Origin of the sequence: Paractinoplanes hotanensis (assembly GCF_023717965.1) — a bacterium.
Classification (GTDB): Bacteria; Actinomycetota; Actinomycetes; order Mycobacteriales; family Micromonosporaceae; genus Actinoplanes; species Actinoplanes polyasparticus.
The window spans coordinates 1-115,343 of sequence record NZ_JAMQOL010000053.1 but is presented as its reverse complement, the minus strand read 5'-3'; the positions used below and the strand labels follow the sequence as shown (position 1 = coordinate 115,343).

The window sequence follows — 115,343 nt, the reverse complement described above, 5'->3', positions numbered from 1 at the left end:
GTCGCGTACACGAACCGGCCGCGTCCGCTCGACGCCGAGGGCCTGCGGGTGCTCGCCGGCAGCGAGGTCGTCCTGGTTGAGCCGTACCTGGCCGGGACCTCGGCCGCCGCTGTCAGCGCGGCCCTCGAAGGGCTGCCGCACCGCGTGCTGCACCTGGGCGTGGGCCGCTCCGAGATCCGGCGTTACGGCTCGTGGCGCGACCACGCGCGGGCACACGGCCTCGACGCGCCCGGTCTGCGCGCGTCCATCGTCGACTTCCTGGGTTAACTCAGGCGGCCAGCGCATGCTTGGCGTGGAAGACCTGCCGGAGCAGCCCGTCCGCGTGCCACACGCTGTCCGGGCTGCTCAGCCGCATCCGGAAGCGCTCGCGCACCCCGTCGACTGCGGTGGCCGCGATGTCGAGCGAGGTCCGGGAGCCGGTCGGGCTCCAGGTCACGTTGCTCAGGTGCCGCAGGTTGGCGTTCAGGTGCAGCCGCAGGCGGTACAGCACCTTGGTCTCCTGCGTGACCACGAGCCGGCGGTGGGTCAGCACCAGCATGAATTCGCCGGACAGCGGGGCCTCGGGGCGCAGACACCGGCCGACCAGCACGGTGGTCTCGTCGGACTCGACGCAGCGGCGCACGACGGGCAGGTGCCGGCTGACGGTCGGGATGGCGACGCCGGCCTCGGCGGCGGCGGGGAGGAACGTACGCGAGAACACGTCCATGTGGCGTTTAACGGCAACCCTCAGGGGAGGACGCTGCCACGACCCGATGAATGTCGGATTACAACGCCTCGACGATGGTGGCGTTGGCCATGCCGGCGCCCTCACACATGGTTTGCAGGCCATATCGAATGCCGGACTGTCGCATGTGGTGCAGCATCGTCGTCATGATGCGCGCGCCGGATGCCCCGAGCGGGTGACCGAGGGCGATCGCCCCGCCGCGCGGATTCATCCGTGCGCGGTCGGCGCCGGTCTCGGCCAGCCACGCCAGCGGCACCGGCGCGAAGGCCTCGTTCACCTCGTAGACGCCGAGGTCGCCGATCGACAGACCGGACCGGGCCAGAGCCTTGGCGGTAGCCGGCATGGGCGCGGTCAGCACGATCACCGGGTCGGCGGCGGCGATCACGGCGGTGTGCACTCGGGCCAGCGGCGTCAGGCCGTGGGCGGCGGCCCATTCCGAGGTGGTGACCGCGAGCGCCGCGGCGCCGTCCGAGATCTGTGACGCGGTGCCTGCGGTGACGACCCCGTCCTGCTTGAAGGGCGTCCTGAGCCCGGCCAGCTTCTCGAGCGACGTGTCGCGGCGGATGCCCTCGTCCTGCTTCACCCCGGCCAGCGGCTCGATCTCGGCGTCGAACTCGCCGGAATCCTGAGCCCGGGCGGCCGCGGCGTGGCTGGACAGCGCGTACTCCTCCAGCTGGGCGCGGGAGAGACCCCAGCGCTCAGCCACCATCTCGGCGCCCACGCCCTGGTTGAACGACTCGACGCCGTACCTCGTGCGCACGCTTTCGCCGTACGGGTCGGAGCCCTGCCCGCTCGAGCCCATCGGCACCCGGGTCATCGACTCGACGCCGCCCGCCACGACCAGGTCGGCCTGGCCGGAGATCACCGTGGCCGCCGCGAAGTGCAGCGCCTGCTGGCTCGAGCCGCACTGCCGGTCGATCGTCGTACCCGGAACGGTGTCGGGCCAGCCGGCCGCCAGCACCGCGTTGCGCCCGATGTTCCACGACTGCTCGGCGACCTGGGAGACACAACCCCAGTGCACGTCGTCGACCTCGGCCGGATCGAACCCGGTGCGCTCGGCGAGCGCCCGCAGCACATGGGCCGACAGATCCACCGGGTGCACACCGGCCAGGCCGCCGCCCCGCCGGCCGATCGGGGTCCGGACCGCTCCAACGATCACCGCATCACGCATGGATCGACGGTAACTCGCGCTGCCACCTTGGGAGGCTCAGTGGGGGACGCATTGGTATCAAGTCGGCGTCGCGCATAGGGCGACGGCAACGCTCGCGTCATTATGAGGGGATGCAGTGGCGCATCAAGCCGGTTCTGCCGGTCAGCAAACTCATCGGCGTGGTCGCCGTCGTCGTGCTGGCGTTCGCCTTCGCCGGGCGTGACCCGGTGCGCTGGGCGCTCGCGGCCCTGGTCGTGGTGGGGCTGCTCGGCTGGGCGGCGCGTGACCTGCTGCGACCGGTCCGGCTGGCCGCCGACGCCGAGGGCGTCACCGTCGTGACCGGCTTCGCGAGGCGGCGCCGGCTGTCGTGGGATCAGATCGAGCGCGTACGGGTCGACCGCCGCACCCACCGCGGCCTGCGCAACGAGATGCTCGAACTCGACGCGGGCGAGGCGATCTATCTGTTCAGTGCGAACGACCTCGGCGCCCTGCCCGAAGAGGTGGCCACCGCGCTGGCCGAGCTGCGGGTGTCAGCCCCCCAGTAACGTCTGGGTTCTGGCCAGGGCCGCCGCGAGCAGGATCACGAACACCGCCGCGCAGCCGAGGCCCTGGATCAGGCTGCGTCTGCGGTTCGGCGCGTACGCCAGGATCAGCGCGACGATGCCGCCGACGATCAGCCCGCCCACGTGACCGGCCACCGAGACGTTCGGCACGCTGAACGTGAAGAGCAGGTTGACCACGAGCAGCGGGATGAACTGGCTGATGTCGAGCCGTAGCCGCCGGTTGACCACGATGATCGCCAGCACCAGGCCGAAGACCGAGGTCGAGGCGCCGGCCGCCTGAGCGTTGGGCGCGGTGAAGAGGTAGGCCGCGACGTTGCCGCCGACGCCGGCCAGCACATAGAGCCCCGCGAAGCGCAGCGGGCCGAGCTTCTCTTCCAGATAGCGGCCCAGCTGCCAGAGCAGCACCATGTTGAGCAGCAGGTGCAGCACGCCGTAGTGCAGGAACATCGCCGTGACCAGGCGGTACCACTCACCGGCGGCGATGCCGTGCGGGTCGCCACCGGCCACGTAGGGCGCGTAGCCCAGCACCGAACCCCACCGGGTGACGTCGGTGCCCTGGCCCATCAGGCCGAACCAGCCGCCGGCGCCGGCGATGGCCCGGGGACCGCCGACGACGGCCGAGACGATGAAGAAGAGAACGTTGATGCCGATGATCGCCCGGGTCACGTAGCCCGCGCGGCCCACGCTGCTGCCGCCGAAGGCAGTGCGCGCCTGACGCTGGGTGCGCCGCCCCTCGGCGACGCATTCCGGGCACTGGTGACCGACCGAGGCCTCGTTCATGCAATCAGGGCAGATCGGCCGGTCACACCGTGTGCACCGGATGTAGGTCTCCTTGGACGGATGGCGGTAGCAGACCGGGACCGTCGACGGAGCCTCACTCATGCGTCAACGGTACTTCAGTCCTGCACGCGCTCGATTTCCACGCGCTCGACGACGACGTCCTCGCGCGGGCGGTCGCCCGGTCCGGTCGGCGTGGTGGCGATCGAGTCGACGACCTTGGCCGACTGCTCGTCGGCGACCTGACCGAAGATCGTGTGCCGGCGGTTGAGGTGCGGGGTCGGCGCGACCGTGATGAAGAACTGCGAGCCGTTGGTGCCCGGGCCCGCGTTGGCCATGGCCAGCAGGTACGGGCGGTCGAAGGAGAGCTCGGGGTGGAACTCGTCGGCGAACTGGAAGCCCGGGCCACCGCGCCCGGTGCCGGTCGGGTCGCCGAGCTGGACCATGAAGCCGGCGATGACGCGGTGCGAGATCGTGCCGTCGTAGTAGGGACCGCTGCCCTTCTGGCCCGTGCGCGGGTCGGTGTAGTCCTTCGTGCCCTCAGCGAGCTCCACGAAGTTGCGCACGGTCGCCGGGGCGTGATCCGGGAACAGCTGGAGCCGGATCGGGCCGTGGTTGGTGTGCAGGGTGGCGTAAAGCTTCTCGGCCACGGGTACTCCTCCTGTGTCGCGCCCCGCAGTACCTCTTGGGGGGCGATGGGACAGTTCCTTGCAGTTCGGATCCTCCCCCATGTGTCTGAAGCGGCAGCGCGGGGGTACCGATAGAGGGCACGATGTCGTGGGAGAGACCTCAGGAGGTGGGCACTGGTGTTCGCAACTATGCGCCGCAAGAGCCGTAGCACGCGGATGAAGAACGAGCTCGGACAGAGCGTGGACCACTTCAAGCGCGCGGCGTCACTCGCGGCCGCCGAGACGAGCGCGACGGTCGGTCCGACGCTGACCGCCGCGGTCGACCGGGTCCAGCCGGCCGCGGTCAAGGCCAAGGATGTGGCCTCGAGCGGCTGGGGCAGCGCGGTGGCAACCATCACCCCGCTGGTCACGGCCGCGAGTGAGAACGCGCGACAGACCGGCAAGGTGAGCAAGCGCAAGGCCAGGAAGGCCGCCAAGCAGAACCAGAAGGCGGCTCAGAAGCTGCAGAAGCGGGCAGGCAAGGCGGTCGGCCGCAAGGAGAAGAAGGGCCGCGGTTCCAAGCTGCTCGGCTTCGCGCTTCTCGGCACGGCCATCGGCGTCGGCGCCGCGTACGCGGCCAAGCGTCGCCAGGCCGCGCAGTGGGACGAGTACGACCCGGCGGCCCCGATCGCTTCGTCGGCGCCGGTCACCGGCGCCGACGACGCGGCGTTCGAGCCGGAGGTTTCGCAGAACGGCACGGTGCCCAACACCGCGCCGAACACCCCTCGGTAGAGCAGTTGTTTCGCCCGATAGGGCGGGTCCCGGCGACCCGCCCTACTGTGGTGCCGTCTGACGGGCCCGTGCCGGGTCGAGCGGCGGGCCCTCGGGCATCAGCGAGATCAGCTCGGACGGGATCTGCTGGAGCTTGACGTTGCCGTAGCCGAGCTTGGCCAGCAGCTCACGGCCGGCCAGCGGATACTGCAGGCCGGTGTCGGTAACCACGCTTACCGTGCCGGTGGCGGACGGCGCATTCGGCGAGGCGGCCGAGACGGTCACCGCACCGCGTCCGCGTGCCACGTGCACCAGGTCGGCCTTGACGCCACCGGTCGCGCCACCGGTCGCCCCGGCCACCGCCTCGCCGGCCGGGATGGTCGGATCGACCCGGATGCCGTCCCCTGCCTTGTCGACCGGCAGGGTGATGCAGGCCCGCGTCGGAGCGCCGTCGAGAAGCTGCGGCACCACCGGTGGCAGGCCCTGCGCGTCGCCCGCGTCGCTGATCCGCGTCTGCGATGTCGGCAGGCCGATGAAGTCGTTCCCGATGTCGATCGGCCGCGCGTTCGAGACCGTCAGCATCAGCCTCGCCTGCATGTCGGTCAGCGCCGCCTTGCCGTCCGCCAGGATCACGGCGACCTGCTGGCCGTCGGTGACCAGCTGGCCCACCTCGAGGTTGCCCGCCACCGACTCACGGCCCCGCCCCGGGATCGCCGGCGGCACCAGATCGGGCCCGGCGGGCACGGCGTTGAGCCAGGCGATCGAGACGGGCCAGGGCCGGCTGCTGCTGTAGTTGAGCGCGGTCAGCGTCGGGTCGTTGCGCCCGATCGGGATGGCGAAGCGCCGGTTGCCCACCACCAGGGAGTTGCGCCCGTTGGGGTCGCGGACCAGTAGGCCCCGGCCGGCCCGGGCCGGCACCGTGCCGTCGGTGAGCCGGTGGCCGGCGAGCAGCGTGCTGCGCGGGGTGCTGTTCACACCCTGGTTGTCGGTGCAGACCGACCAGCGGTCGGTGAGCAGCGCGCCCTTGCCGGGCAGGGAGTCGGGCGCGTCCGGTATGCCGAGCGGATCGCCCAGCGGCACCGCGGCCAGCTTCTCGGACGAGACGCTCTTGAGCGACGGCGTCTGGGCCGAGGCGAGCAGCAGGCCGGATGTGAAGTTGAGCACCGGGTGCAGCTTGCCGTCGGACTCGAGATAGACGAACCGGGCGCCGGTGCCCTTCTCCTGAAAGACCACATTGGGGTCTCGCGGGTTGGTGCTGCTGTTGCCGGTCAGCAGGCCGTAGATCGCCGCCGCGACCACCAGCAGACTGGCGATCAACAGGCTGACCAGGGCCGTCATGCCGGCGCGGCGCAGCGGCGACCGCTGCGGGTCGGGGTCGTGCGTGACCAGCGCGGCCACTACCCGCTGCAGCGAGTACTGGTACGAGTGGAGCTGATCCTGACGCGACGGCACCTATGTCACTCTAGGGGCCGCTGTCGATGTCGTCACAGCCAGCCGCTGCGCCGGAACACGCGGTAGAGCAGCACCGAAACCATCAGAATGATCAGCCACCACGACGCGTAGCCGTACTTCCACGTCAACTCGGGCATGAAGGTGAAGTTCATGCCGTAGATGCCGGCCCCCGCTGTCCACACCGTGGCGATGGCCGCCCACGCTGCGATCTTGCGCATGTCGTTGTTCTGGTCGACGGTGACCTGCGCGAGCCGGGCCTGGAGGATGGAATTGAGCAGGTCGTCGAAGGACGAGACCTGTTCGACCGTACGGGTGAGGTGGTCCTGCACGTCGCGGAAGTACTTGCCGATCCGCTTGGGCACGATCGCCATGAGCATCGCGAGCGGGCGCTGCAACGGCACCACCGCGCGCCGGAACTCCACCAGCTCACGCTTCATCTGATAGATGGCCGGGATGGGGCTGGCGTGATCGCGCGAGAAGACGCCCTCCTCGATCAGGTCGAGATCGGACTCCACCTGGTCGGCGACCGCGACATAGTGGTCGACCACCCGGTCGGTCACCGCATAGGCCACCGCCCACGGGCCCTGCTCGATCAGATCGGCCCGCTCCGTCTCGAGGTCGGCCCGCACTGATCCCAGTTCGGACGCGTCACCGTGGCGCACCGTGATGACGAAGTGCTCACCCACGAAGATCATCATCTGGCCGGTCTCGACCACCTGCGAATTCTCGGTGATCTCGCCGTGCGGCACGTACCGCGCGGTGCGCATGACCAGGAAGTGCACCGAGCCGAACTGCTCGAGCTTGGGCCGCTGCTCCGCCTTGACCGCGTCCTCCACGGCGAGCTCGTGCAGCCCGTACGTGTGCGCGATGGCGGCCATCTCCTGCTCGCTCGGCTGATGCAGGCCGAGCCAGACGTACGCGTCGTCGCGCGCGCAGGCCGTCTTCAGCGCCTCGTCGGGCGTGAAGTCACCGGGCAGCCGCCGGCCGCCGGCATAGACCGCGCAGTCGACAACGCCGCTGCCCACGTGGCCGGAGCCGAGGTCGGGGCGCCCGTCGGCCGTGCCGAGGATGCGGTTCATCGCCCGCACCGGCGCGGCGAAGGCTCGCGACAACGGCCGATTCCGGTAGCGATCGCTCACCATGACCTCCCCCACACGGACGAACAAAACCGCCCGAGGCTACGCCCGGCGGGTTCGTTCCCTACCCACCGGGCGTCCGTTCCTCGCGGACGGATCAGCCGCGTACCTCTTCGATCGCCTCGGCCAGCCGGCGCACGCCCTCGTCGATCTGCTCGACCGTGACCGCCGAGTAGGCGAGCCGGACCGAGCTGTGACCGCCCTCGAGCAGGAAGTCGCTGCCCTTGACGATGGCCACGCCCTTCTTCATCGCGGCCGGGAAGAGCTTGTCGACGTTGACGTCGGACGGCAGGTCGACCCAGAGGAAGTAGCCACCGTCGGGCTCGGTGAAGGTGGCGCCGGGGATGCGCTTGCGCAGCGATTCGCCGAGCACGCGGGCGCGCTCGCCGAGGGCGGCGCTCACGGTCGCCACCGAGCGTTCGATGTCGCCGGAGACGCAGAACTGGTGCACGATCGCCTCGGAAACCATGCCGGGCGAGATGTAGAGGTTGGTGGCCTTCTTGGCGATCGCGTCGATCAGCGCGGCCGGGCCGACCAGGTAGCCGACGCGGACGCCGGGGCACACCGTCTTCGTGAAGCTGGAGGCGTGGACGACCAGATTGTCGGAGTCCATCGAGAGCATCGACTCCAGGGCGTCGCCGCGGAACCGGATGTCGACGTACGGGTCGTCCTCGAAGATCGTGAACTCGTACCGGGCGGCCAGCTCGAGCAGGGCGCGGCGCTTCTCGGCCGAGAGCGTGATGCCGGCCGGGTTCTGGTAGTTCGGGATGATGTGGGCGAGCTTGGGCCGCACGCCCGACTCGAGCAGCGCCCGCAGCTCGTCGACGTCGATGCCGTCGGGGCGCAGCGTGACCTGGTGCACCTTGGCGCCCAGGTTCTGCAGGCTGAGCAGCGTGCGGTCGTACGTCGGCTTCTCGACCACGACGTCGTCGCCGGGCTGCACGAGGTGGTTGAACAGGAACGCGTCCGCCTGCAGCGAGCCGTTCGTCACAATGACCTGGTCGGCCGAGACGCCGTGCTTCTCGGCGATCCACTTACGCAGCGGGACATAACCGACGGAGGTGCCGTAGGCGGTCACACCAGCGGGATCGGCGTCGAAGGCGCGCGCGGCGGCGGCTTTGAGGCCCTCGACGTCGATGATGTCCAGCGACGGAGCGCCCCGGGCGAAAGAGATCAGCTGCTCAGCGGTCATGGCCACCAGCTTACGAGCAGCCTCTGCAGAATTTTCGTTCGCCTCATCCGGTCCGGGCAGTGGGACAGCACCCGTTATTCTCGCGGAGTTCACCCAACAGATGGAGAAACCCCGATGATCGGTCTCATTCTCGCCGCCGGAGCCGGACGCAGGCTTCGTCCGTACACGGACACCCTGCCCAAGGCCCTGGTCCCGGTCGACGGCGAGACCACGATCATGGACATCTCCCTGCGCAACCTGGCCGCCGCCGGGCTGACCGACGTGACGATCGTGGTCGGCTACCGCGCGAACGCCGTCGAGGAGCGCCAGGCCGCCTTCGAGAGCAAATACGGCGTCAAGATCTCCCTCGTGCACAACGACAAGGCCGAGGAGTGGAACAACGCCTACTCGCTCTGGCTCGCCCGTGACCACTTCGCGCAGGGTGCGTTGATGGTCAACGGGGACACGGTGCACCCCGTCAGCGTCGAGCAGACCCTGCTCGCCCAGCGCGGCCCGAGCATCCTGCTCGCCATCGACAACGTGAAGAAGCTGGCCGAGGAGGAGATGAAGACGGTCTTCGGCCCGGACGGGCAGCTGACGAAGATCACGAAGCTGATGGACCCGGCCGACGCGTTCGGCGAGTACATCGGGGCCAACATCATCGAAGGCTCGGCCGCCGTCGAGCTGGCCGACGCTCTCCAGGCGACCTGGGAGCGCAACCCCGACCTGTACTACGAGGACGGCTTCCAGGAGTTCGCCCAGCGTGGCGGCCAGGTCCGGGCCGCAACCATCGGCCAGGTCGACTGGGTCGAGGTCGACAACCACGACGACCTGGCCAAGGCCCGGGACATCGCATGCCGCTACTAGCCCGCAGCGTCCAGGCTCCGCTGCACATCCACGTCCGCCGGGGCGCCGTGGCCGACCTGGGCCGCATCCTGGCCGACGGGCGGGTCTCGGCCGGCGGCGACGTCGCGGTGGTGGTCGGTCCCGGTCAGGGTGAACGGATCGCCGAGCTCATCCGGCCTTCGCTGCAGACGGCCGACGTCTTCACCACCACCGGCGGCACGCTCGACGCGGCGCTGGAGCTGGCCGACAAGCTCCGCTCCCGGCAGTACGACGCGGTGGTCGGCATCGGCGGCGGCACGACGGTCGACACGGCCAAGTACGCGGCCAACCGCTGGGGGCTGCCGATGATCTCGGTCGCCACCAGCCTGGCCAACGACGGCATCGCCTCCCCGGTGGCCAGCCTGATCAACGACGGCATCAAGGGCTCGTACGGGGTGCACATCCCGTTCGGCGTGATCGTCGACCTGGACTTCGTCGAGACCGGCCCCGAGCGGGTCAACCGGGGCGGCATCGGCGACGCCATCAGCAACATCAGTGCCCTGGCCGACTGGGAACTGGCCCGCGAGATGCGCGGCGAGCCGGTCGACGGCCTGGCCGCCTCGCTGGCCCGGATGGGCGCCGAGGCGGTTCTCACCATGCCCGGCGACCTGCACGACGACGCCTTCGTGACGGTCCTGGCGGAGGCGCTGATCTCGAGCGGCCTGGCCATGGCGGTCTGCGGCAGCAGCCGGCCGGCCAGCGGTGGCTGTCACGAGATCATGCACGCGATCGACTCGCTCTACCCCGGCACCGCCTCGCACGGCGAGCTGGCCGGGCTGGGCGCGCTGTTCTGCACATACCTGCGGGGCGACGAGCGCCGCTTCGCCCAGATGTCCGACTGCCTGTCCCGGCACCAGCTGCCGCGGGTGCCGAGCGACATCGGGCTCAGCGCCGAGCAGTTCGTCGAGGCGGTCGCGTTCGCCCCGCGCACCCGCCCCGACCGCTACACGATCCTGGAACACCTCGCCATGAGCCCCGACGAGATCAACGGAAAGCTGGCGCACTATGTCGACGCCGTCGCCGGCCGCTGACCACACCGCCCCCGCGGCGGCCGACTACTACGCGGTCAACCGGGGTGGCGGCCTCTTCAGCGAGGCGGTCAGCCAGCACGCCGGCGCCCAGATCGCGGTCCGGGCCCACAAATACCGCCTGTCGCCGACCGTGCTGACCGTGCTCAACCTCGGCCTGGGCGGTCTGGTGTCGATCGTGGTGATCGCCGCCGCCGAGCCGATCGCGGACGGTCGCGTCTGGGCCTGGCCGATCGGGCTGCTCGCGTTGCTCGGCTGGCAGGCGGCGTACGCCTTCGACTGTGCCGACGGCCAGCTGGCCCGGGTCACCGGCCAGACCAGCCCGGCGGGCGCCCGGCTCGACGTGCTGTGCGACGTGGCCGTGCAGATCTCCCTGGTGGCGGCCCTGGCGGCGACGGCCGCGGCGCAGGTGCCGGACACCCCGGCCTGGCTACTGGCCGCGTTCGCCGGCACCTGGATGGTCAACCTGGTCACCTCGGTGATGCAGACGGGCGCCAACCCGACCAGCATGGTGACCAGCCGCTCGTTGCCGGTGCGCCTGGTCAAGCTGGTGCGCGACTACGGCGCGGTGATCGCGCTGGCCGGGGTCGTGCTGACCGTGGCGCCCCAGTGGACGATCTGGTTCATCGGCCTCTTCACGCTGGTCAACGCGGCCTTCCTGGCGGCCAGCGTGATGTTCTCGGCCCGCGAGGCGCTGCGCGGCCCGGCCTGAGTCAGTTCTTCAGGCCGCGGTCGATGAAGTCGATCAGCCACTCGAAGCTCTTGTCGACGTCGGTGTCCATCTCGAAACCGCCGGCCGCCTCGATCGTCGCGAAGCCGTGGAACAGGCTGCGCAGCAGGCGCATGGCGTGCACGGTGTCGCCCGGGTCGATGTCGTAGCCGGCCAGCACGGCCGCGAGCGACTCGAGCACCCGGGCGCCACCGATGGCGATCGGATCGTCCGGCCCCTGCGGGTTGAGCGGCAGGGTGGCCGAATAGCGCCCGGGGTGCTCGACCACGTAGGACCGCAGCGTGTGGGCGGCCGCGGCCAGGGCATCCCGCCCGGCCCGGCCCTGCATCGCGTCGCGCAGCGCGTCACCGACCTCGACGAGGGCCAGCGCGGCGATCCGCCGGTTGAGGTCGGCCTGGCTCGCGACGTGCTTGTAGAGCGACGGCGTACGCACCCCGAGCCGCTCGGCGACCAGGCCCATCGTCACGTTGGCCAGCCCGACCTCGTCCGCGAGCCCGGCGGCCGCCGCGGTCACCGCCGCCGGGTCGAGCCCCGCCCTAGGCACGGGCGTGCGCCTTGAGGAACGGGAGCAGCAGCGCGACGGTCTCGTCGGGGAACTGCGTGTGCGGGTAGTGGCCGGCGCCCTCGACCACCGCGAGTCGGCCCAGCCCGGCCGGCAGCTCGGCCAGAATTGCCTCGCCCTCGGCCCGCGGGTCGACCCAGTCGGGGTCGAGGGAGCCCTCGATGACCAGCACCGGGCAGCGGACGTTCGCGAGCTGCGCCCCGGCGTCGGTGGCCGGCGTCTGCCCCATCTTCTGCAACGCCTTCATCCGGCCCGGCTGGGCCAGGCTGTCCGCGTTGCGCCGCAGCTGCTCGTCCCAGTCGGCCGGCTTGCGTCCGGGAAAGGCGAGGTCGAGGTATTTGTGCCACCAGTTCACGCTGCCCAGCACGGCCATCATCATCAACCGCGTCATGCCCGTACGGTATGTCTTCGACCCCAGGTCGCTCAGCTTGAACGACAGCTTGCGGGTGAACGGCACGATCTCGACGATGCCCTCGACCAGGTCGGGCGCCTGGGCGGCGGCGACGGTGACCGCGCCACCCGAGATCGACTGCCCGACCAGGACGGCCGGGCCGCCGAGGTGACGCACCACCGCGATCAGGTCACCGGCGATGTCGGTACGCGAGTAGGACGGCCACACCGCGCTCGACTCGCCGCAGCCGCGCAGATCGACGTTGGCCACGCGATAGCCGGCGGCGACCAGCTGGGGCACGACGAACCGGTAGGACTCGCGGCTGTCTCCCATGCCGTGGGCGAGCACGACCAGCGGGCCGGCGCCGCTGACTTCGTAGGCGATGGCGCCGCCGTCGACGGTGAGGAACTCGGTCATGACTGCCTCCGGGTGTTGGCTAATTCCGTTAGCTAAAAGCTAATGGCGTTAGCCGGTCATGTCAACTGTGACCCGTCACACCCGGACCGGAATCGCCGACGAGGAGCCCAGCACCTTTCCGCTCTTGTCGAGCGCCTCGGCCACCACGTATTCGGGAGTGCCCGAGATCGTCAGCGTCGTCTCGAAGCCGGCCCGGGCCTCCTCGACCGTGCCGCCCGACAGAGCACCCGGCTGGGTGCCCCACCGCGCCCGCCACCGGGCCACCCGCGTCGCGCCGTTCCAGCTCGCCGACACGATCACGTTGCCGCCCTCGACGCGCAGGCCCAGCGCGGGCTGGTCGGACGGCGTGCCCGTCCACTCGGCCTTGTAGGCGCGATAGGACTGGTTGTCGAGCGGCAGGTGACCGGCCAGCCGCACCGAGCCGTCGGCGTTGTGCTCGGTGAAGTGCGGCATCTGACCCCAGCCGACGAACGACCCGCCGTCGGCCAGCTCGCGGAAGCTGCCCTGCGTCGGCGCCGACAGCCGGTCCGGATGCGCGTACTCGGCGACGAACGTGGTCCGCTTCGCCGCTTCGTCCACGCGGAAGACCACGCCGCGCGAGTACTCCCGCTCCTTGGTCACCCCGGCGCCGTTGTCGAACAACCCGTACGACCCGTCGCGCCGCTGCCGGAAGTCGTGCTGCCACGAGAACTTCGTCCGCTCGTCGACCTGGAAATCGGACTTCTTGCCGCCGATCCGCCAGCGGACCTCGCCACCGCGCCGATCGATCTTGTAGACGGCCCACGTGTGCCGGGCCGACACGATGATGTTGCCGTCGGCGGCCAGGCCGACCGAATTGGCGTGGAAGTAGTCGTACGGAAGATGCTCCGAATCCCCCACGGGCAGCGGCGCGTACGACTCGTCGAGCCCCACGTGGTCGCTCGACCGCCACTCGAAGACCTTGCGCCCGGTCGCGATGTCGATCTCCTGGAGGAGGCCGTCGTGCAGCACGCCGTCCTCCGGTCCGCCGAGAGCCGTCAGGTCGTACGGGATCGGGTCGTACACCCAGAAGAGCGCGGTGTTCCGCGGCGTGATCACGAGATCGTGCTGGTCGGCCTGCTCGGTGCCAGCCGCCCGGATCCGGGTGATCTCCCGGTACGACCGGTCGGCGATCACGAACTCGCCCTGGCCGACACCCTGGCCGCCGGTACCGCCGATAGTGCCCTCCCACCAGGTCAGCACCGGCTGGTCGCGGTAGGTCTGCGCCTTGAGGTCGATGGCCACCGTCGCCGGGTCGGGCACCTTCCGGAACCAGACCGGCGAGCCCTGCTCGTCGACGATCAGCGGGCCCCACAGCCCCGCACCGGAGGCGGGAGTGAGGAAGATGGAGCCGGCCACGGCGCCGTTGGCGGCCGTCGTGATCGTGACGTCGGGCAACGTGCGCAGGTCGGGCCGGGAACGGAACTTCGGGTCACCGGCGGGAACCGCCGCCGGGTCAGCGGGCGCCGCCGGGTCAGCGCCGCGACCCCACGCATAGCCGATCCCGCCGCCGGCGACGCCGGTCAGGACGGCGCCACCCACACCAAAAAGGACATTTCTCCGAGAGGGGCTCACCTTTCCGGCATGCCCGCCGCAGGCCAAGATCTACCTCGAAGGAGGATCAGAATTCGCTGTGAGGCTGGTGTAAACGCCGATGAGCCGCGGGGTGAGCACGTCGGGGTGGAACTGGTCGAGGTAGCGGGCGCGGGCGGCCGGGGCCAGGGCCGCGGCTCCGGTGCGGGCCCGGGCGAGAGCATCGGCCAGGGCCGCCGGATCGGGCTCGACCACCCAGCCGGCGTCGCCGATCAGGTACGGAATGCCACCCACCGCGGTGCCGACCACGGGGCGGCCGGCGGCCATGGCCTCCAGGATCACCGTGGGCAGCACGTCGTTCCAGGTCGGCACGGCGACCACCACGGCCGACTCGTCACGGACCTCGCGCATCCCCTCGCGGTCGAGAATGCCCAGGTAAAGCACGTCGGAGCGCTCGGCTGCGGCCTGCTCGGCCAGCGGGCGCAACTCGCCGTCGCCGGCGATGCGCAGCGTCCCGAGCGACCCGTCGGGGTGCCGCCGCCAAGCGTCGAGCAGCAGGCCCAAACCCTTCTCGGGGGAGAGCCGGGCACCGTACAGGAATCCGTCGCCCAATGGCGCCGGCTCACCCGGGTCGGGCAGGCCGTTCGGCTTCACCACGATGCGCTCGTCCGGGATGCCGTAGTCGTGCAGATGCGCGGCGATCCGGTCGGTCAGCGCGATGAACCGGTCGACCGAGCGCCAGGTGGGCCGGTGCACGGCGAGCGTCGTCGCCATCAGGGCGCTCTGCGCGGCCGAGCCGCGGTAGCAGCGGTGCTGCACGGCCGGCCACCCGATGAGCTTGCCCTTGCAGTCCTGGCAGTTGTGACCGTCGCGGAAATACAGACCCGACGAGCACACCTGCCGGTAGTTGTGCACCGTCTGCACCACCGGCACGCCGTGGGCATGGGCTGTGCGAACGACCCAGGGCGACAGCAGCGGGTACGGATTGTGCAGGTGGAAGACGTCCGGGCGCTCCGCCTTCAGGAGCTGGGCCAGGTCGCGCTGGGCGGCCCGGCCGTAGATCGGCGAGAGCGGCAGCAGCGCCTTCTCGGCCGGGGGAAGCGCAGCGATCGAGTCGGAGCTGCGCTGGAACGGCAGCACCTCGACCCCGGCCGCGCGCAGCTGAACGATCTCGGTGTCCACGATGACGTTCTCGCCGGACGGCATGGCTTCCCGATACCGGTTGTGCGCAACGACGACCTTCACGCCTCGAAACGCTACCGTTGAGGGCGTGCCCGAACTTCCTGAGGTCGAGGCGCTCGCGGCCTACCTGCGTGAGCGTGCGGTCGGCCACACCGTCGAGCGCCTCGAGGTCTCCTCGTTCAGCGCGCTGAAGACCTTCGACCCGCCGGCCACCGCGGTCGCCGGCCTCGCTGTCACCTCCGCCGGCCGCCACGGCAAGTTCCTCGACATCGGGCTCGGTGACGACCTGCACCTCGTGGTCCACCTGGCTCGGGCCGGCTGGCTGCACTACCGCGACGCCTTCAAGTCGCCCGCCCCGCTCAAGCCGGGCAGCGGCCCGATCGCCATCCGCATGCGGCTCGACGACGGCTCCGGCTTCGACCTCACCGAGGCCGGCACCCAGAAGTCGCTGGCGGCCTATCTCGTACGCGACCCGGCCGAGGTCCCGGGCGTGTCGAGGCTCGGCCCGGACGCGCTGGCCGTCTCCCGCGACGAGTTCGCCGACCGCCTGAAGGGCCGCAACGGGCAGGTCAAGGGCGTGCTGGTCGATCAGGAGGTGCTGGCCGGCATCGGCAACGCCTACTCCGATGAGATCCTGCACGTGGCCAAGCTCTCGCCGTTCGCGCTCACCGGCAAACTGACCGACGAGCAGATCGACACGCTCTACGCCGCCATGCGTGCGGTCGAGACCGACGCTGTGGCCCGCTCCGTGGGGCAGAAGGCGGCCGAGCTCAAGGGCGAGAAGCGGGCCGGCATGCGGGTCCACGCGCGCACCGGGCTGCCTTGTCCGGTATGCGGCGATATCGTGCGCGAGGTCTCGTTCGCCGACAAGAGTCTGCAATATTGCGCCACCTGCCAGACCGGCGGGAAACCACTGGCCGATCGACGCCTGTCCAAGTTGATCCGATAGGTGCCAAACGGTAACGGTACGTACACGGTCGGGAAAGCGGGCACAACGTCCGCTTCTCTCCGCCCGATCCATCGGTATAGTGGCCCGGTCCCACGTTTCCGCGGCGCGATCGTCCCTGGGTCCCGTGGCGGTGCGTAACCTTTTCCGGATGCGGGAGGACGTAGGCGAGGTGACCGCTAGCCTGCATCGCCCGGTTACCGACAGCAGCCGGAGCAAACCCGTGCCGTACGACAGCTTCGAGTGGCAGCAAACCCCGCCACCGAGCAACGGCGTACCCCGATCAGCCTGGAACCGGCAGCACAAGCGCGTCTCGCGCTGGCATCGCCCGTACACGTTGGTCCTTCTCTTCCTCGACCTCCTCTCCGGTATCGCCGCGAGCCACCTGGCCGCGACGTGGATCGAGAAGTCACGCTCCGGCTTCATCGGCCGCAGCCTCGGCTTCCTGCACAACGAGGAGCTCTTCCTCTTCTTCGCCTACGTGGTGCTACCGCTGGGCTGGCTGGTCCTGCTCTGGGCCAACGGCGCGTACGACCGCCGCTACCTCGGCCTGGGCAGCGAAGAGTTCAAGCGCATCGTGCGCACCTCGGTCACCGTGGTGGCCTGCGTCTCGCTGCTCGCGTTCGCCACCAAGGCGCCGCTGTCGCGCGGCACGGTCGCCGCGGTCTCGCTGATGGCGCTGCTCTTCCTGCTCTCCGGCCGGGTCATCGCCCGTCAGGTGCTGCACTTCGCCCGGCGCAAGACCGGCCACGGCGCCCACCGCATGGTCCTGGTCGGCACCCTGCCCGAGGCGCTCGAGGTCTACACCGCGGTCACCCGCAGCCCCGCCGCCGGCCTCATCCCGGTGGCCATCCACCTGACCGATGGCTACGCGGCGGCCCGGGGCATCGAGACTCCGGTTCCGGTCTACGCCGCCCGCGACGTGCTGGCGCTGGTGCGCGAGGTCGGCGCTGACACGATCGCGGTCTGCGGCTCGGCCAGCGCCGAGCCGGGCGAGCTGCGCCGGCTGGCCTGGCAGCTCGAGGGCACGGGCGTCGACCTGGTGGTCGCACCCCAGCTGACCGACATCGCCGGCCCCCGGGTGCACATCCGCCCGATCGAGGGCCTGCCGCTGCTGCACGTCGAGGAGCCCACCCTCTCGGGCCCCGGCTGGCTGGTGAAGAACCTGATCGACCGGGTCGCGGCCGGCCTCGGCCTGCTGCTGATCAGTCCGATCCTGCTGGCCATCGCGCTCGGCATCCGCCTCTCCGACCCCGGCCCGGTGTTCTTCCGCCAGCCCCGCGTCGGCCACGAGGGTCGTACGTTCCGGGTGTGGAAGTTCCGCACCATGTACGTCGACGCCGAGGAACGCAAGCGCACGCTGGAAGAGCTCAACGAGTCCGACGGCATGCTCTTCAAGATGAAGAACGACCCCCGGATCTTCTCGTTCGGGGCGAAGCTGCGGGCGACGTCGCTCGACGAGCTGCCTCAGCTGATCAACGTGCTGAAGGGCGAGATGTCGCTGGTGGGGCCGCGGCCGCTGCCGGCCGACGACGGCGACTACCTGGGCGACGTGCGGCGGCGGCTGCTGGTGCGGCCGGGCATCACCGGGCTGTGGCAGGTGTCGGGCCGCTCCGACCTGTCGTGGGACGAGGCCGTACGGCTCGACCTCTACTACGTCGACAACTGGTCGCTGACCTACGACCTGGGCATCCTGTGGCGCACGATCTGGGTCGTACTCAAGCGCAAGGGCGCCTACTGAGCGACGCCCGGCCGATGCTGAGCCGGGCGCCGCCGCGCCCGGCCTCAGGAGTGCGGGCAGGTGTCGCGGTATTCCTGGATCGCCGAGCCCGACGGCTTGGGGCACAGGAACTGCTCGTAGCGGGTGTCGTTGTCGATGAAGCGCTTGAGCCAGCTGATGCTGTACTTCGCGACCGTGACGTTCGTCGAGGTCGGCGCGGAGTGCGAGGCGTTGTTGAGCTCCAGGTACGCCTTGTCGAGGGTGCTCGGCAGGCTCGTGTAGAACGGTTCGGAGTGGGCCGAGACCGACGCCACGGTGTCGTTCTCGGCGCCGATGATCAGCGTGGGCACGCGGTCGGACGACCAGCTCTTGGTCCCGTGCCACGGGGTGAGCGGGATGGCCGCCTGCAGCGCCGGCCGGCTGACCGAGGCCGACAGGCTGCCGCCGCCACCCATCGAGTGGCCCATGACGCCGAGTCGGGTCGCGTCGATGCGCGTACGGACGCTGCTGGTCCGGGTCAGGTAGTCGAGAGCGGCCAGCAGCTGGGTGCCGCGCGCGGCGGGCTGGTCGAGGGTGCTCAGCGTGTCGATCGTGATGATCACGAAGCCCTGTGAGGCGAGGCGGGGGCCGAGCCACGACACGCTGGACTGGGAGGCCGTGAAGCCGGGCGAGATGGCGATGGCGCCGAACGTGCCGGCCGTCGTGCTGGTGGGGTAGTAGATCGTGCCGCCGCCGAAGCCGCTGACCGCGGAGCGCGCGACGGTGGTCTGGGCGATCGCGAACGAGCCACGGGACGCCTCGATGCTGCTGGTGGTGGGGGCGGGGCCACGTTCGTACGGGTTGGCCGCGAGGGCCGGCGCCGCCGGTGACGCCGCGACGAGGGTGAGGGCCGCGAGGACGGCGGCCAGACCGGTGCGGAACTGGGGAACGGACATGGGCACTCCCTGGGGTGTGGGTGAGCCGTGTATCGATTTGTGTCAATCTTTGATCGACTCATTACCCATGGGTAATCCCAATTGGCACCCTGCCAATACGGTATGACGGCTGGACGGCAACCCGCGGAACGACCACTATCTGCTGCGTGGCCGGACAGGTGGGCAGCGTGCTGGCGGTCCTTGCTGTGCTGGCCGCGCTGGCCGCCGCCGTGGTGGCCGTCATCCGCCTGCGAGCCCGCCGCGGCATCGCCACGGCCATGCAGCGGGCCACGTACGACGTGCTGCACACCGCCGGGCTGGCCGCCGACCCGCTCCGGGCCGGTCTCAGTCCCAGCACCGCCGCCAAAGCCGCCCGGCACCTTCGTACGCTCGTCGGCGCGGCCGGCCTCACCATCGCCGACGCCGAGCGGTGCCTGGCCTTCGACGGCCGCGGCAGCCACCACAGCGAGCAGTTCACCGAGGCCGCCACCCGGGCGCTCGAGACGCACCGCTCGATCGTGCTGGGCTCGTCGGACCTGCCCTGCGACCGGGTCGACTGCGTCGTGCGCGGCGCCGTGGTCGCGCCGCTGACCGATCTGGCCGGGCAGGCCACCGCGGTTCTGGTGGCAGTGGCCGACGACCAGCCCGCACCCGGCCTCGTCCAGGCGACTCTCGAAACCGCCCGCTGGGCCGGGTCGCAGCTGGCGCTGGCCGAACTCGACTCGTCCCGCGAGAGGCTCGCCCGGGCCGAGGTCCGCGCGTTGCGGGCGCAGATCAGCCCGCACTTCATCTACAACGCCCTGACCGCGATCGCGTCCTTCGTCCGTACCGACCCCGAACGGGCCCGCGAGCTGATCCTGGAGTTCGCCGAGTTCACCCGCTACTCGTTCCGGGCCCACGGCGACTTCACCACGCTGGCCGAGGAGCTGCGCTCGATCGACCGCTATCTCACGATCGAGCGCGCCCGGTTCGGCGACCGGCTTCAGGTACGCCTGCAGATCGCCCCCGAGGTGCTGCCGGTCGGCCTGCCCTTCCTCTGCCTGCAACCGCTGGTCGAGAACGCCATCCGGCACGGTCTTTCGCGGAAGCCGGGCGTCGGTATGGTGAGCATCGAGGCACAGGACGCCGGCGCCGAGTGCCACATCACGGTCGAGGACGACGGGGTCGGCATCGATCCGGCGGTGTTCGCCGCCGGAATGCCCGAGACCGACGACGGGCAGCACGTGGGCCTGGCGAATGTGGACGAGCGGCTGCGCTCGGTCTTCGGCGACCACTTCGGCCTGGTCGTCGAGACGGGGCCCGGCGCCGGGACGAAAGTGAGCATGCGAGTGCCGAAATTCCACCCGGGAGTGAGAGCGTGAGCCTGGTCGTGCTGGCCGTGGACGACGAGCCGCCCGCACTGGACGAGCTGGCCTACCTGCTCAACGCGGACGGCCGGGTCGCACACGTGCACCGCGCGGGCGACGCCACCGAGGCCCTGCGGGTGCTGCGTGACACCGAGGTCGACGCGGTCTTCCTGGACATCCGGATGCCCGGCCTGGACGGCATGGAACTGGCTCGCATCCTGCGCCGTTTCGCCCGCCCACCGGCGATCGTCTTCGTCACGGCGTACGACGACGGGGCCGTGGACGCCTTCGACCTGGGCGTCACCGACTACGTCCGCAAGCCCGTCCGCGCCGAACGCCTGGGCGAGTCCCTGCGCCGGGTGGCCGGTTCCCGCCCCGTGCCCACGACCGCCCCCGCCCAGCCCGCCGACGAGCCCACGATCCCCGTCGAGCTGGCCGGCACCACGCGCATGCTCCCGCGCAGCTCGGTCCGCTGGGTCGAGGCCCAGGGCGACTACGCGCGCCTGCACACCTCGGACGCCTCTCACCTCGTCCGCGTCTCCCTGGCCACCCTGGCCGAACGCTGGGCCGACGCCGGCTTCGTCCGGATCCACCGGTCCTACCTGGTCCAGATCCGCCTGATCGCCGAGCTACGCCTGACCGGCTCGGGCTACGTGGTCTCGGTCGACGGCATCGAGCTGCCGGTCAGCCGCCGCCACACCCGAGAGCTGAAGGATCGCCTGATCAGAGCGGCCAAACACGACTGGACCCGTTGACTCTGGCACACCCATCCACACGGTTGTCCACAGGTTCACAGAGTTCTCCACAGAGTTATCCACAGGCTCCGCCGGCATTCTCCGTCGCACGGGTGACCCGCCTCCATCGGAAGTCGCAAGCCGGACTTCCCGCTCCCGCCGGATGTGCCCGGCCCGGCGCGGGCGGCAGGCTCTGAGGTGTTGAAACGACGCCGACCAGGGAGAACGTCATGAGAGTGAAGAAGATTGCCGTGCTTGCGGCAGCAGCGCTGGTCGTCGGGCTGGTGCCTGCGGCCGGTGCCCAGGCGAGGGCAAAGCCGGGGAGCGAATGGGCCGGAATCACCCGTGAGGCCGTGACCATCCCCATGAGCGGTGGATGGTCGGCGAAGGGCGAGCTCACCTTTCCGAAGGGGTCGAGGGGCCGGCTGCCGGTGGTCGTCCTGCTGCACGGCAGCGGCAAGAACGACATGGATCAGACACTCGCTCCGGGTGTGGCCACGTTCAAGTCAGTTGCCCGGTCGGTCAGCGCGAGCGGCTTCGCGGTGCTGCGCTTCAACAAGCGCGGCGTGGTCGGCGTCGGCCCCGTGCTGAGCGACAACCCCGCTTTCCTCGACCTCGACAAGCCCTACGAGCAGACGGTACGGGACGCGGCCGCGGTCATCCGGTTCGCCCGGAACTCCCCGCGGGTCGACCCGGCCAAGATCTTCCTGCTCGGCCACAGCGAGGGCACCCAGGTCGCCGGCAACCTGGTCGCCGACCCCCGGGCGTACGGCATCAGGAAGCCGGCCGGTGTCGTCGCGATGGGCGTGGTCCACGGCACCACACGCGAGGTGATCTACTACCAGATCGTGGGTCGCACACTGGGGCAGCTGCACGAGGAGTTCGACTTCGACGGGGACGGCCGCCTGACGCGGGCCGAGGTCTCCGAGGGCCTGGTCGGCCGGCCGGCCGAGGTGGCAGCGCAGTTCCGGGCGCTCCTGACCGCTCCCGCGACCGACGCGAACGGCGACGGCGTCCTCGCCATCGACGCCGAGGTCGAACCGGTCGTCCGCGCGGCCACCGGCTTCGATCAGTTCCCCAACCTGCCCGGCCTACCCGAGCAATTCGCCAGGTACATCACCGACTTCGGTCGTTTCCCGACCCCGGCGCGGACGCTGCCCCGGTACGACGGCCCGGTGCTGCTGCTGAACGGCCAGACCGACATCCAGACCGCGGTACGGGGCGCGATCGTCACGGACGCCGCCCTCGCCGCGGCCAAGAACCGGGACCACACGCTGATCACCTATCCCGGCGTCAGCCACCTGATGAACGTCACGTCGGAGTACCAGCCGGCGCTCGGCAACCCGGACCCGGCCGTGCTGCGCGACATCACCGCGTGGCTGGCCGCGCGGCGCTGATGAAGCTGCTTCAGGACGGCGCGGTGGCCCTGGTCGCCGTGCCGTTCACCGCCGTGCTGCTGTGGCTCACCGGCGTGCCGGGCACAGCACCGGGCACGCTCGTGCTGGCGCTGGTGGCGGCCCAGACGCTGCTGATCTGCCTGCGCCGGATCAGCCCGCTGTGGTGCGTGACGCTGATGCTGGTGCTGCAGGCAGCGATCGCCGCTGCCTCCCCGCACGGCACCGGCGTGCGCGGTTTCGGTCTCACCATTGCGATCTACACCTGCGGCACGTTGCTCACCACGCGCACCGCCATCAGCCTCGCGGTGATCACGGCGGTCGTCGAGATCGGCGGGTACGCGTTGCTCAGCCTGCCCCCGCCGGCAGATGCGCCGCTGGCGCTGGCCCGGATCGCCGTCCACCTTCTGCTCTCGCTGCTGCTCTACATCGGCGCTGCGTTGCTCGGTGCCCACCTCACCATGCGGCGCCGCTACGCCGAAGTGGTCGCGGCCCGCGCCGCCGCCGACGCTGAGGCGCACCAGGCACGGACCGAGGCGGTGCTGGCCGCGGAACGGGCCCGGACCGCACGCGAGCTGCACGACGTCGCCGCGCACCATCTCACCTCACTGATCGTGCAGGCCACGCTCGTCGAACGGCTACTGGACCGCGACCCGGCGGCGGCACGGAGCCACGCGGCCGCGGTCCGCGAGGAGGGCCGGAACACGTTGAACAATCTGCGGCTGATCGTCGGCGCGCTGCGGGACGAGAGTGGCGCCGACCCGGACCTGCCGGACGGCAGCGGCCTTGCGATGATCGACCGGCTCGTGTCCGGCGGCGAGGCCGAGCTCACGGTCGAGGGCACGCCCGGCGTTCAGGACCCGGCCGTGGAACTGGCGCTCTACCGGGTCGCACAGGAGTCGCTGACCAACGCGCGTGACCACGCCCCCGGTGCGCCGGTGACGATCACACTCGCCTACCGGGAGCCGGAGACCACAATGGAGATCCACAACGGTCCCGCGACCGGCCCGTCCATCGAGCGCGACCGCGGACGTCGCGGCTTCGGCCTGGTCGGCATGCGGGAGCGGGCCTCGTTGATCGGCGCCGCGCTGGACGCCGGACCTACCGCAGACGGCGGCTGGCGCGTCCGGATCACCGTTCCCCGCCCCACCGGTGACGCGTGATCACCGTGCTGCTCGCCGACGACCAGGCGATGTTGCGAGCCGGCTTCCGGTCGCTGATCGAGCTGGCCGGCGACATCACCGTGATCGGCGAGGCCACCGACGGCCCCGAGGCAGTCCGGATGGCCCGCCTGCTCGGTCCGGACGTCGTCTGCATGGACGTCCGGATGCCCGGCGGCGACGGCCTGACCGCGACCCGCGACATCGTCGGCACCCTCGATCCGGCGCCCGCGGTGCTGGTGCTGACCACCTACGAGCTGGACGAGTACGTCTTCGGCGCGCTCGAGGCCGGCGCGAGCGGGTTTCTGCTCAAGGACGCCGACGTGGACACCCTGGTCGACGCGATCCGCCGGCTCGCCGCCGGTCAGGGGATGGTCGACCAGGCGGTCACCCGGCGCGTGATCGTCGAGTTCGCCCGCCGCCGCCGAGCCGCCGTACCGGCCGGAACCGGACCGGGCGTGCTCACCGCGCGCGAGGCGGAAATCGTCCGGCTGCTGGCCCACGGCCTGTCCAACGCCGAGATCGCAGCCGAGCTGGTGGTCGAGGTCAGCACCGTGAAGAGCCACCTGAGCCGCGCCATGACCAAGATCGGTGCCCGCGACCGCGTGCAGACGGTCATCTGGGCCTACCGCTCCGGCCTGCTGCCCCTGGAGCCGTGAGAAGGCCGGTCACACCCGCTCGGTACGCCCTGAACGAATCGACGGACTATTTTGGAGTACCCGGCGAGCAGATCGCGGAGCCACCAGGCACGTCGTGTGGTGAGCCGGCTCGCAGGTGTCGATGCTCTGGTGCCGGATGGTCCGGCTCCGGCGAACAGGAGGCCGGATGGCCAGCTGGATTCTGGTGCCTTGCCTGGTGAAGCTGCGGTCCGAGTTCAACGCGATCGCGCCCAGCCGTGACAAGGCCAGTGACGGTTCGGTCGGCGACGCGGCGCATCAGGGCAGTCAGTCGGATCACAACCCCGACGAGACCGGCAACGTCCCGATCCGCGACGCCGACCGGGTCAACGAGGTGCACGCCATCGACGTCGACGTCAACCTGCGCGTGCCGGGGCTGTCGATGGAGAACGTCGTGCAGTTCCTGCTGACCCGGTGCCGCTCGGGCGCGGAGAAGCGGCTGCGCTACATCATCTACAACCGGCGCATCTGGTCGGCGAGCAACGGCTGGCGGCAGCGGAACTACACCGGCTCCAACCCGCACAACGGCCATGCGCACTTCTCTTCCTCGTACACATCGGCCCACGAAGCCTCGACGGCTTCCTGGCATCTGGAGGATGTTCCCGTGGCACTCACCGCAGACGACAAGAAGTGGATCGCCGCCGAGATCCGGGCCGCCGTGAAGGCCGAGCTCAGAGCCGCGATGCCCGACGTGCCGACGGCCACCGAGAACGCGGACGCGATCTGGAGGAAGACCCGCAGCGACCCCCGCCCGCCGTGGTCCGACACCGCCCGGAACCTGCTCGGCGCGGAGATCACCGAAGCCGTCCAGGCCGGGGTGGCGATCGAGCGCTATCCGTACAACGAGGGCAAATAGGCCGGCCGGGCACACCGCCTGGATCTTGATCTGCACAAGTCGTTCACAAAGTCAGCGCCGGGACCGCACCACTGGTCAATAGGCTGCGGCACGTGGGTCGGTGGGCACGGGGGTGTGCCGGGTCACGTTCCGGGTCGGGGTTTGATCGGCGGGCGGAGGTGTGGCGTGGAGACGGAGCGGCGCGTTCTTGTCGTTGAGGATGAGCGGACCATCGCTGAGGCGGTGGCAGCCCGGCTTCGGGCCGAAGGGTTCACCGTCGAGGTGGCGGGGGACGGGCCGGCGGCGGTGGAGGCGGCTCGGCGTACGCAACCGGACGCCGTGGTGCTCGATGTGATGCTGCCGGGGTTCGACGGGCTCGAGGTGTGCCGTCGCATCCAGGCCGAGCGGTCCGTTCCGATCCTCATGCTCACCGCCCGCGACGACGAGACCGACCTGCTGGTGGGGCTCGCGGTGGGCGCCGACGACTACATGGTCAAGCCGTTCTCGATGCGCGAGCTGGCCGCGCGGGTGCACGCGCTGCTGCGGCGGGCGGCCAAGGTCGCCGTTGTTCCGGCGGGGCCGCCCACGCTGCGGTTCGGGGACCTGGAGATCAATCAAGGCGAACGGCGGGTCGTACGGGCCGGGGTCGAGGCTCATCTGACGCCGACCGAGTTCGATCTGCTCGTCCATCTCGCAGCGCACCCGAGGACCGTTCTGCCCAGGGAAAGGCTGCTGGCCGACGTCTGGGGGTGGGCCGACGCCTCCGGCACCCGCACGGTCGACAGCCACATCAAGGGGCTGCGGCGCAAGCTCGGCGCCGACCTGATCCGCACCGTGCACGGTGTGGGTTACGCCCTGGAGGTCGAGCGGTGAAGGAGCGCCTCGCCCGGGCGCTGGCCTGGCTGCCGCGGCCGCTCGACCCGGTGCGGTCGATCAAGATGAAGATCATCATGGTGCTGCTGGCCGGCGGGGGCAGCGGGCTGATCTGGTTCTACCTGTGGCTGGGGTGGTTCCCGTTCTGGACCGGGGTCACCGCGACCGTCATCGGGGTGACCATCGTGCAGTTCCTGGCCCGGGGCATGACCTCGCCGCTGCGCGAGATGACCGCGGCCGCCCGCGACATGGCCCGGGGCGACTACACGCGGCGGATCCGGGCCACCTCGGCCGACGAGGTGGGCGAGCTCGCGGCCGCGTTCAACCAGATGTCGGCCGATCTGGCCGCGGCCGACCGGCAGCGGCGCGAGCTGATCGCGAACGTCTCGCACGAGTTGCGTACGCCGATCACCGCTCTGCAAGGCCTGCTCGAGAACATCGTCGACGGGGTGGCGGCGGCCGAACCGGCGATGATGCAGACCGCCCTGGGCCAGACCGAACGCCTCGGCCGGCTGGTCACCGAGTTGCTCGACCTGTCCCGCATCGACGCCGGGGTCGCCCCGCTGATCCGGCGGCCGATCGATGTGCCGTCCTTCCTGGACGATGTCGTCCGCGAGGCCGAGGTCAACGCGGCCGGTTCGGGGCGGGACGTCCGCTTCAAGGTCGCCTGCCCGCACGTCGTCGTCATCGGCGACCGCGAGCGGTTGCACCAGGTGTTCGCCAACCTGCTCGACAACGCCGCCCGGCACAGCCCGGCCGGCGGCACGGTCGGAGTGCGTGCCGAGCGCCGCGACGACCGTCTGCTCATCGCCGTCTCCGACGAGGGTGAGGGCATTCCGCCGGACGAACGCGACCGGGTGTTCGAGCGGTTCACCCGGGGCGAGCGTCCCGGTGGTGGCGGCACCGGCCTCGGCCTGGCCATCGCGCGCTGGGTGGTGCAACTGCACCGGGGAACGATCGCGGCGGTCGACCCCGAGCACGCGGGCTGCCTGATCCACGTGACCCTGCCACTCACCAAGACCTGATCAACGCCATTCCCCCATTTCAAGGCATGACTCTGCCCTCCGGAAGGTGTTCCGATGTCTCTGGCGCCGCCAACCACGCCCGCTCCGCAGACCAAGCCGTTGCCGGTCCTGCACGGCCCCTGGCCGTCGACCGCACCCTGGGCGAGGCACTGGCCCGGCCCGGTCCACCCGGCGTCGGCCCTGACCGTCGCGGCAGTCGCGGGGGCTGCCGTCGTCACCGCCCTCAGCCTACCGCTCGACCGGCCCGGCGTCGGGTGGCTGCTGACCGCGCTGGCCGGACTGGCCGCCGCGATCGTCGCCGGCCCGGTGCAACCGAAGGGCGGCCCGCCGCCGCTCGTCATCCGCCCCCGCTACCGCCCCGGCCCGGAGCGGGTCGCCTGGGGCACCGCGACCCTGGCCCTGTTCGCCGTGGGCACTTTCCGTTCGGCCGGCTGGCTGTTCGTGCTCTGCCTGCTGGTGGCCACGCTGACCGGCGCGCTGGCCCTGGCCGGTGGCCGGTCGATGCGCAGCATCTTCGCCGCGTACACGATGCCGTTCATCGCCGCGTTCCGTTCGCTGCCGTGGCTGACGCGCGGTCTGACCCGCATCAACCGGCCGGCTGGGGGCGCCGGGGTACGCATCGCCGCCACCGCCGGCGTCTCCGTCGTCCTGCTCGTGGCGTTCGGCGGGCTGCTGGCCTCGGCCGACCTGCACTTCGCGTCGGCGCTCGAAAGCCTCGTGCCCGATCTGGGGATCGACACGGTCTTCCGATGGGTCTTCGTCGGCGGTCTCGCCGTTCTCTCGACCGGCGCCGCCGCCTACCTCCGCTCCGCGCCGCCCGACCTCTCCACACTGGACGCGACGCAGGGCCGCAAGGTGCACCGCTGGGAGTGGGCCGTCCCGCTCGGCCTGCTGACGCTGCTCTTCGGGGCGTTCGTCAGCGTGCAGGCCGTCGTTCTGTTCGACGGCGACGAGCCCGTGCGCGCCTTCGCCGACGAGGCCCGGCAGGGCTTCTGGCAGCTGAGTTTCGTCGTCGGCCTGACCCTGATCGTGCTGGCCGGCGCCGCCCGCTGGGCCCCGCGCGACAAGCCCGCCGACCGGCTGCTGATCCGGCTGATCCTGGGCGTGCTGACCGGCCTGACCCTGGTCATCGCGGCGACCGCGCTGCACCGCATCAACCTCTACACCGACGAGTACGGCCTGACCCGCCTGCGCCTGCTGGTCTTCTGGTGCGAGCTCTGGTTCGTCTTCGTGCTGGTGCTGATCCTCGTCGCCGGCCGGAACCTGCGGGCGCCGTGGCTGCCCCGGGTCGCGATCGCGGCCGGTGTCCTGGCGCTGATCGGCCTGGCCGTGGCCAACCCGGACGGGGTGATCGCCGAGCGCAACCTGCGGCACAGCAACCAGCCGATCGACCTGGTCTACCTGGGCAACCTGTCGCCGGACGCGGTGCCCGCGCTGATGAAGCTGCCGCCTGAGCAGCGTGCCTGCGTGCTGCGGGCGATCAGCGACGATTTGCGGCCCGGCGACTGGCGCACCTGGAACCTGGGGAACGCCCGAGCCCGCTCGCTGATCAACGGCCAGGTGGGCAGCGGGCAAGGCTGGTGCTGAGGAGGGCCGGCTGCCAGACTCCCCGGCATGACCGCCGAAGACCCGAGCGCCACTCCCCGGCGTACGCGGGTGGTCTTGGCTGAGGTCGCAGCCCGCAGGCGCCCCGCCGACCGCGCCCGTTCCGACCTCGCGGAACAGACGCCGGTCGGCGAGGCGCTGGTCAAGGGGCTGATGCGGGCCCAGCTGGCGCTCGCGCTGCGGCTGGCGCTGGTGGTCGTGATCGCCCTCGGGGCTCTGCCGCTGTTGTTCGCGGTTGCCCCGGGTGTCGCCGGCGTCAAGATCTTCGGCGTCTATCTGCCCTGGCTGTTGCTCGGCGTCCTGTCGTTCCCGTTCCTGATCGGCGTGGGCTGGGCCTACGTGCGCTGGGCGGAACGCAACGAGCAGGACTTCATCGCGCTGATCCGCAGGCCCGAGCAGTGAATCCGTACCTCGCCCCGGGTCTGATCGTCGTGATCCTGGTGACCGTCGGCATCGGCGTCTACGGCCTGCGTTTCGCCCGCACGACCTCGGACTTCCTGGTCGCGTCGCGGTCGGTGAGCCCGGCCTGGAACGCCGCGGCGATCAGCGGCGAATACCTGTCGGCGGCGTCGTTCCTGGGGGTCGCCGGGCTCATCCTGCGGTACGGCGTCGACGTGCTCTGGTATCCGGTCGGTTTCGCCGCCGGCTACCTCGCGTTGCTGCTGTTCGTGGCCGCGCCGCTGCGCCGGTCGGGCGCCTTCACGTTGCCCGACTTCTGCCAGGTACGCCTCGGCTCGCCCACGTTGCGCCGGTTGGCCAGTATCTTCGTCGTCTTCATCGGCTGCCTCTACCTCGTGCCGCAGTTGCAGGGGGCCGGCCTCACCTTCACCACGGTCACCGGCGGCTCGTACGCGTGGGGCGCCCTGCTGGTCGGCGTCGTGGTCACCGCGAACGTGGCCCTCGGCGGCATGCGGGCGATCACCTTCGTGCAGGCCTTCCAGTACTGGCTGAAGCTGACCGCCCTCGCCGTGCCGATGATCTTCCTGGCCCTCCAGTGGCAGTCCGACGGCCGCCCACTGGTCACCCCCGAGGCCGGCGCGACCTTCCCGGTCGCCACCAGCGTGGTGATCGAGCAGGACGCGACCGTCGACGGTGTCCCGGTCGAGAAGGGTCAGCAGCTCAGCTTCGACGCGGGCGACCCGGTGCCCGCAGTGAGCACGGTCGACGCGCGGTTCGGCGTCGACTGGCTGCTTCCCGGCGGCGACGGCAGCCTGTTCGCCACGTATTCGCTGATCCTGGCCACCTTCCTGGGCACGATGGGCCTGCCCCACGTGCTCGTCCGCTTCTATACGAATCCGGACGGAGCCTCGGCCCGGCGCACGACTCTGGTGGTTCTTGGTCTGGTTGGCGCCTTTTATCTGTTACCGACCCTGTACGGCGTGCTCGGCCGCATCTACACACCGCAACTACTGATGACCGGTCGCACCGACGCCGTCGTCCTGCTCCTGCCCGAGGCGGCACTCGGCGGGGGCCACCTCGGCCGGCTGCTCGGCGCGCTGGTCACCGCGGGCGCGCTGGCCGCCTTCCTCTCCACCTCGTCCGGCCTGCTCACCAGCGTCGCCGGAGTGGTCTTCACCGACGTCCTGCGGGCGGGCCGCAGCGGCTCGATCCGCGACTTCCGGCTGGCCACCGTGCTCGCCGCATCGGTGCCGGTGCTGCTCTCGCTGTACGTCTCCAACATGGACGTCTCGCGGGTGGTCGGCCTGGCGTTCGCGGTGGCCGCCTCGAGCTTCTGCCCGCTGCTCGTGCTGGGCATCTGGTGGCGGCGGCTGACCGACGTCGGCGCGATCGCCGGCGTCATGGCCGGGGGCGGCGCCTCGATGGCTGCCGTGCTGATCACCGTGCTCGGGCCGCCGCTTGACGGCTGGCTCGCCGACGCCATCGGGCAGCCCGCCGCCTGGACCGTGCCGCTGGCGTTCCTGGTGATGATCGCCGGTTCGTTGCTGACCAGCCGGCGGGTTCCGCGCGACATCGGCGCGACCATGCTCAGGCTGCACGCGCCGGAGAGCCTGCGGGTCTGAAGCCGCTGGTCAGGGCCGACGGCATTGACTAGGTTCGGACCCATGACGGTGCCGGCGCCACGCGAGGGGGAACAGGCCGCGGCGATGTCGCTGCACGGCCTGGTCAAGCGATTCGACACCAAGCTCGCGGTCTCGGCGGTCGATCTCGAGGTGCCCGCGGGTTCGTTCTACGGCCTGCTCGGCCCCAACGGCGCCGGCAAGACCACCACGCTGTCCATGGCCGTCGGCCTCCTGCGGCCCGACGCTGGTCGCGCGTTCCTTCTGGGGTACGACGTCTGGGCCGACCCGGCCGCGGCGAAGGCCCGCCTCGGCGTGCTTCCCGACGGCGTACGCCTTTTCGACCGTCTCACCGGCCCCGAGCTCCTGGCCTACCACGGCCTGCTGCGCGGCATGGACGCCGCCACGGTCGACCAGCGCTCCCGGGAACTGCTCGACGTGCTGGAACTCGGCACCGGCAACCGCACCCTGGTCGTCGACTACTCGGCCGGCATGCGCAAGAAGATCGGTCTGGCCTGCGCGCTGCTGCACGCGCCGCGGCTGCTGGTGCTCGACGAGCCGTTCGAGGCGGTCGACCCGGTCTCGGCCGCCCGCATCCGCGAGATCCTCCAGCGCTACGTCGCCGGCGGCGGCACGGTCATCTTCTCGAGCCACGTGATGGAGGTCGTCGAGCGCCTCTGCTCGCACGTCGCGATCATCTCCGACGGCGTGCTGCGGCGGCACGGCACACTCGCCTCGGTGCGCGGCGATCGCTCCCTCGAAGAGGTCTTCGTGCAGGTTGTCGGGGGCCGCACGAGCACCGGCTCGGAGCTCGCGTGGCTCTGACCGTCCCGCAGCGGCCACCGGTCTCGCCCTGGCCGTTCGTCAAGCTCAAGCTGCGCCTGATCGCGGGCGGTCTGCGCGGCCGCCCGGCTCGTATCGTGCTGTTCGTCCTGGGCGTGGTCATGGCCGGCCTGTTCGCGATCGGCGGTTACGCACTGTTCGCGGTGCCCGGCGTGGTCGGCGACGAGCGGGCCGCCGGCATGCTGCTCCAGCTCGGCGGTTCCCTGCTGGTGCTGGGCTGGGTGGTGCTCCCGCTGCTGTTCTTCGGGGTCGACGAGTCGCTCGACCCGGCCCGCTTCGCGCTGCTCCCACTGCGCCGCCGCACGCTGATCCTCGGCATGTTCGTCGCGGCGCTGGCCGGGCTGCCCGCTCTGTCCACACTGGCCGCCACGCTCGGCATGGTGAGCACGGCGGCCGCCCTCGGCGGCTCCGGCGCGGCTTTCGCGGAACTGGCCGGCGTGGTCGGGGGACTCCTGCTCTGCGTCGCGCTGAGCCGTGCGGTGACCAGCGCGTTCGCCACCGGCCTGCGGTCGCGCCGCTCGCGCGACCTGGCCGTCGTGCTGTTCGCCGTCGTGGCGGCGCTGCTCGGGCCGCTGCAACTGGCGCTGCTGGCCGGGGCCGAGCGCGCCGACTGGGACGCGTTCGCGGTGCTGGGTGATGTGCTGGGCTGGACGCCGTTCGCGGCCGGCTGGTCCGTGGGCCTCGACGTCGCCGACGGGCGTCTCTGGGCCGTACCGCTGAAGCTCCTGATCGTCGCCGGCTCGCTGGCCGGCCTGCTCCGGTGGTGGAGCGCGACGCTCGAGAGCGCGATGCTCGGCGCCGCCTCGACCGGGTCGTCCGGCCGCACCGGGGATGTCGGCTCGCCGACCGGTCTGCTGCTCGGACGGCGGCTGCCCCGCACCCGCTTCGGCGCGCTGATGGCCCGGGAGATCCGGTACTGGTGGCGCGAGACCCGGCGGCGGGCGGCGCTGATCACCTTCACGGTGGCCGGGTTCTTCCTGCCCCTCTCGATCACGCTGAACGGCGGCTCGGCCGGTCCGGCGGCCGCGTTCGTGGGGCTGCTGGCGGTGCTCGCGCTGGCCAACCAGTTCGGGTACGAGGGCAACGCGTACGCCGCCAACATGATCATCGGAGTGCCGGGCCGCACCGAGATCCATTCGCGGGCGGCCGCGCACGCCGCCTTCGTCCTGCCGCTCCTGCTGCTCATCGCCATCGTCGCGGGGGTGACCGGCGGCCGGCCCGAGCACATTCCGGGCGACCTCGGCCTGATGATCGCCACCTACGGCGCCGGTCTCGGCCTGGTGCTGCCGGTGTCGGTGCGGGCCGCCTTCGCCCTGCCCCCGTCGACCAGCCCGTTCGCCCTGTCGTCGGGCGGCGGGATGGCCAAGGGCCTGCTGACGGTCGGGGTCATGCTCGGCATCCTGGTCGCCACGGCGCCGCTCCAGATCCTGGCGTTCCTGCTCGGCGACGTGTGGCTGTGGATCGGGCTGCCCGTGGGGGTGGCCTTCGGCTGCGCGGCCTACCTCATCGGTTCGGGGGTCGCGGGCGAATCGCTCGACCGGCGCATGCCCGAGGTGCTGGCCGCGGTCACTCCTGGCCGTTGACAGCGCCGGGTCGCGACACCGGTGGGGCCGGGAAAGCGAGAATGGCCGGGTGACAATCCACTCCACCGACCCCTTCGCCACCCCGGACGAGGACAAGTCGGCCGTACGGCGGCTGCGCGGACGGCTGGCCGCCCCGGTCACGCTCTGGACCACGGCCGGACCAGCCGGGCTCACCGTGTCGTCCACCCTGGTCGCCGACGGCGACCCGGGGCGGGTGCTGGGGCTGATCGACGACGAGAGCGACTTCTGGGAGGCGCTCGAGACGAGCGGCCGGTTCGCGGTGGTCACCCTCTCGCCGGGCGACCGGCAACTGGCCGACCGGTTCGCCGGGCTGATGCCCGCGCCGGGCGGGCTGTTCACCGGTGACGCCTGGACCGACACCGGGTACGGGCCCGTGCCTGCCGGGAGCGACACGTGGGCCGGCTGCCGGCTGGCGTCGTCCCGGGTGCTGGGCTGGGCACTTCTGGTCGAAGGGGTCATCGAGAAGGTCGAGGCCGGGCCGTCGCCGCACCCGCTCATCCACTATCGCGGTCGATATCACGAGCTCGGCGGCTGATTCTTCGCACTGGGAGCGCTCCGCTCAGCGCAGTCAGACCGCCACTCGGCGCACGGGCCGACCGGTCACCCTCGGGCGGCCTCTGATCTTCGTACGTTGCCGGAAAGTCCGCTCCACCCCGAAGGTGGTGAACTCCGGTGACAACCGAAGTGCCCTCGTCCTCCACCGAGAGGTACCGGGACGTCCAAGATTCCGAGGAATTCGGCCGGCTGCGTCACGCCGTGCGCAGTTTCGTCTTCCCGATGACGGTCGCGTTCTTCCTCTGGTACTCGCTATACGTCCTGCTCTCCGCCTACGCGCGCGGTTTCATGAGCGCGAAGATCGTCGGCAACATCAACGTTGCCCTGGTCTTCGGCCTGCTCCAGTTCGTCACGACGTTCCTGATCGCCTGGTACTACTCGCGCTACGCGGCCCAGAAGATCGATCCGCTGGCCGACAAGGTCCACGCCGATCTCACGGCCGGTGACAGCGCTCCCGAGGCCGCCGCCGGTGACAAGAAGAGCGAGGACTGATGGAACCTCATTTCCTGGCCGCCGAGGTATCCACCTCCACCTCCCGCGGCCTCACGATCACGCTGTTCCTGGTCTTCGTGGCCATCACCCTGGCCATCACGATCTGGGCCAGCCGGCAGACCAAGACGGCCACCGACTTCTACGCCGGCGGCCGCCAGTTCTCCGGTTTCCAGAACGGCATGGCCATCGGCGGCGACTACATGTCGGCGGCGTCCTTCCTGGGTATCGCCGGCCTGATCGCGCTCTACGGCTACGACGGCTTCCTGTACTCCATCGGGTTCCTGGTCGCCTGGCTCGTCGCACTGCTGCTGGTCGCCGAGTATCTGCGTAACGCGGGCCGCTACACGATGGCCGACGTGCTCGCGTTCCGGATGCGTCAGCGCCCGGTGCGTACGGCGGCCAGCGCCTCCACCATCGTGGTCTCGATCTTCTACCTGATCGCCCAGATGGTCGGCGCGGGCGCGCTGGTGGCCCTGCTGCTGGGCATCGCGCCCGGCACAACGTTCCTGGGCATGGACGCGGACACGGCCAAGATCGCCACGATCATCCTGGTCGGCACGCTGATGATCATTTATGTGATTGTCGGCGGCATGAAGGGCACCACGTACGTCCAGATCGTCAAGGCGTTCATGCTGATGACCGGCGCCCTGCTGATGACGATCCTGGTGCTCGCGCACTACAAGTTCAACCTGTCCGCGCTGCTCGGCGACGCCGCCGCGCAATCCGGCAAGGGAGACGCCTTCCTCCAGCCGGGCCTGCGGTACGGCGTGGAATCGGCCAGCGCGTCGGCCACCTTCTACAGCAAGATGGACCTGCTCTCGCTGGGCATCGCGCTGGTGCTCGGCACGGCCGGCCTGCCGCACATCCTGACCCGGTTCTACACCGTGCCGACCAGCAAGATCGCCCGTAAGAGCGTGCTCTGGGCGATCGGCATCATCGGCACGTTCTACCTGTTCACCCTGGCCCTCGGCTTCGGCGCGGCGGCCCTGGTGGGCGGCGCGAACATCACCGCGCAGGACAAGGCGGGCAACACGGCGGCGCCCCAGCTGGCCCAGGCGCTCGGCGTCGACTATCTGGGTGGCGAGACGGGCGGCGCGGTGCTGCTGGCGATCATCGCAGCGGTCGCGTTCGCCACCATCCTGGCCGTGGTGGCCGGTCTGACCCTGGCGTCGTCCTCGAGCCTGGCGCATGACTTCTACGCCAACGTGATCCGGCGCGGCGACGCCTCGGAACGCGACGAGGTGCGGGTCGCCCGCATCTCGGCCCTGGTCATCGGCGCGGTGGCGATCGCCCTGTCGATCTTCGCGCAGAGCCTGAACGTGGCCTTCCTGGTCGCGCTGGCCTTCGCGGTGGCGGCCTCGGCCAACCTGCCCGCGATCCTCTACAGCCTGTTCTGGAAGCGGTTCAACACCTCCGGCGCGCTGTGGTCGATCTACGGCGGTCTGACCGCCGCGGTCGTGCTGGTGTTCTTCTCGCCGGTGGTGTCGGGTTCGGCCACGGCCATGTTCCCGGACAGCGACTGGCACTTCTTCCCGCTCTCCAACCCGGGCATCATCTCGATCCCGATCGGCTTCCTGTGCGGCTGGATCGGCACCGTGATCTCGAAGGAGGACGACACCGCCAAGTACGCCGAGCTGGAGGTCCGGTCGCTGACCGGACACGGCGCGCACTAAGTCTGCATTAATTCGACATGCGGGGCCGGCCATCGCCGGCCCCGCATTTTCCCTGCTGAGGGTTCTCCCCACTTCGTGCCGTGTCGGTTTGATGGCAGGGAGTTCGTGCGCGGGGTACGTAACCTTGTTCTCATGTCAGCGCCCACGTCCCCCGTCGGGGGTTCCGGTTCCGGTCGAGCCTCTGTCCCGTCTTCGGGCCGGGCGTCGGCCCGCCCCTCTGGTGCCTACCGCGGCTCGTCGTCGTCACAGCGCGACGACTGGCCGGTGGGCGGGAGTGGTTCGGGGGGCGGTGGCGGCTACGGCGGCAGCCCCGGCGGTCCTGGTGGCCCCGGTGGCCCCGGTGGCCCCGGCCGCGGCAATTCCTACCGCGGGCGCCGGCCCAAGCCTCGCTGGGGCCGCATCGCCCTGCTGGCCGGCCTGGCCGTCCTGATCATCGCGATCATCGCGGGCATCTCGCTCTACGGCTACGCCTCGGGTCTCGACAAGGACCTCAAGCGCACCGACGCCTTCTCGGGCATCAACGCCGACCGGCCGGCCAAGGCCATCGAGGGCGCGCAGAACATCCTGCTGGTGGGCAGCGACTCGCGCGACCCCGACGCTCAGGACGACGGCGCCGGCAAGTGGCGCGCCGACACGCTGATCCTCATGCACGTCCCCGAGGACCACAAGAGCGCCCAGCTCATCTCGATCCCGCGCGACCTGTGGGTCGTCGTCCCGCGCAGCAACGAGGCGGAGTGCGGCGACGGCAGCCGCGCCAAGATCAACGCGGCCTTCGCCTTCGGTGGCCTGCCGCGCGCCGTGCACACCGTCGAATGCCTCACCGACGTCAAGGTCGACCACGTGATGGCGATCGACTTCGGTGGCTTCAAGGAGGTCACCGACGCGCTCGGCGGCGTCGACCTCAAGGTGGAGAAGACGATCAAGTCGATCCACAAGCCGTACCGCACGTTCACCAAGGGCACCATGCACATGAACGGCGCCGAGGCGCTCGACTGGGTGCGTCAGCGCAAGCAGTTCGCCCGGGGCGACTTCGCCCGCATGCAGCACCAGCAGGACTTCCTCAAGGCGCTCATGAACAAGGCGGCGAGCAGCGGCACGATCACCAACCCGGCCAAGCTCAACTCGTTCCTCAAGGCGGTCACGGCGGCGGTCACGGTCGACAACGACTTCTCGCTGACCGACATGGCCACCGAGATGCGCGGCGTACGCGGCAACAACCTCACGTTCATCACCAGCCCCAACAAGGGCAGCGACACCATCGACGGCCAGTCCGTGGTGGTCTCGGACAAAGAGAAGGCGCTCGCGCTCTTCAAGGCGGTGGCGGCCGACGAGATGGACACCTGGATGGCGGCCAACCTCAAGAAGGGGACGGACGCGGCGGCCGGCAGTTGACCGCCGTACCCTGGTGGTCGTGTTCGGACCACAAGTACCAAGCGTGACCCCCGCCGAGGTCGGCGACGACATCTACCTGCTCGACGTGCGCGAGCCCGACGAGTGGGCGGCGGGGCACGCTCCCGGCGCCCACCACGTGCCGATGATGGAGATCCCGGCCCGCACGGCCGAGGTGCCGGCCGACGTCGAGGTGGTCGTCGTCTGCCGGTCCGGTGGCCGGTCGGGCCAGGTCGTCTCGTACCTCATGGGCAACGGGTGGGACAACGTTCGCAACCTGGACGGCGGCATGCAGTCCTGGGCTGCCGCCGGCCGTGAGGTGGTAAGCGAAAACGGTCAGCAGGCCCGGGTCCTGTAGGGCGCCTACCGTGAGTGCTGAGCCCGACCGCGGCGGACAACAAGAACTGACAGAGCGTGGGTACCGCCCCCTGGTGTTCGCGCACCGTGGTGGCGCCGACGCCCTTCCGGAGCACACGCTCGGCGCCTACCTCCGCGCGCTGGAGGACGGCGCCGACGGGCTCGAGTGCGACGTCCGGCTCACCCGCGACGGCCACCTGGTCTGCGTGCACGACCGCCGGCTCAACCGCACGAGCAACGGCCGCGGCAAGGTCAGCGCCAAGACCCTGGCCGAGCTCGACTCGCTCGACTTCGGCTCCTGGCATCCCCGCTATCCGGTGGACGACGAGCCGATGCCGGAGCTCTCCCGCCTGCTGACGCTCGACCGGCTGCTGCAGGCGGTGTGCGACAGCGGCCGGAACGTGCGTCTGCTGATCGAGACCAAACACCCCACCCGGTACGGGGCCGAGGTCGAACGCCGCCTCATCCGGACGCTCCAGCGCTTCGGCCTGACCGAACCGGCGCCGGAACGGCCCGTCCAGGTCACGGTGATGTCGTTCGCCGCGCTCGCGCTGCGCCGCATCCGTGTCCAGGCGCCGGCCCTTCCGACCGTCTATCTGGTCGAGTTGTTGCCGCCCGGGGTGGGCCGGGGCCGGCTGCCGTTCGGCGCGCGCATCGCGGGGCCGGGTGTCTCGCTGGTCCGGTCGCGGCCGGGGCTGATCCCGGCCATCCGGGCGGCCGGGCATCAGGCGTACGTGTGGACCGTCAACGACAAGGCGGATCTCGACATGGTCCTGGAGCACCGGGTCGACGGCGTCATCACCGACCGGCCGCGCTTCGTCCTCGACCACCTCGCCACTATGTGAGGTGAGTCACTATCGAGCGGTCGAGAAGCGAGGCAGACTCGCAGACATGGCGGACCGTCCCGACTACAGCGCCCTGACGCGAGGTCAGATCGCGATCCTCGACCGGATCAACTCCGGTGAAGCCGGGCTGCCCGTCCTCCAGCACGTCGTCCGCCTTGCTCAAGAGACGCTGGGCGGCCGGGGCGCCGGCTTCGCCGAGTACGCGTCCGACCACGGCCGCATCATCGCGGCCACCGGGGTGTGCACCGCCGCCATCGGCCGCCGGGTCGACCGCGCCGACCGCCGCCTGCGCGACGGGCGCACCCTGCTCATCCCGCTCGACTCGCTCAACGACGAGTTCGCCAAGCAGGTCGAGGGGGGCGACGTCCGGCGCATGCTCGGCGCCCGCTGCGAGGTCGGCGACACCATCGTCGGCTCGCTGCACGTCTATTTCGGCGACGGCGACGGCGAGCCCGGCCCCGAGCACCACGCCGTGCTCGAGTTGCTGGCCGGCCACGCCGGGCGCCTCTACGCCGCCCGTGAGGGCCTCCCCGCGCACAGCGCCGGACAGGCCCGCCGCCAAGAGGGCCGCGACCTCTGGGTGGCCGTCACCAGCCACGAGCTGCGCACCCCGGTCACCGTCATCAAGGGGTACGCCGACACCCTCACCAACCATTGGGAATCGCTCGGCGACACCGGCCGGCACGAGGCCGTCCGCGTCATCGGCACGCGCGCCGGCGAACTGGCCCGGCTGGTCGATCGCCTGCTTTCCGCGGCCACCGAGGACGGCGAGATCGGCGGCTCCCCGGCCGGCCCGTTCGACCTGGCCGAGACGCTGCTCGGGGCGGTCGAGGAGCTGCCGGCCGACCTGCGCCGCCGGATCGTGCTCGCCAACCTGCCGGGTGAGATGCCCAAGGCGTTCGGCGACCGCGATTCGATCGCCACGATCCTGACCGAACTGGCCACCAACGCCGAGAAACACTCCCCGCCCGAGTCGGTGATCGAGCTGTGCGCCGGGGCCGACGAAGAGACGCTGCGTTTCCGGCTCTCCGACCGCGGGCCGGGCATCCGGCCCGAACACGTCGAGCGGGCGTTCGAGCGCTACTGGCAGGCCGAGGGCGGCGACCGGCGGCATCACCCCGGGGCCGGCCTGGGGCTCTACCTCGTGCGCAGGCTGGTCGAACGCCAGCACGGCTGGGTGTCGCTGCGCCCGCGCGAGGGGGGCGGCACGACAGCCGAGGTCCGACTGCCGCGTGCCTAGGATCCCCCGACACGGGGAACCGGAGTGTCCCATTCGGGCGGCCAGCGCCTAGGCTGTCTCGCCGTGAGCAAGCGTCGTAACCAACGCCCGTCCGCACCCAAGCGCGAGAAGGTGCGGGACATCTTCGTGGCCCGGCCCTTCGAGGGCCTGGCCGACGAACCGGAGTGGATCGCGCTGCGCGAGCTGGTGCCCGCGGCCAGCGCTCCCCTCACCCTCCGGCCCGAGATCATCGAGGAGTACGGGGACCGTCCCGTCACGCTCTCGACCGTGCTGCCCATGGCCTGGCCGGCCATGACGCGGCAGGACGGCCGGGTCTTCATCGGCCTGCAGCGGCACGTGCAGTCGGGCGACGTCTCGCGCGACCTCGCCGTGGCCATCCTGAGCGCGCTGCGCACCGACCCGGGCGACACCGTCTCGGTGCCGGCGCTGCCGGGTGAGGGCCCACGGCTGCAGGACGTGCTGGTCGACGGCCCGCTCGAGATCACGATGCACGACGGCTTCGAGTACTGGCTCGACGCCGAGCAGGCCGAGGACCCGACCGTGAAGGCGTCGCTCGAACGGGCGAACGCGTCGATCTACCCGACCGTGCGCCTGGCCGCGGGCCGGGCCGCGTACTGGTGCCGGGTGGCCCCCGACAAGGGCCACGTGCGCTGGGTGCTCCCCGACACCGAGGACCGCGCGCTCGACACGCTGGCGCGCCTCTCAGCCGCCCAGGAGCTGCTGCTGGGCGAGCAGACCAAGTTCGCCGGCATGTTCCGGGCGCACGGCCTGCTGGTGCCGGTGTGGGACATCCCGGGCGAGGCCGAGGCGGCCGACTGGGAGGCCCCGCTGGCCGACTTCGCCAAGCGCTACGCCGACACGCTGGCCGAGACCGGCTCGCTCGACGCCGACGCCCGCCGCGCCAAGCAGGGCCTCATCGGCCGCCAGCTGACTCTGCGGTAGCCGTCCTGACCCTGGACGAGCGGTTCGAGTCGGACGAGCTGGACCGCTCTGTCTCGGTGTGATCAAGGTCTGTCTGGATGTGGTCGAGCGGGTCGGCCAGTCCCCCGACTACCCCGTACAGCTCGAAATCGCGGTGTTCGACCTCCCCGACCGGGCCCACCTCGTCGGCGGCGCCACGCCCGTGCCGGAGCTCGTCGTGTCGCACGTGAAGGGTCGCCCGGCGGCGTGATTCACGCGCCCCAGGGCGCTCGCTCGATCGGGCAACTCATGCACCGCGGCCCGCCGCGGCCGCTGCCGAGCTCGCTGCCGCTGATCCGGACGACCTCGATGCCGGCCCGTTCGAGCTGCGCGTTGGTCTCGACGTTGCGCTCGTAGGCCACGCACAATCGCGGCGCGATGGCCAGGGTGTTGTTGCCGTCGTCCCACTGCTCACGCTCGGCCGTGACCGGGTCGAGCCCGGTGTCGATGATCCGCAACCGGTCGATGCGCATCGCCTCGGCGGCGGCCTCGAGGAACGGTCGCGGCGCGGCGGCGCGGGGCTCACCGTCGGCGTCGGCCGTCACCGTGTACGCCTGCAGGCTGTCGGCGATGTTCGGGTACATCACCACCGCGTCGACGTCGACCATCGTGCACACGGTGTCGAGGTGCATGGTGGCGCGTTCCTGAGCGATCGGGACGGCGAGGATCGTGCGGGCCAGCCCGGCCGCGAACACCCGCCGGGCCAGCCGCTCGGCCCCGGCCGGGGTGGTGCGCTCGCCGACCCCGATCGCCAGCACGTCGGGCGCCAGCACGAGCACGTCGCCGCCCTCGAGCCGTTCCAGACCCGGGTCGTAGAGCAGTTCCGAGCCGGCGAAGCGCGGGTGATGCCGGTAGATGGCCCGGGTCAGCGTCGTCTCGCGGCTGCGGGCCGGCATGGCCAGACTGGTGACCGCGACCCGGTCGCGTACCCACACCGAGGAATCCCGCGTGAACAGCAGGTTGGGCAGGGGGTCGATCACGAAGTCGAGCCTGTCCATCATCTCGTAGACCAGGCCGCCCGGCCCCGGCTTGAGCTCCTCGTGGGCCAGACCGGCCATCAACACCTCGGCCAGGCGCTGCGGATCCTGGTCGGCCAGGTAGTGACGCACGCTGTCGCGCAGGGTGTCGCCGAGCCGACGGTCGGCCAGCACCGTCTCGGTCAGCTCGGTGCGGGCATCGGCCACGGCGAGCGTCTCGGCCAGCAGCTGACCCAGATAGAGCACCTCGACCCCGCGCTCGCGCAGGGCGGCCGCGAAGGCGTCGTGCTCCTCCTGGGCACGGCTCACCCACGGGATACCGTCGAAGAGCAGGCTGTCGTTGTTCCGGGGAGTCAGGCGGGCCAGCTCGGCGCCGGGGCGGTGCAGCAGCACCGTACGCAGCTGTCCGACTTCACTGTCGACGTAGTGCACCACGAGCCGACCGTAGCCCACCCGTCGATCTCGCGGCACCTACCGGGCACTCCGCGCTATCGGCCGATGACGTTCTGCCTAGATCATGAGACATCTGTGCACGAGAGCGGTGCGCGGACTAACTTTGAGTCTGGAAACTGTCGAACAGGGGAACAGGCGTCGAGATGCACCATCCGCAAGAAGTACCGATGCGTGAATGTGGCATTCATCCCCTCTCATTCCACTTTCTCTCCACGACCGTGTCTTGCTTCCGTAGGGGGTCGAGCACTTACGGTAGTGAAAAGAGAGCCCGAAGGACCTTTTGCCGGAGGTCGCAGTGACTGTCTTCCCAGCCCGCCCTGCTCTACCCGCCGCTCCGAACACTCAGAGGATCGATCGTCGCCTGGGTAGCCCCGCCGCTCTCGAGGCGCCCGGTCGCACGACGACACCCGCCGAGTGGGCACGCCGCCGTCGCGCCGAGCGGGACGCCCGTCGTCTCGAGGCCGCCGGCGCTCGCGCGCTCACCCGCCTCGACCGTCTCGGACCCAACTGGCACATCGTGGACTGGCCGCGCACCGACGCGCTGGGCTACTACGAACCTGACCCCGCCGACGACCGCGCCGGGTTCCTGGCGATCGGCCCAGGTGGCGTCTACGCGGTGACCGTCGCCGATCACGGCCGCGCCCGAGTGCTCATCGCCGGTGACGTGGTGCAGATCAACGGTAAGCGCCCGCAGTACGTCGCCGAAGCCCGCCGCGAGGCCCGCCGCGCGAGCAAGGCGCTCTCCGCCGCCGTCGGCCTGAGCGTGCCGGTGACGCCCGTGCTCACCTTCGTGGGCAACGGCGTGATCAGCGTGCACGGCCTCCCCAAAGAGGTACTCGTCGCCACCGACAAGGAGCTTGACAGGCTGCTGATCGCGGGTGGCGCACGCATCTCGCCGGCCACCGCGGGCAAGCTCTCAGCCGTGGCCAACAACCCCTCTACCTGGGCAAATGCGCCCTATCGGCCGGCCGGCGACTACCGTTGGCACGCTGACGGACAAACGGCCGCTGACAAGCGGACAGCACGCCGGTAACGTTCCTTCCGGTTGTAGTCGACGGCTTCACCGCCGCGGCCCCGCTCGGGAGTCCGAGCGTCGCCGCGGCGCAGCCGTCGATCCGCAGGAGCGAGGAGGATCGGGTGGCTCACGTCGAACTCTCACTCTCGGGAGCGTTCGTGCCGCAGGCGCGCACTCCCTCCGAGGCCGAGTTCGTTCCGAGCCTCGACCGGTGGACGGCGACAGTGACCTCCGCCTCGGAACCCTGCCTCATCATCGACACGACGACCGCGATCGTCGCCGTCTCGGTCTCGTGCGGCGATCTGCTGGGCCTGGGCAAGCCGCCCGAGGTGCTCGGCAAGCCGCTCGGCTCGGTGCTCCACCTCATCGACTTCACGGCCGGCGCCGGCGAGCTCGAGGAATCCGACGCCGACAAGATCCCGCCGTTGCTCGCGCTGCGCAGCGAGCGCCTGGCCCGCGGGTTGCTGCGGGTCGTGCCCGCGCCCGGCGAGACGCCGCTGACCGTCGACGCGATCGCCACGCCGCTGTTCGACAACGAGCGGGTGGCCGGCTCGATGACGTTCTTCTCGGCGGTTCGCTACTGATTCCGCCCACTCGTTTCGGGAACATGTCCGAGCTGTGGCGTTTGACGCACCCCGTGGGCATTGGGCAACCCTGATCTCGAACCGTAGTCTGCCCTCATGCTCGATCTAGACCTGTTGCCTGCGGAGTACGCGGTGAGCCGGCTGCCGGCCGGCTCTCCGATCCCGGCTTCGCTGAGCGCGGGTCCGGACGACAAGAGCGTGATCTCCCTCAGTTGGGACGCCGACGAGCTCTCGATCATCTGCCCGGTCGAGCGGGTGCCCGCGGGTGCGGACGTCGACACCGCGTGGCGGTGCCTGCGCGTGGTCGGGCCGCTCGACCTCGCGCTGACCGGCGTGCTGGCCTCGCTGATCGGGCCGCTGGCCGACGCCCGCGTCAACATCGTCACGTTCTCGACGTATTCGACCGACTACCTGCTCGTGCCGACCGTGCGACTCAGCGAGGCGATCGACACCCTGCGCGCCGCCGGACACCGGATAGCGGCCTGACCCTGGTCACATCGGGACCAGCGGGACATAGCATGTCGGAGTGTCCCCCCGCACAACTGCCGTCCCCCTGGCGTTCGCGGCCGCGGCTCTGCTGAGCGCGTGCGGTGAGCCCCCGCGGCCGCTGCCCACCTCACCGCCGTACGAGTCGCCCAGCGCCGCACCGATCCCGCTGGACCCCTCCATCGCCCTGCCGCTGCCGACCGCGACCACCCCGCCGCTGCCGACCGGCACCGTCACGTACCCGACCGTCCCGGCCTACCCCACCCAGGTCTTTCCGACGCCCGCGCCCACGGTGACCACGACCGCGCCCGAGACGACCCCGGCCACACCCACCCCGTCGCACGCCGCCCGGTGCGCCGCCCAGCCGACCCGGCCGCAGATCCTCGCGCTGATCACCGGTAAGCGCGGCATCCCCGACAAACCGCTGCGGGTCTACGAGGGGCCGTTCTGCTCGGGCGCCTGGTCGTTCACCACGGTCGAGGTCACCGGGACCGACGCCGACGACCTGGAGCCGTTGATGGTGGTGGCCACCGGCGCCGGCGCCACGCTGGCGCTGGTCGCGGCCGGCTCGGACGTGTGCATCGAACGGGTGCAGACCACGGCCCCACCCGGCATCAGGGTGCTGGCCTGTGGCTTCTGAGGCCCGCCGGGACAGGCCTAGACTGGCAGCCATGCCGGGAACGCCGCCCACGCGCTTCGTCTACCTCGGTCCGGAGGGCACCTTCACCGAGGCTGCGCTGCGCACCATCCCCGCCGCCGAGCGCGGCCTGCGCACTCCGGCCCGCAGCGTGCCCGAGGCGCTCGAAGCTGTCCGCACGGGCGACGCCGACGCGGCGCTGGTGCCGCTCGAGAACTCGGTCGGCGGCGCCGTCCCGGTCACGCTCGACGAACTCGCCACCGGCAGCCCACTGATCATCACGCGCGAGGTCGTGCTGCCGGTCGAGTTCGTGCTGGCCGCGCGCACGCCCGCACCGCTCGCCGGCATCCGCTCGATCGCCGCCCACCCGCAGGCCTCGGCCCAGTGCCGCAACTGGCTGCTGGCCAACGTGCCCGACGCGGTGATCGTCGACGTGCTCTCCAACGCGACCGCGGCGATCAGCGCGGCCCGGGGCGAGCACGACGCGGCCCTCTGCGCGCCGATCGGGGTGTCCCGCAACGGGCTGACCGTGCTGGCCGACAAGGTGGCCGACCACGCCGACGCGGTGACCCGCTTCGCCCTGCTCACCCGGCCCGGGCCGCCGGCCGAGCCCACCGGCGACGACGTCACCTCGCTGGCCCTCTCGATCCGGCGCGACCAGGTCGGGGCGCTGCTGTCCGTGCTCACCGAGCTGGCCGTGCGCGGCATCAACCTGTCCCGCATCGAGTCCCGGCCCACCGGGGAGCAGCTGGGCACGTACGTCTTCTTCCTCGACTGCACCGGCCACGTGGCCGAACCGCGCTTCGGCGAGGCCCTGCAGGGCCTGCGCCGCATCTGCGCCGAGGTGCGCTTCCTGGGCAGCTACCCCCGCCACCGGCTCACGCCCGAAGCCCCGGTCGCATCCCCCCGGGGCCTCTCGAACAGCGACTTCGCCGACTCCGCCGCCTGGCTCGCCAGAATCAGGTCCGGCGAAACCGCCTAAAGCGCTAAGCACAACCCCGAGTGGCGTTGCGCCCGTCGGTGTCGAGGGCGCCAAAAACGCCCCCGACACCGACCTCCCGGGGCGCAACGCCCGCCGAGCGGAGCGAGGCCAGCAGCTAGCTCAGTTTCCGAAGATGTTGCCGAGAATGCCTTCCTGCTGCTGGCCGCCGCCGCCGGCGCCGGCCAGGCCGCCCGGGGGCTCCTCGGAGGGCTGCACGACCACGAAACCCTGACCGGCGAAGCTCATCGTGAACCGCTCGCCGGTCGTGCGGCCCAGCAGCGTTCCCAGGCCGAGCTGCTCGGCGCGGTGATAGCCGGTCTGCAGACTGGCCGACCAGCAGATCGCGGCCTGCGGGTCGACGTAGGTGGGCTGGTCGACGGTAAGCACCACGGGCGTGCCCTTGGTGGTGACAGCAATCCGGCCGTGACCGGTGAAGACGCAGTTGAACAGGCCGGCGTTGGACATCATGCCGGCGCCCTGCACCATCTTGATGTCGTAGTTGAGCGACGAGTCGAAGGCGAGCACGTTCGAGCCGTTGATCGAGAGCGCGTCGCCCGGATCGAGGTCGATGAGGTGGATGTCGGCCGCGTTCTCGGCCAGGAAGACGTCGCCGTGACCGCGTACGCGCATGAGGGGAACGCCCTCACCGGTGAGCTTCTGCTTGAGGAACTTGCCGATGCCGCCCGAGCCGAGCGCCTCGAACTGCACCTGCCCCTGGTAGGCGACCATCGAACCGACGCGGGCCATGAACTCGCCGTTCAGTTCGGCCTTGAGCAGCTTGGAGTTCTGGAGCCGGAGGCCGGGCTGGGCCGACTCCTTCTCCAGGTTGTCGGCGGAGAAAAGCTCGCTGCGCATGCACGCCTCCTGCTGGATGTTGTGCACCCAGAGTAGGAGGCTGGCACAAGGCGTGTAGCAGCCTTTAGTCCAATTTCAGGTGGCGGGCGGGCCGGTCGGAGGGGATGGGATTCAGCCCCATCCCAGCTCGTGCAAGCGGTGGTCGTCGATGCCGAAATGGTGGGCGATCTCGTGGACCACGGTGATCGCGACCTCGTCGATGACGTCGGTCTCGGTGTCGCACACGCGCAGCGTGGGGTTGCGGTAGATGGTGATGCGGTCGGGCAGCACACCGGCATAGTCCCAGCCGCGCTCGGTGAGCGCCGTGCCCTCGTACAGGCCGAGCAGATCCTCGCCGTCCGGCGGCTCGTCCTCGACCACGATCACCACGTTGTCCATGACCTTCAGGAGTTCGGCGGGCACCTCGTCGAGGGCCTCACCGACCAGTTCCTCGAAGCGTTCCCGACTCATCTCGACCGGCACAGATGCCATTGTGCCCCGGCGCTCGCGGAGCGGCCGGGGCACGTGGTGATTGTGGATCAGGCGAGCTTGGCGCTGAGGGTGATCTCGGCGCCCGGCGAGAGCAGCCGGGAGATCGGGCAGTTCGCCTTGGCGTCCTCGGCGATCTTATGGAACGTGCTCTCGTCGACACCGGGGACGTCGCCCTGGGTCTCGAGGTCGATGCGGGTGACGCTGAAGCCGGCGTCGGTCTTGTCCATGTGGACCTTGGCAACGGTGTCGACCGAGGTGGGCGTGAAGCCGGCGTCGGACAGCGCCTTCGAGAAGGCCATCGAGAAGCAGCCGGCGTGCGCGGCGCCGATCAGCTCCTCCGGGTTCGTCCCCTCGCCCTCTTCGAAGCGGGACTTGAACGAGTAGTTCCCCTGGATGCCGCCCTTGCCGGTCTTGATGGTGCCGGAACCCTCGGTGAGATTCCCCTGCCAGCGAGCGGTTGCGGTGCGAATAGGCATGACCAGAACGCTAGTCCATGCGACGACTGCTGGCCGGGCGACCTGGCACAGGGCACCATGGTTACCATGCCCGCGCCGCAGCAGCAGCCGACGCCGCTCGAGATCGACGTGACCCCGCCCGAGGCGGTGGTCGAGTTCGGTTCGTCCTCCGAGCCTCGCCGGTCCCGCTGGAACACCAGCGGCCTCACGCGCGACCTGATGGCCGACCGGCGCACAGTGCCGCTGACGGCGGCGCTGGCCGCCCTGGCCGCGCTCGTCTCGGTGCTCTCGGAATGGCAGGTCACCACGCTCGACGCGAGCGCCCTGGGCGTCGACGCGGGCGAGCGGGTGCTGCCCACCGGCATCGACGACCTGGGGGCGCTCGGCATCGGCTACGTGCTGGGCCTGTTCCTGGTGGTGCCGGCCGTGGTGCTCACCCTGTTCGGGCCGCCCGGCGGCCGCCGCTACGCGCGGCTGGCCGGCCTCAGCGTGGCGGGCACGCAGCTGGGCCTGCTCATCGCCGTCGCCTCCGCGGTCAGCTCCGTGAGCTACGCCATCGACCCGGTCTATCGCATAGCCCTCGAGGACGGCGAGACCACCCTGGCGTACGGCCGGGGGCTGTGGTGCGCCTTCGCCGGCATCCTGCTGGTTCTGGCCGCGCTCTACCTGGCCGGACGCCACCTTCCGGCCGGCGCCGGGGCCGGCTCCGAATCACCGGTGCCGGTCGGTGAGGCCGAGCCGGATGCTGTCTGGTCGTGGCGGCGCCCGGTGGCCGACGGAACCGACCGCCCCGGCGACGAACCGCTCGACCTCACCGTCGCGCCCTCGCAGCCGTTCACGTCGCTCAACGACGACCGCGACCGGCCGAGCTGACCGGCAAAACGACACGGGGGGATATCCGTGTGCTGACCGGGCCTGCTCGCCGGTAGGCTCGATACTCGTGATTGACCTGCGTCTGCTTCGCGAAGACCCCGACCGGATCCGCGCCAGCCAGCGACTGCGTGGCGAGTCCACCGAGGTGGTGGACGAACTGCTGCGCGCCGATGAGGCCCGCCGATCGTCCACCCAGCGGTTCGAGGCGCTGCGGGCCGAGCAGAAGTCGCTGAGCAAGCAGGTGCCCAAGGCCTCCGGCGACGAGCGGGCCGCCCTGCTCGCCCGCACCAAAGAGCTGGCGGCCGAGGTCAAGGCGGCCGAGGCCGAGACGAGCACGGCCGACCAGGCGCTGCGAGCCGCCCACCTCGCGGTGCCCAACCTGGTGCAGGACGGCGTTCCGCCCGGCGGCGAGGACGACTTCGTCGTGCTGCGCCAGGTCGGCGACCTTCCGTCGATCGAGAACCCGAAGGACCACCTGGAGATCGGCGAGGCACTACGGGCGATCGACACCGAGCGCGGGGCCAAGGTGTCGGGCTCGCGGTTCTACTTCCTCACCGGTGTCGGCGCGCTGCTCCAGCTGGGCCTGCTGCAGATGGCGATCGCCCAGGCGGTCGAGCACGGCTTCATCCCGTCGATCACTCCGTCGCTGGTGAAGCCCGAGTCGATGGAGGGCACCGGCTTCCTGGGCGCCCACGCCACCGAGGTCTACCGCCTCGAGGCGGACGACCTCTACCTGGTCGGCACGTCCGAGGTCGCCCTGGCGGCGTACCACTCGAACGAGATCCTCGACCTCGAGGGCGGGCCGGAACGCTTCGCCGGGTGGTCGTCCTGCTATCGGCGCGAGGCCGGGTCGTACGGCAAGGACGTGCGCGGCATTCTGCGGGTCCACCAGTTCGACAAGGTCGAGATGTTCTCGTTCTGCAAGCCGGAAGAGGCGGCCGACGAGCACCTGCGCCTGCTCGCGATGGAGGAGGAGATGCTGGCCAAGGTCGAGATCCCCTATCGGGTGATCGACGTGGCCGGCGGCGACCTCGGGTCGAGCGCGGCCCGCAAGTTCGACTGCGAGGCGTGGGTGCCGTCGCAGGGCCGCTACCGCGAGGTGACCTCGACGTCGAACTGCACGACGTTCCAGGCGCGGCGGCTCAACATCCGCTACCGCGACGCCGATGGCAAGCCGCAGACGGCGGCGACGCTGAACGGCACGCTGGCGACCACCCGCTGGCTGATTCCGATCCTCGAGAACCACCAGCAGCCGGACGGTTCTGTCCGGGTTCCGAAGGCGCTGCAACCGTACGTTGGCGGCCGTGACATCTTGGAGCCCGCGCGCTAACGCTTAATACACCCGTCGGCTACCAGCAGTCATAGCCGCTGGTAGCCGACGGGTGTAACGTTCTCCTTCCGCCCTCCGCGGGGGTTTGCACAACCCTCGGAGGTAATCGATGGTCAAGCCTGGCCTCCCCAAGCTGATCGCGACCGATCTCGACGGCACCCTCGTCCGCAGCGACGACACCGTGTCCGACTACACCCACGAGGTGCTCGGGCGGGTCCGGTCGGCCGGCATCCGCGTGGTCGGCGCCACCGGCCGCGGCCCGCGGCTAACCTCCCTCACCCGCAACGACATTCGCGACGCCGACTTCCTGGTGATGGCCCAGGGCGGCTGGGTGCTCGACCAGGCCGATTCCACCTATCTGCTGCGCTCGCGCCTGTCCGGCCCGGCACTGGCCGAGGTGCTGGCCGCGCTGGAGGCCGAGGTGGGCGAGCTCTCCGTCATGGTCGAGGCGCTGGAGCACGACGACTCGCCGCTGTGGGGCGACTACGACCCGACCTGGCGCTATCCGGTGGTCCTGGAGCGCCGGCCCCGCGCGGCCTGCCTCACCGGTGACGTGATCAAGGCCTTCGCTCGCTCCTTCGCCTACGACGTCGACGAACTGCTCGCCGTGGCCCGCCGCATCGTCCCGCCCGAGGTGGCTTCCGTCACCCAGGCCGGCCTCGACTACATCGAGATCTGCCCCGCGAACGTGGACAAAGGCACCGGCCTGGCGGTGGTCGCCCAGGCCGTCGGTGTCGACCCGGCCGACGTCCTCGTCTTCGGCGACATGCCCAATGACCTGCCCATGTTCGCCTGGGCGGGGTGGGGCCGGGTGGCCGTCGGCAACGCTCACGCGGAACTGCGGGCGATCGCCGACGAGGTCACGCTGACCAACGACGAGGACGGGGTGGCCACCTATCTCGACCGGCTACTGTCGAGGTGATGTCCTCGCCTTTTCAGCTCGTCGCCAGCGATATCGACGGCACGCTCATCCGCACCGACGGCACGCTCAGCAAGCGCACGATCGAGGTGCTCGACGCGCTCGAAGTCCCCTTCGTCGTCGTGACCGGCCGCCCGGTCCGCTGGCTCCGGCAACTCTTCGACCAGATGGCGGCCCCGGTGCCGGCAATCTGCGCCAACGGCGCCGTCATCTACGACGCCGAGCGGGACGAGGTGCTGCGAGCCGACCCGCTCCCGGTCGAGCTGCTGCTCGACGTGGCGAAGCGGCTGCGCGAGGCCGTGCCCGACGTCGCGCTGGCGGTCGAGGTCGAGGACGGGCGCGCCTTCTGGTACGAGGAGGCCTGGCCCGTGCGCTGGGAGGGCGACGGCACGTCCGTACGCGTTCTCGCCACCCCCGACGAGCTGACCTCCGCCCCCGCCGTCAAACTGCTCGCGCGCTCGGCCCACCACGGGCCGGACGAGTTCTTCGAGTTGGTGAGCCGCACCCTGGGCGAGCTCGCCACGCCCACCCACTCGTCGTCGAGCGCTCTGGTCGAGATCAGCGCGGCCGGTGTGACCAAGGCCGCCGGTCTGGCCTGGCACTGCGAGCGCTACGGCATCGACAAGTCGAAGGTGATCGCCTTCGGCGACATGCCGAACGACATTCCCATGCTGAGCTGGGCCGGGCACGGGGTGGCGATGTCCAACGCGCACCCCGCCCTCAAGGCCGTGGCCGACGAGATCGGCGTCAGCAACGACGAGGACGGGGTGGCGAACTACCTCGCGGAGCTCTACGGGCTTTAGAGGTATTGCCCCGTGCGGCCGCCCTCGACGCCGCCTTCGCGCGGGCCGGGCATGCCGGGCAGCACACCCATCGGGAGGGCCGGACGGCCGGCGCCCGCGCCGCGCATCTGCTCGAGCTGGAGCCGGGCCGCCATCTGCTGCGCGACGAGCGCGGCCTGGATGCCGTGGAACAGACCCTCGAGCCAGCCGACCAGCTGCGCCTGGGCGATGCGCAGCTCGGACTCGCTGGGCGGGGTCTCGCCCTCGAATGGCAGGGACAGGCGCTCGAGCTCTTCGCGCAGCTCGGGGGCCAGGCCGTCTTCCAGCTCGGTGATCGACCGCTGGTGGATCTCGCGGAGCCGGCCGCGGCTGGCCTCGTCGAGCGGTGCCGCCCGGACCTCTTCGAGCAGCTGCTTGATCATGCTGCCGATCCGCATCACCTTGGCGGGCTGCTCGATCAGGTTGCCGGGCTCTTCGGGGTTGACCGTCCCGTCGGCGTCCATGGTCCCCAGCGGACGCCCGTCGGGGCCGACCACGATGACGGAACCGTCGTCCTGCTTGACGCTGCCTTGTTCGTCGGTCATGCGATCCATCTTCCCGCACGGTCTCCAGTCATCCGCCAGCGCCCGTGCCGTCTTTCGCAGTGTCCGAGGTCACTGCCTCAGCTCGGCCACGACGCACTTCACACTGCCGCCGCCCCGCTTGAGCTCGGACAGGTCGACGTGCACGGGCTGATAGCCGGCCGCACGCACCTTGTCGCCCATCGCCGTCGCCTCGGTGTTGAGGACGACGTGGCGGCCGTCGCTGACCAGGTTGAGGCCGAACGCCTCGGCGTCGGAGCGGTCGGCGAGCACGGCGTCCGGAAAGAGCTGGGCGAGCACGCGCTGGGAGGCCGGCGAGAACGCCCCGGGGTAGTAGGTGACGTGCCGGTCGTCGAGCGCGGCCAGGGCCGTGTCGAGGTGGTAGAAGGCCGGGTCGACCAGGCGCAGCGACACCACCGGCCGGCCGAGCACCTCTTGGGCCTCGGCGTGCGCGGCCGGGTCGGTGCGGAAGCCGTAGCCGGCGAGGACCAGGCCGCCGTACGCGCCGGGAAGGTACGCGAAGTCGCCCTCGCCCTCGTTGACGTGCAGCGGACCGGCGAAGCTCCAGCCCTGAACGGTGTAGAACTCGCGATGGGCGTCTGCCTCGGCGCCCCGCTGCGGGTGGCGGAAGCGGGCTCCGTAGACGACGCCGTCGACCGAGAAGGCGCCGTTGGCCGCGTAGACCATGTCGGGCAGGCCGGGTACGGCGTCGAGCTGGTGCACGCGGTGGCCGAGGTCGCCCAGCGTGTCGCGCAGGACCTCCCACTGCTTGAGGGCCAGGGCGGCGTCGACCGGGACGGTCGTGTCCATCCACGGGTTGATGGCGTACTCGACCGTGAAATGCTGCGGAGGACACATGAGATATGTCCGGTTCCGCGGCTGGCGCTCGATGTGGTTCATGAGCTAGAGCGTAGGTAGGCTGCGATGCACGAAACAGCTAGAAATCTTGTCTCTTGGGGGCGAATCGTTGCAACTGGACGCCGTGGATCAGCGAATCGTTGCGTTGCTGGTCGCTGACGCACGTTCGTCGTACGCCGAGATCGGGGCGAAGGTCTCGCTCTCGGCTCCGGCGGTCAAGCGACGGGTCGACCGGCTTCGATCCCGTGGGGTGATCAAGGGGTTCACCACCGTCGTCGAGCCGTCCGCCGTCGGCTGGACGACTGAGGCGTTCGTCGAACTCTTCTGCACCGGGCGCACCACCCCGGCCCAGATCACGGTGGCCACCCGCCGCCACCCCGAGGTGGTCGGGGCCTACACGGTGTCCGGTGAGGCCGACGCCCTTGTGCACCTGCGCGCGGCCGACATCGGGCACCTCGAGCAGGTGCTGGAACGCCTGCGGGCCGAGCCGTTCGTCACCTCCACCCGCAGCATGATCGTCCTGTCCCGTCTGGTCGAGACGCCGACGCCCGTCCCCGCGATGGACTGACCCGGGGAACCCGATCGCCGGCGGGCGCGTCCAACCGGACATGTCGCGTCGATCCTGGCTCTTGTCCGCACTGGCTGTCCTGCCGCTGGCCGCCTGCACCGCGTCCGGCCCGTCGGCCGAGCCTTCGCCGGTCGCCGCCCCGGCCCTGAAGCTCGTCGCCTTCGACTCCTGCGCCCAGCTCGAGAAGGAGCTGCGGGCAGCCGCCGAGAAGAGCTACGTCGCACCGCCACCCTTGCCCGGGAACGCCCGTGCCCTGAACGGAGCCGAGGCGGCAAGCACGCCCGACTCCGGTTCTCATTCCGGCACCAATGTGCATGAGGTGGGCGTCGACGAGCCCGACATCGTGAAGACGGACGGGCGGCGGATCGTCACCATCTCGGGCGGCGTGCTGCGAGTGGTCGACACGGCGGCCCGCAGGCAGACGGGGAAGCTCGACCTCGGTCTGCAGGCGTTCGGCGAGCCCACGCTGTTGCTGGCCGGCGACCACGCGCTCGTGCTCGCCGACGGGGGCGGAATCTCGCCGCTGCGCGACGACACGCGGATCATCCGGCCCGGCAACGGCCGCTCCGAGGTGCTGCTCGTCGACCTCACGGGCGGCACGCCGCGGCTGCTCAGTCGTTACCGCGGCGACGGCCGGCTGGTCGACGCCCGGCAGCACGGCAGCGTGGCCCGCGTCGTGATCAGCAGCAGCCCGGACTTCCAGTTCCCGTACCGAGGCGGTCCCCAGCCCGAGAACGTGATGGAGGACGACCGGGGCAGCATCGAGCGCGCGCCGATGGAGGCGTGGCTGCCCAGCTGGGAGATCACCACCGGCGGCGCGACGACCCGGGGGCGGCTCGAGTGCTCGGCGGTGAGCCGGCCGGAGTCGTACTCGGGTCTGTCGATGCTGCGGGTGCTCTCGTTCGACCTGAACGCGACCGCCCTCGGCGACGGGGAGCCGGTCGCGGTGGTCGCCGACGGGGACGCCGTCTACGGCAGCGCCGGCAGTCTCTACATCGCGAACAACCAGAACTGGCGCATGAACGCCGCCGGGACCGACGCCGGACGGGCGGCCCCGCCGGACGGCACCGACATCTACCGGTTCAGCCTGCCGCCGGTGGGCCAGCCGCTCTACGTGGCGTCGGGCAAGGTGCCGGGGCGGCTGCTCAACCAGTATTCGATGTCCGAGTGGGACGGTCACCTGCGAGTCGCCACGACCAGTTGGACGGACGACGCCTCGGCGGTGCGGGTGCTGCGCGAGAAGGACGGCAAGCTGGTCGAGGTCGGTGCGGTCGAGGGTCTCGGCCGGGGTGAACGCATCTATTCCGTACGGTTCATCGGCCCCCGCGGCTACGTGGTGACCTTTCGCCAGACCGATCCGCTCTACAGCCTCGACCTCGCCGTGCCGCAGAAACCCCGGGTCACCGGCGAGCTGAAGATCACGGGCTACTCGGCCCACCTGCAACCGGTGGGCGAGAACAGGCTGATCGGCGTCGGGCAGGAGGCGACGGCCCAGGGCCGGCCGACCGGCATGCAGGTGTCCCTGTTCGACGTCACCGACCCGGCCGCGCCCCGGCGCCTCGACCAGCACGTGGTGCCGGGCGGTTCGTCGGAGGCCGAGTCGGACCCGCACGCGATCCTCTGGTGGCCGGCGAACGGGCTGCTGGTGCTCCCGGTGGCCGACGCCCGAGCCGACGGCGCGCTCGCCCTGCGGGTGACCGGCGACCGGATCGAGCAGACCACCCGGCTGGCGGCCACGGACGCGGACGCGGGCCCGATGCGCCGGGCGGTCGTGGTCGGCGACGTGTTGTGGTCGGTCACCGACGGCGGTGTGCTCGCCTCGAACCTGTCCACCCTGAAGCAGGTCGGCTGGGTCGACCTGAAGTGACTGGGGCTTGTCCTGCCGGTCCGCACTCAGCCCCGCGGGCCGGCAGGGCAGGCCCCTTACAGATACATGCCCGTGCGGTGGTCCTCGGCCGGCTCCTTCGCGGGGGCCGGCTTGTCGCCCTCGCCGAAGAACCGCTTGCCGCCGAACTCGCCGTGCAGCCGGTCGTCCAGCTCGTCGGCCAGGCCGGTCATGACCTGCACGGCCAGCATGAGGTGGGTGGCCTGGAAGTTGCGGCCGAAGACCGGGATCGACGCCCATACGGTGTCCTGCGCGGCGTAGAGCCGGCCGATCGGCATCCGGTTGGTCAGCTCGGACAGCTTCACATAGAGCGTCTCGGTCGGCTCGACCTCGGTGAGGATCGGCGAGAACACGTCGACCAGCGGCGGGTTGTCGCGCACCCGCACGAAAACCATCGCCGACCCGGCCCGGATGCCGATGTCGCCGTCGGCGTCCACCTGCAACTGGTCGACCGTGGTCTTGGACATGGTGGCGACCACCGTGCGGACCCGCTCGTCGAGCGGGACGACCTCGTCGGCCGCGTCGGCCAGCGCGGCCGCGAGCACGCCGTCCTCGGCGATGTCGTCGAGGCTCAGCTCGTCGTCGATGCTCGGCTCGTGCCGGGCGGTGGCCAGCGGCACGGTGTCGATGGGCTCGTCGTTCTCGTCGTGCACGAGGTAGACCAGGAACGCCGGGTGCGGCGCGCCGTAGACGTCGCGCAGCGTGCGGGCGACCACGGTGGCCAGCCGGTTGCTGTTGTCCCGAGTGGAGCTCAGACCGAACGAGTCGCCCGAGCCCGCCAGCACACCCGGCGGCGACCAGCCCAGCGCCACCAGGTCGGCGATCGAACTGCGGTCCATCCGGTAGCCCTCGGGCAGTCCCGCGTTGCCGATCGCCAGTGCCTCGACCACGCCGTCCGCGAGCACCCGGATGCTCACCGAATACACGGCGAGACCGGTGCCCGACGCCGTCGGGTCGAGAGTCAGGTCGACGTGCGCGCCCGGGGCCAAGGTCGGCAGCAGGCCGGCCAGGGCCCGTGCGAACTCTCGCCACGCCTCACCGACCTTTGCCCGCAGGTCGGCCGTGGTGGGTTCGTCGAGGATCACACCCTCGCTGGATTCGCTGCCCTCGGCGCTCTGTGCCGTCATGATCGTCACCTCCGCTCCCGCCACCCTATCGAGCGGCGTCCGCCCCCTCGCCCCGCTCTCAGGGGATGGGCGGTTCGGCCCCTTCGCCGGGCGACCAGGACACGGCCAACTCACTCAACCGGGCGGCGAGCTCGGCCGGATCAGCGCCCCGGCCGACGGCCACTCCGAGCAGGTAGGCGGTCACGGGCGCGCCCGGACGCACCACGCCGTGGGCGACGTCACGGGCCAGGTCGAGCACCAGCCGCGTCGGAATGTCGGCCGGATCGACACCGGCCCGCCGGCCGGCCGCCGCGAGCCAGGCGTCGAGTTCCTTCATCGAGCCCACTCTTCGGCGGTGCGCAGATCGTCGTCGGTGTCGCAGTCGAACCACGGGGGCGGGCCCGGCCGTCGCCACGAGACCTCGGCGACTCGCATGTGGTTCATCAGTTCGCGGACCGAGGCGCCGTCCAGACGGCCGCGCTCCTCGATCAGGTGGTCGATCGCCTGGCGCAGCGCGGCCGTGCGCCAGACCCCGCACAGCATCTGGCGCCGGCCCTCGGCGTCGCGGTAGACCGCACCCTGCATCGGCGCCGACTCGGCGGTCAGGCGCAGCACGTCGATCGCCTCGCCGGTGAGCAGCGGCAGGTCAGCGGCGAGCAACGCCGTGTAGGAGACGTCGTCGGGCACCAGCGCCAGACCAGCCGCGGTGGCCGCCACCGGGCCGCTGCCGGGCGGGTCCTCCCTGGTGGAGTGCACCTGTACGGGCAGGTCGGGCGGCACCCGGCCGACGACGATCCGAGGGTCGGCGTCGTGCACCGCGGCCAGCACGCGGGTCAGCATGGACTGCCCGGCCACGGTCAGGGTCGGCTTGTCCGCACCACCCATCCGCCGCGCAGCTCCGCCGGCCAGCACCACCGCCGCATATCCCCCCACGTACGTACCGTATCCCGACCGCGTGTCCAGCGTGACCGCGCGCTCAGTTACCAGTCGTTGATCACTGTGTGTCCCAGGAGTATCGGTGCGTCCCCGTCCGAGGCGGGCCGGACGCCGCCGACCGGCCTACGCTCGACCCATGGCGAGGACGATGACCCGGCGACCAGTCGTGAAGATCAATTTGGACGCGACCGGCGACCCCCGCCGCCGCCCGGACGACCTCGCCGCCGAGGAACCGCTCGAGATCCGCGTCCGCCAGGCGCCGCTGGCGGTCACCATGCGCACCCCGGGGCAGGACATCGACCTGGCGATGGGCTTCCTGCTGACCGAGGGCATCATCGGCAGCGCCGACGACGTGGTGACCGCGCAGTTGTGCGCCGGCACCGACACCCCGAACACCTACAACGTGGTCGACGTCGTGCTGGGGGCCGAGGTGCCGCCGCCGGTCACCGATCCGAGCCGCAACTTCTACACCACCAGCTCGTGCGGTGTGTGCGGCAAGGCCAGCATCGACGCCGTGCGCACGCGTTCGCAGTTCGACGTCGCGGCCGATCCGCTCACCGTTGCCGCCGGCACTCTCGTCGAGCTGCCCGACCGCCTGCGCGCGGCCCAGCGCACCTTCGACCGGACGGGTGGCCTGCACGCGGCCGGTCTGTTCACCGCCGACGGCGAGCTGGTGGTGATGCGCGAGGACGTGGGCCGCCACAACGCCGTCGACAAGGTGATCGGGTGGGCGCTGCGCGAGGGACGGCTGCCGTTGACCGGGTACCTGCTGCTCGTCTCGGGGCGGGCCAGCTTCGAGCTCACCCAGAAGGCCTGGATGGCCGGGCTCCCGCTGCTCGCGGCCGTGTCGGCGCCGAGCACACTGGCGGCCGAGCTCGCCGACGAGGCGGGGATGACGCTGGTCGGCTTCCTGCGCGGCCGGAGCATGAACGTCTACACGTCGCCGCAGCGGATCACCGTCTGACGCGGCCCTCCGGTTCGGGCGTGGCTGAGGCCTGCCTTCCGGTCGACCCCATGGCCCGTGCATCTAGGCAGCCCTTCCCCGCACCGAGCCCGCCGGCGGGCCGAAGTCCTCGACGGCCTCGTGGCTGATGCCGGCGGCCAGCAGGCGGTCGAGGATCGTGGCGAAGCGGTGGTACGGGTCGTGCCGCAGCGCCCGGTCGACCGCCACCCGGGCCAGCGGACCCAGCCCGACCCGCCACGCCGCATAACCCAGCAGCGCGGCCGGACCAGGCACGAAAGGCACCTCGACCCGGCGGGTCGTCTCGGTCCACAGGCGCAGGTGCCACGGCTCGTCGGCGATGCGGTTGACCGCGAAGTCGAACGCCGTCCGGCCGATCAGCAGGGCGCCCAGCCAAGCCGTCTCGTCGTACGTGAGGGACCGGCCCGCCGCATGCTGTCGCTCCGCATGGAGCACCGCTTTGCGACCGGCCCGCCCCATCAGGGTGCGGGGAAGCCCCTCGCCGAGCTTCAAGTTCAGGGCCGCCGTGGCAGCGGCCATCTGCCGGCGCTCCTCGCCCTCGACCGCGGCCACCTGCTCGACCAGCTTCTGCCGGTTGGGCAGCGCGACCTGACCCTGGAAGACCGCGGCCGCGGCGATCGGGTTGTGCGGCGACGGGACGGGAAGGCCCTCAGGCGGGCAGCAGCTCGGATCGGCGCAGTCGAACGACCACCAGCGGCCGGCGGTGATCCGCAACTGGTCGCGCACCCGGACGCCGGCCCGGTTCAAGGCGGCCACGAGGGCGCCGATCGTCCGGTTGACCGGCTCGGGCGGGCCGAAGCCGAGGAGCGAGACGGTCTGTGCCTTCTGCCGGGCGACCATCTGCGCTATCGGGCCGGTGTCGTCGCCGCCGGGCGGTGGCAGGTCGTGACGACCGACGAAGCTGACCGCGCGCCCGACCGTGCCGATCACCACGAGGCTGTCGGCCGGATGGAAGCCGAGCAGGTAGGGCGTGACGGCGATGAGGTCGGCGGGGCTACGGACGACAATCGTGCACTCGGGGTTCATGCCGGGCAGCGTGGCCGACCGAGGGCCTTCCGCGAGTGCCAGACCGACGGCCTGTGGACGACACGCGGGTTATCCACAGCTACGAGCGGAAGGGGAGCTCGTGCAGTTCCAGCCCCTCCTGCTGCCACTCGTGGGGGGCGCGGTTCAGGTCGAGGGTCAGTTCGAACGACGAGACGACGTCGTAGCCGGCCGCGTGCAGGCTGCGGATCGCGTCGACGTTGCGGGACTCGGGCGAGATCGTCAGCGCGGTCATGTTCCGCCGGCGGGCCTCGTCGGCGACGTGCCGCAGCAGCTTGCGCCCCACCCCCTTGTGGCGGTGGGAGACCGTGACCACGATCGGCTCGACCTCACCCGCCCGGCCCCGGAGCACGAGGCCGACCAGTCCGATCACACCGTCGTCGGCATGGTCGGCCACCCACAGCCCGCCCAGATCGAGCCGGGTGAGGTATTCCTCGAAGCCCTCACCGGCGTCCTCGTCGGGCACGCCGTACATCCGATTGTGCTGGTTGGTCAGCTCGGACCACAGGCGACGGCCCGCGGAGTGGTCACTCGGACGGTACGAACGCACTGTGACAGGGCTCATGCCGACATTTTGACTCCGATTTTCCAGGTGCGTAAGCCGAAGCGGAAGATAAGGCAGTGGACCAGGCGTACTTGCGCGCGCATCCCGAGCACCTCCCGACATTTCTCACTCACCAGCGCCTCCGCGAGACGCCGGTGGGCGGCAGCAGCGTGTCGACCGCGAGCCGGCTGACGCTCGACGACGGAACCTCGGTCTTCGCCAAGACATGGACCTCCGGGGAGGCTCCGGCCGGCATCTTCACGGCCGAGGCGTCGGGTCTGAGGTGGCTTGGGTCGGCGGGGGCGCCGGTGCCCGAGGTCATCGTCGCGCTGCCCTCGATGATCGCGACCGAGTGGATCGAGCCCGGTGAGCCCACCCGCGCGGCCGCCGAGCAGCTCGGCCGCGACCTGGCCGGGTTGCATCGCTCGGGCGCCTCGTCGTTCGGCGCGGACTGGAACGGCTTCATCGGGCCGCTCGGCCTCGACAACACGCCGACCGGCGGCGCTTGGGGGCCGTGGTTCGCCGAGCGCCGGCTCCGGCCGTACCTGAAGATCTCGGCCGATCGGGGAGCTCTCACGACGGCCGAGGTCGAGTTGGTCGAGCGTATTTTTCCGATCCTCGAGGCGTACGACGACGGCGAGCCCAGCCGCACCCACGGCGACCTCTGGCCGGGAAACGTGCTGTGGGGCGCCGACGGCCGGGCCTGGCTCGTCGACCCGGCCGCGCACGGAGGCCACCGCGAGACCGACCTGGCCGAGCTCGCCCTGTTCGGCGGGGCACCGTTCCTCGGCACGATCCTCGGCGCCTATCACGAGGCATACCCGCTGGCCGACGGCTGGCCGGAGCGGGTTTCGCTGCACCAATTGCACCTTCTGCTGGTGCACACCGCAGCGTTCGGGGAAAGCTATCGCGGCTCGGTTCGCGCGGCCGCGTTATCCACACTGCGCGCACTGTGACGGAGTCGGTCGTCCACAGGCCGGATTCGACTGAGGTCAACATCGGTTCCAGCGGATAGATTCGACGCGTGAGCATGCGTGGTGGGGCCCTCATCCCGCTCGCCGACCGGTTCGGGCGAGTGGCGACCGATCTGCGCGTGTCCCTGACCGATCGTTGCAATCTGCGCTGCACCTACTGCATGCCCGAGGAGGGTCTGGCCTGGCTCCCGCGCGAACAGCAGCTGACCGACGACGAGGTGATCCGGCTGATCCGGATCGCGGTCGAGCGGCTCGGCATCCGCGAGGTGCGATTCACCGGCGGTGAGCCCCTGCTGCGCCGCGGCCTGGTCGGCATCATCGAGGCGGCGGCCCGGCTGACGCCGCGGCCCACGCTCATGCTGACGACGAACGGCATCGGGCTCGAGCGGCTCGCGGGGCCGCTGCGCGAGGCCGGGCTCGACCGGGTCAACGTCTCGCTCGACACGCTCGACCCCGAACGCTTCCAGGCGCTGACCCGGCGCGACCGGATGGCCGACGTGCTACGTGGCCTGACCGCGGCGGCCACGGCGGGCCTGACCCCCGTGAAGATCAACACCGTGCTGATGCGCGACATCAACGACGACGAGGCGCCCGCCCTGTTGCGATTCGCCCTGGAGAACGGCTATCAGCTGCGCTTCATCGAGCAGATGCCGCTCGATGCCCAGCACCAGTGGGACAGGCACACCATGGTCACGGCCGAAGAGATCCTGGCCGGTCTCGCGCCGTTCGGTCTCCTGCCCGATCCGGTTTCACGTGGAACAGCGCCGGCCGAGACGTGGTTGGTCCCCGGCCATGTCGATGCCGCCGGCAATCCGGCCCGGGTCGGTGTCATCGGCAGTGTGACCAGGCCGTTCTGCGGCGACTGCGACCGCACCCGGCTGACCGCCGACGGTCAGGTGCGCAACTGCCTGTTCGCCACCGACGAGAGCGACCTGCGCAAGCTGCTCCGCGACGACGCGAACGACGACGAGGTGGCCGAGGCCTGGCGGGTCGCCATGAGCGGCAAGCGCGCCGGCCACGGCATCGACGACCCGGCGTTCCTCCAGCCGGCCCGTCCCATGTCCGCCATCGGAGGCTGACGTTGCCGACATTGACTGTCCGCTACTTCGCCGGCGCGCGAGCGGCCGCCAACGGCACCCGCAGCGAACCGGTGGAGGCGGCCACGCTCGACGACCTGAAGCAGCGGCTGACCGATCGGCACGGCGAACGCCTGGGTGTGGTGCTCAAGGCGGCCAGCTTCCTGGTCGACGGGCTGACCTGTCACGACCAGGCCGCTCCCCTGCCGGCCGACGCCACGGTCGACATTTTGCCTCCCTTCGCCGGCGGCTGACCGCCCGACCGCCTTCCGGCAGCGGCCGATCGCCCGGGTAGCGGCCGATCGCCTAGGGCAGCGGCCGATCGCCTAGGGCAGCGGCCGATCGTCCGGGGCGGGGGCCGATCGTCCGGGGCGGCGGAGGCTCGTCCGGGTCGCGAGAATCGGAGTTCGCGAGAATCGGAGTTCGCGAACGATCCGGGGGTCGGAGTGGCATCAGAACGGGAGATCGCACGGCGGCAGGCCAGGGCGGTTGCGGAGTCGTTCGGGCTGGGAACGCCGACCCAGGAGCTGGCGCCGGTCAGTTTTCGCAGCTCCCAGACGTGGCGATTGGTCACTCGGGACGGTTCCGCGCTGATCAAGCACGTCGCGGCCGAGGACTGGCTCGACGACTTCGCGCGAGCGATGGACTTCGAACAGTTGGCGCTGTCCGTCGGCATCTCGATGGCCCGGCCGATCCCGCCTCTCGTCGAGCCGATGAACCACGACAACGGCCCGGCCAGGAAACGGCTCGGCTTCGCCGCGGCGATCGAGGGAATCGGGTGGGTGCGCGCCTATGACTGGGTGGACGGGGAGCCGCTCGGTGACGGGGACGACGTCGCCGCATGGCTGGGTGAGACGCTGGCCCGGCTCCATCAGTTGACGCCGACCGCGGACGCGTCGAGGCCGCCCGATTGGTACCGGATGGACCGGCCCGAGATGTGGCACGGCTGGCTGAACGACGGGCAACGGGACGGGCGCAGCTGGGCCGCTCTCCTACGGCTGCACATGACGGACGTGCTGGAGGCGGCCGGCTGGGTGGCGCGGAGCTTCACGGCGGCCGGCGACTACGTCGTGACACACCGGGATGTCGAGCCGTGGAACGTCATGATGACCGGTGGCGGGCCGGTGCTGATCGACTGGGACGTGGCCGGGGCGGACAGCGCGAGCCTGGAAGCGGCGCACGCGACGTTGGAGTTCTCGCGACGGGGGCGGACCGCTCCTGATCCGGCTGCCGTCCGGCGGACCTTCGAGGCGTACGTCGGCGCCGGTGGAACCCCGTTCGGCGGTCCCGACGTGCTGGCCCGGCGGGCCGGACTGCGCCTCGGGCGGCTGGCCGAGCGATTGCGGATGTCGCTGGGCGACCAGGATCTCGGGCCCCGCGAACTCGCGGCTGTCGAGCGCCGGGCCGCCGAGCAGATCGCCGAGATGCCGGCCTTCCTCGCTGCCCTTCGGAACTACCGCCTCTGACCGGATCGACGGTTCGTCAGTCCGCTCTCAGGAAGGACCAGGACACTTACCGAGGACAAGTGGCTGGGGGAGGACATCTTGGTGGTATTCGTCGGGCTGATCTTTGTGGTCATCGGCCTGATTCACTTCTACCTGTGGAAGCGGCTCGTCAAAGATCCGCTGCCCGGTAAGCGCGCCCGCCGGATCGGGGCGGTGGTCTTCGTCGGACTGGCCGTGCTGGCGCCCGCGACGTTGATCGGCGTGCGGTCGGGGGCCCTTCCGTGGCTGGCCTGGCCCGGCTACCTGTGGATCGCGGTCATGTTCTACCTCCTGGTCACGCTGGCCGTGCTCGAGATTCCCCGGCTCGCGCTGACACTGGCGTGGCGCTCGCGACGGCGTCCGGAAATGGAAGCCGCGACCGTCAGCACGGCGCCCAGCGCAGGCCAGGGTGAGTCGGTGCTGACGGCCGAGAAGCCACCGACCGGCGGTGACGGCGACAAGCCGCTGACCGGCGAGAAGCCCGGCCGGGGCGAGACCCCGGGCAGCAACGACAAGCCGGGCATCGACCGGCGGCTCGTGCTGGCCCGTGGCGCAGCGATCTTCGCGGGCCTCACCGCGGTCGGCGTCACCGGCTACGGCGTGCGGACGGCGCTGGGCGGTCCTCGGGTCGACCGCATCCAGGTGCCGCTGGCCAAGCTTCCCCGGGCCATGGACGGCACCCGGCTGGCCGTCGTCTCCGACATCCACCTCGGGCCGTTGACCGGCATGAATCACGCCCGCCGGATCGTCGACGTGATCAATTCGGTGCAGGCGGACATCGTGTGCGTCGTCGGTGACCTTGTAGACGGCAGCGTGGCGGAACTGGGGCGGTTCGCGGCGCCGCTGGCCGACATCCAGTCGCGGCAGGGGGCGTACTTCGTGACCGGGAACCATGAGTACTACTCCGGCTTCCAGGAGTGGGTCGACGAGGTCGCGCGCCTCGACGTGCGCCCGCTGCGCAACGAACGCCTCGAAATCGGCGGCCTCGACCTGGCCGGCGTCAACGACCTGGGCGGCGCCGAGTCGGGCGACCCGCCCAATTTTGTCCAGGCGCTCGGCGACCGCGACCAGTCCCGGCCGGTGGTGCTCATGGCCCACCAGCCGATCGCCGCCCGCGACGCGGCCCCGTTCGGGGTTGATCTTCAAGTTTCCGGCCATACGCACGGCGGCCAGATGGCACCCTTCAACCTGCTGGTCAAGCTCGAGCAACCGGTCGTCTCCGGGCTCGGGAAGGTCGACGGTGTGCCGGTCTATGTCACGAATGGCGCCGGTTTCTGGGGACCGCCGGTCCGGGTCGGCGCGCCGCCGCAGGTGAGTGTGATCGAGCTGCGCTCCCCCGGATAGGCATCAAGATCCGTAAGTCCGTCAAGCGTGGCGATTCGTGCGAGTGGTGGAGGGCGTGACAGGATGCAGCGCGTGCCCTCGGACCACGCAGGTTCTGCCGCGGACACGTACGTCGCGGACCTCCACATTCATTCGCGCTTCTCGCGTGCTTGCAGCCGTGATCTGACCCTGCCCAACCTGGCCTGGTGGGCCCGCCGCAAGGGCATCGCCCTGCTGGGCACCGGCGACTTCACCCACCCGGCCTGGTTCGACCACCTGCGCGAGAACCTGATCGATCGGGGCGCCGGCCTCTTCGGCTACGCCGAGGAGGCCGAGGTCACCAAGCGCCTGCCGGGCTCGCTGCAGACGAGCCCGGCGGCGGCGTTCATGCTCAGCGTCGAGATCTCGACTATCTACAAGCGTGACGATCGCACTCGCAAGGTGCACCACCTGATCTACATGCCCGACTTCGGAGCGGCGGCCCGGTTCAACACCGCTCTGGGCCGGATCGGCAACCTGACCGCCGACGGGCGCCCGATCCTCGGTCTCGACTCCCGCGACCTGCTCGAGATCACCCTGGAGTCGGGCGGTTACCTCGTGCCGGCCCACATCTGGACGCCGTGGTTCTCGGCGCTGGGCTCGAAGTCGGGCTTCGACGCGATCGCCGACTGCTACGCCGACCTGGCCGAGCACGTCACCGCGGTCGAGACCGGTCTTTCCTCCGACCCTCAGATGAACTGGCGGGTCTCCAGCCTCGACCGCTACCGCCTGGTGTCGAACTCGGACGCCCACTCGCCGGCCGCGCTGGCCCGGGAGGCGACGCTCTTCACCGGCACGCCCGATTACGCCGCCGTTCGCGTCGGGTCCGGCCTGGCCGGCACGCTCGAGTTCTTCCCCGAGGAGGGCAAGTATCACGCCGACGGGCACCGGGCCTGCGGCGTGAACTGGGAGCCGGAGCGCACCCGCGAGCACGGCGGCCGCTGCCCCGAGTGCGGCAAGCCGCTCACCGTGGGCGTGCTGAGCCGGATCGAGGATCTGGCCGACCGGCCCGAGGGTTTCCACCGCGACGACCACGTCGAGCATCTGATCCAGCTGCACGAGATCCTGGGCGAGATCAACGGCGTCGGCCCCAAATCGAAGACGGTCGAGGCCCAGCTCAACCACCTGGTGGCGACGCTCGGCTCGGAACTCGACATTCTGCGCAAGGTGCCGGTCGACGCGATCGGTCAGGCCGGCGGCGACGAGCTGCGTGAGGGCATCACCCGCCTGCGGCGCGGCGACGTGCGCCGGGTGCCGGGCTACGACGGCGAGTACGGCGTGATCACCCTCTTCGACCAGGGCGAGCTGCGGAACCGGGCCAGCGCGCCGCAGGTCGAGACGCTCTTCGACGTGCCCCAGCAGCGGAAACCGGAGCCGGCCGCCAAGCCGAAGCCGGTCAAGTCCGTCAAGCCGCCGAAAGCGCCCGAAAAAGCGCCGCCGATCACCCCGCCGGCCAGCCCGCACGAGCCGTTCGAGCCGATGCTGGCCGGCATGGAAGAGGTCGGCACCGGGCTGCTCGACCGACTCGACGCGATGCAGCGGGTGGCGGCGTCCGCCCCGGGCGGGCCGTTGCTGATCGTGGCCGGTCCCGGCACGGGGAAGACCCGTACGCTGACCCACCGCATCGCCTATCTCTGTGCCGAGCTGGGCGTCTTCCCGGAGCGCTGCCTGGCCATCACGTTCACCCGCCGGGCCGCCGGCGAGTTGCGCGAGCGGCTCGACGCGCTGCTCGGCGACGTGGGCGAGGACATCACGGTCGGCACGTTCCACTCGGTCGGCCTGACGATCCTCAAGGAGAACGCGCGGGCCGCCGGTCTCGGCGCGCACTGGCGGATCGCCGACGAGGGCGAACGGGCGGAGGCCCGGGAGCAGGCGGGCGACGACGACCACGCGTACGCGAAGCTGCTGCGCCAGCAGGATCTGGTCGACCTCGACGAGCTGATCACCATGCCGGTCGCCCTGTTGCGCGACGAGCCGGCCCTGGTCGAGAAGTACCGCCGCCGCTGGCAGTGGATCTTCGTGGACGAGTACCAGGACGTCGACGAGACTCAGTACGAGCTGTTGCGCCTGCTCAGCCCGGCCAACGGCAACCTCTGCGCGATCGGCGACCCCGACCAGGCGATCTATTCGTTCCGCGGCGCCGACGTGAAGTACTTCCTGCGGTTCAACGAGGACTTCGTGGACGCGCGGCTGGTGCGACTGACCCGCAACTACCGTTCGTCGGCGCCGATCCTGGCCGCGGCGGTCCAGGCGATCGCCCCGTCGACGCTGGTCAGCGGCCGCCGGCTCGACCCCGCGCGGCTCGACCCGGAGGCGCCGCTGGTCGGCCGCTACCCGGCGGCCAGCGTCGCCGACGAGGCCGACTTCGTCGTGCGCACCATCGACGACCTGGTCGGCGGCCTCTCCCACCGGTCGCTCGACTCGGGCCGGGTCGACTCCCGCTCGGTCGCGGCCGGCAACCTGTCCTTCTCGGACGTCGCCGTGCTCTACCGCACCGACTCGCAGTCCGGCCCGATCGTCGAGGCGCTTTCCCGGGCCGGCGTGCCGGTGCAGAAGCGCTCGCACAACCGGCTGCGCGACCGGCCCGGCGTGCAGCACATCGCCCGCGAGCTGCAGCACGCCGGCGGGCCGGCCGGATCGCTCGTGGCCCGGCTCAAGCTCACCGCGCAGGTGCTGGCCCAGCGTTTCGCCGCGCCCACCCTGGACGGCGAGCAGGTCGCCCCCGAGGACATCTGGACCGCGGCCGACCTGCTGCGCCCGCTGGCCCAGCGGGTCGGCGAAGATCTGCCCCGCTTCCTGCAGGAGATCGCCACCGGCGCCGAGGTCGACGCGCTCGATCCGCGGGCCGAGGCGGTCAACCTGCTCACCCTGCACGCGGCCAAGGGTCTCGAGTTCCCGATCGTGTTCCTGGTCGGTTGCGAAGACAGCCTGCTGCCGCTGCGCTGGCCGGGCAGTCCCGCCTCGGACGACGACATCGCCGAGGAGCGCCGGCTGTTCTTCGTGGGCCTGACCCGCGCCCAGGACAGGCTGTACGTCACCCACGCGGCCCGCCGGTTCCGGCACGGCAGCGAGCGGGAACAGAGCCCGAGCCCGTTCCTCGACGTGATCGATTCCGGATTGTTCGAGCGGCTCGGTGACACGGTGCCCTCCCGGCCGAAGGATCGCCAGCTCAGGCTGTTGTGACGGCGATCAGGGCCCCGGCCAGCAGCGCCGGTCCGAAGGGGATCGGCCGGCGGCGGCGGGCGAGCAGCATCGCCAGGGCGACCGGTCCGTTGATCAGGTGAGGCACGACCAGGCCGACGACGACGGATGGCCAGCCGGTGAAACCGAGGATCGTCGCGAGCACGGCCGCCAGCTTCACGTCACCCAGGCCGAGGCCGTGCCCGGGCAGAAGAGCGATCACCAGGTACGCGGTGAGGATCAACCCGCCGGCCACGAGCGCAGAACCGAGACGCTCCGGCCGCAAGAGGGCGAGCGGCGTTACGGCGATGACCGCCAGAGCCCCGACCAGCTTGTCCGGAAGGCGCAGGCAGCGCAGGTCGATCAGGGCCAGCAACAGTCCCGGCACGATCGCCGACAGGTGCACCGGCAGCAGCCAGGACGGCCCGAGGGTGGCGGCCAGCAGCGTGCTCGCCGCCGCGCCGGTCAGCACCGTCATCGCGTACGGGCGGGAACACCGACAAAACGCACCCACCCGGACCCACCCGGCCGGCCCGGTCGCGAAGCGCCGGCCGCAGCGGGCGCACGCGAGTCGGGGCGGCTCTCCGAAGGAGACAGCGAGCCGATGCGCGACGCGGGGGAGGAACGCGGCCGCGGAACCGCCGAAGACGGCCGCGAGAACAACCAGGGGTACGGACACGGATCGGCACCGTAGTAGCCGGACGATCGGTTTGCTGGTCGTGTTGCCGACACCGGCGGCGATTCCGTCCGGGTTTGTGTCGGCACCGCACGCTACGGTGGCACCAGCGTTATCCGCTTCCGGAGGAAATCCTCATGTCCCAGAACGGCCCGTACTCCGGCCCACCGTGGTCGCACGGGAGCTCCGACGAGCCGTATGCGGAGCCGGCCGACCCCTGGAGTGATCACGGCGCTCCCGTCTCGGGCCAGCCCTCCTGGGGTGGTCATCCGCCGTCGATCCCGCAGCAACCGGTGAATTACCACTCCGCTCCGATGGGCCCGGTGGTCAACGAGTCCTCCTGGGACAGGCAGCCGCCGCCACCCCCGCCGAAGCGCAACACTCCGATCATCGCCCTGGTGGTGACGCTCGGCCTGCTCATCGTGGTCGGGCTGGGCGCGACGGCGTGGCTGCTCAACGAGCGCAACAACAACGGCAACGAGGCTTCCCCGAGCGCGTCGGCCACCACGCCGGTCGCCGGCCCGGCCCCGCAGGGCAGCGAGGACGCCCGCTTCTATGTGAAGAAGGGCGACTGCGTGGTCAACGAGGGCACCGACGGGGAGCCCAACATGCGCGCCACCGCCTGCACGAGCGGCACCTACGAGGTGCTCGACCGGATCAAGGGCAAGACCACGGGTGAGAAGGACGCCGAGCGCAAGTGCTCGAAGGTCACCGGTTACACGAAGTGGTTCTTCTACGACAGCTCGCTCGACGACCTCGACTTCGTGCTCTGCCTCAAGGAGCACCGGGCATCCTAGCCCGCTCTAGCGGTGTCTAGCGTCAAGGCTAGAAAGCGGTAGACCATCCTCGACGGCCACTCGCGAGGTCTTGCTAGCGCACTCTAGCCATTTCGCTAGACAACCCGATACGGTGCAATGCGTGGATCCGGTGAGGAACCCGTACGCCCCCGGCGCCGGCCAGCGCCCACCCGAACTGGCCGGTCGTGACCGCGAGCTCGACGCGTTCGACGTCGTGCTCGAACGCATCGCCCGCGGCCGCCCCGAACGCAGCCTGGTGCTCACCGGCCTGCGCGGCGTCGGCAAGACCGTGCTGCTCAACACGCTGCGCTCGGCCGCGATCGGCCGCCTGTGGGGCACTGGCAAGATCGAGGCCCGTCCCGACCAGTCGCTGCGCCGCCCCGTCTCGGCCGCGCTGCACATGGCGATCCGCGAGCTCGCGCCCCACCACCGCGACCCCGACCGGGTCGACGACGTGCTCGCCGTGCTCAAGGCGTTCGCGCTGCGGGCCAACGACAGCTCGGCCAAGCTGCGCGACCGCTGGGCGCCGGGCATCGACGTGCCACCGGCCCGGGGCCGGGCCGACTCCGGCGACATCGAGATCGACCTGGTCGAGCTGTTCACCGACGCGGCCTCGCTCGCCACCGACGTCGGCACGGGCATCGCCCTGTTCATCGACGAGATGCAGGATCTGGGCCCGGCCGACGTCTCCGCCCTCTGCGCCGCCTGTCACGAGCTGTCCCAGCTGGGCGCGCCGCTGATCGTGGTCGGCGCCGGGCTGCCGCACCTGCCGGCCGTGCTGTCGGCGGCCAAGTCGTATTCGGAGCGCCTCTTCCGCTACCAGCGCATCGACCGGCTCGACCGGGTCGCGGCCGACCTCGCGCTCTGCGCCCCGGCCGCGCGGGAAGAGGTGGAGTACGAGGCGAAGGCGCTCGACCTGCTCTATGAGAAGTCCGGCGGTTATCCGTACTTCGTCCAGGCGTACGGCAAAGCCACCTGGGACCACGCGCCGCAGTCCCCGGTGACCGACGCCGACGTCCGCGTGGCCGCTCCCGAGGCCGAGGCCGAACTGGCCGTGGGCTTCTTCGGCTCCCGGTTCGAGCGGGCCACCCCGGCCGAGCGCGAGTACATGCGGGCCATGGCCGTGCTCTCGGGCGAGGGCGACGCCGGCAACGACATGGATGCGGCCGTCCCCACCGCCGACATCGCCACCGCCCTGGGCCGCCGGCCGGCCAGCCTCTCGCCCGCCCGCGACGCGTTGATCAAGAAGGGCCTCATCTACTCGGGGGAACGCGGCACGGTCGCCTTCACGGTGCCGCATTTCGGCCGTTACCTGCGAACGCAGCCGGTGTGATCCGCGCCGGGCGGGTATAACCCTAGGCATGAAGCCCGTACGCACTGCCGCCCGCGCGATGCTCGCGTCGATCTTCGTCGTCCAAGGCGTCCGGTCCCTGCTGAAGCCCGAGGCCTTCGAGGAGTCCGCCGCCCGGGTCAGCGAGCCGCTCAAGCCGCTGCTCGAGAAGGTCGACCCCCGCATACCAACCGACACCCGCACGCTGGTGCGCATCCAGGGCGCGAGCGACGTGCTCGCCGGGTTGGCCCTGGCCACCGGCCACTTCACCCGGCCCGCCGCCCTCGTCCTCGCGGCGAACCTGGTGCCGGCCACGATCGCCGAGCACCCGTTCTGGGACCGCTCGCGTCCCGACTCCAAGGAACAGCAGGGCCAGTTCCTCAAGAACTTGGGCCTGCTCGGTGGTCTGCTGCTGGCCGCGGTCGACACCGAGGGGCGGCCGGGTCTGGGCTACCGCGCGAGCCACGCGGTCGACCGTTCCCAGCACTCGATCAAGCGCTCCCAGCGGTCGGTCAAGCGAGCCGTGCGGACGGCCCGGCGCGAGGCCAAGATCGCCGCCATGAGCGCGGCGACCGCGCGCAGATTGCCCGGCTAACAACCTCCTCGCGGTCTTTGCGTTAAAGCGGACGAGGGGCCTCGCCACACGCCGCCTGCGCCTAGGCTCGCTTCGCTCGGCTGCGGCCCGGCCCCGCCATGACGCCGCTCTCCGGCTTCGTGGCTGGCATGGCTCCGCCGTGCCCGGAGGACGAGAGCGACGGGGGTCGCGCCATGCCGGCGTGGGGGCAGTACGTACGGAATTACAGGTCCGCTGCGGTGGGGCTCGGGTGCCTGGCGGCGCTCTGGGCGGTCGGCTGGTTCCTTCAGGCGTACGGAGGTCAGGCGGTCGCGGCTGGGCCGTCCGAGCTACCCCCGGTCGCCGCCGCCCTACTGACCCCGCTGTCCGCTCTGCCGCTCGCCACTGCGGCCTGGCTGCTCGCCCTGGCCGGTCTCACCGCCCTCGTACTGGCCGCTTTCGCCCTGGCCGGCCCGGTGGCCCGCCGCTACGGGCGCCGACGAGGCCCGGCCGCGCTCGTGGCGGCCGCACTGGCCCTGCTGGCCGAGCCCGTCCGCGCGTCGATCGGCCTGGGCCACCTCGACGTGGTGGTCTTCGGCCTGATCGTCGCCGACGTGGTGGCGCTGCGGCGCGCGGCCTGGGCCCGGCGGCGGGCTGCCTGGTGGCCCGGCCCGGCTGCCTCCCGTCCGCCGCGCGGCCGCTTCGACGGGCTGCGGCGCTGCTGGTCGACCGGGACCTGGGGCGGCGCCGGCATCGGCCTCGCGACTGCCCTGGCCGGCGGTCCGGCCGTGTTCATCCTCTACCTGCTCGTCATCCGGCGGTGGCGGCCGGCGATGATCGCTATCGGGACGGCGACGACGCTCACGCTCGGCGGTCTGCTGGTCGAACCGGGCGGGCTGCTCCAGCCGATCGACCACGCCGGGGCGATCGGCGACCCGGCCAACCAGTCGCTCGCCGGCCTGCTCGCCCGCCTCTACGAATCGGCCAGCACTCCGGTGCTGGTCTGGCTCTCGTTCGCCGCGCTGCTGCTCGCGGTCGGTCTCATCCGGGCCCGGGCGGCGCACGCCGACGGGGACGAGATCGCGGCGTTCACCCTGGTCGGGCTGACCGGGGCGGCGATCGCCCCGGTGACCACGAGCCACGAGCTGGTCTGGCTGCTGCCGGCGGTGCTGATCCTGCTCGACGCGGCGGCTCGGATCCGGGTCGGGCAACGGCCCCGGCCGCAACGCTTCACCGGGTCCGGCTACGCCGCGGGGGCATTCATCGCCTACCTGCTCGTGCTGCTGCCTGCGGGATGGACGGCCGGCTGGAACGCGTACGCCTTCACCGTGATCGTCCTGATGAACGCGCTGCCGTGGCGGCCCGCGGTCGTGCCGGCCCGCCTGCCCGTGCGCCGTCCGGCCGTGCCGGCCCGGGTGCCGGCGATCCCTGGGCCTAGGGGCAGTTGACCCATTCCTCGGTGCCGTCCGCGAACACCTGCCGCTTCCAGATCGGCAGCCGCGCCTTGGCCTCGTCGACCAGCCGGGCACAGGCCGCGAACGCCGCCGCCCGGTGGGCCGTGCTGACCGAGGCGACCAGGGCGACGTCTCCGATCGCCAGCGTGCCCACCCGGTGCGAGACGGCCACGGCGTAGACGTCGGGGTCAGCGGCGATCTCAGCGGCGACCTCGCGCAGCACGGCGGCGGCGCTCGGATGGCCCTCGTACTCGAGCAGGGTCACGCCGCGGCCGTCGTCGTGGTCGCGGACCACGCCCTGGAACGACACGACGGCCCCGGCCCGCGGGTCGGCCACCGCCTTCTCATGGGCGGCCAGGTCGAGCGGGGTGTCGAGAACCTCGGCGATGGCGATCACGGGCGCTCCCCGGTGACGAATGCAGTGCCGATCACGGGCGCTCCCCGGTGACGAGTGGGAGGGGCAGGAACGGGACGAGGTCGCCGGGCGCGGCTTCGGTACCCGGGCGGACGACGACGAAGCCGTGCGCGTTCGACAGGCCACGCAGCATCGCCGAGCCGACGTGGCCGACCGGGGTGGCCGACCGTCCATCGTGGCCGAGCCGGGCCAGCGCGAGGTGTGTGTCGCCACCGCGCCCGCGCACCTTGGCCGCCACCTCGACCGTCGGCAGGGCCGGGGCCGGGCGGCCGTGCAGACCGGCCAGCAGCGGAGCGACCAGCGTGATCAGCGCGATGACGGCGGACTGCGGGTTGCCGGGCAGTCCGGCCAGGAAACGTGGCCGACCGTCGGGGCCGGGCACCCGGGCCAGCAGCATCGGGAAACCGGGCCGGACCGCCACGGTGTTGACGATGTATTCGGCGCCGAGTTCGGCGAGGGCGGGATGCAGGTGGTCGACCGGTCCGTGCATCGTGCCGCCGGTGGTGCAGACCAGATCGGCTCCCGTCAGAGCATCGCGAACCGCTGCGAGGTGGGCCTCGAGAGTGTCCTGCACCGGGCCGGCGACCGCCGCCGGTTCGACGGTCGCGCCGTAGCGCCGCAGCCAGCCGGGCACCTGCGGGCCGAGCGAGTCGCGCACCCGGCCGGCGCCCGGGGTGCCGCCGGTGAGCAGTTCGTCGCCGAAGACCAGCAACCCCGCCCGCGGCCGGCGGTAGACGTTGAGCGACTCGTAGCCGCAGGTGGCGGCGACGCCGATCACCGCCGGGTCGATCGCCGCGCCGGCCGGCAGCAGCTGTTCGCCCTTGCTCGCCTCTTCGCCCGGCAGCCGCCACTCGGGGACGGGGCCGACGCGCGGCTCGCCGCTCACCCGGCCGTCACCGTCGCGAGTGGACGCCTCGATCCGGACCAGAGCCTCGGCCCCGGCCGGGACCATGGCGCCGGTGGCGATCTCGACGCAGGTGCCGTCCTCGGTCAGCGGCGCCGCCACGCCGCCGGCCAGCACCCGGCCGACCGGCCGCCACGGCTGCGGACCGCGCACGGCCCAGCCGTCGATGCTCGAGGTGGGGAACGCCGGCAGGTCGGTGAGGGCGCGCAGCGGCTCGGCCAGCGTGCGGCCGTCGGCGTCGGGCAGCGCGACCGGTTCGGCCGGGCCGGCCGCCGCGCGCCCCGCCGCGTACGCCAGCTCGCGGGCCTTTTCCCAGTCGACCGAGGTGGTGCCGTCGCCGCTCACCGGTCGAGCCTATCCAGCCGCGCCCGGCGAAGGGTGATCGCCGCCGTGGATCTGGTCGACGGTGTGTCTGAGCAACGGCCCGAGGACGGCGAGGCCGTCCTTGGCCCCGCCGGTCGAACCGGGCAGATTGACGATCAAGGTGCGCCCGGCGACGCCGGCCAGCCCTCGGGAAAGGGCCGCCGCGGGCACCTTGTCGCGGCTGTGGGCCCGGATCGCCTCGGCGATGCCGGGGATCTCGAAGTCGAGCAGGCCGCGGGTCGCCTCGGGGGTGCGGTCGGTCGGAGTGACGCCGGTGCCGCCGCTGGTCAGCACGACGTCGACGCCGTCGGCCAGGGCCAGGCGCAACGCGTCGGCCACCGGCTCGCCGTCCGGCACGACCACCGGCTCGCCCACCGTGCAGCCCAGCTCGCGCAGGCCGGCGACCAGGCGCGGGCCGCTCGTGTCGGCATAGACCCCGGCGGCGGCCCGGTTACTGGCCACGATCACGCGTGCGGACATCGTCACGGCCGGTCCTCCGGGCGTACCCAGTCGCCGGTCTTCCCGCCCTCTTTGCGCAGCACCCGCACCGACTCGATGCTGGCCGCCGGGTCGACTGCCTTGATCATGTCGATCATCGTCAGCCCGGCCGTGGCCACCGCGGTGAGCGCCTCCATCTCGACGCCCGTCCGGTCGGCGGTCTTGGTGGTGGCGATGATCTCGATCGTGCCGGCCGTCAGCTCCAGATCGACAACGACGCCGTGCAACCCGATCGGATGACACAACGGAATCAGATCGGGCGTCCGCTTCGCGCCCATGATCCCCGCGAGCCGGGCCACGGCGAGCGCATCACCTTTCGGGAGTCCGTCACCGCGCAATAGGGCGATCACGTCGGGAGTGGTCACCACTCGCCCGGCGGCGATGGCACGGCGGACGCTGATCGCCTTGGCGGAGACGTCGACCATGCGCGCGGCGCCGGCCTCGTCCACGTGAGTCAGCAGGGATTCGTCGGGCATACCGGGAGTTTATAGAAACAACTCCCGGGATACGCGATCGCGCAATAGTGGCCCTCCCCTCACGATTCGTTTCCGCCAAATGTTGGCGATCTATGCGCAGGTCAGCGACCATATGGCGGGGCTGGGAAACGGGGAACCTTCACACGACCATTGACAATCCGGAGCGTCAGGCAAACGGCACGCTCCGCGATATGGACACTGCACCCAAAACGTCGACTCAAGTAGCTAAGAGTCGTATACCGCGGACGCCGTGTAGTCAAATCATCTCGTGTTATCATTTTCTGCGCAATACGACATGAATCGGTATCAACATCGCTTCTCATTGCATATTGTTCCTCTCGTCGCGACGGACACGCTCTTGAATCACCGGAAGTCTCCGGGCCACCCACGGCCCATACCGCGAGGAGAAGAACAATGAACATCAACGACTGGGATTGAGACTGGTGCGCGAACGCGCGCCCATGCTTACGCTGGAGCCCGGACCCGTTTCCGATGCGCTCAGCGACTGGACCCCTTCTTTGCGTAAGGCCCCAAGCTCCAACGACGACGTGACCGGTCGGCAGCTTTCGCTGCTCATCGGTCTCGTCGTCGTTCTGGCGTCGGGCGTCGCGGCCGTCGACCTCTGGTACGCGGTTACCCACCCTCAGCCGATTCCCCACATCGGACTTCTCGCGCTGGTGGTGATCGGCGCCGCCCTGGCCAACCGGGTCAAGGTCTATGTGCGCGTGCGGTCCAGCCGCAACGGCACCACCTGGGGCGAGATCCCGATCCTGGTCGGGCTGGCCTTCCTGCCGCACGCGTGGGTCGTGCTCTGCTCCGTGGCCGGCATCGCCATCGTCAAGATCATGGGACGGTCGGCGCCCCAGCGCGCGATCTTCTCGCTGGCCAAGGAGGTGCTGGTCGTCAGCGCGGCCAGCCTGGTCCTGACCCTGGCCGGCGCCCCGCCGATGCCCCACTCGCTGGTCACGGCGGGCGTCGCCGTCGTGGTGGCGTACGTGACCATGTCGCTCGTCGACGAACTCGTCTTCCTGCCGGTCATCGCGGTCGCCTCGCGCTCGACCATCCGCAAGATGCTGGGGCGGTATCTGGGCGACCGCCTGATCGCGCACGTGTTCCGGCTCGCCACGGCCGTCTACGTCATCGCGATCCTCGCCACCGAGGCCAGCCCGCTGCTGCTCGGCTTCGTCCCCCTGCTGATCGCCTGCCTGCACCTGTGGCACTCGCGGCAGCTGCGCACCAAGGAGGAGCGGCGCTCCTGGCGTGAGCTGGCCAAGACGACCGACGAGCTCAACTCGGTCGAGCTCACCCAGGTGCTGCACGTGGCGGCGACCCAGGGGGCCCGCGTCTTCTCGTCCGACGAGGTCGAGATCGACCTGACCGTGAGCGGGGTCGACCGGGTGGTCCGGGCGCGCGGCAGCGACGTGGTCCACGACGGCCCCCGCCCGGGCCGCGACGCCTACGTCACCGAGATCACCGCCGACCTCGAGACCAGCGACCACACCTACCGCGCCGGCCTGCTCACCCTCGGCTTCCACGGGCGGGTCAAGCTCAACGAGTTCGAGCAGTACAAGCTGAAGACCTTCGCCGCGGCGCTCTGCACGGCCATCCGCAACGCCACGGCGTACGCCGAGCTGCACCGGCTCAACGAGCAGAACGCCTACGACGCGGCCCACGACCCGCTGACCGGTCTGGCCAACCGCCGCCAGCTCTACGACCAGGCCGGCCAGCACTTCCAGGGCCGCCTCGGGGACGGGGTGGCCGCGCTGCTCCTGATCGACCTCAACCACTTCAAAGAGGTCAACGACACCCTCGGGCACGCCGCCGGTGACGCCGTGCTGCGCGAGGTGGCCCGGCGGCTGGCCGACGCGGCGGCGCCGGGCGACCTGGTGGCGCGGCTCGGCGGCGACGAGTTCGCGGTGCTGCTCACCAACCTGCCCACGCCCGCCCTGGCCGCCCACCGCGCCAAGACGATGCTCGCCACCCTCGACCAGAGCGTGACCGTGGAAGGCATGCAGATCACCGTCGAGGCCGCGGGCGGCATCGCCCTCGCGCCCGGCAGCGGCGGCGTCAACGAGCTCATGCGACGGGCCGACATCGCCATGTACCAGGCCAAACGAGCCGGCCTGCCGACCACCACCTATGCCCACGCGCAGGACACGGCCGACGTCAGCCGCCTGGTGCTCGGCGGCGAGCTGCAGCGCGCGGTGGCCGAACACGAGTTCGTGGTCGACTTCCAGCCCATCGTCGACCTGGGCAGCGGCGAGGTGACCGCGGCCGAGGCGCTGGCCCGGTGGCACCACCCCGAGCACGGCTACCTCACGCCGATGGAGTTCCTGCAGACGGTGGAGCGTTCCGGCCGGCTGCCGGCGTTCGCCGACGCGGTGCTCGACCAGGCGCTCGCCGCCTCCGACCTGTGGCGCGAGGCCGGTTTCGATCTGCCCGTCGCGGTCAACGTGTCGCCACGCAGCCTGCTCGACCCCAGCTTCCCCGAGACGGTGCTGGCCCGCCTGAGCCGGCACGCCGTCCCGGCCGACCGGTTGATCTTCGAGCTCGCCGAGACACTGACCCTGAGCCAGCTCGACGTGGTGGGGCGCGCACTCAACGAACTGAGCGAGGCGGGCGTACGGCTGGCTCTGGACGACTTCGGCACCGGGGTCACGCCGCTGTCCGTGCTGTCCCACATCCCCGTCCACCAGTTGAAGATCGACCGCGAGTTCGTCGGCAACGTGCAGACGTCGTCCGAGGCCGCCGCGGTGATCCGTTCGACGGTCGACCTGGCCCGCAGCCTGCACCTCACGGTGATCGCCGAGGGCGTCGAGAGCGAGCCGCAGCGGCACGCGCTGTGGAGCCTGGGCTGCGAGGCCGGCCAGGGCCATCTGTTCGCCCGGCCGATGTCGGCGGCACGCCTGCTGGCGACGTTGCAGCGCGGAACGGCCGGACGGCCCGGGGCGCTCGCGTCGTCATTGCACGATGGTGGCGCAGTCGTCCGCATGTCGCGGCGACGGTCCGGCGGGTCGGGCCGATCCGCTCTGCCACACTTGCCCGCGTGACTGAACCAGGGCAGACGGCGAGCAAATCAGCAGCTGACGGGCCTGCCTCCACCCCCGAGGGCCCCAGCTCAGCCGACGATTCGCCAGATCCTTCCCCGCGTACGCCGGAAGACCGCACCCCCGACAAGCCGGCCACAAAGGACGAAGTGCCCACGCCGGCCGACGCCGAATCGCCGGCCCCTGATGGCGATGCGCCGGTCGCGGCGCCCGACGAGGACGGCGCCGACGCCGAGAAGGCGAGTCAGCCGGATCCCGCACCGCCCGTGAAGACGCCGAGCGCTGGTGCACAGATCGGCATGTACGTCGTCATCAGCGACAAGCCGCTCACCACCAACGGGGCCAAGCCCGCCAAGACCTCCCGGATCGATACCAAAGCCGCCGCCCCCGCACCGAGCGAGCCCGACAAGTCACCCGCCGCACCCCCAGCGCCCGCCGCAACAGCGCCGCCCGCCGCACCCCCAGCACCCGCCGGGCCCACGCCACTCCCAGCACCTGCCGCGGCCGCGCCGCCCGCCGCACCTCCAGCACCCCCGGCACCCCCGGCACTCGGATCGAAAACAGCGCCCGACCCGACCACAGCACCCAAGCCCAACGCAGCACCCGAGCCGGCTACAACACCCGAGTCGAGTGCGGCACCTGAGTCGGCGAAGCCCTCGAAGCCCGACAAATCCTCTGCGCCCACGTCGACCGGAGAGCCCTCCGAGCCTGGCGAGCCCAGCCCGTCCGCATCGAGCAAGCCAGACACAGCAACCGATCCGGCGGCAGCCCCAGCCGAGACTTCCGAAGTCCTGCTCGCCGCTGCTGCCCCTGACGCCGCAGCAGATGCGGCGCCGGCCGAAGAATCTCCGGCCGAGCCCGGCGAGACGGGCGAGACGGGCGAGACGGGCGAGTCCGGACGGCCCGCCAAGCGCCAGGCCGACAAAAAGCCCCCGCGACTCGTCGTCGAACCGGCCCCGGCCGGCCGTCTCGGCCGGTTCTTCGCCCACGTCGACCAGGCCGCGGGCGGCTACGCCGTCGACCTCGCCCTCTACGCCCTGTCGGCCGGATTCGCTCTGATCACGGCGCTGAACTCGACCCTGCTGCCCCACCGTGCGTGGGGTGCCATCGCGGTCTGGGCCTACGCCGGAGCGTTCGTCGTGGCCGCCCTCCAGCTCACCGGCCACCTGCTGACCCGCCGTCGCGCCGCCAGCCGCCTGGCTGCGCTGTTCGGCAACGGAAGCCGGGCCACCGTCACCTGGATCGTCTGGGCCGCGGCCGCCCTGGTCCCCGTGGTCGTCCAGGCGATCCAGCGGGCCGACGGCCGCACCGACCGTGCCCAGGAAGAGGTGATGGTCGTCGAGCACATGGGCGAGCGCCTGCTCAACACCGGCACCCCGTACCTCTCGCGCGAGACGATCGCCGCCCTGCCCGACTCCGGACGACTGATGGGCTACAGCCCGTACCAGCCGGGAATGTCCGTCTTCGGCCTTCCGCGGGCCCTCTTCGGCGATGTCTGGTGGACCGACGCCCGCATCTGGTTCGCCCTGTCCACCGCCCTGATCCTGATCGCCGCCGTCCTGCTGCTGCGGTCCGCCCGGTCGTTCCCGACCGTCCGCGCGCTGCAGGCGGTGACCGTCCTGCCGATCTGCGCGCTCACCCTGGCCACCGGCGGCGACGACATCCCCGTGCTCGCCTTGTGCTTGCTGGCGCTGGCACTCGCGGCCACCGACCGTTATGGCTGGGCCGGCGTCGCCGTCGGCGCGGCCGCCGCCTGCAAACTCCTCGCGTTGCCGGTGGTCGCCGTCCTGGCCGTCCTCGCCATGGCCGTCGCCCGGGGCAGCCGGCTGCTGCCGGGCGCGATCGGTCTGCCGATTCTCGTGCTGGTCCCGCCGTTCCAGGTCAGCCAGGACGGCTTCCTCGAGAACGTGATCCGCTTCCCGCTCGGGCACGGACTCGTCACCAGCCCCGCGCAGTCCCCGTTCCCCGGCTACCTGATCGCACAGAACGTGCCCAACGGCCGCTATCTCACCCTGGGGTTGCTGGCCGCGGTGGCGGTCGTCATCACCGTACGGATGCTCTGGTGGCCCCCGCGCGCCGTCGCCACCGCGTCGTTGATCTGTGGTTGGGGCCTGCTGGCGGCGATTCTGCTCATGCCGACGACCCGCTTCGGTTACCTGCTCTATCCGATCGCTTTCCTGGTCTGGGCCGCCGCCCTGCGCCCCGCACACAGGAACCACACAGCCACAAGTGGCCCGTTGGATGACACAGCCTTGTACCGTCTGTGAGATGCAGATGACCTGTCCGAAGTGTCACGGCGAGATGCGAGTGTACGAGCGCAGCGGCGTCACGGTCGACCAGTGCACCGAGTGCCGAGGGATCTTCCTCGACCGTGGTGAGCTCGAGAAGCTGTTCGAGGCCGAGTCGAATTTCAACACTCGCCAGGCTCCGCCGCAGTCCGCCCCGCCGCGGCCGGCCGCCGCTCCGCCGTCGCCGGGTTACGGCCAGCCGCAGCCGGGTGGTTACGCCCCGCCGCCTCCGCCGCCGGGCTACGGCCAGCCGACGCACGGTTACCCGCCGGCGCCGGTTCCGGGTCACGCCCCCGCCTACGGCCACCACGGCCACTACCGGCGTGGGCACCACGGTCACTACCAGCGCCGCAAGAGCTTCCTGCACAACCTCTTCGACTGAGGTCGCGCCGGCCATCGCCCGCCGGTCCCGTCCGGGGCCGGCGGCGGGGTCAGCCTGTGCTCACCACGTGCCGTCGTCGCGCACCCGCCGCGCCGGCCCGTCGCCGGTGAGCAGGCCGGTCAGCGCCTCGTCGAGCGTGCTGCCGACGAACCACTCGCCGCCCTGGTCGAACACGAACACCCGCCCCAGCTCGTCGATCGTTACCACCGCGTCGCCGCCCTCGATCCCGATCGGGAAGAGTGGCACGCCCGTGAGCTCGGCGAACTCGGCCAGCGCAGCCGCCGAGTGAGCCCCCGGCACAGGATCGAGCCGCAACAGCCGGATCGCCCGCCGCAGCCCGGGCCCCCGCCGCGCACAGCGCACTCCGGGGAAGTCCGCCACCGCCGCCCGGGCCGCCTCGAACGGGCTCAGCCGCCCGCCGGAGGCCTCGACCGCCCGATCGACAGCGTCCGCGCCCTGTGAGCCCGTGCCGGCCCCGATCCACCCGCCGCCGGCCAGTGTGCGCGCCACCTCGTGGGGGAAGCGCCCGGCCACCGGGACCCGGTCGGAGCCGTGCCGCCACTCGCTCGCGAACGCCCTGTCCGACCACGGCAGCACCGCCAGGTCGACGAGCACGCTGATGCACGTCTCGCACGGGCGGTGCTCCTGCCCGCCGACGGGATCGCCCTGGTCGCGTACGAGAAAAGCAGCGAAAGTGGCACCGGTCAGCCAGGCCCTCGCGTCGTCGAGCGCGAACTCGCGACCACGGGCGCGGGTGGCCTCATGCAAAGCGTCGGAGAGGGCGATCAACTCGGCGTGCCGCTCGACGCCGCGCACCTGACTTTCCGCACCCAGCCTGTCGAGCCTGTCCACCACCAACGGATGGTGACTGATCCGCTGGTCACCCTTCGCGCCCTGAGCGCGGAACAGCCGCTCACCCACGGTCAGATGCGCGGCCGTCGTCGGAGTGGGCCGGCGACGCGTCAGCCGGTGCAGCGCGACAACCGGATCCACCGTTCCCGGCGGGCTCGGACGGCGGTCGCGATAGATGGCGGCGATCTCCTCGGGCGGCACCCCGGGCCAGGTGGAGAGCACTCCCGTCTCCCGATCGATCACCGTGCGTGCGCCGTCTCCGGGCACGGAACGCACGGACGTCGGCTGCCGCGTCCAGATCACGTAACCGAGGTCGAACTCGCTGAGCATCGGCTCACACCCGTACCCACGCTGCTCGGATTCGTTGCGCGCCCAGCGCGCCGCGATCGCCTCGGCCTCCGCTCGTGTGATCACCGCGCCTCCTCTCGAAGCCCTGAACCCGATCGCCCGTGGCGACGTTCGCAGATTGAAGTTAACCGAACACGCAAAGTCCCGACACGGACGAGGGGTGTGACCCGGTGGCTGTTACGGCAAATCGCGACGCGAATCGGGAACTGCGCGACCGGCTCGCGGAAGTGCACGAGCGGTATGCGCGTCTGCGGTCCGATCTGGACGGTCTGCAGCAGCGCCTCGACGACGTCCGCGTCACCGTCGTCTCGAATGACGGACTCGTCCGCGTCACGGTCGGCCCGCGCGGCGAGTTGATCGATTTGCGGCTCATCCGCCGGGCCACCCGGAACATGGACAACGAATACGTCTCCCGGACGATCGTCACCACCGTCCACACTGCTGCCGAGCGTGCCGCGGAGCGCGTTCAGACTTTGATGGCCGACTATCTCCCGCCCGATTCCGGCGCCCTTCGCTATCTGCGCGACCACAACTTCGGTTCGCTGCTCGGACGGTCCGACGAGATCGTCCAGGACCTGGCCGGCCGCGATGAGTGACGCCCGGCTGCGGCTCGACGCCGAGGAGGCCCTCGCCGGATCAAGCGCCCTGAGCGCGGCCGGCGAGGACCTCGGCGCGCGCCGCAACCGGGCCGGCGCCGAGATCGCAGCGGCCAGCTCGGCCGTCCCGTGGGGCCGCGACGAGTACGGCCAGTCGTTCGAGAAGCACTACCGGCCGTTCGAGCAGCAGGTACTCGACGCGTGGCAGCAGCTCGCGGCCTACCTGGCCGGACTCGGCGACGCGGCGGCGCTCTCGGTCCGCGACAACCTGGCCGCCGATGCCGAAGCCGCACAGCGTGTCCATTCCACGTATCGGGGCCGATCATGACCGTGCTGCCCAGCCCCATCCCCCACCCGCTCGAGTTCAGCCCGTTCGACGTCCCCGCCTGGGCCTACGAGGCGCTCGAGTGGGTGGTCGGCTTCGACTGGCCGGCCGGCAACGAGGTCGCCACCTGGGATGTCGCCGACCGCTGGTACGCCCTGGCCACGTCGCTGGCCGAGCCGAACGAGGCCGCGATGTCGGCCGCCGGCCGCTTCCTGTCCGGCTACGGCGGCGCAGGCGTCACCGCCGACGGCTTCGCCGACGCCTGGCGGATGGTCGCGGGCGACGACGACGCGCCGCTCCACGACCTACTGCGCGTATCGGACGAGCTGGGCAAACTCGTCGAAGGCTGCGGCGCCGACCTCGAAGCGGCCAAGATCGAAGCCTGGATCGAGATCGGCATCTTCCTCATCGAACTCGTCGGCATGGCGGTCACCGTCGCGCTCACCCTGGGCGCGGCGTCACCGGCCGCCGGCGGGCTCGTCGTCGCCACCCGCCTGGCCGTCCAGCAGATCTTCCGCCGCCTCGTCCAGCAGCTGGGCACGAAGGCCCTCAAGCAGACCGCGGGTCGCGCGATCAAGCAGGTGACGAGCCGCGAAGGCCTGCAACGGCTCGGCCGCGAGGCGCTCGACGAGGGCTTCGACGAGGCGCGCGAGGAGATCGCCACCAACGGCGGTATCCAGATGTACCAGCAGTCGACCGGCCGCTCCGACGGCTTCGACCTCGAGGACATGGGCCGGACCGCGCTGGCCGGTTTCGCCGGAGGAGTCGCCTCGACCGGAGCCCAGGCAGGCTCGCATGGTCACGGCGGCATGCTGCGCGGCGCCGGCGGCGAGGTAATGGCCGAGTTCGGCGCCGCAGCAACCTACGGCGAACTGCCCGACGCCGCAGGAATAGCAAAATCCGCCAGTTCCGGTGCCGTCGGCGGCGGAATGCACGCAATGCCGACATCCATCGACATCGGCAATGCCCAGCTACCGGCCCTCGGTGGTGAAGCTTTCGGAAGTACGGCGGCAGGCGTCAACCCGTCCGACCGGAGCGCCCCGAACGACAACCCACCCGCGAACGCTTCACCGTCAACAAACGCAGAAGGGGCCCCCTCACTCCCCACGACGGCGTCCAACGCCACTGATCAGGTCAACTCCCCACCGAACGCCACAATCAACCTCGACCCCACATCCTCCCCCACCACCCCGACCCCGGCCGCCGCACCCACCGACGACTCGTCGTCCCCGGAACCGCGCCCCACCGACTCACCGCCGCCAACCCCGTCCCCCACCGAATCATCGCCCTCCCCCACCCCGCCAGCGCCGTCCCCGGCCGACTCACCGCTTCTTCCCACGTCGCCGTCCCCCACCGACTCATCGCCCGTCTCCGCATCCCCGGCGCCGTCCCCCACCGACTCACCGCCCGTCTCCACATCCCCGGCGCCGACCACCACCGACTCGCCATCCCTGTCGGCACAACCGACAAGCTCACCGCCGTCACTGCCTTCGGAGTCCCCGGTATCGGACCGCACAGGCCTGCTGGCAGCAACGGTCGGATTCGCCGACCCGCCCGCCCCCGTCTCGTCGTCGGCACCAGCCGTAAACACACCATCCCCCACTTCGCCGGTCGGATTCGGTCCGGCAGTGCCATTCGCCCCTCGCCCCGGCATCCCGGCAACGTCACCAGGCCCTCGCCCCGGTGGTGCGCCCGGGTCGGCGGCACCGGGCTCGCGCCGGAGCGCACTCTCCGATTTGGAGCGCATCGCCGACGCGCTCGGCCCGCGGACGGCGCCACGTCAGCCCGTACGCCGAACGCTCGAAAACGCCGTGACGACGGCGAACCCTCCGCAGCCGGAGGTACGCGACGAGCGGGCGTATTTCGGCTACGCCGCCCACGCCCGCCAGACCCACGAGCAGAACCGGCGCGACGAATACGCCGCCTACCTGGAGTCGATCGCCGAGGACAACCGCGCCCGAATCCTCGACCTGGGCCGAACCGCCGACCAGGCCGGCCGGGCCGGTTTCACCCTGCGCGAGGCCCAGGACCGCCACCAGGCACGCGAACTGAGCGAAATCGTCGCCGAGATCGAGGACCAGATCACCCAGGTTCGCTCGGGCACCCTGGCCCCCGAACGCGTCGAGGTAGATCCACCCGAATGGATCCGGATCAACCGGGACGTAGGCAACCTGGCCCCCGGCGGAGTACGCACCGGCGACCGCTCGGCGCTAGACGGTTTCGCCGGCCGCCCACCCATCGACCGCACCCGCCACTACAACTCGGTCGGCGGCCTGCGCCCCCCACTGGCCGTACACCAGACCGACATAGAGAACGCCGTCCCCCGAGACCGCGAGGGAAACGTCTCGCGCCTACCCGACCCCCGAGAGGGCACCTGGTTCCGCCTGGCCAACGACGGCGGCCCCGCAGCCGACCCGACCCGCGGCCTGAACTGCGTAGACGGTGTCCTGTCCCTCTTCGACACCTACATTCACGGCCGCCCCCGAGTCTCGGCCCCCAGAACGTTCGACGTCTACGCGAACGGCAACCCAGACCGCCCACTGGGCGGCGAAACAGAGGGCGTCCAACGCATACGCCTGGCCACCGGCGGCGACTTCCAAAACCTGTGCCCCTACCTGGCTGACGCCGACCCCACCGCCGCCAAGCCCAAAATGGACCAGGCCGTACAAAACCTAACCAACCACCTGCTGAACACCGGCCACGGCTCCTACGCCTTCCTGATCACCGACCTGGAGGGCGGCGGTAGCCACTCCTGGGCCGCCCTGAACCAGAACGGAACCGTCCTCTACGTAGATCCCCAAATCGGCCGAATCTCCGAACACACCCCTCTCTACGCCCACCACGGAGTCCCCACCCCCACAAACCTCGTCTCCCTGGAAGCCCTGGTAGTAGACGCCTCCGGCCACCCCACCCCCCTGCCCCACCACGGCCCCGGCGCCTGGTCCACCACACCCCCGACCGGAACCGATGAAGGCGCTGAACAGCCGTCCGAACAGCCGGCGTTCGAGTCGCTGACTCGCGATCAGCGAACGGTCCTCAGCGCTGCTATGTCGGACGCCGACCGCGTTGCTGAGCAGGTGTATCGAGATCTCGGCGCAGTGGTGCAAGCCCTTGATCACAACGCGGCGCGGCTGGTTGGCGAAGAACACCGCGTCAAGTCGGTCGAGAGTCTGAGCCGAAAGTTCCTGGAGGCCTTCGAGACCGGGAACGTCGGCATTGACGAATTCATCAGCCGCGTCAAAGATCGTGTTCGCTTCTCGGTCGAGACGCCTGAGCAGAACTACGGCCGCACGGTGACCCAGGTGCTGGCGGGCCTCAGCGAACTCGGCTATGTGCGGACCAGCGCCGCGAGCTTCTGGGCAGATCATGGGCGGCACAATGGCCTCAACATCTGGCTGACAACGCCGGAGGGCTTCCGAATCGAGGTTCAGTTCCCCACGCCTCTGTCACATGAAGTAGGAACGAAGACGCACGACAGCTACGAGACCGTGCGTCTGGGCCACAAGCCAGCCTATCAACGAGTCAATGCGTTCCTCGAAATTATGGCCACCAACAAGCGGCTCGACATCTATGCCCACCGACCCACCGACCTTCACTTGATCACGGACGTGAAAGAGAAGGAGACCACGCTGGCCGGTTGGCTACGGTCGGAATCCAGCACACTCGCGCAGTACAAAAAGGATCTTCGCACCCGCGGCATATCATTCGAAAACGAACTTCAGCGGCACGGCCTCGGACTCGACGACGTTCCCGGCCTCGACGGGATGGGCTTGATCGAATGACGGAAAGCTTCAGCTATAAGACGATCTTGCGGAGCGACGATCGATCGACCATCACCAGCCTCGTCGCCTATCAGCCCGGCGACCAGGTGCTGCGTGCTGTGCTTTGGAGCGTTCCGCGCCGCCAATGGATCTATGCGCCGAACCTGGCGGCTCCCGTCCTATACGACGATCAGGAGCAGGATCGCGGCCGGCCCGTAGACCGCCGGACCGCCGAGCGGATCTCACGGGACGTTCTGCACACCGAGCTTCCCAGCGAGACAGTCCTGACCGAGATGTCCGACGAGGGCGAGCGCAACGGCTGGAACTACGGCCCGCCGCGCGGGTGATGGCTCAGGTGATGGCCATGTCGACGAAGCGGGACAGGTGCAGCTGGGCGGCGACCGTAACGGTGTCGGTAGGGCCGTTTCGGTGCTTGGCGATGATGAAGTCGGCCTCGCCCGCTCGCGGGCTCTCCTTGTCGTAGTAGTCGTCACGGTGCAGCAGGATGACGACGTCGGCGTCCTGCTCGATGGAGCCGGATTCACGCAGGTCGGACAGCTGCGGCCGCTTGTCGGTGCGCTGCTCGGGACCACGGTTCAGCTGTGACACCGCGATCACCGGGCATTCGACCTCTTTGGCCAGCAGCTTGAGGCCACGGGACAGCTCGGAGACCTCTTGCTGGCGGCTCTCGGTCTTCTTCGGGGAGGACATCAGCTGGAGATAGTCGATCACCAGGAGCTTGAGGTTGTGCCGCTGCTTGAGGCGGCGCGCCTTGGCCCGGATCTCCATGAGGTTCATGTTGGGGGTGTCGTCGACGAAGATCGGGGCTTCGCTGATCTCGCCCATGCGCCGGGCCAGCTTGCTCCAGTCGTCGTCGGTGAGCTGACCGGAACGCAGCACGTGCAGGGGCACCCGGGCCTCGGCCGACAGCAGACGCATGACCATCTCGATCTTGCTCATTTCGAGGGAGAAGATCGCGCTGGCGCAGTTGGCTCGGATTGCCGCGTTGCGGGCGAAGTCCATGCTGACGGTCGACTTACCGAGACCGGGACGCCCGGCCACGATGATCAGCTGGCCGGGGTGCAGGCCGTTGAGCAGCCGGTCGAGATCGGAGAAGCCGGTCGGCACGCCGGTCATCACGCCGCCGGAGGCGCCCACCGCCTCGATCTCGTCGAGGGTGGGCTGGAGCATGTCGCCCAGGGCGGCGAAGTCTTCGCTGACCCGTTTCTCGGTGACGTCGTAGATGGCCTGCTGGGCCAGGTCGACGATGTCGTCGACGTCACGCCCGCCGTTGCCGTTCGCGCCGTAGCCGAGCTGGACGATCTTGGTGCCGGCCTCGACGAGGCGGCGCAGGATGGCCCGCTCACCGACGATGCGTGCGTAGTAAGCGGCGTTGGCCGCGGTGGGCACGCTCTCGATGAGGGTGTGGAGGTAGGGCACGCCGCCGATGCGTTGCAGATCACCCGAGTCGGCCAGCGCGGCCGCCACGGTCAGCGCGTCGGCCGGTTCACCCCGCCCGTACAAATCGAGAATGACGTCGTAGATCGAGGCGTGCACCGGACGGTAGAAATCCGTCACCTTGAGGATCTCGACGACGTCGGCGATGGCGTCCTTGGAGAGCAGCATGCCGCCGAGAACGCCCTGCTCAGCCGCGACGTCTTGCGGAGGGGACTTGTCGAAGGCGCCGCCCCGGGAGGAGCCGCCGCCCGATTGCCCGCCGCCCGATGACCCGCCGCCGGACGGCCCGCCACCCGACGGTCCACCGCCGGACTGGGCCGGCGGACGTGTCTCGTCGGTGATCGACACCCGGACCTCCTCCATTAGCCGTACGTGCATCCCTGATCAAACAGCTCGGGTGTGACACTTTCGGCTGATCCCCGCCATGATCAGGAAAAACTCCTGATCAAGCCCCGCGCCTGCGGCGGCACCACTGTACGAACCCGGCCGCCACCTGCCCAAGCGGACCGGTGGACGAGCCTCGGGACAACCTGTGGACATCCCGCCCCAGCCTGTGGGCAGCCCTGTGCACAGCCTGTGTACAACTCCTGGGGATGACGGGGGTCGTGCCTTCGCCAGCAGGCATTTCGCTGTCCCCACCTGTGGAGGGAGAAAAACTCCTGCACAAGTGCGAAAAGGTGCCTCGCGTGAGCAAGCCGTCGCGCGGAGGCGTTGCGGTTCCGACGCGCGGAAGGCACGCTTTTGTCGTGGACCAACGGGAGTGGGACTACGGCGCCCGCATGTCGCGAGAGCGACGCGCCGCCGATCAGTGGTCCCCCCGTACCTCGGATTCGCCCGATTTCGCCGATCCTGAGCCGAAATGGTCGTCCCTCACCGACACCGGCAGCCTGCAGCCCAGCGCCGAGGCTCTCGACTGGCAGCGCCGGGCCGACCAGTGGGCTCAGCAGGCCGAATCCGACCCGCACCAATCCGTCGAGCCGGCCAACCGCTGGTCCGACGTCGCCGCCACCGGTCGCACCACGTTCCCGGCCGACGGCGTCGGCTGGCGCACCGAGACGGCCGAGTGGCGGGCCGCCGGCGCCCGCTGGCGGCAGACCACCGAGTGGCGCTCCACCACCGGCTCCCACGTCTGGCGGTCGACAACCGAGGCCTGGCAGACCGACGGCAACAACTCCTACCCGGCCGAGACCGAGACTCCGATGGCTCAGCCGGCGATCTCCAGCACCGCCTGGTCGGGCGACTCGGGCACCGACACCCGCCCGGCCTGGCAGCAGTTCGCCGACTCGTCGACCGAGCCCGAGGCGCCGGGCCGGTCGTGGTCGGCTTCCGCCGAGCCGGCCACGCCGAGCCGGCAACAGCCTTCCCCCCGTACGCCCGCCGAAAGCTCCCCCTCCTGGCAACAGTTGGTCGAGCCGGGCCAGCAGCCGTCGTGGAACTCCCGTCCGTCCTGGCAGCGGGACGCCATCGAGGGCTCCGCGACCTGGACCGACCTGACCGACCAGCGTTCCGCCGACAGCGGCGCCACCTGGCTGCGTTCCGACGACGCCCGCGACGACGGCCGCCACCTGGTGCGCGAGGACGACCGCGCCGCCGCGTGGCAACGCGATGCCGGCGCGGGGTCACCCTCGGTGGGGCGGCGTCGCGCTCCCGAGCCGGGTTACGCGCCTTCCGGTGGTACGGGCTGGTCCAGCGGCCGCTCCGAGGCTGAGAACGGTGAGAACACCGACAACTGGGCCCGCCACACCGACACGGGCGGCATTCAGCTGTACGGGGATACTCCCGCCTCGCCCGAGCCGGCGTCCTGGAACACGACGGGCACCGGTTTCGGCTCCCGCAACGTCAACCGCCGGGAAGAGGCTGACCGCAGCCGGAGTCCGTACGGCGATGCTCCCGGCTACGAGATGCCACCGGCGACACCGTACGAGCCACCGCCGCGCCAGCCCCGCCGAGATGACACCGCAGCCGGTTACGACGCCACCCCGCGCTCGCGCTACGCCCCCGAGGACGAGCAGCCCCGCTACACCGACGAGCCGCCGACCAGCCGCGGCCGCCGAAGCCGCCGCTATGCCGACGACGCCGACACACCGCGCCGCGGCGACACCGGTTCCTTCGCCCCGCCGGAACCACGCGCCGCGCGACGGTCCCGTTCCGAATCGGACGAGACCGCCACGTTCAGCGCCGTCCCGATGCCCGCGCCGCCGCCCACATCGGCCCAGCGCAGCGCCGTACCCATGCCCGCGCCGCCGCCCACGTCAGCCCAGCGCAGCGCCGTACCCATGCCCGCGCCGCCGCCCACGTCAGCCCAGCGCAGCGCGGTCCCGATGCCCGCGCCGCCCTCCTCGGCCCCGCGCAGTGCTGTGCCCATGTCCGCTCCGCCCTCATCGGCGCCGCGCAGCGCCGCGCCCATGTCCGCCGCTCCGACCTCCGCTCCGCGCGGTGGCCCGTCCAAGGGCCGCGCCAGGTACAACGCGGGCGGCTCCGACTGGCGCGAGCAGACCGGGTCGTGGGAGGCCGAGCCCGACACCAGCAGCTGGGTCCGCGACCCCGACACCGGCCAGTGGAGCCGCTCCGACGACGACCCGCGCATCCTGGCGTGGCGCCGCGAGGCCGCCCGCCGCGAGGCCGCCGGCGAGGGCCCGCGCGCCCTGCCACCCCCGCCCCCGCCGGCCGCCGCCGAGCCCGAGGCCCGTCCCGAGCCGCCCACCGGCTGGCGCAACTCACCCCCGCCGCTGCCCCCAGGTCCGACACCCCGCAGCGCAGTGCCGGCCGACCCGTACGACCAGCCCCGCGGCTACGGCGACGCCGACCCCGCCGGCTACGGCACAGCACCCACCAGCTCGGTCCCAGGCCGCAGCCCGTACGGCTACAGCGGCGCACCCACGAGCGCAGAGCCCGCTCGCGACCCGTACGGCGCCGCCCCGACCAGCCCCGCCCGCGACCCGTACGACGAGCCGCGCGGCTACCGGGCCGGCCCGAACCCGTACGACCAGCCTCCGGGTTACGGCGCCGCGCCCACGAGCTCGGCTCCCGGCCGCGACCCGTACGGCACCACACCAACCAGCTCAGTTCCCGGCCGCGACCCGTACGGCACCGCACCAACCAGCTCAGTTCCCGGCCGTGACCCGTACGGCGAACCCCGCGGCTACGGCGCCGCGCCCGGCCGTGAGCCCTACGACACCGCGCGCGCCAATGGCAGCGCCCCGGCCGGTTCGGGCCCAAGCCGCTACGGCACCGAGCCCTACGACGCCCCGCGCGCCAACGGAGGCGCGACCCCCGGCCGCAACGCATACGAGCAGCCGCGCAACTACGGCGCCCCGACCGACCGCGAGCCCTACGGCAGCACACCCACCAGCTCCATCCCCAGCCGCGACCCGTACGACCAGCCGCGCAACTACGGCACCCCGCCCGACCGCGAGCCCTACGGCAGCACACCCACCAGCTCCATCCCCGGCCGCGACCCGTACGGGACTCCGCGGGCGACCGGCAGCGCACCCACCAGCTCCATCCCGGCCCGCGACCCGTACGACGAACCCCGCGGCTACGGCAGCGCCCCCACCAGCGCCGTCCCCGCCCGCGACCCGTACGACGAACCCCGCAGCTACGGCGGCCCGGCTCCCGATCGCGAACCCCGCGGCTACGGCAGCGCCCCCACCAGCGCCGTCCCCGTCCGCGACCCGTACGACGAACCCCGCGGCTACGGCAGCACCGCCCCCAGCCGCGACCGATACGACGACTACGGCAGCACGCCGACGACGTCGCTTTCCCGGCGGTCCTATCAGGACGAACCGGGCAACGCCCCGCGCAGCGGTTCGGCCTACGGTGGCGGCGGCACCGCTCCTTACCGCGGCCAGCCCGCCCTTCCCAGCGCTCCGCGCAGTGCCCCGGGCTACGGCGGATCGGGCAACACGCCGGCCGGCGGTGTTCCCGGCGGTCCGCTCGGTTATTCCGGTTCCGTCCCGGTCAGCTCGCCGCGCGGCTATTCGGGTGCGCCGGCCCTGCCTCCCGGTTCCGCCACCGCCCCGGCGAGCGGTGTGCCGCAGTACATCCCGCGCGAGGAGCCGGAGCGTACCGGTCGCCGGCGCGCCGACGATGACGTGCCGACCGGTCGGCGTGGCGCGGTGGAACCCGGTGCGTACGCCGCCGAGCCGTTGAGCCCCGAGGCATGGCAGACCGGCGGGCGCCCGGCCGAAGCCCCACCCTGGTCACTGGACGATCCGACCAGCACCGGCGCACGTTCCGAACCGAGCCAGTGGCAACTCGAGGAGCGCCGCGAGCGAGCCCGTGGCAGCGCGACCTACCGCGAGGGCGGTGGGGGCAACTGGCGGCGCGACCTGTCCGATCAGAGCGACCTGGCCGACGGCGAATCCCGCCGCTACGGCACCTCGGATTACGTGCCCTTTCGGTCCGGCGGCTCAGCCGCGGTCTCGGGACGATCAAACTTATCCACCACGTCGACCTCGCTGATCTCGCCGGTCGGGCGCGAGGCGGCCGCAGCTCCGCAGCGCGCCGCCGCGAGCTGGAACGGTCCTTCCGGGGCGTACGAACGTCGCCCGGTCACCAATGGCTATCCGACGGGCCGGAAGAGCGACCTGCTCAATCCGGACGACGAGGAGGATGAACAGGAGTCCGGCAGTCCGCTCGCCGCGGTCGGCTACACCGTCATCTGGTATGGCGTCCCGGTCGTCCTGTTCGTCGCGTACATGCTGGTGGTAGGCACCGGCGCTCAGGGGCATGCCCTCGGCACGCTGGCCAAGGCCGCCCCGCAGTTCCTGATCTCGCTGGTGCTCAGCGTGCTCGTCGCGGTCGGCCTGCGCTTCGTGAGCCACTCGTGGAAGGCGGTCAGCGTCGGCCTGGCCGCGGCTGTGGTCGGCGGCGGCCTGGCCACCGTCCTGACCTCGGCCATCACCGGCAACAGCCTCAGCTGACCGCCCACGCCGGCAGCCCCACTGAACCGCGCCGCCGCCCGAACAAACCGCATCAGCCTCGGAGGGCCAACCGCCCGCGGTCGGATCCAGAGGAATCGCCCGGCACCCCCGGCGCTTGTCCCTGGACTACCCGGGCGACCGATCCACCGCTGAGACCCACGCGCGTCGGAACAGCAAAAGCGCGCCGAGATCCGTGGGGATCCCGGCGCGCCTTTCGTTCGCGCGAAGCGGTCTTACTTGGAGGCGACGACGTTCACGGGGAACGTCGCGGTGACCTCGGGGTGGAGCTTGACCTGGACGTTGTAGGCGCCCGTGGTCTTGATGTGGCCGGGCAGCTCGAGGCGGCGCCGGTCGAGGGACGGACCGCCGGCGGTCTTGACCGCGTCGACGATCTCGGCCGGGGTGATCGAGCCGAACAGCCGGCCACCGTTGCCGGAGCGGGCCGTCAGCGTCACCTTGAGGCCGGAGAGCTGGGCCTTGACCTCGTTGGCCTGGCCCAGGTCGCGGATCTCGCGAGCGTCACGCGCCCGCTTGATGACCGCGACCTGCTTCTCGGCGCCCTTGGTCCACTGGATCGCGAAACCCTGGGGCAGCAGGTAGTTACGGCCGTAGCCGTTCTTGACCTCGACGACGTCGCCGGGGGTGCCGAGGCCCGACACCTCCTGGGTGAGGATGATCTTCATATTCGTGACCCTCCTCAGCGCGCCGTCGCCGTGTACGGCAGAAGCGCCATCTCACGGGCGTTCTTGACCGCGCGGGCGATCTGCCGCTGCTGCTGCGAGGTCACCCCGGTGACGCGGCGGGCACGGATCTTGCCCCGGTCGGAGATGAACTTCCGCAGCAGAGCGGTGTCCTTGTAGTCGATGTAGGTGATCCCGTCCTTGTCGAGCGGGTTCACCTTCTTCTTCGGCTTGCGAAGCGCCGCAGCCTTAGCCATTGCTCTTACTCCTGAACTCAGTGAGCCCTCGGGTCGGGTAGACCCAGCGGGCTAGAAGGGAGGCTCGTCGTCGAACGAGGAGTTGCCGCCGCCGCCACCGGAGGCACGGTTGCCGCCGGAGCCGGAGCCGGAGGAGGCCGGAGCCGCCGTCGCCCACGGGTCGTCGAAGTTGCTGTTGCTTCCTCCGCCGCCACCGCCGGCTGGACGGTTGCCGCCACCGGAGGCGCCGAATCCGCCGCCGGAACCACCGGAGCCACCGCCGGAGCGGTTCATCCGCTGCACCTTCGCCGTGGCGTACCGCAGCGACGGGCCGATCTCGTCGACCTCGAGCTCGTAGACGGTGCGCTTCTCGCCCTCGCGCGTCTCGTAAGACCGCTGGCGCAGCCGGCCCTGCACGATCACCCGTGAGCCGCGTTGCAGCGACTCGGCGACGTGCTCGGCGGCGTCACGCCAGATGTTGCACGCAAGGAAGAGTGGCTCGCCGTCTTTCCACTCGCCCGACTGCCGGTCCAAGGTCCGCGGCGTCGAAGCGATGCGGAACTTGGCCACTGCCGCACCCGACGGGGTGAAGCGCAGCTCAGGGTCGTCGGTCAAGTTCCCGACGACCGTGATGGTGGTTTCTCCTGCCATGATCTTCTCCTCGCCGCTTCGCTCGTTCGTAGGAGGTTGTCAGAACCCCCTGACAAAAACGAGGCTCCGCGGATTTAACCCTTGCAGTGCGGCGAAGCCGCCTCAGCAACTCAGCGGGTCTCGGGCCGGATGACCTTGGTACGCAGGATGGACTCGTTCAGCCGCAGCTGACGGTCCAGCTCGGCCACGGCCTCGGGCGTCGCCTGCAGGTCGACGACCGCGTAGATGCCTTCGGCCTTTTTGTTGATCTCGAACGAGAGCCGGCGACGGCCCCAGACGTCGAGCTTCTCCACCGAGCCACCCGCGGTCCTGATGACGTTCAGGTACTGATCGAGCGACGGGGCAACGGTGCGTTCCTCGAGCGAAGGGTCGAGGATCACCATGAGTTCGTAATGACGCAAGACGTTCTCACCTCCTGTGGGCTGAGCGGCCACGGTCTCTCCGTGGCAGGAGGTCTTGTGTCGCTCGCAAACGAAAACCGTGGGGCTTGGCCCACGGCAGTCACTCTGCGAACCGAGCAAGCATACCCACCACCACCGCACGGCCAAAAAGAAGGACCCCGCCCGGGTGGGGCGGGGTCCTTCCTGGTGGAGCCGCGGGGCGCCCGATCCGCATTCGCTGGGTGGGACCTGGGGAGGAACGACCACACCGATGAGGTTGGACGCGGCCGCCCCGCGGAGCTTGTAGCAGAAGACTATGCGATCTCTGCCCGATTTGCACGTTGCGACACGAATGCCCGAATAGCGGCAACTGTTACTCCCACCACACATACAGCGGCGGTCAGGGCCAGCAGGCCCAGCGGGTTGCCCTCGCGCATCGGTTCCAGCGCCGCCACGGGCTCGGCCGCGGCGATCGTCACGGGGGCCGGGGCGGGTGGGGCCGGTTCGGCCCCGACGGTCACCGGGTCGACACCGAGGTCCGGTACGCCGGGAAGCAGCCTCCGGGTGTCGCCGGGCGGCATGCCGGCGAAGGCGGGCGCGGCGCTCCCCGCCGTACCGGGAAGGGTCTTGGTCCTGGCCTTGGGTCGTACCGCCGCCCCGCCGTGGGGCATCGACTGGGCCGCACTGGTCGCCGCCTGGGACGTGACGTGGGTGCGCCGAGCCGGCGACGTGTCCGGGCGCGTGGTGGCGGGCCTTGCCCGGGATGGCCGCTGGACCGGCGAGGCGGCGTCCGCAGCCGACGACCCCGCCGGGGAACGATCGTCGTCGGAAGGCGCCAGGGACATCGGCGTCGCATCGGCCGACGAGGGAGCCGCCGGGTCCGGATCGGCCGGTGTCGCCGCCGAGGCGGACGGCGAGGCCGTGATCATGACGGGCGTGGTGTCGTCGCCGATCGCACAGTTCGGCTTGAGCATCACCGACGTGGTGCCCCGCCGGAAGATCACGTCGGTCGAGGACTCGTCCGGGACGGTGCCCTTGGTGTCCCCGCCGAGCAGCAACTGTGCGGCGTAGCCGGTCTGATTCACCACCCGGATCGTGCTCTGCGCCGGCACCGTCATGGACTCGATGCTCGGCCGTGAACTGCACGGGACGCTGAACATCCCGCCGCCCGAGAAGGTGACCGCGCGGACGCCCTCGGGAATCGGATCCGCGCGCGCCGAACCGATCGCCAGCATGGGCACGCCGAAGATCAGACCCCCCAGCACGATCGCCGTCACCCGCTGTCGGACCTGCCGAGACATGCACCATCTCCCACGTCGCCCCGGCCCGCGGGCCGGTATCGGTCAAATGTGATCAATGGAGCTAACGAGACCTGCCGAGGGGCGGTGACGCGCGGAGCAAACTGTCGGACCCGCGTCGTAGTCTCGTCCCATGCGCATCGGAGCCCATGTCGATCCCGCTTCCCCGCTGGAAGAGGCCGCCGCCCGCGGGGCCGAGGCGGTGCAGTTCTTCCTCACCGACCCGCAGGGCTACAAAACCCCCAAACCGCGGGAAGACGCTGCCGCGTTGCGCGAGTCCGAGGTGGACGTCTACGTCCATGCGCCCTACATCGTCAACGTCGCCTCACCCAACAACCGCATCCGCATCCCCAGTCGCAAGCTGCTCATGGCGCACGCCAAGGCCGCGGCCGAGCTGGGGGCCAAGGGCCTGATCGTGCACGGCGGCCATGTGGGTCAGGGCGCCGACATCGCCGCCGGTTTCGACAACTGGCGCAAGGCCTTCGAGTACGCGGAGTCCGACGGCGGTCTGCCGCTGCCGATCCTGATCGAGAACACGGCCGGCGGTGACAACGCGTGCGCCCGCCGGTTCGACGACCTGGCCCGGCTGTGGGAGGCGGTGGGCTCCTTCGGCGCCGGCTTCTGCCTGGACACGTGCCATGCCTTCGCCGGCGGTGAAGACCTGGTCGGCGTGGTCGACCGGGTCAAGGCGATCACCGGCCGCATCGACCTGATCCACGCCAACGATTCCAAGGGCGGTTTCGACTCCGGCCAGGACAGGCACGACAACCTCGGCAATGGCAAGATCGACCCCGAACTCATCGTGGCCGCGATCCGGGCCGCCGGTGCGCCGGCCGTCGTCGAGACGCCGGGCGGCGCCGAGGGACAGACGGCCGACATCACGCTCCTGCGGGAGCGGACAGGCCGGTGAGACGCCGCACGGGGAGAGGGTCATGAGCAGCGAGCATCCGAGGCAGGCCCCCGCCCCGCCGGCTCAATCTCCCGCCGAGCCGCTACGGCCGGCCACCCCCGGCCATGCCTCCACAAACGACACGCCCCCCGCTGCCGGCCCTGCCGCGAGCACTCACAGCCCGGTCACCAGCAGTCGAGCGACGGACGCCGCGCCGACCTTCGTCGACAAGGCCGAGCGGCGGCGGCGCGGTTGGCTGCGCAGGCGGTCCAAGCCGGCTTCCACGGCCACGGCCGCCGCGCCGCCCACGATCCCGGCTCAGGGCGGCCCACCCGCCCAGGAGAGCAAACCGGGCGACCTCAGGCACCGTCCGTCCGAGCCGCCGCGGAACACTCCCGGCGCGACCGTGGACAAAGCACCAGCCTCGAACAAGGCACCGGCCTCGGGCAAAGCGCCAGCCCCGGACAAAACACCCTCGGAGAAGGCAGCAGCCCCGGGTAAAGCGCCAGCCCCGGACAAGGCACCGGCGCCGGGCAAGAACGATGCAGCCGCGGCCTCGAGCCCCACCAAGACCGACCTGCCGAAGGTCGCCGAGGGTCCACAAGAGATCGCCAAGCGACCCGAGCCGTTCCCGAACGAGCGACCCCCCGGCACCCCGCCCGATCCGTTCCGGGCGTTCGCCGCCACCACCGACCGGCCACCGGGGTGGTTCCGGCGCGGCACCCGCCGGTTCGCCCGCTCGCTGATCCACGAGTACGCGCTGGTCGTCTACGCCGGCGTGCTGCTGGCTGTCGCGCTCACCTGGCCCACCCTGCGCTACCCGCTGCACACACTCCCGCAAGACATCTGGGACCCGTCCCGCCAGGCCTGGCAGGTCGCGTGGATCGGCCACATCCTGCTGACCGACCCGGCCCGCCTCTGGCAGTCCAACGCTTTCTTTCCGCTGACCGACAACTTCGCCTTCGGCAACAGCCTCCTCGGCTACGCGCCGTTCGGCATGGTCGGCGAGGGCCCGGCGGCCGCCGTCCTGCGCTACAACATCCTCTTCGTCCTGGCCCACGCCCTGCTCGTGATCGGCGGCTACGCCCTGGTCCGCCAGCTCGGCGCCGGGCGCACCGGCGCCGCCGTGGCCGCCGTCGCCTTCGCGTTCGCCCCCTGGCGCCTCGCCCAGGAGGGCCACCTCGACATCATCTCGGCCGGCGGCATTCCGCTCGCGCTGGCGATGCTGGCCCGCGGGCACGGCTGGTCGCTGCGCCGCGGCCTGCGGCCCGACCGCCGCCGCGCCGGCTGGGCCGCGGCCGGCTGGATCGTGGCGGCCTGGCAGGTCAGTCTCGGTTTCTCGCTCGGTGTCCCGTTCCTCGGCGTGCTCGGCCTCATCCTGGTCGTGCTCCTGCTCGGCACCCCGATCCGTTTCCTGCGCCGCCCGGCCGAACGCCCGATCCTGGGCTCGCGCCTGATGCTCATCGATCTGGCCGGCTCGCTGTTCCTGGCCTGCTTCAGCCTGCTGCTCGCCATTCCGTACTTCCGGGCGCCCGACACCGGACCAGCCGGCACCGAGATCGCCTTCTTCTCACCGCCCCTGCGCAGCCTGCTGATCGGGCCGGCCGAGTCCCGCATCTGGGGTGCCCCGCACGAGGTCCCGCGCTCCTCACTCGGCTGGCCGTCCGAGATGGGGCTGCTGCCGGGGTTCGTGCTCTACGCCCTCGCGCTGGCCGGCCTGGCTTTCTCGATCTGGACCCTGCGCCAGCGCCTGCTGCTGCTCGCCGGCCTGGCTGTCACGATCGTCCTGACCCTGGGCACGAACTTCTACGAGGGCCGCTACACCTACCTGCCGCTCTTCGGCCACCTGCCCGGTTCGTTGGGTCTGCGCATCCCCGGCCGGTTCATGGTCTGGGCCACGCTGCTGCTGGCCGTCCTCGCCGCGGGCGCGGTGGCCGAATTCGTGCGCCGCGCCGAGCACCTGTCCGAACAGCGCATCCCACCCTGGCCCGGCCCCTGGCTGCGGCTGGCCACCTTCGTGCCACTGATGCTGGTGCTGGCCGAGGGCTGGAACGCCACCGCGCACCCGCTGGCCCCGGTGCAGCCCACCGCCATGCGCACGGTCAGCGGCCCGATGCTCGTGCTGCCCACGACCGCCCTCACCGACCAGACGATCATGCTGTGGTCGACCACCCGGTTCCAGCCCATGGTCAACGGCGCCGGCGGTTTCGACGCGGCTCGTCAGGCCGAGATGCGGGCCCGGGTCCAGTCGTTCCCCGACGCCGCGAGCATCGAGTATCTGCGCTCGCTCAACATCGACCGGGTCCTCCTGCTCCGCAGCGAGGTGGCAGGCACGCCGTGGGAACGCGCCGGCGACATCCCGGTGGACGCTCTGGGCATCCGCCGCGAAGACCTCGACGACGCGGTGGTCTTCCACCTCCGCTGAGGCAAGGTCGCGAAGAGCGCCTTCGCTCAGGCAAGGTCGCGAAGAGGCCCGGCCGCCTCCAGCGGGGCAGCCGGGCCTAAGGCTCGGGACGGATCAGACCTTGACGACGGTCTGCTCGGCTGGCGGTGGCGGGTCGAGCGACGCCGGCGCGGCGGGGGAGCGGTCGACGCGGAAGGTCCGCCGCAGGCGGCTGATCCACGGTGCGTCCGGACCGTTCAGCGGGCCGCCGTCAGGGTCGTCGTCGTAGGTCTGGCGCACGGCGTCGAGTTCGGGCTTCCAGATCTCACGCACAACCAGGCCGCACAGGATCGCCACCGTCACCAGCCGCAGGGTCGAGGCCAGCACGAACGTGCCCTCGGGGATCACCGGCTTGCCGCCGGCGCCCATCAGCTCGGCGTAGAACGCGGTGAAGTAGCCGAACTCGGCCACCGTCCAGGCGATGATCGCGCCCCAGCGCGGCCGCGCCAGCACGATCAGCGGCAGCAGCCAGAGCACGTACTGCTGCGACCACACCTTGCTGGTGATCAGGAAGGCCGCCACGACCAGGAACGCCAGCTGGGCCACCCGGGGACGCCGAGGCGCCAGCCAGGCCAGCAGGCCGATCGCGGCGCAGGCGAGGCCGAACAGCGCGTACGAGACCAGGTTGAGCGTCGGCACGTGATCGCTCAGCCATTGGAAGGGGCCCTGATCCCCCGCCGCGCCCGAGTTCCACTTGCCGTCGAGGTAGCGCCCCACGTACCAGAGCGTGCCCCAGTCGATCGGCCGCTCACTGTTGAGGCGGAAGAAGCGCAGCCAGCTCTCGTGGTACCAGAAGAAGACCGGGAAGTTGACCACCGCCCAGCTCACCACCGCCGTGGCCATGGCCGCGCCCCAGGAGCGCATGGCTTTCGACCGCAACGCGAGCACCAGCAGCGGCCCGAGAATGAACAGCGGCCACAGTTTGGCCGCTCCGCCGAGCCCCAGGAAGACACCGGCCCAGGCCGGATGCTTCTTCGCCCACAGATAGAGCCCGGCCGCGGCCAGCCCGATCGCCAGGAAGTCCCAGTTGACCGTCGCGGTGAAGAAGATGATGGGCGACACCGCGAAGATCGCGGCGTCCCACGGCCGGCGTCTGCGCAACGCCAGGATCACGGCGGCCGTGGCCACCGCCAGCGCCGAGAGCACGATCGCGTTGATGTTGTAGAACCAGGTGCCCTGGTTGATCTCGGGGTGCGTCTCGCCGTACGCGTGGACCGGCAGCCCCAGGGCGCCCATGAAGTAGCCCGTCACGACGGGGTACTCCACCGGCCAGTCCTTGTACGGCACGGCGCCCTCGTTGAGGTGCTCGGCGTAGTACAACGCGAGCACGTCGGTGTAGCAGAACCGCGTGTATTGGACGTTCTGCTGCCAGTCGCCGCTCTGGCACGGCGACTTCTGCACCCACGAGAACGCGAGCGTCATGCAGATCAGCGCCAGGATGATCCGCGGCGCCGTCCAGAAGCGCCCACGCCGGGCCTCGGGCCGCACCGCGTGTGAACCGAGCGGCCCCCCGATGGCCTCGGACAGGCCGCGCACGAATCCGTCCGACGTCGCCGGCGCGCTCGGCTTGTCGGGGCGGTCGATGTCCTCGGGCGGTTGCGTGCTCATGTCATGGCATCATGCCGTACTTGCCGCCTGGGGCCGGGAACGACCTACGGCCAAAACGAACCGGCGCGCACCCCCTGAGGGATGCGCGCCGGTGAACGAGCTAGTCGCCGTTGTTCTGTGGCGTCAGTGTCGGCTCTGTCGGCTGCTGTTCGGGTGTCCCGCCGCCGTCATCCTCATCGCCGCCGCCGTCGGTATTACCGCCGTCGCCGTCGTTGTTGCCACCGCCGCCGTTGTTGTCGCCACCACCGTTGTTGTCGCCGCCGTTGTTGTTACCGCCGCCGTTGTTGTTGCCGTTCCCGTTCCCGCCACCGTTGTTGTTGTTCTGGTTGCAGTCGGGCCCGATGAAGCCGAGCACGCAGTCGCCGTCGTTGTCCGACCGGTCCTGCTGCGGCGGCGGGGCGGCCTGGCCGTTGGCGAAGGGGCTGTCCGGGTTGCCGGTCTCGACGCGGTTGGGGAAGTCCTCGCGCTCCAGATCCTTCGCCTTGATCACGGCGTCGAGGAACTTCTTCCAGATCTTCGACGGTGTGCCGGCGCCGAACATGTCCCGGCCGTTGGATTCCTTCAGCTCGACCTTGTTCTTGGCGCCGCCGACCCAGACCGTCGCGGCGAGCTGCGGCATGCCACCCACGAACCAGGTGTCACCGCTGCCCTCCTTGAACTCCCAGGTGCCGGACTTGGCGATGCCTTCCTGGCCGTTGCGCAGGTCGCGGTCGTCGACCTCGACGATCTCCTTCATCACGGACTGGAGGTTCGACATCTGGTCGGGCTCGAAGACCTTGTTTCCGTCGATCTTCTCGCTGCCGACGATCGACTTCTCGCCGGTGTCGGGGTCGACCCGGGACACCGAACGGATGAAGTGGGCGTCGTGGTGGACGCCGCCGCCGACGATCGTGGCGACACCCTCGGCGTGCTCGAGCGGCACGACACGGTACTGGCCGAAGGCGACCTCGTTGTCGAAGTAGCCCTTCTTGGTCCAGGTCGACTTGTCGGTCTTGTTGAGGTCGACCAGCTTGCCGTCGTCGGTGTACATGTGGCCGACGCCGGCGTCGCGGGCGGCCGCGATCACCTTGTCACGGCCGATGCCGTCGGCGATCCAGTAGAACGGGAAGTTGTACGACTTGATCGTCGCCGTCTCGAGGTCACAGCGCTTGATCTGGCCCTTGCAGACCGTGCCCGGGTCGGCGCCGGCGTTGCTGATCTTCGTGCCGTTGGGGCGCAGCTTCGTGCCGTCCCAGCGCGTCTTGAAGGAGATGTCCTCCCGCAACGCGGCCGCCAGCGTGTAGATCTTGAACGTCGAGCCGGGCGACTGGCCACCGTCGATCTTGAGGGTGTCACCGCGCATGTAGCCGCCGTAGTCGATGCCGGTCGGGTCGTCGCCACCGTAGTAACCGAGCACCCGCCCGTTCTTCGGGTCGATGCCGATCACCGCCGCCTGGTACGTCGCCGGCTTGTCGTTCATCGGGGAGCTCTCGCTCTTGCGGGAGCCCGCCTCCTCGGCCGCCTTCTGCACCACCGGGTCGATCGTGGTGGTGACGGTCAGGCCGCCCTTGTCGAACTCCTGCTGGCTGATGCCCATCTCGGCCAGCTCGGCGCGAACATGCCGCATGATCATGCCGACCGGCTTGCCGTCCGTACTGCGGGCGGTGGAGCTCTTGGTGGCTTTCTTGACCGTCGGGTATTTGCGCTTGTTGTAGACGTCCTGGGAGATCCAGCCCATCTCGAGCATGTTGGCCATCGTGTACTCCCACCGGGCCTTGGCGTCGGTGGGGTTGACGTTCGGATCGTATCCGCCATGCGTGGCCGTGGGCTCCGGCTGCTTGATGATCGAGGCAAGAACCGCGGCCTCGTACGGCGTGATGGCGTTCTTCTGCCCGGCCGGAGTCGTCACCGACTTGCCGAAGTAGCCCTGCGCCGCGGCTTGGATGCCGTACCGGCCGTTGCCCAGGTAGATGTAGTTCAAGTACATGCCCATGATCTGGTCTTTGTTGTACTTGCCCTCCAGCTTGCGGGCGATCACGGCTTCGCGGAGCTTCCGGTTGTAGCTGATGTCCTTGAGGTCGGCCGCGTGCCGCGCGTACTGCTGGGTGATCGTCGACGCGCCCTGCTGGTCGCCACCGGTGAAGTTGTTCCAGGCGGCGCGGACGATGCCCTTCATGTCGATGCCGTGGTGCTTGTAGAAGTTCTTGTCCTCGGCGGCGGCGACCGCGTGCTCGACCACCTTGTTGATCTGAGCCTCGGGCACCACCGTGCGGTTCTGTTCGCCCAGCTTGGCCAGGACGGCGCCCTTGGTGTCGAGGATCACGTTCGACTGGTCCTCGCTGACCGGCGAGGGCAGGTCGACATCGTCGAAGAAGTAGGTGCCGCCGACCACGCCCGCGCCGAGCAGGATGACCATGACGGCCGCCGCGGCGGTCAGGATGTTGGTGCGGCGGCGGCGCTTGGCCGCCTTCGACTTGTCCTTGCCGCCGCCCGACCGACCGCCACCACCGATGCTGCCCTCGTCGTTCGGGCCGAAGGTCGACGGCCCGGGGCGTACGGCCGCCCGCGCGACCGGTCCCGTGCCGCGCACCGGGGCAGCGGCGCCGACCGAGGCGCGCGCACCGACCCGGGCCGAGCCGACCGGAGCACGGCCGGGTGTGGCGGAGCCCACGGCAGCACGACCGGCGGGAGCCGATCCCACCGAGGCCGACCCCACCGAGGCCGAGCCGACGGAGGCGCGACCACCGGAGCCGCGGCGGTACGCGTCCGGCGCCGGCCGGGCCGACGCCGAATAGGAAGATTGGTCGTCGTCAGGCGCGGAGTTCGCGGATCCGGGCACACGGGCCCGGGCACGCGAAGACTGCGGTTCGCCGTACGAGTTCATGCGGTCACACCTCGGTCGCGGTGACGTGCGCCGGGAGGACCCTGGAGGGGACCTCACCAGCGACGACGCGCGCGGACGATTCGGGCTGCATACCGGCAGCCGCCCTGACGGATGTCATGAATGACCGGCCGTGGCGCTGGATGCGCGAGCCGGTCGGGGTCGTGTCAACGGTAGCGAGATCGATCCGCGTCATCGGCGGCCGTCCCAGCCGTATGACGACAACCCGAGTTCGCGGTGGCGGCCCGCGGCGGACGAGGCGGCGACCGCATCGTCCCGATCGAGTTCGTCAGCGGTGAGCGCGTCCCGGCCGAGCAGGTACTGCTCGGTCAGGTGATTCCACGCGCACGACTGGCACACTTCCACGACGTACACCTGAAACTCACGCAGCGTCATCGCCAGCGCAGGCAGCTCGGAGAGCTTGCGAGCCTGCCCGGCGGTCTGCTTGAGCTCGTCGCCGTAGATGTAGTGGACCAGGGTCAGATTGTCGCGGCGGCAGATCGGGCATCGCTCCTCGGTCGGCTCGCCATGGAATCGAGCTGCGCTTTTGAGGTATGGCGAGGCATCACAGACCTCGAGCGTCCCCACCTTGCCGTTGTGCACGTCACGCAGCACTGCTCGCTTCTGTAGCGAGTAGTCGACGACCTGCCGCTGCGTTCGCATGGCGACGAGAGTACGCGGTCCAGCGTGAAGGGGCGACAGTCATCACTCAGCGTGGCGCACAAGTAGCGCAGTCATGAACACCTTGCGCACCCGTGACAACGGATCTACGGTTGCGATGTATCGGGCCGATACATCGGGGCGAAGTGAAGGGGGTTGGCTGATGCTGGAACTGGCGATTCTCGGCCTCCTCCAGGAGACCCCGATGCACGGCTACGAGCTCCGGAAGGAGCTGTCCACCAAGATGGGCACCTTCCGCGCCGCGATCAGCTACGGCACCCTCTATCCGACGCTCAAGCGACTTCGGACGGCCGGCTGGATCACCGAATCCGAGTCCGACCCGTCGATGATCCCCCCGATGACCAGCAAGCGGGGCCGCGTTGTTTACAAGATCACTGCCGACGGCAAGGAGCGGTTCGCCGATCTGCTCGCCTCGGCCGGCCCGGAGACGTACGACGACGCCGGCTTCGGTGTCCATTTCGCGTTCTTCTCCCGGACCGACCGCGCCACCCGGCTGCGCATCCTCGAGGGACGCCGCCGGCGCATAGAGGAACGGCGGGAGGGCCTGCGCGACGTGCTGTCACGCGCCGCGGGCCGGCTCGACGCGTACACGCTCGAACTGCAGAGACACGGACTCGACGCCGCCGAGCGCGAAGTCCGCTGGCTGGAGGAGCTCATCACGAATGAGCGTTCCGGCCGCGCCCCCGCCGGGTCCATGGGAGAGATCGACCTCCCCACGGAGCCGGCTGCGGACGCATCCCCCGAACCCCCGCGTCCGCATCAGGACCGGCCGTGATGAACAAGGAGGCAAACGCGATGGGCTCCGTCCGCGTCGCCATCGTCGGTGTGGGTAACTGCGCCTCGTCCCTCGTACAGGGCGTGGAGTATTACAAGAACGCCGACCCCAACGACCGCGTCCCGGGTCTCATGCACGTGACCTTCGGCGACTACCACGTATCCGACGTGAAGTTCGTCGCGGCGTTCGATGTGGACGCCAAGAAGGTCGGCATGGACCTGAGCGAGGCGATCGTCGCCAGCGAGAACAACACGATCAAGTTGACCGACGTGCCGCCGACCGGCGTCACCGTCCAGCGTGGACCGACCTTCGACGGTCTGGGCACGTACTACCGCGAGATCATCGAGGAGTCGTCGGTCGAGGCCGTCGACGTCGTGCAGGCGCTGCGCGACGCCCAGGTCGACGTGGTCGTCTCCTACCTGCCGGTGGGCTCCGAGCAGGCCGACAAGTTCTACGCCCAGGCCGCGATCGACGCCGGCTGCGCCTTCGTCAACGCGCTGCCGGTCTTCATCGCCTCCGACCCGGTGTGGGCGCAGAAGTTCACCGACGCCGGCCTGCCGATCGTCGGCGACGACATCAAGAGCCAGGTCGGCGCGACCATCGTGCACCGCGCGCTGGCCAAGCTGTTCGAGGACCGCGGTGTCGAGCTGCTGCGCACGTACCAGCTCAACTTCGGCGGCAACATGGACTTCATGAACATGCTGGAGCGCAACCGCCTGGTCTCCAAGAAGATCTCGAAGACTCAGTCGGTGACCTCCCAGATCCCGCACGAGATGATCAAGAGCGACGTGCACATCGGCCCGTCGGACCACGTGCCGTGGCTCGACGACCGCAAGTGGGCCTACATCCGGCTCGAGGGCCGCTCGTTCGGCGACACCCCGCTGATGGCCGAGCTCAAGCTCGAGGTGTGGGACTCACCGAACTCGGCCGGTGTGATCATCGACGCCGTCCGCGCGGCCAAGATCGCCAAGGACCGCGGGATCGGTGGCCCGATCCTGTCGGCCTCCTCGTACTTCATGAAGTCCCCGCCGGTGCAGTACAACGACCATGACGCCAAGGAGAGCGTCGAGGCGTTCATCCGCGGTGACGTCGAAAGCTGAGCCATCCAGTCGAAAAGGGCCGGGCCGGTTGGCCCGGCCCTTTCGCTGTGGCCAGGCTCGCGCTCTCTCGCTGTGACCAGGCTCGCGCTCTTTCGCTATGACCAGGCTCGCGCCAGGGCGACCCGCGCCTCGAGCTCGAGCAGCTTGCGCTTGCGGTCGAGGCCGCCGCCGAAACCGACCATCTTGCCGCCGGCGCCGACCACCCGATGACACGGCACGATCACCGGTATCGGATTGTGGTTGCAGGCCGTGCCCACCGCGCGGGCAGCACCCGGGTCGCCCAGAGCAGTCGCGATCGCCCCGTACGTGACCATCTCGCCGTACGGAATCTTGGCGATCTGACCCCAGACGGAGCGCTCGAACTCGGACCCGCCGGGCATCTCGACCGGCACCGAGAAGTCGGTGAGCTCGCCGGCGAAATACGCCTCGAGCTGCGCGACCGCGGGATGGGAGCCGCCCGGCCCGGGCCGGGCGGCGAAGCGCACCCCCACGACGGTGTCGCCCTCGACGGCGACGCCGAGCGGTCCGATGGGTGATTCGACGACGAACATGCCCCCGATTCTGCCCCGGGGGTACGACAGTCTCTAAGAGGAGAGGTGCCCGTTGTCGCGGGCCCACTTGAACAGCTCGGCCTCGGCCTCGTCCCGTGTCAGCGGCCCCCGGTCGAGGCGCAGCTCCTTGAGGAAGCGCCAGGCCTGACCCACGACCGGGCCCGGTGGCACACCCAGCAGCTCCATGATCGCGTTGCCGTCGAGGTCGGGGCGGACGCGGGCGAGATCCTCCTCGGCCGCGAGCCGGGCGATCCGGTCCTCGAGCGCGTCGTAGTCGGCCGCCAGGTTGGCTGCCTTGCGCTTGTTGCGGGTCGTCACGTCCGAGCGGGTGAGCTTGTGCAGCCGGCTGAGCAGGGGACCGGCGTCGGTGACGTAGCGGCGCACGGCCGAGTCGGTCCACTCGCCCCGGCCGTACCCGTAGAACCGCAGATGCAGCCCGACCAGCTCGACCACGTCCGACGTGACGTCCTTGGGGTACTTCATGGCCTTCATGCGCTGGCGGGTCAGGCGGGCGCCGACCACCTCGTGGTGGTGGAAGCTGACCCGGCCGTCGCGCCCGACCGCCTTGGTGGCCGGCTTGCCGACGTCGTGCATGAGCGCGGCCATCCGCAGCACGAAGTCGGGCCCCTCGTCGCCCTCGAGCCGGATCGCGTTCTGCACGACGATCAACGTGTGCTCGTAGACGTCCTTGTGCTGGGCGTGCTCGTCGATCTCGAGCTTGAGCCCGGCCACCTCGGGGATGAAGTAGTCGCCGAGGCCCGTGTCGACCAGCAGGCGCAGCCCGGCGATCGGGTCGGCGCCGGTCATGAGCTTGGTGAACTCGTCCCGGATCCGTTCCGCGGTGATTCGCTGCAGATCGGGGGCCATGTCGCGCATGGCCGAAATGACCGCTTCATCCACAATGAACTGCAGCTTGGACGCGAACCGGGCCGCCCGCAGCATCCGAAGTGGATCATCGCCGAAGGACTGGGCTGGGGGGGCGGGGGTGCGGATCACCTTCGCGGCGAGATCCTCCAGTCCCCCGTACGGGTCGGTGAAGACGTGCCCGGGCAGTGACACCGCCATCGCGTTGATCGTGAAGTCACGCCGCTCGAGGTCGTCCAGCAGCGACGTGCCGTACTCGACCACCGGATTGCGGGTCACACCGTCGTACGCCTCGGCCCGGAAGGTCGTGATCTCGAGGCGCAGGCCGTCCTTCTGCAGGCCGATCGTGCCGAACTCACGACCGGTCTCCCAGATCGCGTCGGCCCAGCCCCGCACGACCTCGAGGGTCTGCTCGGGGCGGGCGTCGGTGCAGAAGTCGAGATCGTCGCCGAGCCGGCCGAGCAGCGCGTCGCGCACCGAACCGCCGACCAGGTGCAACTCATGGCCGGCGGCGCCGAACCGGCGCCCCAGCTCATCGGCGACGGGGGAGACCCGCAGCAACTCGGCGACCGCGTTTCGCTGGGCGGTGTTCAACACAGACATGGGACAACCAGGCTATAGGTCTTCAGTCGGGTTCTGGGCGGCGGGTGGGGCGGTTGGAGGGAGGTCTTCAGTCGGGTTCTGGGCGGCGGGTGGGGCGGTTGGAGGGAGGCCGTCAGTCGGGTTCTGGGCGGCGGGTGGGGCGGTTGGAGGGAGGCCGTCAGTCGGGTTCAGGGCGGCGGGTGGGACGGTTGGAGGGAGGCCGTCAGTCCGCTTCTGGGCAGCGGGCGGGGCGGTCGAACCGCGGCCGTGGCAGGGGACCACGCCAGCGGGCAGGATGGGCGGGTGCCCGTTCCCGAGGCGCTGCTCCGCCTGACCGAGAACCCAGATTTCTGGACCGGCGCGATCGGCGACAACCCGACCTCCGAGCTGCGTGTGACCTTCCCGGTCATCGGCGGCTATGCCCTCGTGCTCGACCTCGACCCGGCCACCGGCGAGCGCACGCTCGGTCTGCGCGGTCCGGCCCACAGCGAACCGGTCCAGCTCGCCTGGGCGCCGGCCGGCGGTCCCGTCCCTGCCGCCCTGCGCTGGTGGGAGCTCGACCTCTGCGCCCGGGTGATCGCCTGGGAGGATCCGACGCTGCCGCACCCGGGCCTGGTGGTCGCGCTGCTGTCGCCGTTCGCGCCGGCCACCCCCGAGGACGACGAGCCCGCGGTGGCCGCGATGCGGGAGGCGGCGTACCGGTCGCTGCGCCGCGACGTGCCGCCGGCCGAGCCGTCGGGTCCCGAACAGGCGCCGCTGCCGCTCTTCGCCGGCGACGACTGGTGGCCGGCCCCGGCCGTGCCGTCGCCGCAGGTGCTCGACGAGGCCGCGATCGCTGAGCTCAGCCGGTCGCAGATCACCTTTCACGACGTACGCGGTGGGTCGCGCTTTCCGCGCGAGCTTCTGGCCGATCTCGTACGCCTGTCCGCCGCGCACCTCGAGGCGGTCTCCCGCGAGCAGTGGTACGCCGACACCCGCCCGATCGCCCGGCACATCCTGGAAAGCGGTGATCTTCGGCCTATTCCGGCCCTGCTCGGTGCGCTCACCGAGGCCGGCTGCGATCATCCGACCGTGCTCGACGCGCTGAGTGAGCCGCTGGTGCCCGCCGAGGCCTGCTGGATGGTCGAGACCCTGGCCGGGGCCGAACCGGGCACGCTCCTGCGGCACAGTCTGTGATTGCACCTCTATGGTGGCTGGAGTTCCGCACGATGCTCGGGAGGTTCGGTGAACGGCGGGATCTACCGCAGCGCGAACGCCGTGCCGGACGGTGAGCCACCGCGGCCGGAGGACGGCGTCTACCGCAGCGCGAACGCCGCGCCCTACGGTGAGCCGCCGAGGCCCGAGGACGGCGTCACTCTGATCTCGGTCGACGACCAACTGCCCGGGGTGGCCGCGGCCGAGGATCAGGCCCTCCCGCCCGAAGAGCTGCCGCCGCCGGCAGCGACGAGCACGGTCGGCACCAGCGCGATGATGGCGGTGGCCAGCTTCATCAGCCGGATCATCGGCTTCGTCCGCAACGCCCTGATCGGCATCACCCTCGGCGGGTACATCGGTAGCGCGTTCACCAGCGCACAGTTCCTTCCCGGCCAGATCTACGAGCTGCTGCTCGGCGGCATCCTGAGCAGCGTGCTCGTGCCACTGCTGGTGCGGCGGCGCAAGGCCGACCATGACGGCGGGCTGGAATTCACCCGCAAGCTGCTCACCTTCGCCGTGGTGTCGCTCGGCATCGCGACTGTGCTGGTGGTGGTCGCGGCCCCGGCGATCACCTGGATCCAGGCCAGCGACGACAACACCGCCGCCTACCGCTCGCTGGTCACGAACTTCGCGTACTGGATTCTGCCGATCATCTTCTTCACCGGGCTCTCCGCAATGATCGGCGCGGTGCTGAACACCCGGGGTCACTTCGCCGCGCCGACCTGGGCGCCGATCCTCAACAGCCTCGTGGTGATCGCTGCCTGCGGCGTCTTCATCGTCTCTTTCGGCACTGACAAGGACCTGCAGCCCGAGGACGTGTCGGGCGCGCAGATCGCCGTGATGGGCGGCGGCATGCTGCTCGGCATGGTGGCCCAGGCGGTCGGCCTGCTGCCGGCGCTGCGCAAGGTCGGCTTCAGCTGGAAGTGGCGCTGGGATCCCCGCTCGCTGGGCCTGGGCGAAATCGGCCGGCTGGCCGGCTGGATGCTCTGCTACGTCGCGGCCAACCAGATCGCCGTCTTCGTCGTGGTGCGCATCCTCAACCGGGTGGCCGGCGAGGGCAGCGCCAGCGTGCTCGCCTTCAACAACGTCTTCCTGCTGGTCACGATGGCGCACGGGATCATCGGCGTCTCGGTGATGACGGCGCTGCTGCCCAAGATGAGCGCGGCCGCCGCCGAGGGCCGCTACGCCGAGGTGAGCGCCGACCTGAGCCGGGCCATCCGGCTGGTCACCGTGGCGCTGGCCCCGATCGCGGTGGTCTACGGCGTGCTGGGCGCCCCGATCGCCGTCATGCTTTTCCAGGGTGGCGCGTTCGACAACGGCGACGCGCTGGCCACCGGCACGGTGCTCGTGGTGGCCGCGTTCGCCGTGATCCCGCTGTCGATCAGCTACCTCTGCACTTACACCTTCTATTCCTTGCAGGGCAACCGCACCGCCGCGCTGATCAACCTGCCGGTGGTCGCCGTCCGCATCGGCGCCTATTTTGTCCTGGCCGAGGTGCTCAAGGCCTCGCTGTCGGCGGCCGGCATGACGGCGGCCAACGCGATTTCGTACGCCGTCTCCGCGCTCATCTCGCTGGCCGTGCTCCGCCGCAAGATCGGCCGGCTCAACCTCGGTTCGGTCGCCGTGGCCCTGATCAAGGTGGTGATCGCGGCCGCTGTCGCCGCCGGCCTCGGGCTGCTGGTCGTGCATCTGCTGCCCGGCGCCGGGGCCCCGTCCGGCCGCGGCGAGGCGATTCTGCAACTGATCGCGGGCGGCGCCGTGATTCTGGTGGCCTATCTGGGCGCGGCGCTCGTTCTGCGGGTCTCCGAGGTCAGCCAGGTGATCGGGCTGGTGCGCCGCAAACTCGGCCGCTGACCAGTCGTTTTACTAGCACCGAGCGTTACCTGGAAGCTACTCAGCGCGGTGTCCGGGGTTGCCGCGCCGGGGGGACGACCTGCCGCGGCATAGCCCCGGGCGGGTATGGTCGGTGTCGGCATGTGCTTGAGGCACGTCGCCGTTCGCACCGAGTACGGCATTTGCAGCTAGCAACATCTGCACCTAGCACGGCGTACCGTGCGTGGAGCACCGAGGAGGACTGGTGACCCAGGTCGGCGAAGGCCACGAGACCGCGGCCGATGCGGACGGACCAGTCATGACCTTCGGTGCGCCTGCCGCCGGTGAGGTCCTGGCCGAGCGCTATCAGCTTGAGGAACACGTCAACGACGACAGCGCCGGCCGGCAGGTCTGGCGCGGTATCGATGTCATCCTGCGCCGCCCGGTCGCCGTGGTGCTGCGCTACCCCGGCGGCGGCTCGGCCTCCGAGATGCTCCAGGCCGCGGTCGACGCGAGCCGGGTCATCCACCCCAACCTGGTCGGCGTCTACGACGCGATCGACGAGGGCGCCCGTGCCTACGTCGTCCGCGAGTGGGTCGACGGCGAATCGCTGCGCGAGTTGGTCTCGACCGACGGACCGCTCGACCCGGGCCGCGCCACCGCGATCGCCCACTCGATCGCCGACGCCCTGGCCGCGGTGCACGCGACCGGCATGGTGCACGGCAACGTCCACCCCGGCACCACGCTGATCGGCGACGACGGCCGGGTTGTGCTGGCCGACGCCCGCGCCGACTCGGCCGACAACGTCGAGGGCGACATCCGCGCGGTCGGCGGCATTCTCTACTTCGCGCTGACCGGCCACTGGCCGCACACCGAGGTGGGCCGCTCGACGCTGCCCGATGCCAACCGCGACGCGACCGGCAACCCGGCCGCGCCCCGGCAGATCCGCGCCGGCATCCCCGCCTACCTCGACGACCTGACGATGGACCTGCTCGACACCCGGGTCGCCGCGCCCGAGGCCGACGCGCTCACCGCCGAACTGGCCCGGCTCGACGCCGCCGAGGAAGACTACGAGGACGTCGGCCCCCTGCGTTTCACGCAGAACGCGACGACCGAACCCACCCGCAGCACACCCAAGATCATCGTTGGGGTGGCGGCGCTGGTCGTCATCGCGGTCATCGGCCTGGTGTTCGGCATCCGCGCGATCAGCACATCGGGCGACGACAAGCCGTCCGGCACCACCCAGGCCGGCGCCGGCAGCAGCACCGGGACGCCTGCCGACGAGCAGACCCCGGCCCCCGCGCCCAAGAAGATCGCGCTGACGGCCGACATGGTCCGCATCGTCGACCCGCCGGACGGCAGCCGCGAGGACACCGGCGAGTCGAAGTTCACCGTCGACGGCGACGCCGACACGGCTTGGGAGACCCAGCGGTTCAAGCAGGCCAACTTCGGCAACTTCAAGCCGGGCATGGGCGTCCTGGTCGACCTCGGATCGGCCCGCAAGCTCTCCGAGATCCAGGTCGAATTGTCGCAGCCGGGCGTCACCATGGACATCCGGGCCGGCTCCGACGACCCCGGCGACACCTCGGCCGGCGACCAAAAGATCATGCAGACCTACAAGCGGCTGGGCGACAGCGAGACCAAGACCGACGGCACGCGCGAGGTCTTCTCGGTCTTCAACCCCGACCAGACCTACCGCTACGTGCTGGTCTTCATGACCAAGCTGCCCTCGGCCGACGACGGCAACGGCGGCTTCAAGGTCAGCCTGCAAGAGATCGAGGTCTACGGCTACTGAGCGTCGGTCCCCGCCGCTCGCGCCGTCCAGATAGATTGCTGGCGTGACTTCCGGGGACGCCTCGCCGAGCGACGCAGAGCTGCTGCGCGCCCATGTCGACGGCGACCGCGAGGCGTTCGGCGAACTGGTCCGCCGGCATCGGGACCGCCTGTGGGCCGTTGCCCTGCGCACGATCGGCGACCGTGAAGAGGCAGCCGACGCCGTACAGGACGCGCTTCTGGCGGCCCACCGCAACGCGGCCCGGTTCCGCGGCGACTCGGCTGTCACCACCTGGCTGCACCGCATCGTGGTGAACGCCTCCCTCGACCGCATCCGCCGCCGCCAGGCCCACCCGACCGTGCCGCTGCCCGACGGCAGCCGTTCCGACGACCGGCCGTCCGGCGTGGAACCGGCCGCCCCGGTCGCCGACCACGAGACGTCGCTGCTCGTCCGGCAGGCGCTGGCCGATCTGCCGGCCGACCAACGGGCCGCGATCGTGCTGGTCGACGTCCAGGGCTACCCGGTCGCCGAGGCGGCCGAGATCCTCGACGTGGCGGTCGGCACGATCAAGAGCCGGTGCGCCCGCGGCCGGGCCCGGATGGCGCTCGCGCTCGGCGAGTTGCGGGGGAGAGACAGCGGTCACGCCGCGGCCGGGAACCAGGACGCCGCCGAAACCGTCCCATCGGGACCGGGTACGACGCAGCCGCAACCCGGCCGGAACGAACGGAGGGACCCGAGGTGACCGGGGCCGAATTCAGCGGGGTCGACATCGACCTGCTGGCGGACTACATCGGTGGGGCCCTCGAGGGCACCCCCGACGAGTCCGCGGTGGCCACGCTGATCGCCGAGGATCCCGAATGGCGCGTGGCATACGAGTCCCTCAGCGGCGGGGTCACCCTGGTACGCGCCGAACTGGGCCGCCTCGGGCCCGAGCCGATGCCCGACGACCTGGCCGCCCGGCTCGACGGCATGTTCAGCGCGCCCACGCTGACCCTGGTCAAGGGCGACGCCGCAGCCCCCGGCCCGCCGAGCAGCCGCCGGCGCCGCTGGGTGACCCCGATCGCCATCGCGGCCGGCTTCATCGCTTTTGTCGGTTTCGGCGCCGACTATCTCGCCGGTACCAGCGGACAGCAGACGAACGACAGTGCCGGTTCCTCCGTCGGTTCGGACGAGCGCGCGATGTCCTCCGCCCCCGGCGAGACGATCCTGGCCACGGGCACCGACTACACCCGCGCCACCCTCGCCATCGAACCCGTTCAGCCGCTCACCGCCAGCGACAACGCCTCCTCGTCGGCCCTCGGCGAGTCCGGGGCCGACCAGCCGAACCGCAGCCGCATCGCGCTCCAAGACCCGGCCCTGGCCCGGCTGTCCGACCAGGCCGCGCTCCAGGAGTGCTTCGCAGCCATCGAGCGCGAGAACGCCGGCGGCACGATCGCGGTCCAGACGGTCGACTTCGCCCGGTTCGATGGCGTATCAGCCGTCATTGTGCGGTTCACCGCGGAGAACGGCGACTGGGTCTGGGCCGCCGGAGCCGACTGCGGCACGCGCGTCGCGGGCGCCGACGTGTTCGACAAAGTCCCGGTACGCTGAACGGCACCCCAGACAACCCGCGTGAGGTCGGCCACGGCTGCCCGGGCGGGAATGGCGGTACCCAGCATGGCGTTCTAGCGTGCAGTGTCGCCGAGCGGATATCCCGGCGAAGAGCAGACTGAGGAGTCGGCAGTGGACGAGGTCCGTAATCTGATCATCATCGGTTCGGGGCCGTCCGGCTACACCGCGGCGCTGTATGCCGCCCGGGCGAACCTCAAGCCGCTC

At 70.8% G+C, this 115,343-nt stretch carries 109 protein-coding genes and 1 pseudogene (1 of these 110 running past the window's edge); 70 read left to right on the top strand and 40 right to left on the bottom strand.

Translation table 11 applies throughout. The features are described from left to right. Positions 1–267, top strand: the 3' portion of a protein-coding gene (locus tag LXN57_RS36225; protein ID WP_251802765.1) for a transketolase family protein. Its footprint begins 612 nt before the window's first position; only the last 267 of its 879 coding nucleotides appear in the window; the start codon falls outside the window, past its left edge; its stop codon occupies positions 265–267. Position 268: 1 nt separating this feature from the next. Here the strand turns inward: LXN57_RS36225 and LXN57_RS36220 are convergent, their stop codons facing one another. Next, positions 269–706 (bottom strand): hypothetical protein, encoded by a 438-nt coding sequence (locus tag LXN57_RS36220; RefSeq protein WP_251802727.1) that lies wholly within the window; start codon positions 704–706, stop codon positions 269–271. Between the two features lie 58 nt (positions 707–764). Beyond that, positions 765–1,895, bottom strand: a complete 1,131-nt coding sequence (locus LXN57_RS36215) for an acetyl-CoA C-acyltransferase (RefSeq protein WP_251802726.1) — start codon at positions 1,893–1,895, stop codon at positions 765–767. Positions 1,896–2,005: 110 nt separating this feature from the next. Here LXN57_RS36215 and LXN57_RS36210 point away from each other — a divergent pair, with 110 nt between their 5' ends. Further along, positions 2,006–2,419: a PH domain-containing protein gene (locus LXN57_RS36210; protein ID WP_251802725.1), complete on the top strand. Its 414-nt coding sequence runs from the start codon at positions 2,006–2,008 to the stop codon at positions 2,417–2,419. Here LXN57_RS36210 and LXN57_RS36205 read toward each other — a convergent pair. Both LXN57_RS36205 and LXN57_RS36200 read right to left on the bottom strand, forming a co-directional pair. Next, positions 2,405–3,319, bottom strand: coding sequence for a rhomboid family intramembrane serine protease (locus tag LXN57_RS36205; protein WP_251802724.1), 915 nt, complete (start codon positions 3,317–3,319; stop codon positions 2,405–2,407). The two genes, LXN57_RS36210 and LXN57_RS36205, sit on opposite strands and share 15 nt — an antisense overlap. 14 nt (positions 3,320–3,333) lie before the next feature. After that, positions 3,334–3,864 (bottom strand): peptidylprolyl isomerase, encoded by a 531-nt coding sequence (locus tag LXN57_RS36200; protein WP_251802723.1) that lies wholly within the window; start codon positions 3,862–3,864, stop codon positions 3,334–3,336. A 156-nt stretch (positions 3,865–4,020) separates the two neighbouring features. Between LXN57_RS36200 and LXN57_RS36195 the strand changes: the two genes are divergently transcribed. Beyond that, positions 4,021–4,614, top strand: a complete 594-nt coding sequence (locus tag LXN57_RS36195) for a hypothetical protein (protein ID WP_251802722.1) — start codon at positions 4,021–4,023, stop codon at positions 4,612–4,614. A 42-nt stretch (positions 4,615–4,656) separates the two neighbouring features. On the opposite strand, the gene eccB is transcribed toward LXN57_RS36195, so the two are convergent. The 3 genes from eccB to LXN57_RS36180 all read right to left on the bottom strand — a co-directional run bounded on the left by eccB (position 4,657) and on the right by LXN57_RS36180 (position 8,433). After that, positions 4,657–6,045 (bottom strand): type VII secretion protein EccB, encoded by a 1,389-nt coding sequence (gene eccB / locus LXN57_RS36190; protein ID WP_251802721.1) that lies wholly within the window; start codon positions 6,043–6,045, stop codon positions 4,657–4,659. A gap of 32 nt (positions 6,046–6,077) precedes the next feature. Continuing rightward, the gene (locus LXN57_RS36185; protein WP_438872958.1) at positions 6,078–7,184 is read right to left on the bottom strand and encodes a magnesium and cobalt transport protein CorA; all 1,107 of its coding nucleotides are present in this window, start codon (positions 7,182–7,184) and stop codon (positions 6,078–6,080) included. A gap of 94 nt (positions 7,185–7,278) precedes the next feature. Continuing rightward, positions 7,279–8,433, bottom strand: coding sequence for an aminotransferase-like domain-containing protein (locus LXN57_RS36180; RefSeq protein ID WP_285904712.1), 1,155 nt, complete (start codon positions 8,431–8,433; stop codon positions 7,279–7,281). A gap of 54 nt (positions 8,434–8,487) precedes the next feature. On the opposite strand from LXN57_RS36180, the gene LXN57_RS36175 reads away from it, so the two are divergent. The 3 genes from LXN57_RS36175 to LXN57_RS36165 are packed head-to-tail and all read left to right on the top strand — an operon-like array spanning position 8,488 to position 10,977. Further along, entirely contained in the window at positions 8,488–9,219 is a 732-nt protein-coding gene (locus LXN57_RS36175; protein WP_251802718.1) for a phosphocholine cytidylyltransferase family protein, read from the top strand. Then, positions 9,207–10,268, top strand: coding sequence for an iron-containing alcohol dehydrogenase family protein (locus tag LXN57_RS36170; RefSeq protein ID WP_251802717.1), 1,062 nt, complete (start codon positions 9,207–9,209; stop codon positions 10,266–10,268). Before LXN57_RS36175 ends, LXN57_RS36170 begins: the two co-directional genes overlap by 13 nt. Next, on the top strand, positions 10,243–10,977 hold the full coding sequence (locus LXN57_RS36165) for a CDP-alcohol phosphatidyltransferase family protein (protein ID WP_251802716.1): 735 nt from the start codon (positions 10,243–10,245) through the stop codon (positions 10,975–10,977). The genes LXN57_RS36170 and LXN57_RS36165 overlap by 26 nt, the downstream gene beginning before the upstream one ends. Before the next feature lies 1 nt (position 10,978). Here LXN57_RS36165 and LXN57_RS36160 read toward each other — a convergent pair whose 3' ends face one another. From LXN57_RS36160 to LXN57_RS36145, 4 genes are all read right to left on the bottom strand, one after another. Beyond that, positions 10,979–11,539: a TetR-like C-terminal domain-containing protein gene (locus LXN57_RS36160; protein WP_251802715.1), complete on the bottom strand. Its 561-nt coding sequence runs from the start codon at positions 11,537–11,539 to the stop codon at positions 10,979–10,981. Further along, entirely contained in the window at positions 11,532–12,365 is an 834-nt protein-coding gene (locus LXN57_RS36155; protein WP_251802714.1) for an alpha/beta fold hydrolase, read from the bottom strand. The genes LXN57_RS36160 and LXN57_RS36155 overlap by 8 nt, the downstream gene beginning before the upstream one ends. A 75-nt stretch (positions 12,366–12,440) precedes the next feature. Continuing rightward, a complete protein-coding gene (locus LXN57_RS36150) occupies positions 12,441–13,925 on the bottom strand; it encodes an arylsulfotransferase family protein (protein ID WP_251802713.1) in 1,485 nt (494 codons plus the stop codon). Positions 13,926–13,988: 63 nt separating this feature from the next. Beyond that, positions 13,989–15,161 (bottom strand): glycosyltransferase family 4 protein, encoded by a 1,173-nt coding sequence (locus tag LXN57_RS36145; RefSeq protein ID WP_251802712.1) that lies wholly within the window; start codon positions 15,159–15,161, stop codon positions 13,989–13,991. A 25-nt stretch (positions 15,162–15,186) separates the two neighbouring features. Here LXN57_RS36145 and LXN57_RS36140 point away from each other — a divergent pair, with 25 nt between their 5' ends. After that, positions 15,187–16,047, top strand: coding sequence for an Fpg/Nei family DNA glycosylase (locus LXN57_RS36140; protein WP_251802711.1), 861 nt, complete (start codon positions 15,187–15,189; stop codon positions 16,045–16,047). A gap of 148 nt (positions 16,048–16,195) precedes the next feature. Continuing rightward, on the top strand, positions 16,196–17,785 hold the full coding sequence (locus LXN57_RS36135) for a sugar transferase (protein ID WP_251802710.1): 1,590 nt from the start codon (positions 16,196–16,198) through the stop codon (positions 17,783–17,785). A gap of 44 nt (positions 17,786–17,829) precedes the next feature. On the opposite strand, the gene LXN57_RS36130 is transcribed toward LXN57_RS36135, so the two are convergent. Continuing rightward, a complete protein-coding gene (locus LXN57_RS36130) occupies positions 17,830–18,699 on the bottom strand; it encodes a poly(ethylene terephthalate) hydrolase family protein (RefSeq protein WP_438872957.1) in 870 nt (289 codons plus the stop codon). A 146-nt stretch (positions 18,700–18,845) separates the two neighbouring features. On the opposite strand from LXN57_RS36130, the gene LXN57_RS36125 reads away from it, so the two are divergent. The 22 genes from LXN57_RS36125 to LXN57_RS36020 all read left to right on the top strand — a co-directional run bounded on the left by LXN57_RS36125 (position 18,846) and on the right by LXN57_RS36020 (position 40,514). Beyond that, positions 18,846–20,039, top strand: a complete 1,194-nt coding sequence (locus LXN57_RS36125; RefSeq protein WP_251802708.1) for a sensor histidine kinase — start codon at positions 18,846–18,848, stop codon at positions 20,037–20,039. After that, entirely contained in the window at positions 20,036–20,779 is a 744-nt protein-coding gene (locus LXN57_RS36120; protein WP_221380522.1) for a LytR/AlgR family response regulator transcription factor, read from the top strand. The genes LXN57_RS36125 and LXN57_RS36120 overlap by 4 nt, the downstream gene beginning before the upstream one ends. Positions 20,780–20,988: 209 nt before the next feature. Next, the gene (locus LXN57_RS36115) at positions 20,989–22,155 is read left to right on the top strand and encodes an alpha/beta hydrolase family protein (protein WP_251802707.1); all 1,167 of its coding nucleotides are present in this window, start codon (positions 20,989–20,991) and stop codon (positions 22,153–22,155) included. Beyond that, positions 22,134–23,315 carry a sensor histidine kinase gene (locus LXN57_RS36110; RefSeq protein ID WP_251802706.1) on the top strand — a complete coding sequence of 394 codons (1,182 nt, stop codon included), beginning with the start codon at positions 22,134–22,136 and terminating at the stop codon, positions 23,313–23,315. Before LXN57_RS36115 ends, LXN57_RS36110 begins: the two co-directional genes overlap by 22 nt. Next, a complete protein-coding gene (locus LXN57_RS36105) occupies positions 23,312–23,971 on the top strand; it encodes a response regulator transcription factor (protein ID WP_251802705.1) in 660 nt (219 codons plus the stop codon). Before LXN57_RS36110 ends, LXN57_RS36105 begins: the two co-directional genes overlap by 4 nt. A gap of 166 nt (positions 23,972–24,137) precedes the next feature. Then, positions 24,138–24,845 carry a hypothetical protein gene (locus tag LXN57_RS36100; RefSeq protein ID WP_251802704.1) on the top strand — a complete coding sequence of 236 codons (708 nt, stop codon included), beginning with the start codon at positions 24,138–24,140 and terminating at the stop codon, positions 24,843–24,845. Between the two features lie 165 nt (positions 24,846–25,010). Then, positions 25,011–25,697 (top strand): response regulator transcription factor, encoded by a 687-nt coding sequence (locus LXN57_RS36095; protein WP_251802703.1) that lies wholly within the window; start codon positions 25,011–25,013, stop codon positions 25,695–25,697. Positions 25,698–25,762: 65 nt separating this feature from the next. Then, positions 25,763–26,722 carry a HAMP domain-containing sensor histidine kinase gene (locus LXN57_RS36090; protein ID WP_251802764.1) on the top strand — a complete coding sequence of 320 codons (960 nt, stop codon included), beginning with the start codon at positions 25,763–25,765 and terminating at the stop codon, positions 26,720–26,722. Positions 26,723–26,776: 54 nt separating this feature from the next. Next, the gene (locus tag LXN57_RS36085; RefSeq protein ID WP_251802702.1) at positions 26,777–28,309 is read left to right on the top strand and encodes a DUF4153 domain-containing protein; all 1,533 of its coding nucleotides are present in this window, start codon (positions 26,777–26,779) and stop codon (positions 28,307–28,309) included. A gap of 27 nt (positions 28,310–28,336) precedes the next feature. Then, positions 28,337–28,729, top strand: coding sequence for a DUF485 domain-containing protein (locus LXN57_RS36080; protein ID WP_251802701.1), 393 nt, complete (start codon positions 28,337–28,339; stop codon positions 28,727–28,729). After that, complete coding sequence (locus LXN57_RS36075; RefSeq protein WP_251802700.1) at positions 28,726–30,348, top strand: sodium/solute symporter; 1,623 nt, start codon at positions 28,726–28,728, stop codon at positions 30,346–30,348. The genes LXN57_RS36080 and LXN57_RS36075 overlap by 4 nt, the downstream gene beginning before the upstream one ends. Positions 30,349–30,390: 42 nt before the next feature. Next, entirely contained in the window at positions 30,391–31,170 is a 780-nt protein-coding gene (locus LXN57_RS36070; protein WP_251802699.1) for an ABC transporter ATP-binding protein, read from the top strand. After that, positions 31,161–32,771, top strand: a complete 1,611-nt coding sequence (locus LXN57_RS36065; RefSeq protein ID WP_251802698.1) for an ABC transporter permease — start codon at positions 31,161–31,163, stop codon at positions 32,769–32,771. The genes LXN57_RS36070 and LXN57_RS36065 overlap by 10 nt, the downstream gene beginning before the upstream one ends. A 49-nt stretch (positions 32,772–32,820) precedes the next feature. Next, positions 32,821–33,327 carry a flavin reductase family protein gene (locus LXN57_RS36060; RefSeq protein WP_251802697.1) on the top strand — a complete coding sequence of 169 codons (507 nt, stop codon included), beginning with the start codon at positions 32,821–32,823 and terminating at the stop codon, positions 33,325–33,327. A 137-nt stretch (positions 33,328–33,464) separates the two neighbouring features. After that, entirely contained in the window at positions 33,465–33,839 is a 375-nt protein-coding gene (locus tag LXN57_RS36055) for a DUF485 domain-containing protein (RefSeq protein ID WP_251802696.1), read from the top strand. Then, entirely contained in the window at positions 33,839–35,512 is a 1,674-nt protein-coding gene (locus LXN57_RS36050) for a monocarboxylic acid transporter (protein WP_251802695.1), read from the top strand. The genes LXN57_RS36055 and LXN57_RS36050 overlap by 1 nt, the downstream gene beginning before the upstream one ends. A gap of 132 nt (positions 35,513–35,644) precedes the next feature. Continuing rightward, the gene (locus tag LXN57_RS36045; protein WP_251802694.1) at positions 35,645–36,904 is read left to right on the top strand and encodes an LCP family protein; all 1,260 of its coding nucleotides are present in this window, start codon (positions 35,645–35,647) and stop codon (positions 36,902–36,904) included. Positions 36,905–36,923: 19 nt separating this feature from the next. Beyond that, positions 36,924–37,259 (top strand): rhodanese-like domain-containing protein, encoded by a 336-nt coding sequence (locus LXN57_RS36040; protein WP_221380534.1) that lies wholly within the window; start codon positions 36,924–36,926, stop codon positions 37,257–37,259. A gap of 73 nt (positions 37,260–37,332) precedes the next feature. Further along, a complete protein-coding gene (locus LXN57_RS36035) occupies positions 37,333–38,103 on the top strand; it encodes a glycerophosphodiester phosphodiesterase (RefSeq protein ID WP_438872956.1) in 771 nt (256 codons plus the stop codon). A 46-nt stretch (positions 38,104–38,149) separates the two neighbouring features. Beyond that, positions 38,150–39,343 (top strand): sensor histidine kinase, encoded by a 1,194-nt coding sequence (locus LXN57_RS36030; RefSeq protein ID WP_251802693.1) that lies wholly within the window; start codon positions 38,150–38,152, stop codon positions 39,341–39,343. A 63-nt stretch (positions 39,344–39,406) separates the two neighbouring features. Next, a complete protein-coding gene (locus LXN57_RS36025; protein ID WP_251802692.1) occupies positions 39,407–40,285 on the top strand; it encodes a DUF5926 family protein in 879 nt (292 codons plus the stop codon). A gap of 58 nt (positions 40,286–40,343) precedes the next feature. Next, a complete protein-coding gene (locus LXN57_RS36020) occupies positions 40,344–40,514 on the top strand; it encodes a hypothetical protein (protein WP_251802691.1) in 171 nt (56 codons plus the stop codon). A gap of 1 nt (position 40,515) precedes the next feature. Here LXN57_RS36020 and LXN57_RS36015 read toward each other — a convergent pair whose 3' ends face one another. Next, positions 40,516–41,715, bottom strand: a complete 1,200-nt coding sequence (locus LXN57_RS36015) for an arginine deiminase (protein WP_251802690.1) — start codon at positions 41,713–41,715, stop codon at positions 40,516–40,518. Between the two features lie 313 nt (positions 41,716–42,028). Here LXN57_RS36015 and LXN57_RS36010 point away from each other — a divergent pair, with 313 nt between their 5' ends. The 5 genes from LXN57_RS36010 (at position 42,029) to pheA (ending at position 45,437) form a co-directional block, all read left to right on the top strand. Then, positions 42,029–42,766: a hypothetical protein gene (locus tag LXN57_RS36010; RefSeq protein ID WP_438872955.1), complete on the top strand. Its 738-nt coding sequence runs from the start codon at positions 42,029–42,031 to the stop codon at positions 42,764–42,766. Positions 42,767–42,870: 104 nt separating this feature from the next. After that, complete coding sequence (locus LXN57_RS36005; RefSeq protein ID WP_221380539.1) at positions 42,871–43,332, top strand: PAS domain-containing protein; 462 nt, start codon at positions 42,871–42,873, stop codon at positions 43,330–43,332. Between the two features lie 96 nt (positions 43,333–43,428). After that, a complete protein-coding gene (locus LXN57_RS36000) occupies positions 43,429–43,818 on the top strand; it encodes an ACT domain-containing protein (protein ID WP_251802689.1) in 390 nt (129 codons plus the stop codon). Between the two features lie 40 nt (positions 43,819–43,858). Further along, positions 43,859–44,458, top strand: coding sequence for a hypothetical protein (locus tag LXN57_RS35995; RefSeq protein WP_251802688.1), 600 nt, complete (start codon positions 43,859–43,861; stop codon positions 44,456–44,458). A gap of 31 nt (positions 44,459–44,489) precedes the next feature. Next, positions 44,490–45,437 (top strand): prephenate dehydratase, encoded by a 948-nt coding sequence (pheA, locus tag LXN57_RS35990; protein ID WP_251802687.1) that lies wholly within the window; start codon positions 44,490–44,492, stop codon positions 45,435–45,437. Between the two features lie 120 nt (positions 45,438–45,557). On the opposite strand, the gene LXN57_RS35985 is transcribed toward pheA, so the two are convergent. From LXN57_RS35985 to LXN57_RS35975, 3 genes are all read right to left on the bottom strand, one after another. Then, positions 45,558–46,292 carry an AIM24 family protein gene (locus tag LXN57_RS35985; RefSeq protein WP_251802686.1) on the bottom strand — a complete coding sequence of 245 codons (735 nt, stop codon included), beginning with the start codon at positions 46,290–46,292 and terminating at the stop codon, positions 45,558–45,560. Between the two features lie 111 nt (positions 46,293–46,403). Next, positions 46,404–46,763 carry a metallopeptidase family protein gene (locus tag LXN57_RS35980; RefSeq protein WP_221380544.1) on the bottom strand — a complete coding sequence of 120 codons (360 nt, stop codon included), beginning with the start codon at positions 46,761–46,763 and terminating at the stop codon, positions 46,404–46,406. 47 nt (positions 46,764–46,810) lie between these two features. Next, complete coding sequence (locus LXN57_RS35975) at positions 46,811–47,239, bottom strand: OsmC family protein (protein WP_251802685.1); 429 nt, start codon at positions 47,237–47,239, stop codon at positions 46,811–46,813. A 66-nt stretch (positions 47,240–47,305) separates the two neighbouring features. On the opposite strand from LXN57_RS35975, the gene LXN57_RS35970 reads away from it, so the two are divergent. The 4 genes from LXN57_RS35970 to LXN57_RS35955 all read left to right on the top strand — a co-directional run bounded on the left by LXN57_RS35970 (position 47,306) and on the right by LXN57_RS35955 (position 51,143). Beyond that, positions 47,306–48,091, top strand: coding sequence for a hypothetical protein (locus tag LXN57_RS35970; RefSeq protein WP_251802684.1), 786 nt, complete (start codon positions 47,306–47,308; stop codon positions 48,089–48,091). Between the two features lie 67 nt (positions 48,092–48,158). Beyond that, positions 48,159–49,421, top strand: a complete 1,263-nt coding sequence (gene serS / locus LXN57_RS35965; RefSeq protein ID WP_251802683.1) for a serine--tRNA ligase — start codon at positions 48,159–48,161, stop codon at positions 49,419–49,421. A 109-nt stretch (positions 49,422–49,530) separates the two neighbouring features. Further along, complete coding sequence (locus tag LXN57_RS35960) at positions 49,531–50,343, top strand: Cof-type HAD-IIB family hydrolase (protein ID WP_251802682.1); 813 nt, start codon at positions 49,531–49,533, stop codon at positions 50,341–50,343. Next, entirely contained in the window at positions 50,343–51,143 is an 801-nt protein-coding gene (locus LXN57_RS35955) for an HAD family hydrolase (protein WP_251802681.1), read from the top strand. The genes LXN57_RS35960 and LXN57_RS35955 overlap by 1 nt, the downstream gene beginning before the upstream one ends. Here the strand turns inward: LXN57_RS35955 and LXN57_RS35950 are convergent. Then, complete coding sequence (locus LXN57_RS35950) at positions 51,140–51,706, bottom strand: bacterial proteasome activator family protein (RefSeq protein ID WP_251802680.1); 567 nt, start codon at positions 51,704–51,706, stop codon at positions 51,140–51,142. The genes LXN57_RS35955 and LXN57_RS35950 overlap by 4 nt on opposite strands. A 69-nt stretch (positions 51,707–51,775) precedes the next feature. After that, positions 51,776–52,603 (bottom strand): dimethylargininase, encoded by an 828-nt coding sequence (gene ddaH / locus LXN57_RS35945; protein WP_251802679.1) that lies wholly within the window; start codon positions 52,601–52,603, stop codon positions 51,776–51,778. Positions 52,604–52,670: 67 nt separating this feature from the next. On the opposite strand from ddaH, the gene LXN57_RS35940 reads away from it, so the two are divergent. Then, positions 52,671–53,129: an Lrp/AsnC family transcriptional regulator gene (locus LXN57_RS35940; RefSeq protein WP_251802678.1), complete on the top strand. Its 459-nt coding sequence runs from the start codon at positions 52,671–52,673 to the stop codon at positions 53,127–53,129. 61 nt (positions 53,130–53,190) lie between these two features. Further along, the gene (locus LXN57_RS35935; protein ID WP_308206676.1) at positions 53,191–54,996 is read left to right on the top strand and encodes a beta-propeller domain-containing protein; all 1,806 of its coding nucleotides are present in this window, start codon (positions 53,191–53,193) and stop codon (positions 54,994–54,996) included. A gap of 56 nt (positions 54,997–55,052) precedes the next feature. Here LXN57_RS35935 and LXN57_RS35930 read toward each other — a convergent pair whose 3' ends face one another. From LXN57_RS35930 to mobA, 3 genes are read right to left on the bottom strand one after another with little or no spacing between them, the layout of a single operon-like run. Continuing rightward, positions 55,053–56,141: a T3SS (YopN, CesT) and YbjN peptide-binding chaperone 1 gene (locus LXN57_RS35930; protein WP_251802676.1), complete on the bottom strand. Its 1,089-nt coding sequence runs from the start codon at positions 56,139–56,141 to the stop codon at positions 55,053–55,055. Positions 56,142–56,199: 58 nt separating this feature from the next. Continuing rightward, positions 56,200–56,457 carry a DUF6457 domain-containing protein gene (locus LXN57_RS35925; protein ID WP_251802675.1) on the bottom strand — a complete coding sequence of 86 codons (258 nt, stop codon included), beginning with the start codon at positions 56,455–56,457 and terminating at the stop codon, positions 56,200–56,202. Then, positions 56,454–57,053, bottom strand: a complete 600-nt coding sequence (gene mobA, locus LXN57_RS35920) for a molybdenum cofactor guanylyltransferase (protein WP_251802674.1) — start codon at positions 57,051–57,053, stop codon at positions 56,454–56,456. The genes LXN57_RS35925 and mobA overlap by 4 nt, the downstream gene beginning before the upstream one ends. Before the next feature lie 139 nt (positions 57,054–57,192). Here mobA and fdhD point away from each other — a divergent pair, with 139 nt between their 5' ends. After that, positions 57,193–58,020 (top strand): formate dehydrogenase accessory sulfurtransferase FdhD, encoded by an 828-nt coding sequence (fdhD, locus tag LXN57_RS35915; RefSeq protein ID WP_251802673.1) that lies wholly within the window; start codon positions 57,193–57,195, stop codon positions 58,018–58,020. Between the two features lie 63 nt (positions 58,021–58,083). On the opposite strand, the gene LXN57_RS35910 is transcribed toward fdhD, so the two are convergent. Further along, positions 58,084–59,064, bottom strand: coding sequence for a DUF4192 domain-containing protein (locus LXN57_RS35910; RefSeq protein ID WP_251802672.1), 981 nt, complete (start codon positions 59,062–59,064; stop codon positions 58,084–58,086). 79 nt (positions 59,065–59,143) lie between these two features. Continuing rightward, a complete protein-coding gene (locus LXN57_RS35905; RefSeq protein ID WP_251802671.1) occupies positions 59,144–59,647 on the bottom strand; it encodes a GNAT family N-acetyltransferase in 504 nt (167 codons plus the stop codon). Positions 59,648–59,703: 56 nt separating this feature from the next. On the opposite strand from LXN57_RS35905, the gene LXN57_RS35900 reads away from it, so the two are divergent. The 6 genes from LXN57_RS35900 (at position 59,704) to LXN57_RS35875 (ending at position 67,705) form a co-directional block, all read left to right on the top strand. Continuing rightward, a complete protein-coding gene (locus LXN57_RS35900; protein ID WP_251802670.1) occupies positions 59,704–60,582 on the top strand; it encodes a fructosamine kinase family protein in 879 nt (292 codons plus the stop codon). Positions 60,583–60,656: 74 nt separating this feature from the next. Next, positions 60,657–61,679, top strand: coding sequence for a GTP 3',8-cyclase MoaA (gene moaA, locus LXN57_RS35895; RefSeq protein WP_251802761.1), 1,023 nt, complete (start codon positions 60,657–60,659; stop codon positions 61,677–61,679). Further along, positions 61,676–61,930, top strand: a complete 255-nt coding sequence (locus LXN57_RS35890; protein WP_438872960.1) for a MoaD/ThiS family protein — start codon at positions 61,676–61,678, stop codon at positions 61,928–61,930. The genes moaA and LXN57_RS35890 overlap by 4 nt, the downstream gene beginning before the upstream one ends. A gap of 192 nt (positions 61,931–62,122) precedes the next feature. Beyond that, entirely contained in the window at positions 62,123–63,142 is a 1,020-nt protein-coding gene (locus LXN57_RS35885; RefSeq protein WP_251802668.1) for a phosphotransferase, read from the top strand. 75 nt (positions 63,143–63,217) lie between these two features. Further along, a complete protein-coding gene (locus LXN57_RS35880; RefSeq protein WP_251802760.1) occupies positions 63,218–64,504 on the top strand; it encodes a metallophosphoesterase in 1,287 nt (428 codons plus the stop codon). A 63-nt stretch (positions 64,505–64,567) separates the two neighbouring features. Continuing rightward, the gene (locus LXN57_RS35875) at positions 64,568–67,705 is read left to right on the top strand and encodes a UvrD-helicase domain-containing protein (RefSeq protein ID WP_251802667.1); all 3,138 of its coding nucleotides are present in this window, start codon (positions 64,568–64,570) and stop codon (positions 67,703–67,705) included. Here LXN57_RS35875 and LXN57_RS35870 read toward each other — a convergent pair. Continuing rightward, positions 67,692–68,381 carry a prepilin peptidase gene (locus LXN57_RS35870; protein WP_251802666.1) on the bottom strand — a complete coding sequence of 230 codons (690 nt, stop codon included), beginning with the start codon at positions 68,379–68,381 and terminating at the stop codon, positions 67,692–67,694. The genes LXN57_RS35875 and LXN57_RS35870 overlap by 14 nt on opposite strands. A gap of 134 nt (positions 68,382–68,515) precedes the next feature. Between LXN57_RS35870 and LXN57_RS35865 the strand changes: the two genes are divergently transcribed. From LXN57_RS35865 to LXN57_RS35850, 4 genes are all read left to right on the top strand, one after another. Beyond that, positions 68,516–69,175 carry an LppU/SCO3897 family protein gene (locus tag LXN57_RS35865; RefSeq protein WP_251802665.1) on the top strand — a complete coding sequence of 220 codons (660 nt, stop codon included), beginning with the start codon at positions 68,516–68,518 and terminating at the stop codon, positions 69,173–69,175. 121 nt (positions 69,176–69,296) lie between these two features. Next, positions 69,297–70,508: an ATP-binding protein gene (locus tag LXN57_RS35860; protein ID WP_251802664.1), complete on the top strand. Its 1,212-nt coding sequence runs from the start codon at positions 69,297–69,299 to the stop codon at positions 70,506–70,508. Between the two features lie 28 nt (positions 70,509–70,536). After that, positions 70,537–71,100, top strand: a complete 564-nt coding sequence (locus LXN57_RS35855; protein ID WP_251802663.1) for a DoxX family protein — start codon at positions 70,537–70,539, stop codon at positions 71,098–71,100. A 218-nt stretch (positions 71,101–71,318) separates the two neighbouring features. Then, complete coding sequence (locus tag LXN57_RS35850; protein WP_251802662.1) at positions 71,319–72,506, top strand: glycosyltransferase 87 family protein; 1,188 nt, start codon at positions 71,319–71,321, stop codon at positions 72,504–72,506. Here the strand turns inward: LXN57_RS35850 and LXN57_RS35845 are convergent. From LXN57_RS35845 to moaC, 4 genes are read right to left on the bottom strand one after another with little or no spacing between them, the layout of a single operon-like run. Beyond that, the gene (locus tag LXN57_RS35845; protein ID WP_251802661.1) at positions 72,493–72,909 is read right to left on the bottom strand and encodes a molybdenum cofactor biosynthesis protein MoaE; all 417 of its coding nucleotides are present in this window, start codon (positions 72,907–72,909) and stop codon (positions 72,493–72,495) included. The genes LXN57_RS35850 and LXN57_RS35845 overlap by 14 nt on opposite strands. Positions 72,910–72,940: 31 nt before the next feature. Next, positions 72,941–74,176 (bottom strand): molybdopterin molybdotransferase MoeA, encoded by a 1,236-nt coding sequence (locus tag LXN57_RS35840; protein ID WP_251802660.1) that lies wholly within the window; start codon positions 74,174–74,176, stop codon positions 72,941–72,943. 9 nt (positions 74,177–74,185) lie between these two features. Next, positions 74,186–74,674 (bottom strand): MogA/MoaB family molybdenum cofactor biosynthesis protein, encoded by a 489-nt coding sequence (locus LXN57_RS35835; RefSeq protein ID WP_251802759.1) that lies wholly within the window; start codon positions 74,672–74,674, stop codon positions 74,186–74,188. A gap of 2 nt (positions 74,675–74,676) precedes the next feature. After that, positions 74,677–75,168: a cyclic pyranopterin monophosphate synthase MoaC gene (gene moaC / locus LXN57_RS35830; protein WP_251802659.1), complete on the bottom strand. Its 492-nt coding sequence runs from the start codon at positions 75,166–75,168 to the stop codon at positions 74,677–74,679. A 461-nt stretch (positions 75,169–75,629) separates the two neighbouring features. On the opposite strand from moaC, the gene LXN57_RS35825 reads away from it, so the two are divergent. From LXN57_RS35825 to LXN57_RS35815, 3 genes are all read left to right on the top strand, one after another. Then, positions 75,630–78,218 (top strand): putative bifunctional diguanylate cyclase/phosphodiesterase, encoded by a 2,589-nt coding sequence (locus LXN57_RS35825; RefSeq protein WP_438872954.1) that lies wholly within the window; start codon positions 75,630–75,632, stop codon positions 78,216–78,218. 1,034 nt (positions 78,219–79,252) lie between these two features. Then, entirely contained in the window at positions 79,253–80,482 is a 1,230-nt protein-coding gene (locus LXN57_RS35820; protein ID WP_251802758.1) for a glycosyltransferase 87 family protein, read from the top strand. A 1-nt stretch (position 80,483) separates the two neighbouring features. After that, entirely contained in the window at positions 80,484–80,885 is a 402-nt protein-coding gene (locus LXN57_RS35815) for a TFIIB-type zinc ribbon-containing protein (RefSeq protein ID WP_438872953.1), read from the top strand. A 60-nt stretch (positions 80,886–80,945) separates the two neighbouring features. Here the strand turns inward: LXN57_RS35815 and LXN57_RS35810 are convergent, their stop codons facing one another. Further along, entirely contained in the window at positions 80,946–82,151 is a 1,206-nt protein-coding gene (locus tag LXN57_RS35810; protein ID WP_251802657.1) for an SUKH-3 domain-containing protein, read from the bottom strand. A 104-nt stretch (positions 82,152–82,255) separates the two neighbouring features. On the opposite strand from LXN57_RS35810, the gene LXN57_RS35805 reads away from it, so the two are divergent. From LXN57_RS35805 to LXN57_RS35790, 4 genes are read left to right on the top strand one after another with little or no spacing between them, the layout of a single operon-like run. Beyond that, positions 82,256–82,681 carry a YbaB/EbfC family nucleoid-associated protein gene (locus LXN57_RS35805; RefSeq protein ID WP_251802656.1) on the top strand — a complete coding sequence of 142 codons (426 nt, stop codon included), beginning with the start codon at positions 82,256–82,258 and terminating at the stop codon, positions 82,679–82,681. Further along, complete coding sequence (locus LXN57_RS35800) at positions 82,674–83,009, top strand: hypothetical protein (protein WP_221380570.1); 336 nt, start codon at positions 82,674–82,676, stop codon at positions 83,007–83,009. The genes LXN57_RS35805 and LXN57_RS35800 overlap by 8 nt, the downstream gene beginning before the upstream one ends. Then, positions 83,006–86,788: a toxin glutamine deamidase domain-containing protein gene (locus tag LXN57_RS35795; RefSeq protein WP_444875222.1), complete on the top strand. Its 3,783-nt coding sequence runs from the start codon at positions 83,006–83,008 to the stop codon at positions 86,786–86,788. Before LXN57_RS35800 ends, LXN57_RS35795 begins: the two co-directional genes overlap by 4 nt. Before the next feature lie 26 nt (positions 86,789–86,814). Beyond that, entirely contained in the window at positions 86,815–87,114 is a 300-nt protein-coding gene (locus LXN57_RS35790; protein WP_251802654.1) for a hypothetical protein, read from the top strand. Positions 87,115–87,118: 4 nt separating this feature from the next. Here the strand turns inward: LXN57_RS35790 and dnaB are convergent, their stop codons facing one another. Beyond that, a complete protein-coding gene (gene dnaB, locus LXN57_RS35785) occupies positions 87,119–88,573 on the bottom strand; it encodes a replicative DNA helicase (protein ID WP_251802653.1) in 1,455 nt (484 codons plus the stop codon). A gap of 398 nt (positions 88,574–88,971) precedes the next feature. Here dnaB and LXN57_RS35780 point away from each other — a divergent pair, with 398 nt between their 5' ends. Then, complete coding sequence (locus LXN57_RS35780) at positions 88,972–93,150, top strand: hypothetical protein (RefSeq protein WP_251802652.1); 4,179 nt, start codon at positions 88,972–88,974, stop codon at positions 93,148–93,150. 233 nt (positions 93,151–93,383) lie between these two features. Here LXN57_RS35780 and rplI read toward each other — a convergent pair whose 3' ends face one another. The 5 genes from rplI to LXN57_RS35755 form a co-directional block, all read right to left on the bottom strand. Then, the gene (gene rplI / locus LXN57_RS35775) at positions 93,384–93,833 is read right to left on the bottom strand and encodes a 50S ribosomal protein L9 (protein WP_221380575.1); all 450 of its coding nucleotides are present in this window, start codon (positions 93,831–93,833) and stop codon (positions 93,384–93,386) included. 14 nt (positions 93,834–93,847) lie between these two features. Further along, positions 93,848–94,087 (bottom strand): 30S ribosomal protein S18, encoded by a 240-nt coding sequence (gene rpsR, locus LXN57_RS35770; RefSeq protein WP_007073789.1) that lies wholly within the window; start codon positions 94,085–94,087, stop codon positions 93,848–93,850. A gap of 51 nt (positions 94,088–94,138) precedes the next feature. After that, positions 94,139–94,717 (bottom strand): single-stranded DNA-binding protein, encoded by a 579-nt coding sequence (locus LXN57_RS35765; RefSeq protein WP_251802651.1) that lies wholly within the window; start codon positions 94,715–94,717, stop codon positions 94,139–94,141. A gap of 110 nt (positions 94,718–94,827) precedes the next feature. Continuing rightward, complete coding sequence (rpsF, locus tag LXN57_RS35760) at positions 94,828–95,118, bottom strand: 30S ribosomal protein S6 (protein ID WP_014448192.1); 291 nt, start codon at positions 95,116–95,118, stop codon at positions 94,828–94,830. 293 nt (positions 95,119–95,411) lie between these two features. Further along, positions 95,412–96,398 (bottom strand): NADH-quinone oxidoreductase subunit E, encoded by a 987-nt coding sequence (locus tag LXN57_RS35755; protein WP_251802650.1) that lies wholly within the window; start codon positions 96,396–96,398, stop codon positions 95,412–95,414. Positions 96,399–96,528: 130 nt separating this feature from the next. On the opposite strand from LXN57_RS35755, the gene LXN57_RS35750 reads away from it, so the two are divergent. Both LXN57_RS35750 and LXN57_RS35745 read left to right on the top strand, forming a co-directional pair. After that, on the top strand, positions 96,529–97,305 hold the full coding sequence (locus LXN57_RS35750; RefSeq protein WP_251802649.1) for a deoxyribonuclease IV: 777 nt from the start codon (positions 96,529–96,531) through the stop codon (positions 97,303–97,305). A gap of 22 nt (positions 97,306–97,327) precedes the next feature. After that, the gene (locus LXN57_RS35745; protein WP_308206675.1) at positions 97,328–99,709 is read left to right on the top strand and encodes a hypothetical protein; all 2,382 of its coding nucleotides are present in this window, start codon (positions 97,328–97,330) and stop codon (positions 99,707–99,709) included. A gap of 93 nt (positions 99,710–99,802) precedes the next feature. On the opposite strand, the gene LXN57_RS35740 is transcribed toward LXN57_RS35745, so the two are convergent. The 3 genes from LXN57_RS35740 to LXN57_RS35730 form a co-directional block, all read right to left on the bottom strand. Then, complete coding sequence (locus LXN57_RS35740) at positions 99,803–101,335, bottom strand: glycosyltransferase family 87 protein (RefSeq protein ID WP_251802648.1); 1,533 nt, start codon at positions 101,333–101,335, stop codon at positions 99,803–99,805. A gap of 100 nt (positions 101,336–101,435) precedes the next feature. Continuing rightward, positions 101,436–103,985 (bottom strand): transglycosylase domain-containing protein, encoded by a 2,550-nt coding sequence (locus LXN57_RS35735; protein WP_251802647.1) that lies wholly within the window; start codon positions 103,983–103,985, stop codon positions 101,436–101,438. Between the two features lie 402 nt (positions 103,986–104,387). Further along, a complete protein-coding gene (locus LXN57_RS35730; protein ID WP_251802646.1) occupies positions 104,388–104,858 on the bottom strand; it encodes a DUF5318 domain-containing protein in 471 nt (156 codons plus the stop codon). Positions 104,859–105,018: 160 nt separating this feature from the next. Here LXN57_RS35730 and LXN57_RS35725 point away from each other — a divergent pair, with 160 nt between their 5' ends. Both LXN57_RS35725 and LXN57_RS35720 read left to right on the top strand, forming a co-directional pair. Further along, the gene (locus LXN57_RS35725; protein ID WP_251802645.1) at positions 105,019–105,651 is read left to right on the top strand and encodes a PadR family transcriptional regulator; all 633 of its coding nucleotides are present in this window, start codon (positions 105,019–105,021) and stop codon (positions 105,649–105,651) included. A gap of 20 nt (positions 105,652–105,671) precedes the next feature. Next, positions 105,672–106,751: an inositol-3-phosphate synthase gene (locus LXN57_RS35720; protein WP_251802755.1), complete on the top strand. Its 1,080-nt coding sequence runs from the start codon at positions 105,672–105,674 to the stop codon at positions 106,749–106,751. 95 nt (positions 106,752–106,846) lie between these two features. Here the strand turns inward: LXN57_RS35720 and LXN57_RS35715 are convergent, their stop codons facing one another. Next, positions 106,847–107,302: a methylated-DNA--[protein]-cysteine S-methyltransferase gene (locus LXN57_RS35715; RefSeq protein ID WP_251802644.1), complete on the bottom strand. Its 456-nt coding sequence runs from the start codon at positions 107,300–107,302 to the stop codon at positions 106,847–106,849. A 33-nt stretch (positions 107,303–107,335) separates the two neighbouring features. After that, positions 107,336–108,769, bottom strand: a complete 1,434-nt coding sequence (locus LXN57_RS35710) for a CCA tRNA nucleotidyltransferase (protein ID WP_251802643.1) — start codon at positions 108,767–108,769, stop codon at positions 107,336–107,338. 282 nt (positions 108,770–109,051) lie between these two features. Between LXN57_RS35710 and LXN57_RS35705 the strand changes: the two genes are divergently transcribed. From LXN57_RS35705 to LXN57_RS35680, 6 genes and pseudogenes are all read left to right on the top strand, one after another. Continuing rightward, entirely contained in the window at positions 109,052–109,924 is an 873-nt protein-coding gene (locus LXN57_RS35705; protein ID WP_251802642.1) for a hypothetical protein, read from the top strand. A gap of 48 nt (positions 109,925–109,972) precedes the next feature. Then, a complete protein-coding gene (gene murJ / locus LXN57_RS35700; protein WP_251802641.1) occupies positions 109,973–111,796 on the top strand; it encodes a murein biosynthesis integral membrane protein MurJ in 1,824 nt (607 codons plus the stop codon). A gap of 223 nt (positions 111,797–112,019) precedes the next feature. Beyond that, positions 112,020–113,549 (top strand): protein kinase family protein, encoded by a 1,530-nt coding sequence (locus LXN57_RS35695; protein ID WP_251802640.1) that lies wholly within the window; start codon positions 112,020–112,022, stop codon positions 113,547–113,549. 43 nt (positions 113,550–113,592) lie between these two features. Further along, entirely contained in the window at positions 113,593–114,270 is a 678-nt protein-coding gene (gene sigM / locus LXN57_RS35690; protein WP_251802639.1) for an RNA polymerase sigma factor SigM, read from the top strand. Beyond that, a complete protein-coding gene (locus LXN57_RS35685) occupies positions 114,267–115,118 on the top strand; it encodes an RsmA family anti-sigma factor (protein ID WP_251802638.1) in 852 nt (283 codons plus the stop codon). Before sigM ends, LXN57_RS35685 begins: the two co-directional genes overlap by 4 nt. Before the next feature lie 132 nt (positions 115,119–115,250). Next, positions 115,251–115,343, top strand: a pseudogene (locus LXN57_RS35680) (thioredoxin-disulfide reductase); the annotation flags it as partial.

Bases quoted from the DNA above. Each gene is read 5' to 3' on its own strand.
- LXN57_RS36090 (WP_251802764.1), top strand. From the start codon at position 25,763: ATGAAGATCATCATGGTGCTGCTGGCCGGCGGGGGCAGCGGGCTGATC.
- LXN57_RS35765 (WP_251802651.1), bottom strand. From the start codon at position 94,717: ATGGCAGGAGAAACCACCATCACGGTCGTCGGGAACTTGACCGACGAC.
- LXN57_RS35755 (WP_251802650.1), bottom strand. From the start codon at position 96,398: ATGTCTCGGCAGGTCCGACAGCGGGTGACGGCGATCGTGCTGGGGGGT.
- LXN57_RS36155 (WP_251802714.1), bottom strand. From the start codon at position 12,365: ATGACCGAGTTCCTCACCGTCGACGGCGGCGCCATCGCCTACGAAGTC.
- LXN57_RS36070 (WP_251802699.1), top strand. From the start codon at position 30,391: ATGACGGTGCCGGCGCCACGCGAGGGGGAACAGGCCGCGGCGATGTCG.
- LXN57_RS35730 (WP_251802646.1), bottom strand. From the start codon at position 104,858: ATGCGAACGCAGCGGCAGGTCGTCGACTACTCGCTACAGAAGCGAGCA.
- LXN57_RS35950 (WP_251802680.1), bottom strand. From the start codon at position 51,706: ATGACCGACGAACAAGGCAGCGTCAAGCAGGACGACGGTTCCGTCATC.
- LXN57_RS36000 (WP_251802689.1), top strand. From the start codon at position 43,429: ATGCTCGATCTAGACCTGTTGCCTGCGGAGTACGCGGTGAGCCGGCTG.
- LXN57_RS36080 (WP_251802701.1), top strand. From the start codon at position 28,337: ATGACCGCCGAAGACCCGAGCGCCACTCCCCGGCGTACGCGGGTGGTC.
- LXN57_RS35960 (WP_251802682.1), top strand. From the start codon at position 49,531: ATGGTCAAGCCTGGCCTCCCCAAGCTGATCGCGACCGATCTCGACGGC.
- rpsR (WP_007073789.1), bottom strand. From the start codon at position 94,087: ATGGCTAAGGCTGCGGCGCTTCGCAAGCCGAAGAAGAAGGTGAACCCG.
- LXN57_RS36130 (WP_438872957.1), bottom strand. From the start codon at position 18,699: ATGTCCGTTCCCCAGTTCCGCACCGGTCTGGCCGCCGTCCTCGCGGCC.
- LXN57_RS35980 (WP_221380544.1), bottom strand. From the start codon at position 46,763: ATGGCATCTGTGCCGGTCGAGATGAGTCGGGAACGCTTCGAGGAACTG.
- LXN57_RS35930 (WP_251802676.1), bottom strand. From the start codon at position 56,141: ATGACGGCACAGAGCGCCGAGGGCAGCGAATCCAGCGAGGGTGTGATC.
- LXN57_RS36165 (WP_251802716.1), top strand. From the start codon at position 10,243: ATGTCGACGCCGTCGCCGGCCGCTGACCACACCGCCCCCGCGGCGGCC.
- LXN57_RS36115 (WP_251802707.1), top strand. From the start codon at position 20,989: ATGAGAGTGAAGAAGATTGCCGTGCTTGCGGCAGCAGCGCTGGTCGTC.
- fdhD (WP_251802673.1), top strand. From the start codon at position 57,193: ATGGCGAGGACGATGACCCGGCGACCAGTCGTGAAGATCAATTTGGAC.
- LXN57_RS36135 (WP_251802710.1), top strand. From the start codon at position 16,196: ATGCGGGAGGACGTAGGCGAGGTGACCGCTAGCCTGCATCGCCCGGTT.
- LXN57_RS36205 (WP_251802724.1), bottom strand. From the start codon at position 3,319: ATGAGTGAGGCTCCGTCGACGGTCCCGGTCTGCTACCGCCATCCGTCC.
- LXN57_RS35925 (WP_251802675.1), bottom strand. From the start codon at position 56,457: ATGAAGGAACTCGACGCCTGGCTCGCGGCGGCCGGCCGGCGGGCCGGT.
- LXN57_RS35720 (WP_251802755.1), top strand. From the start codon at position 105,672: ATGGGCTCCGTCCGCGTCGCCATCGTCGGTGTGGGTAACTGCGCCTCG.
- LXN57_RS35975 (WP_251802685.1), bottom strand. From the start codon at position 47,239: ATGCCTATTCGCACCGCAACCGCTCGCTGGCAGGGGAATCTCACCGAG.
- LXN57_RS35745 (WP_308206675.1), top strand. From the start codon at position 97,328: ATGAGCAGCGAGCATCCGAGGCAGGCCCCCGCCCCGCCGGCTCAATCT.
- LXN57_RS36085 (WP_251802702.1), top strand. From the start codon at position 26,777: ATGTCTCTGGCGCCGCCAACCACGCCCGCTCCGCAGACCAAGCCGTTG.
- LXN57_RS35865 (WP_251802665.1), top strand. From the start codon at position 68,516: ATGTCCCAGAACGGCCCGTACTCCGGCCCACCGTGGTCGCACGGGAGC.
- LXN57_RS35910 (WP_251802672.1), bottom strand. From the start codon at position 59,064: ATGAACCCCGAGTGCACGATTGTCGTCCGTAGCCCCGCCGACCTCATC.
- LXN57_RS35795 (WP_444875222.1), top strand. From the start codon at position 83,006: ATGACCGTGCTGCCCAGCCCCATCCCCCACCCGCTCGAGTTCAGCCCG.
- LXN57_RS35800 (WP_221380570.1), top strand. From the start codon at position 82,674: ATGAGTGACGCCCGGCTGCGGCTCGACGCCGAGGAGGCCCTCGCCGGA.
- moaA (WP_251802761.1), top strand. From the start codon at position 60,657: ATGCGTGGTGGGGCCCTCATCCCGCTCGCCGACCGGTTCGGGCGAGTG.
- LXN57_RS36215 (WP_251802726.1), bottom strand. From the start codon at position 1,895: ATGCGTGATGCGGTGATCGTTGGAGCGGTCCGGACCCCGATCGGCCGG.
- LXN57_RS36050 (WP_251802695.1), top strand. From the start codon at position 33,839: ATGGAACCTCATTTCCTGGCCGCCGAGGTATCCACCTCCACCTCCCGC.
- LXN57_RS35740 (WP_251802648.1), bottom strand. From the start codon at position 101,335: ATGAGCACGCAACCGCCCGAGGACATCGACCGCCCCGACAAGCCGAGC.
- LXN57_RS36100 (WP_251802704.1), top strand. From the start codon at position 24,138: ATGGCCAGCTGGATTCTGGTGCCTTGCCTGGTGAAGCTGCGGTCCGAG.
- pheA (WP_251802687.1), top strand. From the start codon at position 44,490: ATGCCGGGAACGCCGCCCACGCGCTTCGTCTACCTCGGTCCGGAGGGC.
- LXN57_RS36175 (WP_251802718.1), top strand. From the start codon at position 8,488: ATGATCGGTCTCATTCTCGCCGCCGGAGCCGGACGCAGGCTTCGTCCG.
- LXN57_RS36210 (WP_251802725.1), top strand. From the start codon at position 2,006: ATGCAGTGGCGCATCAAGCCGGTTCTGCCGGTCAGCAAACTCATCGGC.
- moaC (WP_251802659.1), bottom strand. From the start codon at position 75,168: ATGCCCGACGAATCCCTGCTGACTCACGTGGACGAGGCCGGCGCCGCG.
- LXN57_RS35835 (WP_251802759.1), bottom strand. From the start codon at position 74,674: ATGTCCGCACGCGTGATCGTGGCCAGTAACCGGGCCGCCGCCGGGGTC.
- LXN57_RS35985 (WP_251802686.1), bottom strand. From the start codon at position 46,292: ATGCGCAGCGAGCTTTTCTCCGCCGACAACCTGGAGAAGGAGTCGGCC.
- rplI (WP_221380575.1), bottom strand. From the start codon at position 93,833: ATGAAGATCATCCTCACCCAGGAGGTGTCGGGCCTCGGCACCCCCGGC.
- LXN57_RS36045 (WP_251802694.1), top strand. From the start codon at position 35,645: ATGTCAGCGCCCACGTCCCCCGTCGGGGGTTCCGGTTCCGGTCGAGCC.
- ddaH (WP_251802679.1), bottom strand. From the start codon at position 52,603: ATGAACCACATCGAGCGCCAGCCGCGGAACCGGACATATCTCATGTGT.
- LXN57_RS36170 (WP_251802717.1), top strand. From the start codon at position 9,207: ATGCCGCTACTAGCCCGCAGCGTCCAGGCTCCGCTGCACATCCACGTC.
- LXN57_RS35725 (WP_251802645.1), top strand. From the start codon at position 105,019: ATGCTGGAACTGGCGATTCTCGGCCTCCTCCAGGAGACCCCGATGCAC.
- LXN57_RS35825 (WP_438872954.1), top strand. From the start codon at position 75,630: ATGCTTACGCTGGAGCCCGGACCCGTTTCCGATGCGCTCAGCGACTGG.
- LXN57_RS35875 (WP_251802667.1), top strand. From the start codon at position 64,568: ATGCAGCGCGTGCCCTCGGACCACGCAGGTTCTGCCGCGGACACGTAC.
- LXN57_RS35855 (WP_251802663.1), top strand. From the start codon at position 70,537: ATGAAGCCCGTACGCACTGCCGCCCGCGCGATGCTCGCGTCGATCTTC.
- LXN57_RS35815 (WP_438872953.1), top strand. From the start codon at position 80,484: ATGCAGATGACCTGTCCGAAGTGTCACGGCGAGATGCGAGTGTACGAG.
- LXN57_RS35905 (WP_251802671.1), bottom strand. From the start codon at position 59,647: ATGAGCCCTGTCACAGTGCGTTCGTACCGTCCGAGTGACCACTCCGCG.
- LXN57_RS35715 (WP_251802644.1), bottom strand. From the start codon at position 107,302: ATGTTCGTCGTCGAATCACCCATCGGACCGCTCGGCGTCGCCGTCGAG.
- LXN57_RS35750 (WP_251802649.1), top strand. From the start codon at position 96,529: ATGCGCATCGGAGCCCATGTCGATCCCGCTTCCCCGCTGGAAGAGGCC.
- LXN57_RS35970 (WP_251802684.1), top strand. From the start codon at position 47,306: ATGCCCGCGCCGCAGCAGCAGCCGACGCCGCTCGAGATCGACGTGACC.
- LXN57_RS36220 (WP_251802727.1), bottom strand. From the start codon at position 706: ATGGACGTGTTCTCGCGTACGTTCCTCCCCGCCGCCGCCGAGGCCGGC.
- LXN57_RS35955 (WP_251802681.1), top strand. From the start codon at position 50,343: ATGTCCTCGCCTTTTCAGCTCGTCGCCAGCGATATCGACGGCACGCTC.
- LXN57_RS35710 (WP_251802643.1), bottom strand. From the start codon at position 108,769: ATGTCTGTGTTGAACACCGCCCAGCGAAACGCGGTCGCCGAGTTGCTG.
- LXN57_RS36030 (WP_251802693.1), top strand. From the start codon at position 38,150: ATGGCGGACCGTCCCGACTACAGCGCCCTGACGCGAGGTCAGATCGCG.